Below are 115343 nucleotides of genomic sequence, written 5' to 3'. Positions count from 1 at the left end.
ATGAACCAATACCAGCAACAGGCCGCGCATCGCGTGTGGAAAAAGCAGGTATCACGTATCGAAAAGGTCATCCAGGAATGCTTGGCTAGCGGCGAGGACATCGAAGCCATTGAGGCGTTGCTGGCAAAGGTTCTGTCGCAAGAGCCACTTCCCGTCGTCAACCAGACGCTGCTGCAAGACGATGCATCCATGCAGGCGGTGCTGCGTTCCCTGGAGCATTGGTTCGTTTCAGGCTGGATCGTCGACGAGGGCGCGGTGGCGCTCAATATGCTACGAGCCAAGGACTTTCCTACCCTCGCCAATCTCTCCGGCGGCAAGGTGATCCAGCACAGCCGCGTGGGTGAGCCGCGAAAGGAAATCAAGGGTTTCCTGACAACGCTATTCATGGTCCAGCCCGGGCTCTTCAAGGCGTTTTGCAAGAAGCGCGGCGAGGAGTTGAAGGCGAGCGGCCTTGCTGCACGCTTTCTGTATCACGCCGTGCTGGATGAATGGATCGGGTCGGAAGATGCCGGCCATGCCATTATTGGCCGCGCCCACGAGCAGCATGGCGAGCGAGTGACCGTGATGCTGGACGAACTTCATGCTCGCATCCGTTCCGGCAGGAAGGACCTGTCATCCGTGGCCTTTGGCAGGGCGGCGAAGGCAATACTGCGTGAATTGCAGGAGCGGAACCTTGACCTGATGGCGCGGCCTGGCTTTGCGCATTGTCGCGACTTTCTGGCCAAGCTGGCCGGCCACATTGCCCGCATGGCCGCCAAGAACCACGTGTTCCTCGGGCGAGAAGGGGACGTCTCGGTGGATCTGGTCGAGATGGCGGAGCAGGTCTGCTGGTACCACTTCGAAGCCTACCAGTGGATGCACGACCCGCTGGAGCACGAGCCGCAACGGGTGCGTGACGCGGTAACACTGGCGCAGTGGTTGAATGACCAGGGAGTGCGTCAGTTTGCGTACCACCACGCTAACAAGGTCGCCATGGTCATCGGCATGACGACTACTCGCTTGCGTAACGCGGTTGGGGAGCTATTTAACCAGGGACGTGCACGCATCGTGACGCTGAAAGGGAAGCACTACATCGAGGTACTGCCACCAGCCGATAGGCTGGATAACGTCCTGGGCTACGGCGGCGTGTAGTGCCCTGAAGCGTTATGCCCTGGATGTGTGGACGTTTGCGCATACCGGCGCAGCGCGTCAATCCTCATCCCTTCCATTCATTCCATCGAAAACCTTCCGGTCCTTGCCGTGAGAGCGGCAGGGATGGACTTCTGGTTTTTATTAGGATTATTAACAAATATAACGTATCAACAGGAAAATTAGAAATGAAAGACTTCATTGACGCAGATGACGCTAACGAATGGAGCATGCACGATGCTCCTGACGAAGATCGGTCACTTGATGATCCAACGATGCAAAGCAGTGACGGTATCGATACCCAAGCTGACGTCATCCGTGATGGACGGTTCGACGTGCAGGGGATAATCGAGAATCTTGAACGCAACATGGGCATGGCCTATGGCCTTGACGGCAAGGCCTACCGGATAGGCATCAGCGTCAAGTTGCTCAGTCTTCAGATCGAGTTCATGCAATGCGTCATCGAGACGGATGAACTGCCTTACGAGATCAAACGAAATGCCAACGGCACTGAAGATGTCGTGGCAGGCAAGATGGCAAAGTACTGGGACTTTCTGTCGGCATTCGAGCGCTTGGTCTTCGATGGCTTGGCTTTGTCTCCTGACCTGGCCTTATTTCATCGCATCTACCCCATGCATGTCATCAGCCAGTGCCGTGCTGTGTTCGGGAAGTTGGCTGCCGGATATGTCGCAGATGTATTCAACGACTTTGTGATGGAGTTGAGAGCAGAAGGCAAGCGCATCGGCATCAAGCGTCTGATGCAGAACTGGCAGCGTAATGCCGACGAGAACGCCAAACGGCTGACGGTCTATATCAATGCCTTGCATGATCGCTATGCGCGCCTGATGGTGATCCGCCTTGACCTGATGTATCGCAAGGCTGCGTGCCACGACCTTGCACAGGCGATGCAATGGGATGAACTGCTTCAAGGTCGCAATTTCCGCGAGCGTGCAGCGATGTCCCTAGGAGAGCCCATTGATGATGACGGCGACGATCTGCCGCGTGTTGACATCTTCACCGTGACGGAGGATTGGCGGCACTTCAAGGACAACATGCGCGGCAAGCCATCACTGTTCCGGCACATGGTGGGTTATGTGTGTTCGATCGAGTTCTCCAGCACGGGCGGCCATCACCTTCACGTGGCGCTGATCTTCGACGGCTCACATGTCAAGCAGCACGAGTGGCTGGGCGACCTGATCGGGCAATATTGGGTAGAGGTGACGGGCGGGCGCGGTTACCACCACAACTGCAATCGAGGCACCTACAAGTACCCTGGCACAGGTCTGATCGACCATCACGATGCTGAGAAGCGCGAGAACCTCATGCGCACACTGATGTATTTGGCAAAAAAAGATCAGTTCGTGCGTGTGAAGGCTTCTCCGAAAAGCAAGACTTTCATGACGGGTCATTTGCCAGAACCGCCCGTGGGGCGAACAGGTCGGCCACGTACAAAGGGATTGCCCGAGCTGCCGGATGACGTTTTTCCTAGCGACGATGACGACGTTAAGGTCGAGGCTGCGTAGGGGGTGTGCCGCATCCAAAATGGTTCGCTAGCCCGGGAACCATTTTGGATATGTGTTTTTATGCAAAAAATTGGAAAAACGTTGATGGAAGCCAACGCAGAAATCAAGTGTGTCATTGATGAACTGGCGCTGTTCAACGCCCTTGATGCGTTGCAGCCCAGCCGGCAAGAGGCACGAAAGCGCGCCTTCAAGAAGGCTTATCCTCGTATCCTGAGTAAGCTGACGGAGGGCATCAAAGAAAGCGACATCATCAAGACACTGTCAGAGCAGGGCGTCCTGCGATCACGCAACACGTACGTCAAGTGGATGGCGGAAATGCAGGCAAAGGGGGCGGCAAGTGTCAAGGAGCCATCAGCCGTTCGCGATGCTATGCAACGTACAGGTGCAGGGCGTCAGTTCTAGGTCATGTCGTGCGCAGTGGCATGCAGTCGGGCGGCTACGAGGTTCGCTGGGCGACATCAGGCATCGATCCAAGCTCGTGTCTGGTCATGTCAGCCCGAGCGAGGAAACCGGCGGTTTGGGCACTTGGAGACTCTCCTGCTTTCGCGGCGGCGCATAGGCGCGGAGAGGCCGCCGTGTGCCGGTCCTAGTGGGCACGGCTGGCTAGCCGTTCGAGGCGTCGCGGCTTTCGCCCAGCGCGCCATGCCCAATCAGATAAAACTTGCGCTCTAGCCAAAGCTTCTCGAGGTGCTCCCGGTCTTCCGGGATCAACGCCCAAAGGCTGTAGTCAGAGAGCTTCGCGGCAGCGCCGGCGAGTTGGAACGGTGGCGGATACTTGCGGGCGGCAAACGACGCTTCGATACCGAGTTGCCGCGTCGTCGCGTCTTCGGCGAACGAGAACCGGTTGGCGCTCCCCATCGTCTTGATGTAGTCCGACTGCAGCGTCAAATCGACTACCCGTGAATCTTCGCCAAACCCTATAACTGCTGGAAACGATAGGTAGCGCGGCTTGCCTCGATTGCGCGGAGTGCGGAGAAACGTGAAGACGCCCAAGCCGAGCGACGAGGCGACCTCTCCGTCTTGCGTATTCAGATCGGCAGGCAGGAACAGATCAATGATCTCGCTGTCGCCGCGGCGCCTTGGTATCAGATAGAAAACGCGGTCCAAGTCGTTCATCACAGTTTGGTAATCTTCTTGTTGACATCGGACGAATTCAGAAACGCGGCCGATTTCGTGCCTTCCCATTTCAACTGGGTCGGTGTGTCCTTGAAGTTTTTGCCGACGATTGGCGCGGCTACGACGTCAACGTTGAAGACATGTGTGCGCCGCGTATCGGCCTTCGCAATCGTGATCGCATGTTCTTTCGCGCGCAGCCAGCTCAATTCGTGCTTTTTTAGGCTTGCTGCCCGGAAGTTGTTCATTTTCAATTCGACCACGGTCGGCTTCTTGCCTTCTGCGACGTGCCGCGCCCAGGCACTGGCTTCATGTCCGTAATTGCCTACGTAGAACCCTTGCCCTAATTCCCCGCCGCCGAGTTTCGTATCGATCTTGCTCGCCGCTATCTGTTCGATCGATGTCAACGCCCCGCCGTGGTACCACGTACCGTCGATTTCGTAGTTCTTGTTCAACACATCCTCTTTGAGTGTCGCCGCAGCCCCGCCTTATCCAAACACCCCAGCGGATACCCGCCCGACTAGCCGTGAGGCCAAGCGAAACGCCTTTACGTCGTCAAAAAGGTCGTCGGCGTCAGCCGCGCGTAGTCATAAAACGGTTACGACTTTGATTATCGTGACAACGCCAACACCTTCTGCAATGAAGTTGCAGCGGCTTGATAGCTGGCTGGAATCAAACCACCGAAATGCGAGCGATGACGCCGCCTGATTATCGCGGCCTATTTCAGCCGTTTGCTAGCCCAGCGAGGATACCTTCCGTACTTAACGCACGCGCAGGCCCTCGGACCGCGCGGCGCCGCTTTGTAATCACTCACGAGAGGCGAGGGCGAGCGCGATAGCGCCCAAGATGGCCGGGACCGCCACCCAGGCCGCCTTCCCGATCGCCTTTAATATTGCCTTCATCGCCCCTTCGTTTCCCTGTTGCCTGGCATTGTTCGACACGTGTGGCTTCTCGATCCCACGGACGAACCCAAACTTGGCGCGGTCCGGTAGCACCTCGACCATGTGGTCGATCAGTTCAGTGAGCTGCCAGCGGCGGGTAGCCGACACCGCGCACACCTCGGCGATAGGCATGTTGAACAGGGCGCCGACGTCCGACCGTTTCTGCTCGATATTCTCGAACTGCTCGGGTCCCGGACGATGCTCGTCGCGGATCCAGTCGTCGAGCGGTTCGATCTTGTCGCACTGGTTGACCAGCACTAGGAAGGGCGTGGCGTTGCGCCCGATCTCCGGCTCGACGATTGTCTCGTAATACGCCTTGTCGGCGGCCAGGGCGCGGTCGTCGGCCTTAACCACCCACAGCACGAGGTCCAGTTCCGGCAACACGCTCTTATAGAGCTTGCTGTACTCCTCGTCGCGCTCGGCGCTTTCACCCAAGCCGGGCAGATCGACGAGGAAGACCCCGGAGAAGTCGCCCTGCATTTCCAGCAGCACCTGTTCCGGTTTGCGGGTGCACGCCGATACGTCGCTGACCTCGGCGACGTCGTGGCCGAACAGCGCGTTAAACAGGGCGGACTTGCCCACGCCCGTCTTGCCCAGCACGCCAATCCGCGGCACGTAGCTCAAGGTTTCCTTGATCTTCTCGATGGTGTCCCTGGTGACCTCGACGCCTTGCTTGCGCAGCACGTCGCTGAATATCTTCACAACGTTGGGATCGATGCTCATGGTCTTGCGGTCTCCTGCGGGTGGTTGTTCTTATGGAGCACCAGTGGCTCGGCGGCTTCTACAGCGTCAAGCGTCGAAAGCTTCGATCATGCGGCGCTGGGCGTCGACGATCGCCAGCGTGTTGCCCGTGTGCCAGTCGGCGATCGAGTACGGCAAGTTGAACCAAGGGTAGTGGCTGAACGCGAATCGCGCACGCGCCGGCAGCGGCTGCTACGCCCACGGGTTTTCGAGCAGCACGACATCCTCGTGGAACACGAACACGAACAGGACGGCGGACAGGCGGCTCTTCTTTTTGCCGGCGAGGCGGAATCGACCGTCGTGGCCCATGCGCTTCGGGGTGACCAGCAGCTCCTCGAAGACCGGCGCACCCTTCCAACCGTAGACCCCGTACCACATCCCACCGCTGCACAGACCCTGGTGACCGCGGATGAGCGGGGACGTCTGATGGGCGCTTAGGAACTGCGCGACGGGCGGTGCGCCGAAGTGGGTGAAGTCGGCGACGAGCACGCACGGGCGCTCCGCATTCACCTGCGTCTCGTCGGACTTCACGGAGCAGACCCGGCTGATGACGTTGGCCTGCACGCTATCGCCCGGCTTGGTCGTGTCCGGGCGGCCGGCGGGTGTCAGTTCGGTCATCGCCGTGCGTACCGCCCGGTCACCCTCCGTCCTGGTTGAGCGTTCGATTCCGTGCGGGTGCTCACCATCCGGCGTGTTGGCTGCGGCCATTAAGTCGTCCTGGTCCTCGTCCTGATGCTTCGAGAACACCTCGACCGTCACAGGGCCATCGCCGGCGTCGACCGTGAAATCGGGCGTGGCCGTGTTTTTCCGCGGGACGGGTTTGACCTGAAACCCCGCTTCCAGCAATCCGCCGTACGCGCGGATTTCCGCCAGAGACGACGACGCGTTGCGGTCGTCCTCGAAGTCGTTCAGGCGCGGCGCAAGGTCACGCAGCCAGGCTTCGCCGCCGGCTTCTCGCGCGATCGTAGGGACGGCCAGATGCACGAGGGCGTCGACCGCTCGTGAGTTGCGCAGGGCGAACCAGGTTGGGTGGCGGTAGCCGTTGGCGCGCAGCTGCGCGTTACTTAGGGTGGTGATCTCTTCGGAGGTAAAGAGATCGGACAGGCGCATGACGGAAAGCGGGGTGGTGCTCATTCGACTGATCCTTCAGCGGACGGTGGATGCGCAAGTGATCGATTGTACGGGGACCGCACGACGATTGCTTGACCGTCCGGAGGCGTGAAGGTGTCACTGTTCAGCTAGGACCCAAGCGTCTCTCGAACCGCCGTGGACGATCGATCAAAATGGGCCCGGTGGACACGCTGATGTCGGAAACCCAGTCTCCACCTGCCGCCTGTTACCCTGTCACCGAGGCCGCTCTCGGGCGCAGCCACCAGCGGTTTCTCGAAAGAAAAAGCTTAGCGAACCACACCTTCGCGGTGAAGTACTTCGATAGCGGATCAGAAAATGTTGACAGTCAAGGCTGTACATATATACAGTATTGTGGATAACCGGGATGAGACTCGTGACGACGAGGGCGTGTGAAAGCAGGAATCGCTTGGTACCAGCTTCTATAATGGCCATCGTTCTTCCCTAGCAGGCAGGAGCCGCTGGACCTCCTACGCTCGGGCTTCGAATTTTGAAAAAAATTGACGACCAACTATGGACATCGCTAAAAGTTCTTCGGAACGGCCACCTGTTATGAACAATACGTCCAACGGCAGCTACGAAGGACCGCGCGGTCGCGTGGGCAGAACCAAAGTCGCAATTCTTACGATTATCGATGAGGAATTCGAGGCGGTTCAGACTCTCTTCGACTTGCAACACTACGTTTCTGGACCGGGCACAGCCTACTTCGTCGCTAACCCGTCACCGACCGACGAATTTGACGTCGTTCTCCTTCGTTCAGGCGACAGAACCAATATACCTGCGGCTAAAGCCGTGCAGGATGTGATGGAAGACTTCCGTCCACAGTTGATTGTTCTCGTAGGGGTCGCCGGTGGTCTGTGTGACGATAAAAACAAAGGTCGCGACGGGATTCACGTCGGTGATGTCCTTATTGCAGATTTCGTTAGTTACGTGGAATTCCTGAAGCTCGACGGCGGTCACTTGCGCATGCGCAATTTCGCGATTGATCATCCATCGGTTCCGATTCGAGAAAGTCTGGCGTTTCCGCTTTCAAAGACCTTCAAAATCAAAGACCATCTGGTTGTCCAACCTCCCGCGGACCCGCCGAACGCGCCACTTAAAATTCATATTGGCAACATCGTTTCCGCTGAAAAAGTATTGGGTGATGTCGATAGTCCCGTACAGAAAGACCTGCTCCAGCCATTCGACAAGGCGCTCGCTATCGACATGGAATCGATCGGCGTCGCCAAGGCAGTATGTAGCGGGCGGACATCATCTTGGTATCACCCTCGCTATGTGATCGTGCGCGGAATTTCAGATCTGGTAAGCGCGGAAGAGAACAATGCCGTGCGCACCAAATGGAAAGCCTTTGCAGCACATACGGCGGCGTTGGTTGCGAAGGGCCTCATCACCAAATTTCTGTCATTGTCGAGCTAAATATGTCCTCTCGCGAAGATCGACTTAAAGATTTTTTTGCACGCTCCTCGGAACTCGCGAGCACTTGGGTTATGCCGGAGCCAGTGTTCAAGTTGCGTACAAGGTGGTCATCAGATTACGACAGGCTGTTTGCCGAAGAGGGACATATTGTCGACGATGAACGAGCGATCGTTGACCTCACCATCGAAAAAGGCCGAGCGATTCTTTCTAGCCGTGCGGGAGAAGGGAAAACTTGCATGTTGCGCCGGGTTTTCATAAATGCCCTGCAGCGAGGTATTGCCCCTATTCTGCTCGATCTGAAGCGGTGGAGCCCGGATGACTATCGTGCTTGGGCGGACTGGACTTCGAGAAGCGTCCTGGACGGCGCTGACTTTCTGATCACAAGGTTCTCGGACACCGGCTTCGGAATTCTCGAGTTAGACCACCTGCCACCAACGGTCGAAAAGCTCATTCTCGTTGATGGTCTCAACGAGATAACGACGGCGGTTGGCTCACAGGTGCTGGAGATCGTAGATACGATGGTTCGGAATCAAATGCGCACATCCGTTCTCGTTGCAGACCGTAGCGTACGCCGCGAATTGCCATCGGCGGACCGTTGGAGTATTGGCACAATTCTGCCGATGGAAAGAGATGAATTACTAACCTATCGCGCGGACTTCGAGGAAAAAGGGGCAGCGGTGTTGAAATCACCGTTCTTCCTCAATGCATCTTTGCACGCGGATTCTGCTAGCAAATTCGATGAAACGTCTCGAAGCGCCTACCTTTCTCAAAGGTTGCCCCTTACATCAGATCAAGAGTCAGTCGCCGCTGCAGCCGCATACGCTGCTTATTTCACGAGCAAATCGCGAGTGTTCGATCTGAAGAGCTTTAGTGAAGCGGTAGGGGATGATGTGGTGCAGGCACTTCGCGACTCATCCGATCTAGTCGTATCCGACAGCGGTGAGGCTTATTTTTCACATCACATCGTTCACGACTATTTGTGCTCGCGATATTTGGCAGCACTTCAGACTCGGGAGTGGACCCCCGAGGTATTTTCCGCGATTAGCTTTGATTCGGCTTCGTTCGATGCTATCGCCATGGCCTTCGAGCAATTGAACGGCGATCGTGCCGACGCATTCTTGCGCGCGCTTTACGACTGGAATCTGTATGCCGCAGGGTACGCGTTAGGGCAAATCAGCGCCAATGAGGGATCTGCGAGTATCGAAGTGCGCGCAATGATTTACGCAATGCTGGCCGAGAAGCGGTTCGATCCAGTCGTCGCGACACGACAACGCGCTAGCGACGCATTGATGTTAATGAAATTCGACGATGCGACTCCATTTAAAAAGGCATCGTCATTTGCAGATGCTCAGGAAGCACTTTCTGCGTTTACAGGGACTCGTGGCTGGTTTGGCGATTGGAAGCAACTTTTTCTGACCCGCTCGACCGAACGCATTGCCATAGAGCAGTTGCAAATGCTTAAGGACGCGGACTCCGTGATTGGCTGGACCATGGCCAATGTTGCAAAACGCGCTTTAGTCGACCAAAAAGACGTTGACTCCCTTGGTGAATGGCTGGACACGCCCAATGCCACCGTGCGTTGGCGAGTCGTCCACGTTCTCGGAGCCTACCCGTGCGAAAGAAATATAGCGATTCTTAGGTCTGCGCTGGACGAGGACGGCGACCGAAACGTCAGGTATGGTGCGGTGAGGTCACTTGTTGAACTCGCTGCACGCGCCGATTCGGCGACCAAAACCCACGTCAGCCGCCTCCTAATAGATCGCGTGGAAAAAATTACGGAGCAGCCGCGCATCAAGAAAGAGTTGCAGAACGCGATCGTTCTGGACAGAAGCGTCGTTCCAACGGCGTGGTTGGAGTTCGCTACGGAAATAATCCGAGCCTTTTATGCCCAGACAGACGCGATCGACGAGCGAGACAGTTGGAGGGCAACTCTCGCAGCAGTGGAAACCGAGTGTCTCGCATCGAATGAACAGGTTGTTAGGTCGGGTCGCCTATGACGGATTGGGACAGCAGGTACATGCAACTTGCCAAACACGTTGGCGGGTGGAGCAAGGATAGGAGTCGCAAGGTAGGCTGCGTAATCCTCGGTCCCACGGGTGACGTCTTGGCAATGGGCTTTAACGGATTTCCGCGTGGCCTTGATGATGATAATGACGAGCGCCATGCTAGGCCTGCCAAGTATCTATGGACGGAGCACGCGGAGCGTAACGCAATCTACAATGCTGGCCGCATTGGAGTCAGCCTTGTGGGAGCACGCATGTATCTACCGTGGTTCCCGTGCGTTGACTGCGCGCGGGCTATAGTACAAAGCGGCATCGTCGAACTTGTCGCCTTCCGTCCGGACTTTGAGGACGCCCAGTGGGGTGAAGGTTTTTCCGTCTCCTTAGCACTTCTTCAGGAGGCTGGAACTCTAGTCCGATTCGTCAGCGCGAGTTGAAATTTTGCGTCTGCGGCTATCTAAATGCGAGCCCACAGCCAACAAAAAACGCTCGATTGGCGCTTGTCCTAGCTGAAGGTCTCGGGCTGACAACGTGATCGCGTCTTTCTCTGGTTACACATACTGCAGGACGTCGAAAGGCGCAGGAGGTCGGAATGATCAGCCCCTGCGCCGAAAGAAGACGCCGCCGCCCGTCTGAGTATGCGGCGTAAGCTACGAATGGTTACTGCGACAGCCCGATCGTCACGTACTTGGTATCGATGTCGGCGTAGGTCGGATCGACCATAACGATATGAGAGGACGTGAAGCAATCCGCACGATCATTCGCTATCTGGCGCAGCCGGGACAGGAAATCGATGATCTGCCTTGGCACGGACGCACGTTTGGCACGTCACGACTGGACTGAAAGCAGTCGGAAAGCAAATGCGACTTACATCGTGGCCGCCTTGTCAGATTGAATCGGAACGACGCAAGCCCGGTAATAATCTCCGCTCAGAGGACGATTAGATCGCAGTCGTTGACAACGGCTGGGGATGTCCATAGAGACACAGTTCTGTCTCATTGGATGAAGGCCGCCCCTCTGCAACATTGATTTGGATGGATTGGCGCCGATAGATACCGCTCGAAGGTTGCGCTTCCATACACCTCTGTTGATCAAAATTGAGGCCAACGCGCCAGCTTCGCTTCTCGAACGAGTGGACTAGAAAACTGTGTCTAACCGCACATGGCTGTAAATATTTCCTTGCCGTTTTAATGTCATTCGGCTATTTTTACTGACAGTTCTCTTCAAAAAGACTTATCCGAGGGGCTCTCCCGAACGGCGAGGGTTCGCACTAAGTCCGCCACATGCGCGCCGCATTCTCGATCGCATGTGCGCCTCGCAATTAAAGTATTGTCAGATACGGAAAACAAACATGAGAGCGTTCGTTATCCTTCTGTCGGCCACCGTACTGAGTGCTTGCGAAACGGTCGAGATCCAATACGCGTTACCCGCGCCAGCGGGCGATTTCGCGGCTGTCGAAGCGCAAGCCAACGAGAACTACCAGTATTTCGTGTTGCCGAGGGCTTATATACTTGTGACGCCAATCGCGAAGTCGACGTCGGGCGACGATGTTCATGCCGATAAAGGGGCGCTAAATTCGAAAGGGGCCGGCGCTGCGCAACAGGGCACCAACGCAAGGAAATCGACATCGAAAAACCCAGCCAAGGCGGGCGCAGCGGGAGCGGCGTCAGATAGTCAGGCCAAGGGCGCGGCGCAGCAGAATGCAGGTGGAAGCGGCAAGGCGCCCGGTGGCGCATCGTCCGAGACGGCGTCGAATCTTGGCGTGACTACGGCGATTATCGACGGGAGGATGTGGGAGGCGAAAGTCGTGCTGATGCCCGCCGACGATCGCGCGTTCGCGGTCAAGGGCATCTCACGCTTCTTCATGTCGACGACGTTAGGTGTCACGAAGTACGCGAATTCGGATGTCGTGTCCTCAGTGAGCAGTACAGCCGAAAATCTTGTGCCGAAGCGACTCGGCCAAGTCGCGTCGGTGCTTTCGTCGGTCGTGCAGATCGGCACAATATTCGCCGTCGATAACCAACCGGTGATCGTCACGCCGTTACAGCCCTTCGTCGTGGAAGTGCCGTCGCAACAGCAATCCTCTGGCGTGCTCAACGAGGACTGGACGTATTCGTTCAACTACGATTCACCTACGCCCCCTGAAGGCACTGTGACGTATCGCGATTTCCTGACCCGCTCCGTCGGCCACAAGGTTTCCTATTGGCCGACGCCAGCTTGCCGCTCGGCGACGTTGACAATCGGGCGCGACTCGGATCAGACAAAGTCCGCGTTTCATGTGGTGGTCGCCGATCCGGACGTCTTGCGACTGCAACCTTTGCCGGTTACGGGAAAAGTTGAACTTGGCACAGTCTGTGGCGCATCGGTCACGGGCAGTCAGGATAGCGACGCGTTGCAGTTGGCCTCCGATGATCTTGCGGCGCTCCAGGCAGCGATAAAGACGGTGAAAGATGCAAAGTCGGGCGACAAGGCTGCCCCCGCCGCGGCTGCGTCCGGAAGCGCGGCGACTAAGAAGAAATAAGCTGCAACAGCAGTGGTGCCAGCGAGGGGACCCCGCATGATCAACAAATCTCCAGGCTGGCTTAGGACGAAGGCGTCATACGCGATCGCCACTGCTATTTTCATTTCAGCACTAATACAAGTGGGATGGGCGTCGGCACAAACGCCACCAGCACAGTCGCCTTCCGACAGTATTGTTTTCCGTGCATACGCCGAGCACGGTCTCGATGCTACCGTGCAGTTAGTCAACGGCGTCAAGGCGATCAAGCAATTCTGGCCGACGATCCTCAATGCATCTTTACCGTCCAAAGTCGCTGGTGCGCGATCAACTTGCACAGCGGTACTGATTGGACCAGGCGTGTTTCTGACGGCTGCGCATTGTTTTGACCTCGGTCCCGGATATCCGCTGTTGGATTCTGCTTGGATCGCGATCGGCGACCAGGCGCCTCTCGCGAAATGCACTCTTTCTCCCGAATACGTTTATGCCGTCGAGCATGGAGTTTGGAACTTCGTCAAGCCGCGGGTCAGTGAGGACTATGCGCTATGCGCATTCGACCTGCCCGCGCACCTACCCAGCGCGATGCAGGATCCGCAGTATGACAATATCGACGTCAAGGAAGGACTCACGCAGGGTTCCCCAGTGTTGATGACAGGCTTCGGCTGCTCGGACCGAGCTATCCTGCTGACACCGCAGGCGGGCAACGTACAGCTCGATGGTCTACTGCGTTTGGGTGACGCGTCGATCACGTCGATGCCGGCACTATCGGACAGCGACGCCGAGCAGTTCGTGAAGATCGCGTCCTCACTGGAAAGCGCACCGGCGCTGTGCCGCGGCGATTCAGGCGGTCCGCTGTACACCGGCGCCACCACGACACAGCAAAACGGGACTCGCGTCGTGCGCGGCGTCAATTCCAGCGTCGACGTGCCGCGCGGTGCAACGGCCGTCTCGATCGCTGTGTCGCGAATCACACCGCTCGCGACCCAGCGCTTTCGTACTTTCGTCGCTAGCTGGCTCGCGGATCACAAAACGTCCGTAATCTGCGGTGTTAACGCCCAGTCCGGATTCTCGCCATGTCACGACTAGCTCGCTTCACTAACTTGATACTAACAGCGATCGTCACATCGCTAGCGATCCTCGGTTGCGCGAGCGCGTTCGCGGGCGATGCCACGTCGGATGGACCGAATTTGGTTGTGCGCGCGGACAAGCCGTTCTCAGATGAGGACCTGCGCGAGTTTGCGACATTCGTGGAAGCAAGGAAATTCGAGCCTGCAAATTACCCTGATCTCAAGCTGCTCACGGCGAGGCAGGTCGTGTCTGTGCTATGTGGATCGTTCCGACCTGCATACTGGAAGCAGTTCAAACTAGTCAATGCGGCAATGTCCAAGGTACCGGAACCCGATCAGCCGCTTGGCGATCGGGCATACGTGCTTCGATGGCCCGGATGTCCGTATGTGAAGGAGAATCCCAACGTCCGGTACGTGGTGAAGCCGGGAGACACCGCGTTCGACGTTTACAAGATGCTCACAGGATCGGCGGGGACGTCTTTCGATATCCGCAAATACTTCAAGACTTCCGGCATCGCGGATCTCGCGCAGCTCAAGCCGGGGCAGCAACTGAAGCCTGCGCACATTACGGCGCCGACGCCTGTGAAAGCGACGATGAATGTTGATGCGTTCCGCTCGACGTTCACGAACCTCGCCTATGTGACTGATCCCAAAGACACGTATCGAAAGGTCGTGTCGCAGAACGGAAGCAACACGCCGCTATCCAGTCCCGGTCCGTCAGTCAACGGCAGTGACGACACGGCCCCAGCATCTGATCCAGTGTGGGCCGACGCCATGAAAAGCGCATCCGACGCGGTTGCTTCGGCGCTGAACGGCCCAAAATTCGAAATTGCAGCAGGCCATATCGAATCCGCTGCGACAAACGGTTACGACGAACCCGACGAATGCAAGGGCGCCGCCTCTGCCGGACCAATCTTCGATCCCGCACGAGTGTCTGCTGCTTACCGCGACGCGATGGACGCAGTGAGCAAACTCTCGTTGGACCGTCCGACGACGCGCGTTGCAGTGGCTGACAACGGCTTTTTCGGCGCGCATATGGACGATGCGACGGACAACGTGAAATTCGGCCCGCAATTTCCCGAGCGGCTCTTCGCGGCCTCGGTGCCCGACTACGTCGGAGCGCAGCGAAGCGACGGCCGGATTGGACCCGTGACAGTAGGGGACGCGGGCAAGCGGATCTATCCGATCAACTACACAAACCACCTTACCCAAGTGGACGTCGTCAGCGGGCATGGCACGCATGTCACCGGACTCATCATCGGCGGGCCCGATTTTCAGCCGTATCTGTCAGTGTTTGATAGGGACGCACAAGGCACGTGGATGAAGCTGTGGATTATCAACGTCGGAATGGGTGGCGAAATGCTGATTCCCAATTCGGTGAGCGAACTCAGCAATCAGATGAACATGCTGAGCAACAGCATCGTGAACCTGAGCATCGAATATCCGCCTCTTGGCTCGATCGACGGGTCATACCTGCTGCGCTTCATCGACTCCCCACAGCAGCGCAATCTCTTCATCGTGTCGGCGGGCAACGATGGCAGTCCGGACGTCAGTGGCGTGCCGTTCTTTCCTGCCGTGCTAGGCGGGCGCGCGCAGGCGAACGTGATTTCAGTGGCCGCGAGCCTGCCCGACGGACGAGTCGCGCGCTTCAGTAACCGCGGGCGTGGTAACGTCGACCTCGCGGCACCCGGTTGCGAACTGCCTTCATGGCTTGATGACAGCGGGCAGGTTTCCCGCATTAGCGGCACATCGCAGGCGGCCGCAGTCGTTACCTTCGCTGCGACGCTGGTCAGATCGTTGGGCGATCTCAATCCTATCGAGATCAAGAACCGCCTGATGATCAGCGGCGATCCGCTGCGACACGCAACGGACGCATCTTCACAGTCGGCCGCGAGGGGTACGACATCTGATCCCGCCCCCGAGGAAATTCTCTCGCGCTCGACCCTGAACGTGGCCACGTCGCTCTATGTGTTCGACGACTATGTTCGCTATCGCGACGTGAATGGTCGAGTGCGCGAAGCGCTCGGCGTGATCCAGGGTTTCATTGGCGTCTCGTGCCAGGAGCAGATCCAATCGCGCAACGTCTGGTCGCTTAAGAAGTCGGACGCGGGATTGCTGGTTTTCAAAGGCAAGCTGACGCCACAGCAGATCATCGGCGAACCGTGTATTGCGACGACATCGGGCAACGCGCAACTGCGGATTAAAGTGCGTGCGGACATCGATGATCACGGTGTGCCCGTCCCAGTGAATGCGCCGCGGATGTTGATTGTGCCAATGGCGAATCTCGACGAATACGTGTCCGCATCGAAGGCTTATCGCGCACCGCTTTGAAAACGTATGCTGTTGGAATGAGGAATAGGCTGTGACCAGCGGTAAGCGGTTGGGGGATAGATTCGACGGCAGAGAGCCTTCACCGTACCTGAGCAGCAGCATCCCACCATCTACCAGAATGGCCGGCGGTGGGGGGCATGCTATTCATGCCAACTGCGCGGGCCATAACCGGGTGCCGCGACTTTGGCTCATCGAGCGTAAGAGCGCCCGTCTTGCCGCTGGCGGCGCGATCGACGCCATCACCTGTACGAGCTTATGACGTTGAAGTGGACAGAACCTCCCTGTCGCCCACCGCGCTTTTGCCGACATGCGTTTGGGCCAGGACGCCGCGGTGGTCTGGTTGGCGAAGTTTGGCGTGACATTGAGCTTGGTGCCTGAAGAGAGCCTGCCCGCATCGGGTGCATTGGCCTTTGATCGGCGATCCCGGAATTCCTCTGACGGCCGAGTGTCCGTGAAGAGCTACTACTGCAGATTGAAAGAAAGCTACGATCGGCGGTGGCGAACTGTCGTTGAGCATGGCCGCGGAGGTCGGACAGAATTTCAGATAGACTCAGTCTTTCTCCAAGTACTAACACTTCTCGTCGATCGCATTGCGTGCTATCTGCGCTAAATGCGACTCGAGCCTACGAACTTTAGAAGCATTGAAAGAATGGAAATTGATCGACCTCAGAAAGACATTTTCGACCTTGAACGAGGCAGAGCGATTGATGCTTTCGCCAAGGTGGAGGGCTCGCTATGCTGGGTCATGGTTGAAGCTGGAAAGATCGACCATGAGACTGGGTCCATCATTTTCTACGCAAATATTTCGATGCAGCCGCGAGTGGAGATCGTAACCGCCATCGTTGAAGCAGGATACGCAGATCAGTTCAAGATGTTCTGGGATTCAGTGGTGAAAATGATCGAGTCTCTTACCAAACAACGAAACAAGATCGTACATTGGCATGGCTATCCAGTATCCGAAGGGGCGGCCCCTAGGTACACAGGCGAAGTGTTGATTCATCCAGTAGTGGGACGCGGCAAAAAACTTAGTGAGGTTTCGATTGACGATCTACGTCAATTTTCTGAGAAGGCGACGTATACGGCCAAGGTTTTGAATGCATTCAGTCAGTGTTTTAACGATAGAGCGGGTGAAGCGATTGTTCAACGCGAGATTGCTAGGTTCTCCCAAGCCGAACTCAAATTTCCGCCACCCGCAAAGGATCCGTTCTTTTCCAGTTAAATGAGACAGCCGCCGCCGCGAAAAAAGTCCGGTTCGATGGTGGACGGCGGTGCGGTACTCGAGGCGATTACCGACCGAAGATGCGAGCCGTTCCGCAAAAAAAATGCCGCAGCCGTATGGCCGTGGCATTGTGCTTCGGCTTGGCCGGATTGACTAATACGGAAGGAAGGCCGGAAGGCCACACTGGCTGCGCCATTCGTTCATCTTATCGTCGCTGAGCGGGTCCCTTTCTCCTGCGTCGCTCTGAGAGCCTTTCAGCTTCGCGTCGTGGCAGGCTTGGCCTTGACTGCTGGGCGCCTTACCGGGATCCGTGGCCGGCGTCGTTAATGCTGCCGATGCCGGCTGCCCATTGCCCCTTAATTGACCGTTCGGATTTAAGGCCCATGTAAGAGGGATTGAGATATATATCCTTCCCTCCCGAAACTCTAAGATTCAAGCCGGAGGTGAGATGTCTGAAGCGATGTCGGAATGCCGTGATCTCTATTGGCTCCATGTTCCCCTGACTGCGAGCCGGGGAAACCTGCTCGGCCAGGAGCGGACCCAACTCGTCGTTCTCGGCAAGCGAGCGGAGTTGCACACGCGTGAACCGTTCCCGCAGTCGCACGGTGCGGTGAGTGCGGCAGCCGTTCATCAGTGGCTGCTATTCGAGCCGATGGAAAGGGCTGAGGCGGAAGGCCTGTTCGAAGAATTGCAGGCAAGACTACCAGCGTTGTCCCTGCGTATGCGGGCATCGTTCCGCATCGGCCCATGGACAACGCTGCAAATGTCGCACGGAGAAGTATATAACGGGCCCATGCCGACGCTGATCCCGGCGGATCGGGAACCCAACCCGGTGTGGATGGAGTCATCTATGACGAGCGAGCAGACCGGCTGGCAGGACTGGCTGGACAAGTGCCCGCCGGTCACGGATGAGCGCCTGATCGCCGCACTCAGTCTGTATGTCAGCGCAAGCGATGAATCGCTGCCGCGTTCGCAGTTCCTGACCTACCTCACGATTCTCGACTCACTTGCGGTGCAATGGCCCCGTGACGCGGCGGCAATCGCCTGGGTCGACGAAAAACTGAAGGAGCCGGTCGCTGTCAATGATCAGGCATTGACGAGCGCCCTGACCAACCTGAAGCAGGTTTCGCACGGGTCGGCAGTGCGCGCGCTGGTGAAACGCGCCGCGAATGCGGCGGGTCTTGATCCGTCGGCAGTCAAGGATTGCGTTGCGTCAGCCGGGGACCTGTACAGGGTTCGCTCTGACCTGTCGCACGCAGGCAAGTCGGTGCGACCGGACGTAAGTGCTGCGCGGGAGCTGGCCGCACTCGTTCTTGAGCAGGCGGTCCTAGACCCTTCGCTCCTCATCCTGCCCGTCGCCTGAAACGAACCCAGGCTCCGAGCGTGTCTGTGCGTTTTGCGCTGCCCGGGCGTCCGTGGCCGGCTACGGAGATCCCCCGGGCGTTCAGGTAAAGCTGTCGGGGGCTGCGCGTGTTTCCCATGCGAAAATGCACATGTCGTTTTCCATGACCTCGGTCGAGGGACGAGTTGAGCCGAAAGGATTAATGACGTGAGCACGAAAGCCAATGACTGCCTGGAGGCCAAGGCCTTTTACCTGCGCAACTATCGCGTGCCATTCACGTTCGAGCAGATTGATGCGGCGAATCAGGAGAAACGCGTTCTCACCGGGCCGGAACCGCGGCGTTGCCGGTTCTGCGACCGGGGTGCGCCTTCTATAACGTTCCGGGACGTCGCGCATGCGGTTCCCGAGTCAATCGGCAACCGTCGTCTCATCAGTGAATATGAATGTGATATTTGCAACCGGTTCTTTGGTTCGGGTATCGAGAACCACTTCGGAAACTGGTCGAAACCGTATCGGCTTATAGGTGGACGCAGGGGGAAGAAAGGCATTCCGATGTCGAAGGGCGGCGGCCCATCCGGCTGGCGAATTGAGCGAATGGGCAACCGGTTCGAGATCGTTGCGGGCGAGAACGAAGAGATCCGGCCGTTCACAACCAGTGAGGATCATCGTGTCCTTACCTTCGAACTGCCACGTGATCCGTATGTACCGATCGACGTCCTGAAGACGTTCGTGAAGATGACCCTCTCGGTGATGCCAGATGACGAGTTCGTCCATTTCGGCGAGACGCGTGACTGGTTGATGGATGAAAACTCCAATGGTGATTTCGTCCATATCCCCTCTGCCGAATGGTTGGTCGCAAGGAGCACGCCTGCCGACAGCTTTGCCATCCATCTTCTTGCTCGTAGGCCCGATGCCTCGGAGCGTGTGCCTTATGCATTTTTGCTGCTGTCGTACGGCGTCCAGCGCTTTCAGATCAATCTTCCGTGTCCAGCGCGTGACGAACAGTTCGAGATCGAAGGCACGATCGAGTTGCCTGCTTTCCCATGGCAGGACGCAGCAGAGGACTTACTCTACGCTGGAGAACTTGATCTGACCGGCACCGAGCGTGTGACCGGCGACAAGGCGCAGGTGACATACCAGTTCGAAACCGCCGAAGTCAGTCGGCCAGATCCGGGACTGGCGCCATCCGCCGGGCAGGTGATGGACAAAACAACGTGGGGCAGTGGCGATGTCAGATGCGGAGCAGGATAGGCGTGAGCGCGGCTACCCGTTCGACCTCACCAAAACGAAAAACCATGAGCAAATACGCACCGCTTGGCGACCACCTCTGCAAAGCCACCGGCAACGAACTCACGCTGACATTCGACCAGATCGAGGAGATCATCGGCGCCGACTTGCCCCCCTCTGCGTCGAAGCATGACGAGTGGTGGCAAAACTCCACTCCAGGGAGCGACACCCACGTCCAGGCGCTCGCGTGGATGACGACCGGTTGGCGCAAGTCGCGCGTCGATCGGTCCGCCCGCTACGTGGTGTTCAGCCGCGCCGGGAGCGATCCAGACGCAGAGGCTTTGGAGAACCTGGCACCGCGTCGTAAAGAGGTTATCTACGACATCTTGCAGCGGGCAAACATTTCGGTCGACGGCTGGCACCGGAGAAAAGACGGCACTGAGGTCGAGGACTTCCGTTCAAATCCCCAGTTTTGCTACAACTGGTCGTTCGGCTCACTCGCTGAAGGCTACGTCCTGTGCTTGTGGTACGGGACGCTCCAAGTGGCCGGTGGCGTCCCCTACTTCGCCGAGTCGGTGCTCGACACGGCAAACGAGTTGCGGCGCATCGCCGACGATCCGACGAACAGCACCTCAGCCCGGTCGCGAGCTGTTGATCAATCGATTCGCGCACTGAAGCTCGACGCAGCCATACGTGGGTCGTACGAACGACGAATGCCGGTGCGCATCATCGTGTGCGACGGCGACCGTCGCTCGCGCGACGAACTCGCCGAAAAGGCTTCGGCGGTCAGTCGGCGCATCCTTGACAGCGAGCCTTGGTACGTACACCGCCATGATCCTGTATCGGGCGAGTGCAAAATCGTTCGCGGTGTGAAACCGGACTTCGACACCGCGCAGGCGAGCAGCGGGCCCGAGGATGCGGATGAGACCGAGGAGGTGATCCAGCAACGGGCCATAAAGACCCGGCGCGGCCAGAAGGGCTTTCGTGACCGTTTACTTGCGGCGTACCGCCGCCGGTGCGCCGTGACAGGTTCCATGGTCGATGCGATTCTGGAGGCGGCGCACATCGTGCCTCACGCAGCAAAGACGGACTACCTGACGCGCAACGGCATCCTGCTGCGCGCCGATATTCACACGTTGTTCGACCAGAACTTGTTCGCGATCGATAGCCGCCAGCGCATCAAAGTCTCGAAATTGCTTCAGCATTCTGAGTACAAAGACTACGACGGCAAGGCTCTGAAAGTCCTACCGGATCGGTCCGAGGACCAACCGTCCGCGAACGCGCTAGAACAGCGCCTGCGGGCCTTTGAGGCCGAAGAGGCGAAGCGTTGAGGCAACAAGAGGGGGCCGTACAGAACAGTTCTCCCCCGGTCCTCATCGTGCCCGGCGACTGAATGCCCGAATTAGGAGCTGGCTGGGTTCGGATCACTCCATGACCTACGCAAAATCGCCTGAGCCCGTGACCTGTCTAATATGCAGCATGTCCAGCCGGAAGGTCGTCGGGATTTAGCTCGCGCAGGCTATTGCACTTCGAGCCGGCCGTCCGTACGTGGGAGCGGGCTTGACGCATAAAGCCCGCGGTGTGGGTCGCGTTTTACCGCCGATTTCTAGTAGCCGCGCACCGTCCACGCAAATGCTCCGAATTTGACGGACCTGTCGGCACCGGAGTTCGCGAGATCAAGAGCCGGGATTCCCGGACTGAAGGTAACCGTTGCGTCGACGAAGCCCTGTGCAGCCACTAGTGGCAGCGCAGACTTGTTTGCAGCTTCAGAGAAATATGACGCCCACGCCCCAGACCTGGTGCTGTCGTAATGTTTTCCCTTAATCGACAGGTCGGAACCTTGCTTGGTCGGGAGCTTGGGTGATCCCTGGAAAGGGGGGGCGCCGAGCAGCGCCTTCAATCGGGATTTTGAGCCGGCGACAATGAAGACGCATTCACATTCATAGCTATGCTGTGATCTGACTGTATGACTCAAAAGCGCGAGGCGGTAGATGTCGTAAGCGATATTGGCGGGTTTGCAGTGCGGCGAATCAGCCCACTTTGTCTCGACTGCAATCCGCAGCTTACCCATCCCATTGCCGTTTAGCTCTGCCAATGCAAAGTCAATCCGCGGTTTCGCCCCTGTCGCAGCAAAAGGCTCGAGCGCCGGGTGAATGACATTGCTCCATGCACGAGCAGGCCGGTCGATCACAAAAGTGCTGAGCAACTGCCCCACCGCCCCTTTCAGAGCCGCCTCATCGAATAGTCCCGCGCGCTGACAAAGATACTCGTGATGCAGCCAGCATGACGTCGCCTCAGCAAGACGGCGTGCAGTAGTAATTCCCATTAGATCCCCGCGTGAACGTATTCTCCGCTCGGCTCTGCGCCTGCTGGATACGGCGCTCGCCCATCGCACCGCTTGCCGGCAAGCCGATATGTCCGTTACCGGTCGATGGCGCATTGTCGACGATCTTGTCCGGTCAGTCGAATGTCTCTCTATGGCCCCATCGATGAACTGCGATGCAGTCCGCTTCGCAAAAAAAATGTCGCACCCGTTGGGTGCGGCATCAAGCTTCGGTCTGGCCAGCTCCACTGGCTTAGACCGAAGGCAATCCGCACTGGCTGCGCCATTCGTTCATCATGTCATTTCTTATGGGCGAGTCTTCCCCCATGCCACTGTGGAGTCCCCCAGCTTCGCGTCGTAGCAGGTTTGAGCCTGGCTCTCGGGCGCCTTACTGGTGTCTGGTCGAAGAACTAACAGCTATCTACAAATGAGCGAAGGCGCAGGGGCCGGCGTGACCGACCGCTGCACCGGGGGATGCACTGCACGTACAAGAAGCACGGCGAGGCAAAGAATCGTTACTGCGACAGCCCGATCGTCACGTACTTGGTGTCGGTATCGAACGTGAGCGGATCGTCTGTACCTGTCGTGCTGTTTACGGTGATATAGGCGTATTTCGTAATGCCATCGGCCGCGTACCTATAGACCTTGGCGTGTTCGACTGAATGGTTCGCTGTGTCCGCGAGTCCTGCGGCGGTCAGCGCCTGAGCGACGTTAGCGTTGGGCGTGTCTTGATGCCCGCTGGTGTCCGTGAACAAAGCGGTACCGTTTGCGAATGCCATCGTGCCCGATCTCGCGCAGTCCTCGTACTCGTCGAACGTCTTCCCGTTCAGCTCGGTCAGGTCGGTGACCTCGGTCAGATCCGAAGAGACATACACGTACTGGCCGGGTTGAGCGGCCATGACGCTGCCGACGCCGTTGGCGGTGCATAGCTCGCCAACACGATTGCCCAGAAGGCTGATGACCGCTTTGAACTGGCCCGCGTCCGTGAAGGATGTCACGTTGCCGCCCGCATCGATGGTTGCCTTGGCCGTGAATTTGCCGCGATTCGGATCGGCGATGGCAATCGCGAACGTACCGTCAAGATTGACGGACGAACCCATCTGGATTGCAGTGACACCAGGCGTCGTGTAGGCGATTGCCGAGTATGCCGTTTGGGTCAGCGCTGTGCCATTGGCCGTCTTCGTGGCCGCGTCCGACTGCGACAGGCCGGAAGCCGTTAGCGCCGCACCGTAAGTCTCAAGCAGCCCGTCGCCCGCATCGCCCTTTTCCGCCTTGAAGGGCGAATTGAGCGGGTTGAACCCGTCGGGCAATGCCGGCTTGCCCGGCAGGGTCGCGAGTGCTGTCGCCAGCTTTGCCCGCGAGCTGTTCAGGTTGGCGGCCGTGACGGTATCGGTTAGATCGCTGCTTTTCGCGCTGTCGAACCATGCGCCTGGGTCCTGCTTGCCGAGCACGCCGACCATGATGTCAGTTAGCGGCGTGATGTTGGTAGTGCCGGGAGCCGCTGCAACCGAATGCAACGCCAACGCCAAGGCTGTGCCGTTGGCCTGTCCGCCCGCCACACGCGCCACGCATGGGTAATCCGTGCTCTTGAGAGAGGCGCTCCAGCTACCGTCCGTGCCCGTCGTGGCCGACGTCGTCGCACCCGACGCACATTTCAGTTCGACCGTCCCGCCGATGATCGGTGAGCCAATCGCCGCCGTGCCGCCTGTAGTAGTTGTCGGAGTGTTGTCAGCCGCGGGGGCGTTGCTGCCGCCGCCTCCGCCGCAAGCGACAAGTGCCGCGCACATGGACGCAGCAAACGCGAGTCTGGCGATCTTCATATTGCTTTGTTCTTCTTTCACTGCATGGTTCCTTTTAAGTGGATGACGATTGGAGACTGCCAGAAAAGATAACGGCAATCCCCCTAATAAGTTTAGTTTCAACTTAAAAAGTCCTTACTTTACACGGGGCGTGGCTCAACCATTCAGGTTGAATGGAGGGTGCATGGCTCAAGTCGATCAGGAACAGCTCGCCGTGGTGATTGGCCGGGCGATTGCGAAACATCGCGTGGCAAGTGGCTTCACGCAGGAACAGGTGGCGGAGGCGCTGGGAATCGGCAACGAGGCGGTCTCGCGCATGGAGCGCGGGCTTGTGATGCCGACCGTGGCGAGGCTGGTGGAGTTGGCCGATCTGTTCGAGTGCAACGCGGCCGACCTGCTGACCGAAGTCAGCAGCCGCACCAGCGATCAGGCGAAGTACGTCGCACAGCTTCTGGCGAAGCTCGGCGGGAACGACCGGACGATGGTGGTTGAGATCGTTGAGCGGCTGGCTGGACGACTCGCGAAGCGTTGATGCAAGTCAGTAGTCGTCGGGCAGCAGAATCGTCGTGGCGGAGCGATCCGCTTCGGTGATGATCCAGACCTTCCCGTTGCCGGGCAGGTCATAGCTCGATAAGAGGCGTCGGCCCGTGAGCAGCGCCAGTTCGTTCGCTGTCTGATCTTCGACCGGTAGATCTCCCCAGTCGCCATGAATATGGCGGGCGAGCAGTGCGACTCCCGATATGCCGACCTTATCGAGTATTGCCTCGGCGCCCGGGGTGATGACGGGGCGTCCCATCGGAAAACGCGGGCCTTTTGCATAGTTGCTCATGCGCGGCCCTCCTCCACGTAGCTCTCGGAAGGCCACACCGGATAGCGAAGACTCGCAGGCCGTTCCTCCCGTCCGCCGCTATCGGACGCAACATCCTCAAGGCGTTCGATGGTCGTATTCGAGCGGTCCCACTCTGTGAGCACCAGAATGCGGGTCTGGTCCGGTAGGCGATAAAGTGAAATCAGCCGCAGGCCAGCCGTGATTGACAGGTCGTTCTGCTGCCGGTCTTCGTCGGACACGATCCCCCAGTCGCCCGCGATGTGCCTGAGCACTACGCTGATGACGGGAATGCCATTCGCGCGCAGTGCAGTGAATGCGACCGGCGTGATGAGCAATCGCCCCGGACGGAAAAGCGGTTTGAGCCGAGTGGCTTGGTTCATGGGTAATTCTCCAGAAAACGGGCGCGCACGGGCCTCCGGATGAACCGGATGCTGTTCGCTGGAATGAGAGGAAATGCCGGCGCAGAAGACGCCGGTCAGGCTATGCGATCGATGAGCGCGCGACGGAGGCTGACAGCCTTCGCCTGGGAGCAACCCAGATGGCGGCGGATGTCGGCAACGGTCGGACGCAGCAATCCCCCGGCGATATCGCGCGCGAGTTGCGTCAGGTTGTCGTTGATGGGATCGGATGCGAACGATGCTGATTGCCCAACGTTTCGTTCGGCGTTACTGCGTACCGTATTGCTACGACTGGCTGTGGAGGTTTCGCGACTAACGGTTTGATCTATGTAACACGCCGTGACCGGCGCGACGGCTGGAGGAATCGCATTCTTCACGTTCGCGACTGCCTTGGTCATAGGCGCGGTCGCGTCGGCAGTATCCGCGACTGTCGCGATTATGGGCGGCGTTGGCTCCCTTACGACTGGTAGCGACGGCGACTGGAGTGCGACCACCCACAGCAGGCACGCGACACCTTCGAGGACGGCGGCGAAGAGCGACCCGAACAGCAGGTCGATGCGGGCGACGGGCACGCCGACTAGCGCGGCGAGTCGCGATGTGATCGGATCGGCGCGCAACGCGTCGCGTCGGGTCTTGATCCGCTCATCCGCGATTTGCTGATGCCGGATGTCGTCCGCTTCGGCATTCAGCGCATCGACCCTGGCAGCGAGCGTCGTGCGACGGACCTCCAGCGTGGTGCAGATGCCGGTGCAGTAGCGCGCGTTGGCAGCGGCAAGTTGCGCCGTCACGGCCGCGCGCTCCGCCATGACGGTCGTAAGACTGCGGGCGGCTGTCGGGGGCGGCGCAGCAGGGAGCGCCGACACGCGCAGTTCGCCCGCATGCTGCTGGGCCGACACGAAGAACATCGCATGGCCGATACACGCAGTTACCAGGCACGTGGCCCATAGGACGCTACCCATGACACGGACGAGGGCGGGCGTACCCCGCAGCAGGCCGGGTAACAGGTGCGCGCTTGTGACGAGCACCAGCCCCGTCGCTACCCACACGCACCGTTCCGCTAACCACCCGCCGCGCTGCCAGCCGGCCAGCACCGACATGCAGGCCGCCGTGCTGGTCGCGGCGACGGCCAGGGCGAGAGCGGGGCGACGGATCATGCGGCCTTCCCGCCCAGCAGCGCGGCGCGTCGGTCGAGCCGGTTTTGCAGGCTTGGTCTGGTAGTCGGGGGAGTCTCGACATGACCAGCGTCGTGACCGTTACCATGACTGCCACCGTCACCCGATTCCGCTGGATAGAACTCTTCGGCGACGGCAGCGCTTTCCTCGATGCTTTCCTCGAACGCCCCGTTACTGAAACCGGCGTGGGCGGCAGTATCGAGCGCCTGCTGGTCAAAGCCAGCCGTCTTGCGACGGGCATCCAGTTCGCGCGCCTCGATGATTGCCGCTTCAAGCGTGCTGTTGCTCTGCACGCAGAGATCGACGTAGTAGATTGCGGAACGGTAGCTCTGCGTGGTGGACTTGCCGCGCAGTTTGAGTTCGAGCGGCAGGCAGGCGAGCAGGTTGCCCGAGACAGCAGCGAAGTAGTGAAGACGCGCGGCCAGGGTTCTGATCGAGTTAAAGCTCGTGGTCCTGAACACGAACGACCCAAGTTCGTCTTCGTCGCCAATCAGCACGTTCAAGCGACCATATGGCTTGCAGGCTCCGCGCTGACCGAATGCACAGGCGTCTGGAGACGGACACGGCAGTTCCTCGATGCCCGAATCACCGGCACGACGGCAGGTTTCGCCGTTGCCGACGCACACTGGCCGTCCCGTCTCGCGGTCGAAACACGAATACTCAGCACGCAGGTTCAGATCGGGATCGTTGAACAGGAAACGAACGGGAATTGCGCGCAACTTGCCCGATGTCGCCTTGCGCAGTTCTTCGTTGAGCGGGTGGAGCATCCACTCCCCGCGCTGCTGTACCTGTGTCGTGAGCGTGAACTGATCGTCCTTCTCCGGCAGACGCTTGCCGTTCTTTTCGACCACACGGCCGATGGAGATACGCCCGATAATGGGCGGCACTATCGCAAGGCCCTTAAGCATGTCTGGCTCCTGTAGATTAAGTAGAGGGAATGGAAAAGCGGATCAGGTCGATACGAGAAACCGGCGCGAACCGGGTTTCGTGATGGCGTACCGGAAGGCAAGCTCGGGGTGATCGGCGAGCAGGCGCTTGAGATCGACGCCTGAGCCGTCCTTGCTGCGCTTGTACGACACCGAACCCGTCTCGAACTGTGCCCGGTCGGCCTCGGCCATGGCCTGCTGGATCTGCTGCTTGAGCTGCGCTTCGATGGCCTGACGCGCTTCGATATCGGCCCGTACAGCGACCAGGTCAGCGAATGCCGACGACAGGCGACGGTCATCCGTGAAGTCGACCGTGCCACCCGCGCCCGGATACAGGCAGCGCAGCGCGCGATCCGCCGATTCCGAACCATCGGCAGGCGGTGGCGTATCGGTTTCGACGTAGCGCCAGAACGCCGCTTCGAGTTCGACCAGTCGGGCGATCAGTGCATCGTCGCGTTCGATGCGATGTACATCGAGCTTCTGGCCACAGAGCAATACGGCGACATCGGCTGCCTGCTTGCCCGTCACGGCGAGCTGGTGTTGAACCTGGCACACCACGTACTCCGGTACCCCGTCGCGCCAGAGTCGCGCACCGAACTCGCCCGCCGTCTTGCATTCGAGCAACTGAACCTCGCGGTTGCCGACGACTTCACGATCCACGTTGGCGAGCATCCACGGGATGGTGTGGTGCTGGAGAACGGCGTTGACGCGTCGAACACGGTTGCCCGTCTGCTTCGTGTAAGACGCCGCGACGATCGGTTCCAGAATCGTCCCCCAGTAGACGGGCTCTGTCGTATCGTCCGGATCGGGTTTCGGCAGTTTCGCGTCCCTGCCTGTCTTCGTCAGCCAGAGTTCGAGCTGGGACTGATACGGACTGAGCCCGACGGCTGCCGCCGCATCGGAACCTCCTATCCCGGATTTCCTGACTTCAAGCCAGTCCTCGCGCGGCATGTCCTTCGTCTCCACGAGCCGCAATGCAGCTCGCCTGCGTTGACGCTCCATTGGTCCAGGCAATGACATCGGTACCTCCACAAATGAAAATGCCTGGCGGGGAGACCCGGCCAGGCATGAGTGGGAAAGGGGGCATGGATTCAGGCCACCAATCGCATGGCCTCTTCGAAAGCTTTCTGCTTGAGGGCGGCACCGGCGCCAAACCAGGCCGAGTCGGTCCGGTTGTCGTCGGAACGGGCGCGGCGGTGGTGATCGACGAATTCCGTCACCGAATTCAGTAGGCCCCACGCCGTACCGGCAGCGGATGCCATGTCGGCGCCCTTGCCGCGACCGGCGAACAGTTCCTGCACGGCCTTGATCGCGCTGTCGTTGGTTGCTGCGACGGGCGTGCTGGCGCCAGTGGTGGGGTAGGTCAGCACGCGACGCAGGAAGGTTTCAGCAGCGGTATCGTTGACCGGACATTCACTCAGCGCCTTCATACGGGCCATGAATCCGTCCCACGAAGAGATCGCGATGCCGAGCTGACGCTTGACAGCCTGTGCGTCGAACTGCGAGCGGTGGGGCACCTTGACCGCGCCGGTACTGTCGCCGAGCGCGATGGCCAGCGTGTTGTTGCACACGACGCGTACCGACGTGAACTGCGCGGTCGTCGCCAGGCTACCATCACACGCCGTTGCAAGGAGCAGATAGCCATTCACGCGATCCCGGCCCTTAAGCGTCGCGCTCTGACCGGTTTTGGCGAGAGCCCAAAGTTTCTTGCCATCCTTGAGGACCCCGGCAGTTTCGAGTTCGAACCCGCCGACCTCCGTCAAATCGCGGTAGAACTCCAAAATGGATTCCGGTTGCACTACTTGGTAGCGTGACGAAACAACGGACAACGGCAACTTCGTGTCGCTGCGGTAGAGGACCTTCTGCTCGGGAAAGGCGTGGATCGAGCCGAGGGATGAGCCGGCCATGCCAGAGACGAAGCGCACTTCGGCTTCCTCGATGCACCAGTCCATGCCGCACTGCTTCTTCCAGACTTCGATGGGCTGCTTCGGCGCGAGCTGGTTGCCGAGGCCGTGCCACGGGGTGTCTCCGACGAACGCCATATTGCTAACGAGATGCATGGAATACTCCTGATAGGGAACAAGAACAGAAAGCAAAAATGCCTACAGCCCCGAAGGGCTGTAGGCATCGAGCGGGAAAAGGAAAAAGCGAAAGAGACGTCAGGCGTCAGGACGTGCGTTGCTGACCGAATACATGGCCACATGCCTGGCATTCGTAGTTGTTAAGCACATGGGTGTCGATCTGCTCGCCAACGGCGGAGCCTGCTGCACAACCGGCCGCGCCGCCGAACAGTGCGCCCATGAGCGCACCCGCGAGGCCGCCGAAGACCGAGCCGACAGGGCCGCCGATCATGCCGAGGACCGCGCCAGCCTCGGCGCCACCGAGCGCAGCAGCCGCACTACCGGCAGCACCAGCCGCAGCGCCTACAGCACCGCCGGTCTTGCGACCGTAATCCCGCGTGATAATGCGGGTCGAGTGGCAGTGGGGGCAGGAAAGTGAATGATTCATGTATCAGCCTCATGTAGGTTCAGGGCAAACGACGTTGCCCAGGCATTCCGGGTGGATGCCCAATGAAGTGATATATGCTTGAAATTATTTGCCATCCGATATTGCGAGTGTCTGATCGGGTCCATTGCCGTAACCGCTATCACCCGAAGTGCCAAGCGAGCGCTGCGCACCGGTGGCGAGCACCTCAGTCCGAGCTGCTACCGGTCGAGTACTGACGCACTGGCGTGCCCAGTCTGCACCGGGTGGTTGCTCACGCTTTTTTTTCGCGTAGAAGCCTATGAACCAATCTGTGGCAGTTGGCGCAGAGGCATTGGAGGTCGTCGAGGGTGGTTTTGTGGTCTTCTGCCATTTCGCTCACGTGAGTGGCGAAATGGTGAACTTCGATACATGCCTCGGCCTCTTCGGCTGCGTAATGCGCCAATGGATCGAGACCACAGCGTTCACAAGAAAGCCGGCCATGTGCTCGACGAAACTGCGCTTTCTTTGCCTTTGCGAGACCAAGGGCTCGTTCACGCGTCAGGTGGGTTTTCAACGTTGCACTGCCTTCACGCCATTCCCGATCGATGTAAGTTTCGCTATCGGGCGATTCGTATGCCTCGCCCTTGGGCACAATCTGGTAACCGGCCTCTTGCAGCAGGTCGAAACACAATCCTCCGGCAGTAAAGTGTCTGGGCCCGATCGGAGCGCCATCGAGGGCCATCGAGAGAGCAAGTCCAAAGACGGCTTTAGGCCGAAGTCGACGGCCATCATCAGCGATCAGGTCATAGTCGGTCGAGGGGCCATAGGGATCGTCCGCTATATTGCCGTCAATCAATTGCTGAACCGCTCGCCAGATATACTCGGGTGTTGCCTGACGCAGCACGTCGGCGGGTAGCCTTTCCATGCTTCGGAGGTCTCCTTCCGCGGCTACACCTCCGAGCCGGTTAGCCAGATCTTCGCTGGATCCGCCAAAACCGGTCGCGATTCGAATGCGCTTTGTTGAGTTGCCTCCCTTCGCACTTGAATTTGGATCACTGCGAATATCTTTCATGCGACTACTCAACAGGCTGCAAATTTGCTCCGGTGAAAGGTTTCCTTCTAATTCGCTCAGAATGGATCGCGCGCTGAGAGGTAATGACTGGACCGTTGTGCTATCGACCCAAGCGCCAAGTATGGGTATAGCGGCCTGAGAAAGCCTGCTTGTTAACAAAAGCAAAGCTTGTGCATAGTCTGCATTTACCGCCCCGCGCCGGCCCTTCGCTCCGCCGCGGCTGTGCACGATAATGTCGGCTTGATCGACGGAAAAGCGAGCATCCAGTCGGGAGCCTTCTTCGTTAACCGCTTGGAATATTCTTGGCAATTTAGCTTTCCCAGTACAAACGTTTTCAGGTTTCGAAAAATCTCAGGAGCTTCGCGCGTTCGAGGTCGTCGTTCGCGAAGGTTGTGAGAAGCGGCCGAGTCGAGCCGCCGATATAGCGAACGTCCTCGATCGCTCGGCGCGGTTGCTCAATCGCTCCATTGTCGTTTCGCGGCCGGAGTACCTTTCGCCCGCTGGGATTGACCACAAAGAGGCCGAAAGCGTTGTCGGCTTCCGCAGCCGCGACGATTTCCTGATTGATGTGCTCGTCGCCGAAGCCGTAGCCGATGGTCATGAGCCGTGTGCCCCGTTCACGCAAACGCGCACGGAACTCGTCAGCGTATCGAGTCAGGAGCGCCGATCCTGCAATCGCATTCACCTTGCGAGCGCCCATCACGAGCAGATCGTTACCGTCCTCGCTGCGCCAGTTGACTGATCCGTGTAGTTTGAAAATCGGCTGGCAGTTGTCTTCGATGTGGTAGTCGGCGTTCGGTGTGGGTCGCAATTCGGTCGCCAGTATCTCTTCCGGTCGAAGCTGCCAATAATTCGGAGGGAGCTGCATCCCGGGATATTGCGGACGATCAGCCATCTGCTCTCGACCGCGCTGCCGGAGAGGTAAATGACTGTAGTGCAATTCAAGCTGTAGATCCTGGTTGAGCGTAAAGATTGCGTCGAAACGCGCGAGAAAGGGCACAAGACCTCTATCGGCGAAGTTTGCGCCGTTCCGCTGACCATCGAGTCCGCCACTATCAACGAGCATCCGATTCATGTCATTAAATGATGCTCTGATGGCGTTCTCCATTGCGTCGAGCCGCTCGCGGTGCGCGGGTTGCTGATGCTGACGCCACTCACGTTGCAGGTCTCCGAGAACTTCCTCAAAATTCGGATTGTCGATGAGCCGCTTGCAGAGATCCCGGTTATCGGCGAAACGGCTGATCAGGTCGTCGGCGAGTTCGCCGGCGAGCCAGCCGCCCCAGTTGCGGGTGAAGCCTGCGCCGAGCAAAAGGAGGTGGGCCATTCGGTTTTCCTCGACGATTCGGTCTGCTCATTCTACCCGCCAAGGCGGACAGGATTTCCGGCGAGCGTAATGATCGCCGCACCGGTTTTCGCACCGAAGAGTGGAACGGCGATGGGGCTGCCGATGCAGACGGCCGCGCCTTTTGCACACCAAGTCTTGCGGGCGCGATGGCGCGCGTCGACGCGCAGAGAGTGGCACTTCGCGAACGCTGGGACGGAGCCCGGCTGCGTGCTGACGCCGTCGTCCGGTCGTGCGGATGAACGGGCGGCGCCTTGGCCAAAGTGTTCGTCACTGCGGTGTTCGTGCAGATACATGTTATCCGGGGCGTGCGCCACGGAAGGATGGAAACAGCGAGGGTCATGCGTGGGGAGTCGCCTCCCGCCGGGGCTAGGCGGCGGATGGGCGCGGGGCGATTGACGTCAGCGCGCCGGCCGGGAAGACAAAGCTGAATGAGAGCGGAGATTCAAAAGGAGAAGGCTAGATAGGCGCCCTCGCCGGAAGAACTCCAAATGGCGAGAAAAGGGGGCGAACGCCGCGTTTCCGTGCGTTCACCGCTCCTGCGACTGACTCGTTTCGCCATGTGACGTCGCGAAAAGGTGTTATCGCCGGTCTCTCTGCAAATCGCGACCGTCTACAATGCTGCCCAAGCACGAAGGCTGTCTTCGGGGGACCGAGAAATCTTGCCGGCGAACCATGGTAAGGAAACGTCTCGCTGGCTGAAATGTATGTTGTAACTTACACAAACAACGCCCCAAAAAAGTTGTATGCATGTACAGTATCAAGTGGAAAAGTCCCGCTCCGTATGGAGTTCGCTGGCCTCGATATCGACCGCGGCCGAGCGGGAAAAATAAAACACACGGCGACCAACAATGAACAGTTTCCGGTTTATCGACCTGTTTGCAGGGCTAGGTGGGTTTCACGTTGCACTGGAGCGTCTTGGCGGCACATGCGTTTTCGCCGCCGAGTGGAAAGAGCATCTCCGCGACCTTTATGAAGTCAACTTTGGGTTAAGGCCCGCAGGTGACATCGAGGATGTCATCCCGGAAGCCATCCCCGATCACGACGTTCTGACTGCCGGATTTCCCTGCCAACCTTTCTCCAAGGCGGGTGAGCAGAAGGGCTTCGAATGCACTGAACAAGGCAACCTCTTCTTCAACGTCGAAGCGATCATCCGCGCGAAGCAGCCAAAGTATTTCATCCTCGAGAATGTCCCAAATCTCTTGAATCACGACCAAGGTCGGACCTGGCAGCACATCCAGGATCTACTTGGTCCCCGAGGGCTCGGGTACGACATTAGGGCCACACGATACTCGCCTCATGAATTCGGTATCCCGCAAATCCGAGAGCGGGTGTATATCGTGGGCTCGAAAAAGAAGCTCAATGGTTTCCAATGGCCAGCGCCGCTGAACGTTGAAACGACTATCGAGTCAGTGCTCGATCGAAGCCCTGCAGACGCTAAGCAGCTTTCCTCACAAGTGCAAGATTGCCTTGCTCAGTGGAATAAGTTCGTCAAGCAGAGCCCAAAATCTCTTCAACTTCCGTCGTTTCCGCTTTGGTCCATGGAGTGGGGCGCCGATTATCCATTCGAAGAGACAACCCCGTTTGCGGTCAAGGCGACAAAGGGAATGCGAGGACTGTGCAAATTTCGCGGATCGCATGGTCAACCGCTGCGCGACTTCTCGAGCGAGGAGCGCTGGATGGCTCTTCCGAGTCACGCTCGTACGGAACAGTTTGAATTCCCCAAGTGGAAGAAAGATTTCATCCGTCAGAACAGGTTGTTCTATGCAGAGAACCAGGCATGGATTGATGCCTGGCTTCCCAACATTCTCCGGTTCCCTTCAAGCCTTCAAAAATTCGAGTGGAACGTGCATGGTGAGAAGAAGGACCTCTGGAACTACGTCTTGCAGTTTCGCGCTTCGGGAGTTCGGGTCAAGCGACGTAACACGGCGCCGAGCCTGATAGCGATGACCGACACCCAGGTGCCAATCATTGGTTGGGAGCGGCGCTATATGACTCCAAGAGAATGCGCCCGCCTTCAGAGTCTTCATGAACTGAAGGCCTTGCCGACAACTAGTACACGTGCGTTTCAGGCATTGGGCAACGCGGTGAATGCAGACGTTGTAGAAACGGTCGCACGAGCACTTCTCAAGAAGCCAGATGGGGTGTCAAGAGCTCAGAGGGAGAAGTCTGAGTCCATTCGCACGCGGAAGGCGATCGAAATGACTAACGCGGATCTCGATATGTTCGCCTGACGTTGAAGGCAGACAACGAAATCAACTAATTAATAATAGAAGATCCACACTGAGGGCCGTACGTATGGCAGACCATGAACAAATCGATGAACTTGAACTTGGAGGTATTGCGCAGTACCTGGCGGATCTGTCCCAGGACGGCCCTTTGCCTTTGGACGTCGATCAGCAACGCGCAAATCCGTTTCACGCGGAATCAGTATCATTTGTCGACAATGATTGGTTAACCCGCGTCCTGGCAGTCCAATTGTGGTTATGTCTCGACCGCCCAATCGGACTGGACGTGCCGGCGCCGCAGGCTGCGGGTGACCTCATGGATCAGATTTCACAGAGCTCAGTCGAGTCGTGTCTAAGCATCGAGGGCGACATCGTGATGCTTACCGAACTGGGAGCGCAGCACCTTGACAAGAGGCTCTCCAGAGCTGCGGCTCATCGTGAGGCTTTTCTTGAACTGATAGACGATGGACAAAGCCTGCGCGCAGCTACTGACGAGTGGCGACAACTCTGGGAAGACTCAAGCGCATTGTTTCGACAGCCCGCCGCGATCAAAGCGGAGGTCAAGACCATGACGATCCGCAACTTCTCCGATTTTGCTAAGGATAACGACTTAGAGTTGAATCCGTCTTATCAGCGAGACAGTGTATGGTCCATCAGTGATTCGCAACTGCTTATTGATTCCATCCTTCGGGGCATTCCGATCCCCTCGATTATTTTGAATCAGTTGGAGGAGGATCGTAAGCTGCAGATTGTGGACGGGAAGCAGCGTTTAACCGCGATACTGCGGTTCATCGGCCAACATCCCGTCGCGCGCGAGTACGTTCGCAACCTCGACGACGAAGCGGATTTCGATAAGGATACGAAGAAATTTCTGCGTAAACGTCATCTCAAGAGCCGAGAGATAGCTGAGCATTATCTACCGTTCCGGGTGATGCGATACGAGCCTACCGATCCGCTCTATAAGCTATCGGGAAAGTACTATTCGGAAATAAGGGACCTAGAAATTCCCGTCGGCCAAAATAAGGTCAAAGTTCGGGAAATATTTGATAAGGCACACTCAAAGTACTCCATTCCGGTCATCCTGTACGAGAACACGAGGCTGCAAGACATCCATCACGTGTTCTCTATTTATAACAAGCAGGGTAAAAAATTGAATGCGGAGGAGTTACGCAACGCTACGTTTCATCACGTGGGGTTGACGAAGCTACTCCTCGTGCTAAGCGGCGATAGGCCGTTCTCCGAAGACCTTGCTCCCTACCTCCCCGAGGATCTTAGAGCCAAGGTCGGTGAGGTCGGTGAGGCCCTCAGGGATTGCAATTTCGGAACGATGCGCTTCAAACGTACCAAGGTACTGTCCTGGATCTGTGCATTGATGCTCCAATCACCTAACGGGCAGGGTGGAAGCTACGCTGCGCCTTCAACAGCCAGCCACATCGATGCACTATTGGAAGCGATCAGCGGCAAGCCCCAACAGCCCCCACACCTGCTTTCTCAGAAAAATGCGTTGATTACGCTCGCGCGCGACATTGAAACTGCGGTTGTGACCCATGCGGAAGCGGAAAACGCTTGGTCTCCGCGCTTCCGCAGTAAGAAGGGAGTCGCATCCGGGTGGGAAGAGCTACCGCTGGTCGCAAGCCTTCTTGCCACGCTGATTCTCGCCGCAATCGGCGAAAGCCAGCGTGTTTCAGAGTCGATTCAAGCGATCCGCGCATTCACCGAGGTAAACCGCGGCCCCTCGAAAACGCAAAACAAGACTCAATGGTCCTGGATCGGCCACATTACAACGGGCATCCTCAAGACGCTCGATATTGACCAAGACGCAGCAACAGCTATTTTGACAAAGCGTTATGGATACAGTTGTCTTCCCGTCCTCAACGCGATGGCGGAACCGGCAGAGGCATAGGTCGTATGCGTGAGACAGTGAATACAGTACGTCCGGTCACTGGTGCGATCGAGGCGAATAAGATTGAACAGTTAGTGCCGGCTCAGGGCTCATGGTGGGGCCGGTACAGCGACGCTATTCGTTCACTCCCTGACGATACCCGAGCAATCATCGAAGATGACGCTCGGTACATCGTCGATCATGCTCTACGCACGGTCGCACAGCCCACTGTCGATGGTACCGCGGGTCGAAAGGGGCAAACTGTAGTGACCGGGATGGTGGTGGGCTCTGTCCAGTCGGGCAAGACAGCCAGCATGCTTGCCGTTGCGGCTCTGTTGCTTGATCGGAGCATCGACATTCTGATTGTGCTTGCGGGCACCCGCATTGCGCTTTGGTTGCAGACGTATGAGCGCCTTCTTCGCCAACTTGACGGAAGCGACCTGTTCAACGCATGGAGCAAGAATTCTGAGCGCGTACTTGTTCCGCAACCTGAAGACATTCTCTCCGGCGGAGCAAGAGTTGATCCCTATCGGTACCTACGTGGGGTTCGACGCCGCGTTGTCGAAGCCGTGGAGACACGGAAGCCGATTATTTTCGTGATCCCGAAAGAAGATGATCACCTTTTGGCGGTCGCAAAGTTTCTGACGGAGCATGCGAATCAGGGCGCGCTAGAGCGTCGCGGACACCCACTTCGAATGGTCGTTCTCGACGACGAGGCGGACGACGCGAGCATCCTGGATGCACAGGACGGCTCTCGCATTACGCCGCAGTTCATCCAGTATCTGTGGTCTTCGGATGAGTGCGCGCCAGCCACACGGAATGAACTGCTTCAGGCGACATACATCGCCTACACAGCGACGCCGCAAGCGAACTACTTGCAGCGCTCACATAACCCCTTGGCGCCCAGACATTTTCACGCTGCGTTGCGCGTGCCATCGGACAGGGGCGAGAGAACGCCGAGGCTGGACACTTATTTTGAACACAAGGGGCTGAGCGCCTTCTATTGCGGGGGGGAGCACTATTACGAGCGTTTGCGCGAGATGCCGGGGGACCCATGCGTCGCGTACCCCTTTACGGCTGCTAACGCCAATGCTTCTGCAACTGAGTTGGCCCAGCACGCTCAAGTGCGATGGGAGATGATCGGAAGTGCAATGCGATCGTTCCTTGTAGCTGGCGCTGTACGCCTGCTCCTCGATCGGCGACGTTTTTCAACAGTTCCGCTTGTGCCGACAGAATTGGCTTTGCTCAAGGCGGCTTTGCCGCGCACTCATTCAATGCTCTATCACCCGTCCGCTTTGAAGGAGGCGCATTTCCAGGGGGCGGAGGATCTCGCTCGTTGGTGTAAGGCATCACCCGGCGGAGAAAAGGACGTCGTGCTGGCCGTCGACGAATTCGGCAACCCGCGCCTGGAAATCGATGCCGATGGCCTTGCTATTCGCCTGCGCCGCGAGGAAGCGGAGTGGCGCCGGTGGTTGCCGGAATTTGCAGCTACAGCTGCAGGCCTCTCGGCACTTCCCGGCTATACGGAACTCGGTATTGGCTCTATCGATTGGGACAGTATCCGCGACTTGCTTGTCGACGAAGTATTTCCTAACGTCAAACTGCGGGTACTCAATAGTGACCCACGCGCAGACGATCGACCGGTTTTCGAGGCGACTCCCATTGATGGGACTTCTCAGCTTTGGCAAGCTCCTCGGGATATCTACACCATCTTCGTCGCGGGCAACGTGTTGTCACGAGGGTTGACTGTTGAGGGATTAACCACGAGCCTGTTCGCGCGTGGCGCCCGTGAGCCGGCAGCCGACACGCAAATGCAGATGCAACGATGGTTCGGCTACCGGGGGGCACATCTCCCGTTTTGTCGCGTGTTCCTTTACGCGGATCAACTGACGCTTTTCCGCAAGTACCACTACAACGACGTGGCGTTGAAGCGGGAGATTCTTAGCCGCATGGATGGACACCCGGCAGCGACAGATGGTGTTCTTGTGCTTCAGGGTGACTCCTTTTGGGCGACGACAAAAGTCGACAGTCGCCGAATCCCTCTTCATCCGGGCCCAACGCCTGCCATTCGCTTGCTTGAACCTCCAAATGGCGCACGGTATGGTCACAACATCGCGCTCGTTCAAAGTTTTATTGACGACGGCTCTTGGGAACACCTTTGTTTCCCCGATAACGTCGAGCGGGGCTTGATTCGATCGAAGCCCATCTCCATGCTTGAATTGGCAGATTTTCTGGAGAAGCTTCGATACTCAGCACACGATCCGGATCCGCAATTACCGATTTCACAGCGATGGGCGAGTCTTCAGGCCGCATTGAACTTACAGCAACCCTTGTTCAGACCTCCCGGTGAGCACCCTGGCCAAATGGCTGTCGAGCCAAGCGGTTGCCCGTACTCTATCGCCGCCTATTTGCGGTTGTGGCATGAGGCGCTTCAGCGACACGATCTGCCTGGCATGCAACCTACGGACAATCCTACAAGACCGTGGAACTCACTGGACCTTGCAGCGTACAGGGCGACTGCCCCGCACTTCTATGTGGGTCTTCGTTTTGGCTCGGAGAGCACTACGGCGAACCTAACGTTCGACGGACAAGCATTCCCGATGATGCGCCGAGGGCTTGCCTCAGAGACGCCACGCATTCTTGAAACTCTCTGGGGCTCTCGAAATCCGACTGAGCGCTGGAAGGGCGACCAGGTTTTCGACTATCACTTTCACAATCCTGCCGGTTCCCCGCGCCTTCTTACCGAAGGAGCATGGCGCCAACGAGGCGAGCCGGGATTACTTTTGATACATCCAATCATGGACCCTGGCACGAAGGAAGAGATGATCGCGTTTGGCCTTGCACTTCCGAAGGGAGGCCCCGACCATGTAGCGGCGCTTCGAGTTGCAGGTGATCTCCATGTCTGAAAGCATCTCGTTCGAGGAACTTTGCTCCCGCCTCGAAGATCTGGGCACCCCTGCGAAGACCGAAGACCGATCGGTCTATTGGATTCTGCCGATGACGTTGGGCCTTGCAAAGACAGCTTCAGCTCGCGTGGAAGTATTCATGTGCGGGCAAAAGCTGTTTCCCCGCACGGCGATCGTGCGCAGGCACCTTGAGCATGGCCGATGGAAAATCGCGGAGAGCGCCGACGAGTTTGACGCCAGCAGAGTTGTGCTGCCTTCTGCCCCGCACTTTGTTCCGTTGGCAGCGTTTCTTGCTGTCGAACTGATCAAGGCCGGTATCGGCACTAGACGTCCTTTGCAGGAGGTCCTGAACGATGTGGAGCCGCTCCTTGAACTTGCACTTTTACGAAGTGCACTAGGTGAGGAGCACATTCTTGGCCTGGTGGGTGAACTCATTTGCCTCGAAACGCTACTTGATGCGGTTGCAAACCGGCCTGAAGCATGGTCGGCCGTGCTCGATATGTGGCGTGGGTATGAAGCTGGTCAGAGAGACTTTGTGATAGGTTCGACGTCGCTAGAGATCAAATCTACCCAACTAGAATCGTCAACACACGCTATCAGCGGCATGCACCAGGTCGAAGTAGATGAACGATATCCCTCGGAGGAGCGCCTGATGCTTCTGAGTGTTGGATTGGCGCCGGTGATTCAGGAGGGCCAAACATTACCGGACGTCGTGCAACGGATCTTGAACAGGTTAAGCGCCGGAGTGACAAAGGCTAACGACGAGTTCACGCCTCTACAGCAGCGCTTTCTTGACGACGTATATCGATATGGCGGTACCGGCTCTCGTGGGTATGATCACCGAACGGAATCAACATCGAAAGCATATAGCACGAGATACAGGTCGACATTTACGCCTCGGCTTTACGAGATGGAGGACGAGCAAATGCTCATCCTGCGTCATCAAGACGTAGACGGTCTGTTCGTGCGGCCGAGCAGTGTTCAATATACGCTTGAGTTGCCGAACCTGATCAACGGGATGAATCCGGCCGCAAACTGGAAGCATTCTGTGACCGCAATGATTCGAAAGTATCTAAACATTCTTTAATGCATCCCCCGGGGCGGCAGCTTTCCGCCCGCCGTCAAAGTTGATTGAATTTTCGCCCGGTTGCCTTGGCAACCGCCGGCGTAGTTTGCGCAGCACTACGGGCGGCGCTCGCAGTTCGTGTTCCCACAAATGCAAAACGCGCCAGCCCGCCGACTTAAGGGCTGCGTCCACGCGACGGTCGCGCGCCACGTTGGCATTGATTTTTTCCCTCCAATACCGTTCATTGCTCGTTGGCGCCTTATAGTGCATCGGACATCTGTGCCAGAAACAGCCGTCAAGAAAGACGGCGAGCTTTGCTGCACGAAACACGAAATCGGGTCGAATGGTTGTTGGACGTCGTCTGCCTTGGCGGATACCCTGCGCCTGCCGCACAGGCTGGCCGTGGACGGCCTTCAGTGAAATCTCAAGGTGGCGGCGCCAGCCCGTGAGGGCCGCGGCGCGCAGGATGGCAACGAACGTTGCCTCGGTCGATTTGTTCCCACGCCCGCGAATCAAAGCCATTATTCGCGACCGCTGCTGGGCGTTGTATATATCGACCATGGTCCCTTTTCGCTCCATCAGCGGCGTTACCGCCTTTGGAATGGCGCTATGTGAGGCAGCCCAGCGACCTCGACTGTGTGATTGTGCGCGTATCCGCCAACCGCTGCAAACTGTCGCTTGGAACGCCGGTTTCCTCTGTCGGACAAGCGCCGACTGCCGTAAGTCGGGCAGCGAAGCAAGTGTGGGGGCACTTATGGGGGCATCTCTGCCTTCTCGTTTCGGTGGATGGTTAATCGTACTGCGGTCGTGAGTTCGATCCTCCGCTTCGGTGCGCGCGGGCGGCGCCGAACAACCCACGGGAGCACCTTTTGGTGAGCGCGAGTGCCGGTAGTCCCCCCGTTTTTAACGGCGGTCAGAAGTAGAGGTTAAGCCGCGACGGGCAACTTCTGTTCGGCGGGACGCCGCCGATGGGCGACGACGATTGCAGACAGACCGCAATCCCATCCGTTGTCGCGTCAGCTTTCCTGCCACGGCCGGCCGCGGGTGACAGGCGAACGGTCCGCGTGGCGTCACCTCCGCGGCTCAAACTTGATCTGCGCTTGCTCGAGCACCCACGCCTCGATCTTGTCGTGCCACATCCGCAGCAGATCGAGGGGGCGTCGTCGATAATGCTTCTCAGCAATTGCGGACGGCTTATGGCCTTGGATTTGGGCGACAACGCCGACGGGAACCTCGACCCATTCCGACAGCGTTCCGAATGATCGGCGCAGGCCATGCAGAGAAATGTGCGGCAAACCCGTCGGCGCCAACGCGCGATTATGTGCATGACGGGGCTCAGCAATCTTCCCATCCGATGCTGTTTTACTGGCGAACACCCACTCCGATGGTTCCCACTGCTCGCCTCGTTCAACTAGGCGAGCGGCTTGACGTTTATTCGGCGGAATCTCATTTAGGCGCTGAAGGTTCCGCAATAGGCTGGCTAGATAAGGAGTGAGCGGAATAGTCCGGCCGCCAGTACCTTCAACTTTGTCGTTCATGGTCAAGCTGCGCCAGCGGAAGTCCACGTCTTCCCATCGCAGCGCGGCCAGCTCTTCTCGCCGAGCGCCTGTAATCAGGAGCCCTTGGAGGTACGCGCTGATTATGGGGTTGGCGATGCCACGTACAGCACTGAACCAAACAGACAGTTGCTCGCGCTGAAGGCAGTCATCCTTTGCGGCGCTACGAGGGAGAATGCCCTTGACCTTTGGTGAAGCGTAGGCCTCGTGGGGGATGATGCCTGCATACGTCTCGTGAGTGTCGCACCACCTAATGAATGCCTTGAAAAGGCCGAATGCATGACCGGCGTTCGTTGGCCCCCGAGGTATTTCGGCCTCGAGCCATTGAGACATGGAGGTTGCTGTTATCTCTGTCAACCGTTGCGGCATGAGCGGAGCCAATGGCCCGCGTACCTTTTCTTTACCGCCGCGTTTTGCAATACCTCCGCCGGGCGACGAGAGGTTGATATGGTCGAGGATGTAGCGCTCCGACCGCGGCTTTTTGGTTTTGGGCGAAATCTTTGTCCGCAGGTGTTCTAGATAGTGTTCCCACGCTTCTCCGACAGTCACGTCCTGACGGCGCTTTGCTGCCTGCCGGGCTTCGTGCGCGGCCTTCTGCTCTGCCTCTCGTTCGCGCGGATCAACCCCACCGTCAATAAGCGTCTGGAGACTTCGTGCTCGCTCCTGAGCCCGGTCAATCGTCCAGCTCCTTGGGTCGCCGATCGTAATCCGCACGGTCGAGCCATGGATTTTCCCTTGAAAAATGTAAGCCTTGGCTCCGGTTGGTGTGGCGCGCAAGCCGAGTCCGGGAGTCTTGCTGTCCCAGAGAAATGACTGCGACTTACCCTGTTCGCAGCGATGCGCCTCTACGCGAGCCGCAGTGAAGTTTACCTTCGCCACCTAGCCTCCTTACTCGTAAGTCGGCGATCTCATGTAACCGCCATGTAACCGAATTATGCGGTAACAAAGGTATGTGGATCAACATCAATGCGAAGATGTTTGAAGGAAAACGTTTAAAATACAGTGAGTTATGAATTTTTATCAGCATGAATCCATCTCGGGAAATGTTGGCTTGTTCGTATTCGCAATGCGAAGGTCGGGAGTTCGATCCTCCTCCTCCCACCAATAAGATTTGTCGTCACGCGAAAACCGGCTGCACGCCGGTTTTCGCGTTTCTGTCCCAAGCTTTTCGCACTAAACCGCTCTGCTCCCCAAAACCCACATCCCGCATGAGCGCCCCCAAAGCACGGCGCTCGCGCAGAACAACACGTTCAAAACTTATCCCACCCCTCATCCGCACCGACCGCGCCCGCAGCCGTCGCCAACGCGGAATCCAACGCCGCGCCCGGCGCGACACCCAACGCGCCGCCCGGCACATCCGTCGCCCGCGCAACCCGCCGCCCAGGCGTAACACCCCGCTCCTGCCGCGCCATCTCCTTCCGCAAAGACGCCGCCGAAACAAACGCCCCCGCATCACCACCATTCAACACCTGAAAGAACGCCACAGCCTCATTCAACTGCTGCCCCTGATTTTCCATCGACCGTGAAGCCGCCGCCGCTTCTTCCACCAAAGCGGCATTCTGTTGCGTGACATTGTCCATCTGCGTGATCGCGACATTGACCTGCTCGATTCCGCGGCTTTGTTCGCTCGATGCCGCCGCGATCTCCGACATGATGTCCGTCACCCGCGCCACCGCCTGGGTGACTTCGGCCATCGTCTTGCCCGCTTCGCCGGCGAGCGCCGAACCGTCGCGGATCTTCTCCACCGAGGTGGCAATCAGATCCTTGATCTCCTTGGCCGCGCTCGATGAGCGCTGCGCCAGACTTCTGACTTCGCTCGCCACTACCGCGAAACCGCGGCCTTGCTCACCGGCGCGCGCAGCCTCGACGGCCGCGTTGAGGGCCAGAATGTTCGTCTAAAATGCAATACCTTCGATGATGCCCGTGATGTCCGCGATCTTGGTCGAGCTATCGCTGATGTCGTGCATCGTGTTCACCACCTGGCCGACCACCTCGCTGCCTTTCTGCGCGACCGACGACGCGTTCGTGGCCAGCATGCTGCCTTGCTGCGCGTTGTCGGCGTTCTGCTTCACGGTCGAGGTGAGTTCCTCCATGCTCGACGCCGTTTCCTGCAGCGAGGCCGCTTGCTGCTCGGTGCGCTGGCTCAGATCCATGTTGCCCGCGGCGATCTCGCGCGCCGCGCCGGCGATGCTCGTGCTGCTGTCGCGCACGCGTCCGACGATCGCCGTCAGCCGTTCGTTCATCTCGCGCAGGGCGCCGAGCAGCTTGCTGGTTTCGTCGTTGCCGTCGACCACGATGCGCGTGCGCAGATCGCCTTTCAACACGGTGCGCGCGACGTCGATCGCCTGGCGCAGCGGTCCGGTCACCGCGCGCGTGATCAGCACGCATGCGCCGATCGCGAGCGCCACCGCGATCAGGCTGATCGCAATCAGCAGATTGCGCTGGTTCTCGTAGTGCGCCGCGTAGTCGTTGATCATCTGTTCCTGACGCGTATGCGTGTAGTCGGCATACGCGTTGGTCGCGCGAATCAGCGCGGCGAGCAACGGCCGGCATTGATCGTCCATCTTGACGATCGCTTCGTCGCGCTTGTTGGTCAGCGCGAGATTGACGATGTCGGTGGCGACCGGTCCATACAAAGCCTCCACCCGATTGATCTCGGCCACGAGACTGCGCGCTTTTTCCGATGTGTCGGTAGCGGTCGCGATCATATCGTTGAGTTTCTTCAAATCGGATTGCACGTCTTCGTGCGCGCGCAGCACATCGGCTTTCTCTATTTCGAAGTCCTGCGGCTTGGTCACGAGCACGAGATTACGCGCGGCGATCGCCCGGCGGTCGACCGCGGTTCGCACCTGCACCGCCATGTCCGCGCGTGCAGTAATGCCGTGCACGAAGCTGGAAAAACCATCGGTTGAGTCGCTGAGCGCTTTCAGGGAAAGCCCGGAAACCGCGACGACGATAAGAGACAGCATGCCGAAACCGGCAATGAGTTTTGCTTTGATGGTGAGGTGCTTCAGTGTCACGATTTTTTTCTCCAATAACGAAACGTAGATGCGTTCGCAATGGACTCTCAGGTCCGGGCATGGGAGCGTCTGTGTGACCGCCGTACATCGTGGCGGCCTCGCGCGGTCTATCCCTTCGATGTCTTTCGTCGATGCGGGAGCGAAGCGCATCGGCGTAAGACCCAAAATAGGTATCCCATTTATCGGATATCGGTTCGCACACTCGAGTACTGAAGGCAAAATCGGGTATATCTCTACAAGGCTTGCACGCAATGACCGAGGAAAGTGGAATTTCTGGGCAAATGAATATTTTTGAGCGCGTGATGAAACATTGCATCGAGCGAGAGGGTGGAACAACCGCTTGAAACAGGTCGCCGTTCCCCATCGTTCTCCATGCCGGCGGACGCCCGCCACGGCGCTGAGAAAGCGGTGCTCGAGACAGCCGACATCCGCGTTTCGACCCGGTCAGCATCCCGGTCCGCGCTCGATGCACACCGGCTGAGCACGGGCGAGCGGTGCCGCGCTCGCCCGGCCCGGCAAAAACCCGTCTGTTCGATGGTTCGGCGCGGCGCATCGTCTGGTACGCTACCGCTTCACGGTACGCGCCGCTCCGGACGCGGCCCTCTTCTTCACGCGCGTAGGCCAGCGCATGCTCGAACGAAAAGCCCATGGTGACGCGCCGACCGAACATCGTGATTGCAATCAGTATCGTGCTGGCCAGTGCGATTCTTGCGATCGCCGTGTGGGTGCTGGCACAGATGCGCGACGACGCATTGCGGCGCGCCCAGGATTCGGTCTTCAACGTGTCGCTGCTGGTCGAGCGCGACGTGTCGCGCAATCTGGAGATTTACGATCTCTCGCTGCGCGCGGTGATCGACGGTCTGAAACAGCCCGGCGTACTGGAGCTGGATCCGGCCATCCGCCAGATGGTGTTGTTCGACGGCTCGGCGAGCGCCAAAGACATGGGCTCGATCCTCGTGACCGACGAAGCCGGCAACATCAGGTTCGACTCACAAGCCACGCCGCCACGCCGCGTCAATCTCGCCGACCGCGATTACTTCAAGGTGCAGCGGGACTCGCCCAACGTCGGTCTGTACATCAGCCACCCGTTCATGCCCAAGGTCAGCGGCAAGGACATCAGCATCGCGATGAGCCGGCGCATCACGCGGCCGGACGGCGGTTTCGGCGGCGTGGTGGTCGGCACCATGCGCCTCACTTATTTCCGCAGGCTGTTCGACGGCATGCATCTCGGCGCCGGTGGTTCGATGGCACTGATGCTGAGCGACGGCACGATGCTGATGCGGCGTCCGTTCGATCCGAAAATCATCGGGATCAATCTGACCGGCACCGCCAACTACTCGCGCTTCACCCAGCAGCCGAGCGGGGACTTCTTCGGCACGGCGGCGATCGACGGCGTCGAGCGCTGGTACGCGTTCCGGCATATCGACATGTATCCGCTGATCCTCGACGTTGCGCTGTCCACGCACGATATCTACGTGGAATGGCGGCACCGCGCGTGGATCATCGGCTCGCTGATCGCCGCGCTCGACCTCACGATCATCGCGCTGGCGATTCAGTTCTCGCACCAGTTGCGGCATCGCCGCGCAGCCGAAGAAGAGTTGCGCGTGCTGGCGCGCACCGACGGGCTGACCGGCCTGAACAATCGCCGCACTTTCGAGGAACACGCGGAAGATGAGTGGCGTCGTGCGCAGCGCAACGCGTGGCCACTGTCGATGCTGCTGATCGATGTCGACAGTTTCAAAGGCTTTAACGACCTATACGGTCATTCCGCGGGCGACGATGCGCTCACGGCCGTGGCCCGCTGCATCGCGCAGAGCGTGCGGCGTCCGGGCGATACGGCGGCGCGCTATGGCGGCGAAGAGTTCGCCGTGCTGCTGCCGGACACCGACGAAACCGGCGCAGCTTTCATCGCCGAGAAGATTCGCGCGGCGGTCCAGGCGCTTCAGCTTCGCCACGTGGCGAGCTCGCACCATGTGCTGACCGTGAGCATCGGTATCGCCACCACGCGAGGCCAGGCATTCGCAACGAGCCGCGCCCTCCTGAACGCCGCCGACGACGCGCTATACGAAGCCAAAGATGCGGGCCGCAATCGCGTGCTGTGCTATCGCACCGTGACGCACAGTTCGCCCTTGGGCGGCGCCGCGGTGACACCCCGCACCGAAACGCGCAACTCCGTCTGAGAGACGTGACATAAATTTACCCGGGTAATATCTTGTATTTGAATTTAACCCGGATATAATTCGACAAATTCTTCATTTGGAGTTTGTCATGACCGTTCATCTGCACACCTGCACCGCGTTCGAAGGCCATCGCCGCATCGCCTCCGGCGCTTTGCCCGACGTGGCGCTAGCGGTGAGAGAAGTGCTGGCGCGCGGCGAACAGGCGCCGGTTCTGGTCTTCGACGACGTCACCAGCCGGCCCATCGAATTCGATCTGCGCGGCACGCCCGACGAGGTCGTCGCGCGGTTAGCGAGCCAAGATGACGGCGCCCAAACCGCTCACGCCGCCGACGACGCCACAGCGGACACGCCACGCGGCCGTGGCCGGCCCAAGCTCGGTGTGGTGGCGAGAGAAATCACGCTGTTGCCGCGTCATTGGGATTGGCTTAATGGACAGTCGGGCGGCGCGTCGGTCGCTCTGCGCAAACTGGTCGACGCGGCGCGCGTGGCCGGCGAGAACAAGGACCGTCAGCGCGCGGCGCAGGAAGCCGTGTATCGCTTCATGACCGCGCTGGCCGGCAATCTGCCGCGCTATGAAGATGCGACCCGCGCGCTTTACGCCGACGACCGTCCGCGTTTCGACGAGATCGTCGCGGCATGGCCGCAGGAGGTGCGCGATTACACCTTGCGACTCGCGAACACCGCTTTCGCGACGCACGCGTAAAAACAAGCAACTCGCAGCGCCGTTGCAAGCGGCGCGAGCACCGAATCGCACAGACAAAAAAAACCGCTCGCGCCGGGGAAGCGCGAGCGGAAAGTCGGAGAGTTACAACAACATCGCATGCGCCCACTCATGGGGGTCGACGCAGCAGAGCGAGTCTAAGAGCTTGCACTCACTCCTATACATCAGACGAATCCCAAACTTGTCTCCGATAGTCATGCCCGCATGGCGTCCCGCGCGCAGGTCCGGTGCGCTAAGCATTGCTTACAACATCCTCTCCCGGTTATTCCTGATATTTCCCTCATCAAGTCCCTGTGATGGCCGCCGTAAATGAGGTGGGAGCTTCGCCACGTATCCGACAGATCGCGAAATGTTCGCGACGGCGTGGCGGCGCGAGCGTCCCGTCGTGACTCATGAAGGATGGTGAAATGAAGTGGTTCGACCGCATGCCCGTGTTCAGGAAACTGCTGCTGGCGTTTGCCGTGGTGATTGGTTTTTGCGTGGTGATCGGCGCGACGTCGCTGAGTACGCTGTCGTCCATGCACGGCATTACCGACGCCATCTGCGATAAACACATGGACGGCCTGTACTGGATGGAAGAGGCGAACCGTCACAAGATCGATTCCGATCTGGCCGCCGCGAATCTCGGCTACGCCGCCGACGACGCCGGCCGTCAAAAGTTGAAGGACAGCATTGTCGGCTCGCTCAAGGAGATGCACGCGGCCTACGACCAGTATCGCGCGACGATCGAAACGGGCAAGGGTCAGGAGATGTTCGACAACGTGCTGCGCAAGTCGGCGGTGTGGGAAAGCATCGTGCATCAGCAGATCGGCCTCGAGCCGATTCCGGCGGGCGTCGACAACAACGAACTCGTGCGTCGCGCGATTGCGTCGAGCGAGGCGCTGCGCGATCGCATCACCGCGCTGATCGACTATCGCCGTCAGCAAGCCAACGACGCGCAAGCGGAAGCGTCCACCGACTATCAGCACATGCGCATCGTCATGAGCGCGCTGGTGCTGGGCGCGATCGTCGCGGGCATGTTGCTCGCCATGGTGATCGCACGTCGTCTGGCCGGGCAGCTCGGCGGCGAACCGGATTACGCGATGCAGATCGCCAACCGCATCGCGGACGGCGACTTGAGCGTGCGCGTCGAAACCCGCGCCGGCGACTCACACAGCTTGTTGTTCGCGTTGCGCAACATGCGCGAACGGCTGGCCGGCATCGTGTCGGGCATCAGCGAGTCGAGCGAATCGATTTTGATGGCGTCGGGCGAAATCGCGCAGGGCAATACCGATCTGTCGCAGCGCACCGAAGAGCAGGCCGCGGCGCTGCAGGAAACCGCGTCGAGCATGCAGGAGCTGACGTCGACGGTGAAGATGAACGCCGAGAACGCACAGCGGGCGGGTGGCGTGGCGCACGGCGCGTCGGAAGTCGCGGCGCGCGGCAGCCACCTCGTCGGCGACGTGGTCGAAACGATGCGCGAATTGGCGGCCGGCTCGAAGCGCATGACGGACATCATCGCGGTGATCGAAGGGATCGCGTTCCAGACCAACATCCTCGCGCTGAACGCGGCGGTGGAAGCAGCGCGTGCCGGCGAACAAGGACGCGGCTTCGCGGTCGTGGCCGGCGAAGTGCGCTCGCTCGCGCAGCGCAGCGCGGTGTCGGCGAAGGAGATCAAGGAGTTGATCGAAAGCTCGACCGCACGCGTAGGCAGCGGTGCTGAACTCGCCGAGCGGGCCGGGCAGACCATGGCCGAAGTCACGCATGCGGTGAAACGGGTGACCGACATCATGGGCGAGATTTCGTCGGCGTCGCAGGAGCAAAGTACCGGCATCGAAGAGGTCAATCGCGCTGTCGCGCAGATGGACGATGTGACCCAGCAGAACGCGGCGTTGGTCGAGCAGGCGGCGGCCGCGGCGGCGTCGATGGCGGATCAGGCGAGGCAGCTGCAGGCGGCCGTGACGGTGTTTTCGCTGAAAGCGCGGCACGGCTGAGGGCGCCGATGACGGTAACATCGCGCTGGATCGCGCGCGCCGCTGCATGCAACATGGCTGCCCAGCGTCGTTAGAGAGCCTCGACTCCGGTGTTGCGAGCAATGCGGCTACGCGGCCCGGCGGCACCGACAACAAACCACGGTCCTCACCGCCGCAAGCAACGCGGACAGCGCCACGCCATACCGCGGCATTCATCCATGCCTCGCCGCGCATTTCCCCGAGCTTGCCAGGCCCAAGGGCACTCCGTACACTCGCGCCTAATTCCTGGGCGGCGCTTTGTTCCGGCGCCGCGCCACCATACATAGCGCCGAACAGAGGAGAACCCCCGCCATGGCCGATTCCTACTTCCCCCGCTGGCGCGCGCAGTCCGCGGCCGCCGAGGGCCGCATCGTCGGTACCGACGAGCGGCTCGCGTGGCCGCAGATGTTTGCGATGGGCGTGCAACACGTCGTCGCGATGTTCGGCTCGACGGTGCTCGCGCCGTTGCTGATGGGCTTCGATCCGAACCTGTGCATCTTCATGTCGGGCATCGGCACGCTGTTGTTCTTCGTGCTGGTGGGCGGCCGCGTGCCAAGCTATCTCGGTTCGAGCTTCGCGTTCATCGGTCTCGTGATCGCCGTCACGGGTTATGGTGGGCACGGCCCGAACCTGAACATTCCGGTCGCGCTGGGCGGGATCATCGCGTGCGGCGTGGTGTACGCGATTATTGGCCTGATCGTGTCAGCGGTCGGCACCAAATGGATCGAGACGCTGATGCCGCCGGTGGTGACGGGCGCGATCGTCTGCGTGATCGGTTTGAATCTGGCGCCGATCGCGGTGCATGGTGTGAGCGGCAGCAACTTCGATTCGTGGATGGCGCTCGTCACCGTGCTGTGCGTGGGCGCGGTCGCGGTGTTCGCGCGCGGCATGCTGCAGCGTCTGCTGATTCTGGTCGGCCTGCTGATGGCGTATGTGATCTACGCGATCGTCACGAACGGTCTCGGCATGGGTAAGCCGATCGATTTCGCCATTGTCGCGAACGCCGCGTGGTTCGGCATGCCGCACTTCACGGCGCCGGTGTTCAACATGCAGGCAATGACCCTGCTCGCGCCGATCGCGGTAATTCTGGTGGCGGAGAACCTCGGGCATATCAAGGCAGTGAGCGCGATGACGGGCCAGAATCTGGACCGCTACGTCGGCCGTGCATTTCTCGGCGACGGACTCGCGACGATCGTTTCCGGCTTTGCCGGCGGCACGGGTGTCACAACGTATGCCGAAAATATCGGCGTGATGGCCGTCACCAAGATCTATTCGACGCTGGTCTTCGTGATCGCTGCGTTGATCGCACCGGTGCTCGGTTTTTCGCCGAAGTTCGGCGCGGTGATCCAGACCATTCCGGGGCCGGTGCTGGGCGGCGTGTCGATCGTCGTGTTCGGGCTGATCGCCGTGACCGGTGCGCGCATCTGGGTCGTGAACAAGGTGGACTTCTCCGACAACCGCAATCTGATCGTGGCCGCGGTCACGCTCGTGCTCGGCGCTGGCGATTTCTCGTTGAAGCTCGGCGGTTTCGGTCTCGGTGGTATCGGCACCGCGACGTTCGGCGCGATCATTCTCTATGCGCTCCTGAGAAGGAAGCCGGCGCAAGGTCCAGTGGCGTGATTTTTCTCGCGCGCTGAACCCACTTGTCTTTGTGAGTTCGTCGGCGGCGCAGGCTTCTTCTTTCGCATGTTGTCTTGATCGAAGAAAAGGCCGTTGCCGCCGCCGGCATCGCAACTACACGGCGCGAGCGCATGTTACTTTCTCCGCGCCGTTAGCGCAGTCTCCGACAAATCCACTTCCCGCATCAGCTTGTTCAACGTCTCGTCGTTGATCTCCTGACTGCTGCGCAGTTCCAGCAGCGTCTTGCGCTCGGCTCTCATGGCGGCAAGCTTCATCCTGAACTCCAGCGCGTCGGCACGGCGCGCCAGCTCGCGCGGTTCGCGTTCTTCATTGAGCGTGGCGAGGCGGCGCCGATAGAGGTCCATCACCCGCGCGGTGACGTCCGCCGCATACGCCGAAGCTGACTCGTCGAGATTCGAGCACTCCCTGTCGTGCACCTCGTCGACGGCGCGAATCGCGGCTTGCGCGGCCATGGTCCGGGCGAGCGCTTCTTCGGCGGCATGCGGATCCTTGCCGCGGCGCCAGCCGCTCAGCAACAGTGGTAACCCAACCACCGCCACGATCAGCGAGACCAGAATCACGCCGCATGCGATGAAGATCGCGAGATCGCGGCCCGGCAACGCGGCGCCACCCGGCAACACCTCCGGCAACGACAACACGCCCGCGAGCGTCACGGCCCCGCGCACGCCGGCCACCGTCGTCACCGCAGCAGTGCGCAAACCCGGAACGGCGTTCGCCACGCCTTGTTTCGCGGCGCTGCGGCTTGCGAAATAGCGCAGCAGCCACACCCACACGAAGCGCATCGCGTACAGGGCGCCCGCCACTGCGGCGATGTAGCCGATCAGCCGCCAGACCTGCGCGTTACTGGTCTCGTGCGCGTCGAGCAGGGCCCGGCCGAGAATGTGCGGAAACTGCAGCCCCAGCAGAATGAACACCATGCCGTTGAAGACGAACTCGATCATGGTCCACGTGCTGCTGGCGCGCACTCGCGATGACGCCGGCCCGGCGGTCACAATGGTCGTGTAGTTCATCATCATGCCGGCGGCGACCGCGGCGAGAATGCCCGACAACTCGAAACGCTCGGCGACCAGATAGGCGGCGAACGGAATTAGCAGAGTCATCACGACGCCGGGCGCCGGATCGCCTTCTTCGGTGAGATTCAGAAAGTGGGCGGACACGTAGCCGAACAGCCAGCTCACCGCCGCACCCGTCGCGAGGCCGCCAACGGCGATGATCACGAAACTGATCGACGCGTCGCGCAACGAAAACACGCCGGTCAGCGCCGCGGCAATCGCGAACTTCAACGCGACCAGTCCCGAAGCGTCGTTCATCAACGCCTCGCCTTCGAGGATGTGCATCAGCCGCCCCGGAATCTTGCCTTTGCCGGCGATGCCGGACAGCGCCACCGCATCGGTCGGCGACAACACCGCGGCCAGCGCGAACGCGACCGGCAGCGAGATCGACGGCACCAACGCGTGCACGAAGTAACCGACCACCAGCACTGTCATGAAGACGAGGCCGAGCGCGAGCATCAGGATCGAGCGGCGCGCCATGAAGAACTCGCGCTTCGGAATGCGCCAACCGTCCGCGAACAGCAGCGGCGGAATGAACAGCATCATGAAAATGTCCGGATCGAAGGTGACGTGCAAGCCGAGCCTCGGCCACGCGAGGATTGCGCCGATCGCGATCTGCACGAGCGGCAGCGGCAACGTGATCGGCAGGATGCGGGTGAGGACGCCCGACGCGGCGACGGCGAGCAAAAGAATCAATACGGTAAAGACAATGTCCATCGGTCTATTTCTGCGGATATAACGGTATGACTTCGGTGATCTTCGGCGAACGGCCACGCGATGCTGACGAAGCGTAAGGCCGCAGTTTAGCCCGATGAAGCGTGACGTATCGCTCCGGGCGACATGCGGCCCTGTCAGCGAGATGAACCCGTGGTCGCTACGGCGCGGCGCACCTTAACGGTGCGCGCCGCGCCCACGCGCGGCGCATGCTCCCTTACACGGGTCAATCTTTCGGACAAATTTCATCGGAATGTGCGTCAGCGTGCGCATGGAGCTTGCTTAAGGTATATCGATGACGCACATTTGAGAAACGGCGCCGAGGTTGTTCGCTTCCGCGTTCGGACCGGCCCGGCTCTCGCGTGAGAGGACTTGCATGACGATTGCGCAACAGGAAAGGACGGCCAGCGCGCCACATGGCTTCGGTGTCGAGATGACGTCGGGGCTCGAACGTTTTACGGTGCAGCACGGCGAACTCACGCTGAGCAGCGTGTTTCAACCGATCTTCAGCCTGTCGCATATGCGGGCGGTCGGTTACGAAGGGCTGCTGCGTGCGCACGACGCGCTCGACCGGCCCGTGTCGCCGCTCGACGTATTCGGAGAGGCCGCGCGCCTCGGCGATGTGCTGCAGGTCGACAGGCTGGCCCAGACACTGCACCTGGAGAATTTCAAGGTACTCGGCGCGGAGCGCGAGTGGTTGTTCCTGAACGTGCATCCGGGCGCGCTCACCGATCCGTATCTCGCCGCCGCGTTGCTGGCCACACTCAAGCGGCTCGATCTGCCGCCGCGGCGCATCGTGCTCGAAGTGCTGGAGCATCGTGCTGAAGACCTGGAGCGTCTCGCCGACGCCGTGCGCCAGTTCCGCGAGCGCGGCTTCCTGATCGCACTCGACGATTTCGGCGCGGGCCACTCGAACGTCGAACGGATCTGGCAATTGAATCCCGACATCGTCAAGCTCGACCGCATCATGCTCTCGCACGCCGCGCATCGCGCCGACATGGCGACGATCCTGCCGGGCCTCGTGGCGCTGCTGCACGAAGCGGGCAAGCTGGTGCTGGTCGAAGGCGTGGAAACGGAGCATGAAGCGCAGATGGCGCTCTCCTGCAACGCGGACTTCGTGCAGGGCTTTTTCTTCGGCCGTCCCAACCCGGGCGCGGCCGATGCGTTGCACGCGACCACATGCATCAGCGAACTCACCGAGCGTTATCGCGATCAGGCCGACGCGCGTGAGCGCCGCAACGCCAGCCGGCTCGCGCCGTACTTGCGTGCTTTCGAGCGGGCGGCCGAGCGGCTCGGTGCCGGCGAACCGCTCGAAGAAGTGTGCTGGAATTTTCTCGCGCTCGATCATGCCGCGCGCTGTTTCCTGCTCGACGCGAAGGGCAAGCAGGCGGGCCGCAACGTCGTGCTGCGCGCCGATCGGGCGGCGCATGAAACGCGCTTTCTGCCGCTTGCCGACGCGCAAGGCGCGAACTGGCTGCGTCGTCCGTATTTCCGCGATGCGATCAATGCGCCGGAGCGCGTGCATGTGACGCGGCCGTATCTGTCGATCAACGAGGCGTTGCCGTGCGTGACGCTTTCGGTGGCGACGCGCGTCGGCGAGCAGACCTGCGTGTTGTGCGGCGATATCGACTGGATGGATGAGTAGCGGTTCTGACATCATGTCGTTTTTAACGACACTCAGCCGCGCTTATGTCCGTCCTCCTTGAAGTCATTGCAACGACCGTTGCGGACGCGCGCCTGGCCGCGCAAGCCGGCGCCGACCGTCTCGAACTTGTCACCGCGATGGGCGAGGGCGGCCTGACGCCGAGCCTCGGACTGATCGAAGCGGTGGTGGCGGCGGTCGAGATTCCGGTGAACGTGATCGTACGGCCGCATAGCCGCTCGTTCGCGTACGACGCCGACGACTACGCAGTGATGCTGCGCGACGTGCGCGCGGTGAAAGCTGCGGGCGCGAATGGCATTGTGATCGGCATGCTGGACGCAGCGGGAGAGATCGACCGCGAAGGCCTCGCACGTGCGATCGATGCAGCGGATGGACTGGCTGTCACCTTCCATCGCGCGTTCGACGAAGCGCGGGATTTGCACCGCTCATTGGATGTGCTGCTTGGTTTTGACGCGGTGACGAATGTGTTGACCTCGGGTGGACAACCTTCCGTGCTGCACGCGGAAGACATGATTCGCGAGCTGGTCCAGCAGGCGGCCGGTTCGCATTGCACCGTGTTGGCTGGAGCCGGTTTGACGGTCGATGCAATTGCCGGCTTCGTGAGCAGAACACAAGTTGAAGCTGTGCATTTTGGCTCGGGCGTGCGCGTGAACAGCAACGGTCTCGCGCCGGTCGATTCAGACAAAGTTGCAGCGGTCCGCGCACTGTTGACGAGCGCATGACTCAATAGCTAAAACAACGAAGCAAAGAAAAATGCCGCTTCGAGATCGCTCTCGAAGCGGCATTTTATTTGCCTGCATCTACGTGACCCTAACCTACTTCGCCACGACCACCGGAATCCCGCGCAACTGCCCCGCGCCCTTTATCTCTTCCAGCGATTTCCGCACCGACTCACCCGTCGCCGCTTCGATCTGCAAACGTGCGGCGAGATCGCGCTCACCCCGCTTCACACCCGCCAGATTCGCAAGTTTCACGTGACCATAACCGCGCACGCGAGCATGCAGGTCAGCCAGTTTCGCCACGTCTTCCAGATTGCCGGCATCGAGCCTGACAAGCGCACGCTGCAACGTGGTTTCATAATCGCCCGCGAGTTCGCGTTCCATCTTGCGTTCCAGCGTGCGGCCGAACGGATCGAGCATCGTGCCGCGCAGGCTTCTGAATTTGGCCAGCGTGCCGAGCACCGGCCACATCCATTGTCCGAAGGTTTTCTTCACCGGATTCTTGCCGGGCTCAGGACGCGTGAGCGTCGGCGGCGCGAGATTGAACTTGATGCCGAAGTCCTTGCCGGCCACGCCTTCAAATTGCGCTTCCAGTGCTTCGCGGAATGCGGCATCCGTATGCAGGCGCGCCACTTCGTATTCGTCCTTCACCGCGAGCAAGCGGTAAAACGTGGTCGCAACCGCGCGCGTCACGCGCTCGCTCTTCGCATCCACCGCGGTTTCCGCACGACGTGCCGCATCGACTAGCGCGCGATAGCGCTTCACATAGCTCGCGCCGCCGTATGTCTGCAGACGTCCTTCGCGATGCGCGATCAGTTCGTCGAGCGTATCGACGCGCGCGCTCTGCTTCGCGAGATGCCGCGCTTGCCACAGTGCTTCGAGCGCGGCCGGATCTTCGGCAGCGAGGCGGCCGATCGAAAACGCCAACTGATTCATCTGCACCGCGACGTTGTTCAATTCGATCGCGCGCATCATCGCGCCGAACGACACGGGCACCAGACCGAGTTGCCAGGCATAACCGAGCATCAGAATGTTCGCGCCGATGGTGTCGCCGAGGAATCGCGTGGCGAGCGCTTGCGCGTCGCACGTCGACATGCGCTCCGGGCCGGCAGCATGACGCATTTTGTCGAGCAGCGCGTCGGCGTGCAGCGTCGCGTCCGGATTCGTCACGAACGTGGCGTTCGGAATTGCGTGCGTGTTCACGACGATGCGCGTGCGGCCATGACGCACCGTTTGCAGCGCATCGGCGCTTGCACCGACTACCATATCGCACGCGAGCAGCACGTCGGCCTGTTGCGTGTCGATGCGCACCTGGTTGAGCCACTCGTCGCGCGCGGCGAAGCGCACGAACGACAGCACCGAGCCGCCCTTTTGCGCGAAGCCCATGAAGTCGAGCACCGACGCGCTCTTGCCTTCCAGATGCGCCGCCATGCTGATCAATGCGCCCACCGTCACGACGCCCGTGCCACCGACGCCCGTCACCAGAATGTCGTACGGCGCGGCGTCGAGATGCGTCGCTGGAATCGGCAGTGCTTCGACGCGTGCGGCCAGCGCTTGCGGATCGAACGCGGCGCCCGCGGCCTTCTTCAGCTTGCCGCCTTCCACCGTGACGAAGCTCGGGCAGAAGCCGTTCACGCACGAATAGTCTTTGTTGCACGACGATTGATCGATGCGGCGCTTGCGGCCCAATGCCGTTTCAACCGGTTCCACCGACAGGCAATTCGATTGCACGCCGCAATCGCCGCAGCCTTCGCAGACTTCCTCATTGATGAAGAGCCGCTTGTCCGGATCGGGGAATTCGCCTTTCTTCCGGCGCCGGCGTTTTTCTGCCGCACAGGTCTGGTCGTAGATCAGCACGGTCACGCCGTCGGTGTCGCGCAATTGGCGTTGCACGGTGTCCATCTCGCCGCGATGGTGAAACGTGGTGCCCTTCGGGAACTGGTCGTGATGGCCGTCGTATTTCTCCGGCTCGTCGCTGACCACGACGAAGCGCGACACGCCTTCGGCTTCTACCTGACGCGCGATCTGCGGCACCGAAATGCTGCCGTCCACCGGCTGTCCGCCCGTCATCGCGACGGCGTCGTTATAGAGAATCTTGTACGTGATGGTGGCTTTCGCGGCCACGGCCTGGCGGATCGCCAGAATCCCCGAATGGAAGTAGGTGCCGTCGCCGAGATTCTGGAACACGTGACGCGTTTTCGTGAACATCGAATGCGATGCCCAGTCCACGCCTTCACCGCCCATCTGGATGAGACCGGTCGTGTCGCGCTCCATCCACGACGCCATGAAGTGACAGCCGATGCCCGCATGCGCGATCGATCCTTCCGGCACTTTGGTCGAGGTGTTGTGCGGGCAACCCGAGCAGAAGTACGGCGTGCGCTTTACGCTGTCTGCGGCGTTAGAGAGAATTTGCGGCGCGACCAGATCGACCACGCGTTCGCGACGATCGAGCGCGGGCTTGTGCTTCGCGAGCCAGTTCGCGAACACCGGCAGAATGCGCGACGGCCGCAATTCGCCGAGCGACGACAGCAGCAGCGTGCCGTCTTCAGCGTTCTTGCCGATGACGATAGGCCGCGTGCCCTGCGTGCGGTTGTACAGATAGTCCTTGATCTGCTGTTCGATGACCGGGCCTTTCTCCTCGATCACCAGCACTTCGGACAGGCCGGAAACGAACGCGTCGATCCGCGTCATCTCCAGCGGAAACGACAGGCCGACCTTGTAGATCCGCACGCCGGCCGCTTCCAGGTCGGCGACCGTCAGATCGAGGCGGCGCAGCGTTTCCATCAGGTCCAGATGCGCCTTGCCGCAGGTCACGATCCCGACGTTCGCATGCGGACTCGGCGCAATCCATTTGTCGATGCTGTTCACGCGCGCGAAGTGGCGCACCGCGTCGAGCTTCGCGTGCATCCGCGATTCGATCGTCAGGCTCGGCAGATCGGGCCAGCGATTGTGCAGCCCGCCGGCGGGCGCTTCGAAATCCTGCGGCGCGGCCCAGTCGGTGCGCAGCGCGTCGAGATCGACCGTCGAGCCGGATTCGACCGTCTCGGAGATCGCCTTGTAACCGACCCACGCGCCCGAAAAGCGCGACAACTCCCAGCCGTACAAGCCGAACTCGAGCATGTCGGCGATGTTCGACGGATTCACCACCGGCATATGCCAGGCCATCATTGCGAAGTCGCTCTGATGCGGCATCGATGACGACACGCAGCCGTGGTCGTCACCCGCCACCACCAGCACACCGCCGTGCGGCGACGAGCCGTAGGCGTTGCCGTGCTTGAGCGCATCGCCGGCGCGATCCACGCCCGGGCCCTTGCCGTACCACATCGCGAACACGCCTTCGACGGTGCGCTCCGGGTCCGATTCCACGCGCTGAGTGCCAAGCACGGCAGTGCCGCCGAGCTCTTCGTTGATGGCGGGCAAAAAGCGGATATCACTCGCCGTGAGCAGTTTTTTCGCTTTCCACAACTGCTGGTCGACCATGCCGAGCGGCGAGCCGCGATAGCCGCTGATGAAGCCGGCGGTATTCATGCAGCGCGCCTTATCGGCGGCGCGCTGCATGAGCACGAGACGCACCAGCGCCTGCGTGCCGGTCAGGAAAATCCGGCCGCGCGTCGCGGTGAGATTGTCGGAAAGCTTGTAATCGGCCAGTGCGGGCGTGCCGTCGATGGGCAGGCGAGCGGTCATGGGTGAGTCTCCGTTTTATTGCATCCGCGCGCGGTGGTGGGGACACGAAGGTGGCGCAGCGAAAGAGACTCTATTTTTTAGCGCCAATGAGAGAGAATTTTTTCTACTTTGGCCGGGCGGTCGCAAATAGGCGCGAAGACCCGCGCGTTTTAATGAAGTTTTGAGATGGATCTGCTGCGCGGTGTCTGCATTCGGGTAAGCCCTGGTGCGTTTCGAGGGCCAATCGGGAAGAGCGCCGCGCGCGCGAGAGAAGTGCAGTACGCCACGATTCGGCTTACGGCGCCGGCGCTGCCGACCTGACGGCGGAAATGGGCGCCTCGTTGAGCGGCTCGATTTCGTCGAAGCGCGCGTAATCGATATGGCTCACGCCGTCCTGCTCGGTCATGATGTCCGCGAAACGGTGGTGCCAGTAGATCTGTTCGCACGGCCACGTGTGACGCGCCTGCATGGTTTGCGATGTCGATTCGTCGACGCCTTCCAGCGTCAGAATCAGCATCGTGTCGCGGCGCTTGAGCGTTTCAGCGGTTTCGCCGAACAGCGGACTGTTTTCATCGACAATGTGCATCAGCGTCCAGCCCAGTTTGAACACCGGGTGTTGATCCCGCACGAGAGTCAGGTCGTAAAGTTTACGCAGCGTATAGCCTTCGGCCGTGGTCTCCTGGCGCATGATGCGCAGGTTGGCGCGCGCCTCGGCGATCACGTTTTGACGGGCATTGGCCGCGCGCACCATTAGCGTCATGCGACCGTCGAGCGGCCGGATCACCGCGTAGCGTGTGAACATGATCTTGGCGTGCGGCCGCGAGAAACGTGCAAAGATCAGCCCTGTCGCCAACGCGATGCCGGACATGCCGACGAAAATTTCCAGCGTGGCGACCCAGTGCGCGTAGACGGTTTGCGGATGCATGTCGCCGTATCCGACCGTCGCGAGCGTTTCGACGCTGAAGAAAAACGCGCCGCCGAAACCTGCGGGAAACTGATTGGCGATCGGCGCGTTGCCGAGCATATAGAGCGTGGCGAATGTCGTGTTGAGCAGCACGAACAGGACGGCGAGCGAAGCGAAGAACGTCGGCCAGCGCACCACCAGAGCGCGGTGGTAGAGATCCTGCCAGAGCGGCGTCGGCATGCCATGCGCGATGATCACGCGATCGTCCAGACGCAACTCCCGGCTGCCGCGTGGGCGGCGCGCCGACGCGCGCGCTTCGGCGTCGCCGAAGCCGGAAGGACGGTCTGACGGTTCAGTCGCCATCGCAGGCTCGAGGAAATGAAAACGGCCAAAGCGTAGCACGACGCTTTGGTCACGGACGGTGATTTTCGGCGTGGCGCACGGGCGCGTAAAAGTGCGGCAAAGCGGGCGCGGTGGGGTGCGCGGCTTGCTCGCTAGAACGCTACATGCGCCGGCGGCCGAAGCGCGGAGGGCTCGCCGCGGACTGTGCTTCATACAAGCCACGTTTAACCGCGCCATCGTGCCAACAGCGCGCACTGAAAACACTTACCCAATCACACACACGCGGCACTGCGTTCGCGCGCTTCAAACTTACGGAAACGCTCGCGGCTTGGGAATGCCCGCGCCGTGTTCGATATCGTCGACGGCTTGCTGATGAGCCGCCGCGACTGCTTCCGTTTCGTCGCCGTAGCCGTTGTCGCCGCCTACCGTCGTCCAGGATTTGACGGCTTTCTCGCGATGGCGGATCTCATATTCAGCGTCCCAGCGGGCACCGTTGAGTTCGAGCGGGCGGACGTGAATCGAATACACGCCGTAGAGAAAGAGCTGTTCAGCCATGACCGCCTCCGGCCGGTTGGTTCAGGATGGCGCAGCGCGAATACAAACGAAAACGCGAAAGACGCGGCGCCGGTTGCTGCCTAAAGTTCGATTTCTCCCAGGATGCGATGAGCAAGCGCCTTGGCTTCCTCGAGCGCTTCTTCCGGCGTCGACGAAGTGGCTTCGACTTCGTAGAGCGTGGTTTCCTGATCGGCGGTGGCGTCGCCTTCGTCGCGCGAGAGGGTGACCACGCCCTGCCAGGTGTCTTTTTCTACTTCTCTTGTCGAGGCAGTGGCCGTGTAGATGCCTTTGGTGTAGGTGATGTCGTCCATGGCGTCTCTCCGTCTTCCGAAGGTTTCGGTTTTTTCATCCTAGCACGATGATGGAGCTTCCGTTCTCCGTCCGACGGCGCTCCATCCAGCGACAATGCGCGCCGCACAAGGCAACAGAATTACAGCAGCGCGACCACCTCATCGAGCGACGGCGCGTGCGCGCCGGCATGCCGGCAAGCGGCCGCGCCAGCGGCCAGCGCGAACGCAAGGTGCTCCGGCCAAGCCCGCTGCGGCGCGGTCATCAGGCTGAACAGCAAGCCGCCGATCGATGCATCGCCCGCGCCGACCGTATCGACCACCTCGACACGCGGCGGCCGCGCCTGCGTCACCATGGCGCCGTCGATCAGCACGGCGGTCTCCGGTCCGCGCGTCACCAGCACGGTGGCGGCCGGATTCATGGCTCGCAACTGTGCGAGCGCGCCGGCTTCGTCGTCGGTCTTGAAGATCAGGCGCAAGTCTTCGTCCGACACCTTGATCAGATCGGCGAGCGCGGCCATTTTTCGCAACGTGGGTTCGTAGCCGTGCTCCATCAGATTCCGGTAGTTCGGATCGAAGCTGATCTTCACGCCTTGCGAACGCAGCTCGGCCGCGAGCGTGGCGAGCGTGTTGCCGATTGGCTGCCGCACGAGGCTGATGCAACCGAAATGCGCCCATTTCACCTGACCCATCCAGCCCGCCGGCAGTTGTGCCGGATCGAAGGCCAGATCGGCACTGTTCTCGCCCATGAAGAAGTACGCGGGCGGATGCGTCTGATGGACGATCGCCAGCAAGGGCGGCCGCTCCACGCGCTGCATGAAGCGCATGTCGAGCCCGGCCGCGACGCTTGCGTTCCACAACTCATCGGAGAAGTTATCGACGCCTAACGACCCTGCGCACGCGGTCGGCAGACCGAGCCGCGCGACGCAGCGCGCCACGTTCCAGCCGGCGCCGCCAGGACGCGAGAGCCATTGTGACGCGCCTGTGCGGACGAGATCGGTGAGGATGTCGCCGGCCGAGACGAAGAAGGGAAATTCGTGGTTCGCGTTCTGATTGCTCATTTTGTTTGCTCCGCGGATTCGGGCGCAGCGGCCGCCCCGTCGGGCAGCGCGTGGGCCAGTACTTCGTAGCACGCGCCCATGGTGTGATAGTCGGTCTTGCCGGCCGGACTTTTTTCGTCGCTGTATTTGCGGTTGTCGCAGGTGAGGATGCGATACCACGCGCCATACTTGTGATCGACGAAATGCGCCCAGCTATAGCGCCAGATCTCGTCGTACCAGTCCCAGAAGCGTTCGTTGCCGGTGCGCTTGCCGAGCAGCGCGGCGGTCGCGAAGGTTTCCGCCTGGACCCAGAAATACTTGTCGTGGTCGCACACGGTGCCGTCGGGGCCGAAACCGTAGTAAAGGCCGCCGTGGTCTTCGTCCCACGCGTGCGTCATGGCGGCGTCGAACAGTTCAATGGCGCGCGGCAGCAGCCACGGCAATGGACGGAAGCGCTCGAGAATCAGCAGCAGTTTCGCCCATTCGGTTTGATGCCCAGGCTGGAAGCCCCACGGGCGGAAGATGTTCGAGCTGTCTTCCTCGTTGTAGTGCCAGTCGACCGACCAGTCCGCGTGAAAGTGCTCCCACACGAGACCCTGCGACAGCTTCGCCTGGCGCAGCGTGATATTCGACGCCACCCGCTCCGCGCGATCCAGATAGACGAGATGGTGGGTCGCTTCGTGCGCGGCGAGCAGCGCCTCGGTGGTGTGCATGTTCGCGTTCTGGCCACGGTACGAACTGACCCGCCAGTCGGGCGACGCTTCGTCGGCGTAGAGGCCCGCGGCGGCGTCCCAAAAGCGGTGTTCCATCAGCTCGAAGGTCGCTCCGATCATCGGCTTGGCTTCTTCGATGCCGGCCATCGCCGCATGCGAATAGGCGAGCAGGACGAAGGCGAGGCCGTAGCAATGGCGCGTCGCGTCGAGCGTGCGCTTCTTGCCGTCCTGCCACTCGATCTCCCAGTCGTAGCCTTCGTGCTGGGCGTCCCAATGCGCTTCGCGCAGGAATCGCAAGCCGTGGCGCGCGTATTCCAGATGCTGAGGGTCGCCGAACTGGCGAAACGCCATCGCGTAGTTGAAGACGTAGCGGCAGCTGCTCACCAGGTGCCGCGTGGTTTTGTCGTAGACCGAACCGTCGTCGCGGAAGAAATGGAAAAAGCCGCCGCTCGGGTCGAACACGTTCGGCGCGTAGAAACGCAGCGTGTCCTGCACATGCGAGAGCAGAAAGTCGCGCGAGCGGAAGCTCTCGACGGGCGGCGCCGCAACGGCGCCGTTAGCGGGGTGAAGCGGATCGGATTGCGTCATGGCATTTTCACCAAAGTACTGGCACGGGCAATGAGATGGACGGGCAAACGGACTTCCAGTTCGGCAGGTGCGTCTTCAAGCAGCAGCTCGACGCCGCGCCGGCCGAGCGCTTCCTTGTCGACCGAGATGGTCGACAGCGGCGGCGTGGCATGGGCGGCGGCCGGAATGTCGTCGAAACCGATGATGGCAATGTCCTCGGGCACGCGTAGTCCGCGTGCGAGGCACGCGCGCAGCGCGGCGAGCGCGGCGGCGTCGTTGTAGGCGAACACGGCGTCCGGGCGCGGACCCGGCGCGTCGAGCAATTGATGCATGGCGCGCGCTGCGCCGCTGTCGGGGTCGAGGCCGGCGTCGATCGTCACTTCGAGCGACGGGTCGAACAGCAAGCCCGCTTCGAAGAACGCGCGCCGGTAGCCGAGCGCGCGCTGCGCGATGCTGAAGTGCGCGAGCGAGCCGCCGATGAACGCCACGCGCTTGCGCTGCTGCTCGAACAGATGCCGCATGGCGAGCGTGGCGCCCGCGGCGTTGTCGAGATTCACCGAGCGCATGCCGGGCGCCCACAGGTCGATCAGCACGAGCGGGCGCTGCATGGCCACCAGCGTGGTCAGCGTTTCCGGCTCGACGAAACCGGCGATTGCCACCGCGTCCGGCGCATGCAGGCGCATCTGCTGGATCACGTCTTCGGTGGGACCGGCAGTCAGCACGGACGGCACGATACCGCGCTCGCGGCAGGCGTCTTCCACGCCGTGCAGCACGTGCGAGAAGAACGGACTGACGGCGAAATTATTGTGCTGACGGTGCAGCAGAAACGTGAGCCGGCGGATGCGCGGGCGCAACTGGGCAGCGTCATAGCCAAGCTTGCGCGCGGCTTCGACGACGCGCTCGCGGGTGGCCTCGGAAAGGCCGGGCTGGTTTTTCAGTGCGCGTGAGACGGTGCCGATCGACACGCTGGCCGCGCGGGCGACGTCGCGGATGGTTGTGGCCATCGAATCAGGGCCGCGCAAGGGCGGCCGCACGGTGTTTGGGTTCGGGCGATTGTATAGTAAAACCGCGCTAAAACTGCCCGAAAAACACTCGCTCGACACCCGGAAATACCCGTAGGTGTTGGAGTTGGCCCGGAATATGCTGTTTAGTAAAAATAGCTAAACAATGTCCGATGCGTGATCTGGATGCCGCTCTCACTCAAGCGAAACGTGAACGGCTTCGGCCTGTCCACGCAACAAGGCGACGCTTTCGTCGGCGTCGATCAGCACGAAACCGCTCGTTTCGTGCTTCGCACGGCGCTTGGCCAGCGCCGCTACGGAGGCAATCTCCTCGCTGCTATAGAGCGACGGGCCGTCGGCGGGTTCGACTCGCACGCAGCCGATCGCCATCGTCACGAAACCAAAGAAGGTCGGATTGCCGCGCCGGTCCTCACCGTGAATGCCGCCGGCGAGGCGATCGGCCGGCGCGTAGAAGCGTTGCGCGCCTTCGTTGAACACGTGGATCGCGCGCAGCACGCGCTCGCGCCAGTCGTCGCTCTGGAACAGGATCAGGAAGTCGTCGCCGCCTACGTGGCCGAGAAAGTCGCGGGTGGGGTCGCATACGTCGGCGAGGACGACGGCGGCGAATTTCAGGACTTCGTCGCCTTGCCAGTAGCCGTACTGGTCGTTGAACGGCTTGAAGTGGTTCAGGTCGACGTAGCACGCGTAGAAGCCGGCGTCGTTGCCGAGCAGGCGGGCAATGTGCGAACTGATCGGGATGTTGCCCGGCAGGAAGGTCAGCGGATTTGCGTAGCGCGCGGCTTCGATGCGCACCTCGGTCACCGCGCGCACGAGCTTCTCGCCTGTGCCGAGGCCGACGTACTTGCCGTTGTCGGTGATGACGAAGCCATCGGCGAGATAGCGCTGATCGTCGCTTCCGAGGAGCTTGGCCATCTGCTCCACGGTCATCGATTTCTCGATCACCACCGGCGATGCATTGGCGAAAAGCAGGCAAGGGCGCTTGCCGAATAGCTCACGGTGATACGGCAGCGCGTAGCGGTCCATGAAGCTGCGCCGGTTGATCAGCGCGACCGGCTCGTCGTGTTCGGCGACCGCGACCGCATGCAGGTCGGGCAGGCGGTTGAACAGTTCGAGCACGTCGTTGTTGGTCGCCTGGCGCGGCAGCGCGGGCGCATGCACCAGCATTTTTTCCGATGCCATGCCGCCCGAAGGCGATGCGCTGCTCACCGTGCGCGTGGTCTCGGGGAACACGGCGATGTGGCCGGCGCGCAGCGCGTCGCGGGCGTCGTCGGTCACCTGGCGGGCCGGTTGCGCGTGCGGACGGCCGAAGAAAAATCCCTGCCCGCAGCCGATCCCCATGTCGCGCACCACGATCAGATCCGCTTCGTTTTCGATGCCCTCGGCGACGAGCCGCGCGCCGCTCGCGCTGGCGAAGTGCTGCATCGCGCGCACGGCCTCGAACTTCAGCGGGTCGCTGGCGATGTCGTGAATGAAGAAGCGGTCGATCTTCACGACGTCCGGTTGCAGCCGCACCCACAAGCTCATGCTGGCGTTCGCGGTGCCGTAGTCGTCGAGCGCGAATTGCGCGCCGGTTGTGCGCAGTGTCGTGATGACCGGCAGGAAACTGCCCACATCCAGAATCGTGCTTTGCTCGGTCAGCTCGACCACGATCCGTTGCGGATCGACGCCGCGATGACGCAGCAGCGCGAGCGTGTCGTCGCGCGCCTCGGCCAGCTGGCGCATCGCACCCGCGCTGAAATTCAGAAACAGCTTGCCGTCGAAATCGAGCCGCGCGAACGCTTCGATGCAGGTGCGCGCGGCGGCGCGTTCGAGCTCGATCGTGCAGCCCTCGGCGAGCGCTTGCGCAAACAAGGCGAACGGCGCTTCGAGCGGCGTGCCGGCCGGGCCGCGGATCAGACCTTCGTAGCCGAGGATCGCGCCGTCTTCGAAATCGATGATCGGCTGGAACACGGCTGACAGCTCACGCCGGGCGATCAACTCCTCGATGCGCGGCGCGGCGGATCGGGAGGGCGAGCGAGGTTGCATGGCGGGTAGGCGTAGCGTTCGACCTTCGGCTTATCGGCCGGGCTTGCCTGGAATTAAATGAAGTTTCAATGAACCGTTGCACCGGGTTGGTGCGGTGGTTGATCCGGTCGAGTCGTTCTGAGGTTGGCTCCGTCCGGCTTCGCGTTACCAGGAATCGGCCTATGCCATCCGGCTGAGGCGACAGCAGCGCCGTTTGCGCGTGAAATAACAAAAAAGCCGCGCGAGGCGGCTTCCTTAAATGACGCTCAGGGAGGGCGCTTATGAATGTCCTGTTTGCATTGCGCGCATATTCACCGGCGGGCGACGGCGGCGGTCCGCTCGCGCGAAGCGGCGTGGGTCTCGCCGCTCGTGTCGCGGGCGCCCCAGCGCTGCGCGAGCGCGGCGCACACCATCAACTGGATCTGGTGGAACAGCATCAGCGGCAAGACGACGGCGCCCACCGCATGCGAGGCGAAGATCACCTTAGCCATCGGCACGCCGGCGGCGAGACTCTTCTTCGACCCGCAGAAGATGATGGTGATCTGGTCCGCACGGCTGAAGCCGAGCCGCTTGCTGACGAATATCGTCACGGCGAGAGCCAGCGCGAGCAGCACGACGCACAACAGCAGCAGACCGCCGAGCGCGGAGAGCGGAATCTGATGCCACAGGCCTTCGTTGACCGCCTCGCTGAACGCGCCGTACACCACCAGCAGGATCGACCCCTGGTCGACGAACTTCAGCACGCCGCGATTGCGCTCGATCCACTTGCCGATCAGCGGGCGCAGCAACTGCCCGGCCACAAACGGCACCAGCAGTTGCAGGACGATGTTGCCTACCGTATGCCACGGCGAAGCGCCGCCGCCGGCCGCCTGATTGGTGACGACGAGGCTGACGAGCGCGGGGGTGATGAAGATGCCGAGCAGGCTCGAGGCCGACGCGCTGCATACGGCAGCCGGCACGTTGCCTTTGGCAATGGACGTGAACGCGATCGACGACTGAACCGTAGACGGCAGCGTGCAGAGGAAGAGGATCCCCGCATAGAGCGCCGGCGTGACAAGTGGCGAAAGGAGCGGTTTAAGCGCGAGGCCGAGCAGCGGAAAGAGCGCGAACGTGCTGAGCAGCACTACAAGATGCAGGCGCCAATGCGTGGCGCCCGCGATAATCGCTTCGCGTGAGAGCTTGGCGCCGTGCAGGAAAAACAGCAGGCCGACTGCAACGTTCGTCACCCAGTTGAACCCGACGGCGGCCTGCCCATGAACCGGCAGCAGGCTGGCAAGAATCACGGTGCCGACGAGGCACAGGGTGAAGTTGTCGGGAAGCAGTTTCGGGCGAGCCATGTCGGAATCTCGATTCGGTAACGCGGAAGAGCGGGCGGGACGTGCGCGTGAAACCGCCGTCCCAGCCTTATGGGAAACGCTATTGTTGTTGATTTTCGATTAAATATGCAAATTCATTTGCCGAATCGATTAATGAGGGTTGTGCATCAACCAGCGTGCTTACATAAACTCAGACAGCGCCATGATTCACGCTTCAGTATTGGCGACGTGATCTGTTTGGTCCATGCCGTTTTGACCATCAAGGCGAAAATCCACTCACGATTCGTCATACACAAGAGCGCGTAAGCGGTCTCTCCAAGTCATTGAAAGCCAGCGATTTCAGGGTTTTCACGCAAGGGCTCTGTCGCAGAAAAACGTCGCAGTAACAAGGTGTTACATCCGCGTCCGGGGCCTAACACTTTTTGGCTCGACACCCTTTGCCCGCACCCATAAATTACGGTTCAAAGGCCGTCGGGATACCCGGTGCCGCGATGTCGTCGCAGCGCTCGTGCCAGTCCCAAAACAAGTCCGTCGCAACTCGAACGGTGGGCTTCAGGCAAGTCTTCGGGTGTGAGAGTCACTGGGTGGACGGGTTGTCGAGAACGAGGCACTGGGCGTTGGGCGCGGTCATCGCTGCGCTGTGCTCGTTCGCCTATGCAAAAGCGCCAGGTGTGCCACACGGCGGCGGTGGCGGCTATTCGCATGCCGAGCCGAATCACGCCGTGCGCGGCGAAATGCGAAACGGTGGCCGCTACTACGGTGGGGCCGCGGCAGCATCCGCGCGCAATGCGGTGGCCGATCGTAACGCGCGTCTGCCGCATGGCGGAGCGAACTTCGCGGGCGGAACTTACGCCGACGGTTTCGACATCTACAAGCCTGGCGTGCGCCGCGTCGCCGGCCCGGCAGGATACGCAGGCGACGGTCGCGGCAACATGCAGTACGCCGGCGCCATCACCCCAGTCAGTGCCGAATCGCGCACGGTGCCGCGCCCGCCGCCCAATGCGCCGGTTCGCGCCGGCTCGATTCGCGCCGACATCGCCCGTTACAACGAAGAACGCGGTTCGCAGCGCGCCATGCAGCGCCAGTCCGACGACCCGCGCCAATCGGAAGGCTCGCCTTACCGGAACTAGCCGATGGCGCTGCGTGCGCTGTACGTTGCATTTGTTGCGTGAGCAACCAGTGTTTGCCGTTCAGGCTGTGCACGCACACATTCTGTTTCTATCTCCCTGCCGCTTCCACATTGTTCGAGTGCCCCGTTTGGGTATCTGACCGCTCCCTCACGCTTGCGTCATGGCAAAACGGACGCGGGGCGTCTCTGTCCATTTCGTCCTCCCAAATTCTCACCGCTTCGTCCCGCCGCACCACTTCGCCTGCCTTTCAAACCGCTTCATAGCGGCCTTCCGCCTCGCCCTCATCCCTAACGCCCACGATCAATGTGACGTTTCGACGCCACACTTTTTTGAAAACACTCGGCAGCACACCCTCTCCCATCGTCAAATTTGGTCGTTTCTGCGGCGGTGCGTCATCAGCATGTCACGTGAGGCGTTATCAACCCGTCCGCTGCAAGGTGAGCAACGCTTTGCGCGCTGCGGCAAAACTTGCGGCGGCACGGCGAGCGCGCTATCGGGCAAGGCTTTATCAGGCCGATAAGCGACAAAACTAATCAGACCGATATACCGGCAATAACCAACGATATTTTTGTTCATAAAAATGGTCCGCAAAGATGGTCCCGCCCAGATTGGCTCGACGATCGAACGGACAACAACAATGATTCGCGCGAGCTCCCCCTTTCGCACAGCCACACCCCTTTTGACAAAGACAGGAGAACCCATGAAAACAAGCATCAGCAGTGCGCTGAAGACCACCCTCAAGGCAACCGCGTGTGCCGCTCTGCTGGCCAGTGCATCGTCTGCTTTTGCGCAATCGAGCGTGCAACTCTACGGTCAGGTCGACGAATGGGTCGGCGCGCAGAAATTCCCGGGCGGCAAGACCGCGGTGCAGGTCGCGGGCGGCGGCATGTCGACTTCGTACTGGGGCTTGAAAGGGGCGGAGGATCTGGGCAACGGCTACAAGGCGATCTTCGCGTTGGAAGGGTTCTTCCTGGCGCAAAACGGCCAGTACGGCCGCTTCACGGGCGACACGATGTTCTCGCGTAACGCGTACGTCGGTATCGAGTCGCCCTACGGCACGGTCACGGCCGGCCGTCTGACGACGCCGCTGTTCGTGTCGACGATTCTGTTCAACCCGTTCATCGATTCGTACCAGTTCTCGCCGATGGTCTGGCACACGTACCTGGGTCTCGGCACGTTCCCGACCTACTCGACGGATCAGGGCGTGACGGGCGATTCGGGCTGGAGCAACGCGGTGTCATACTCGTCGCCGAACTTCAACGGTTTTAGCGCGACGGCCATGTACGCGCTCGGCAACACGACCGAGAACGGCGCGAAGAAGTGGAGCGGCCAGGTACTGTACTTCCACGGCCCGTTCGCGGCCACGGCGGTGTATCAGTACGTGAACTTCAACAACGTGCCGAGCGACCTCGGCAGCTTCGGCACGTCTGGCGTGCCCGGCCTGAAGAGCCAGAGCGTCGCGCAAGTCGGCGTGTCGTACGACCTGAAGTTCGTGAAGTTCTTCGGCCAGTACATGTACACGTACAACGACCAGCAGGTCACGAGCTGGCACGTGAACACGGCGCAAGGCGGCGCGACGGTGCCATTCGGCCCGGGCTCGGTGATGGCGTCGTACGCCTACTCGCGCGACGGCGGCGGCTTCGACCAGACCCGTCAGACGGCAGCGCTCGGCTACGACTATCCGCTGTCCAAGCGCACGGACATCTACGCCGCCTACATGTACGACCACATCTCCAACCTGTCGAGCGGCAACACCTACGGCGTTGGCCTGCGCGCAAAGTTCTAAGCTTCACGGCCGCGCCGCGCGACACCTGCTTGCAGGGTTCGTGTGGCGGCCGCATCAGTTTGATCTCCAAGCCCGTCTTCTTCGGAAGGCGGGTTTTTTTGCTTCTGCGCCTCGGTCTTCGTGCGTTGGGAAGCCGTTTTACCGACCAGGCTTTGATAAACCCGGCAAAATGGCGTCGATTGATTCCCAAAGCGAGCGATTGAGATGGATACCCTCGTCAGCATGAAAGTGTTCCGCCACGTGGTCGAAGTCGGCAGCTTTGTCGGCGCGGCTGAACGGATGGAGATGTCGGCGGCCATGGCGAGCAAGCATGTGATGCACCTCGAACAGCAACTCGGCGCGCGTCTGCTGAACCGCACCACGCGGCGGGTCGCGCCGACCGAGGCGGGCCGCGAGTACTACGAGCGTCTGAGCCAGGTGCTCACCGAACTCGAGGAGGCCGAGCAGGTGGTCGGCGCGGCGAGCGTCGTGCCGCAGGGGCGTTTGCGGGTGTCGTCGCTGTCGGCGTTCGGCTTGAGCCACGTGATGGCCGCGGTGGCCGACTACGCCGCGCAGTATCCACAGGTCACTGTCGACATAACCTTGTCGGACCGCGTGGTCGAATTGATCGACGAGGGTTTCGATGTCGCGATCCGCGCGTCGCCGAGCGGGCTGAAGTCTTCTTCATTGATCGCGCGGCAGATCGCGACCGCGCACCTCGTGCTATGCGCGTCGCCCGCGTATCTGAAGCGGCACGGCACGCCGAAGACCGTCGCCGATCTGGCCCGCCACAACTATCTGCAGTACGCCGGTGTGTCCGCGCTCGAAATCGCGCCCGCCACCGGCGACGCCGCGCCGCGCGTGCGTCTGACGGGCAATCTGATCGTCAATCATCTGGAAGCGCAGCGCGTGATCGTGCTGCAAGGCGCGGGCATCGCGATGCTCGGCACCGAAGTGATCGGCGACGATCTGGCCGCTGGGCGTCTCGTGCCGCTGCTGGTGGACGAGGTGCCGCCGCGCGAGCTGCCCATTCACGTGGTCTACGCGAGCCGCCGGCATCTGTCGGCCAAGGTGCGCTCGTTTGTCGACTTTCTCGCCGAGCGGTTCGCGAACGAATCGCTGTGGCCGTCGCTCGAACAGATCAAGGCGTTGGCGGTGCGCTAGGCCGCCCAGGCCACCGCGGCACCCTGACCCGTTTCGCTATACTGGTTCCCAGCACCCATACGCGTAACGATCTGGGGGAGACATGACCGATCTGTCCACGCCGCAGCGCGCCGGCAGCCACAAGTTGCCCGTGGGCCGGCGCCTGCGCTTTGTCACGGCGGCTGCGTTGTTCGATGGCCACGATGCGTCGATCAACATCATGCGGCGCATTCTGCAGGCGAGCGGCGTCGAGGTGATTCACCTCGGCCACAACCGCTCTGTCGATGAAGTCGCCACCGCCGCGTTGCAAGAGGACGCCGATGGCGTCGCCGTGTCCAGCTACCAGGGCGGGCACAACGAATACTTCCGCTATCTGGTCGATCTGCTGCGGGCGCGCGGCGGCGAGCGCATCAAGGTGTTCGGCGGCGGGGGTGGGGTCATTGTCCCTGAGGAAATTTCGGAGCTCGAGCGTTACGGCGTCGAGAAGATCTATTCGCCGCAGGACGGGCAGCGGCTCGGGCTGCAAGGCATGATCGACGATATGATCGCGCGCTGCGCCGAAAGCGCGCGTGCGGCTGAGGCGGTCGGGCAGAGTCGGGTTGGCGAGTGGGTGGACGAGTTTTCGAAGCGTGGCTTGCCACGGTTTGGTTCGCGCGGCGATGCTGGCGGAGGCGGAGGCGGAGGCGGAGGCGGAGGCGGGGGCGAGGATGCGGATGCCGTGCGAAATCCGTTTAGTCGGGCGAGTCACGTGGGCAGCGCAACGAGCGTGGATCATGTGGCTAACGCGGCTAACGCGGCTAACGCGGCTAACGCGGCTAACGCGGCTGACACAGCCAACACAGCCAACACAGCCAACACAGCCAACACAGCCAACACAGCCAACACAGCCAACACAGCCAACACAGCCAACACAGCCAACACAGCCAACACCTCCGACCCTGCATCCTCCACCTTCCGTCGCCTCGCGCAACTCATCAGCGCGTTCGAAGCGGGCACCATCGACGTATCCGCGCGGGACAAACTGTGTGCCCAGGCAAAAGCAACCGCAACCCCCGTCCTCGGCATCACCGGAACCGGCGGTGCCGGTAAATCCTCGCTCACCGACGAGCTGATCCGCCGCTTTCGCCTCGACTACGGCGACGCCCTCACCATCGCCGTCCTCGCCATCGATCCGTCGCGCCGCAAGTCCGGCGGCGCGTTGCTGGGCGACCGCATCCGCATGAACGCGATCGGCGACTGGGGCGGCGGCGCGCGCGTCTACATGCGTTCGATGGCGACGCGCGAAGCATCGAGCGAAATCTCCGACTCGCTGCCCGATGCGCTGATGCTGTGCAAAGCGGCGGGCTTCGATCTAATCGTCGTCGAAACATCCGGCATCGGCCAAGGCAACGCGGCGATCGTGCCGTTCGTCGACGAATCGCTGTATGTCATGACGCCGGAGTTCGGCGCGGCCAGCCAGTTGGAGAAGATCGACATGCTCGACTTCGCCGGCTTCGTCGCGATCAACAAGTTCGATCGGAAGGGCGCGCCGGACGCATTGCGCGACGTCGCCAAACAGGTGCAGCGCAATCGCGTCGACTTCGCGAAGCCGCCGGAAGCGATGCCGGTGTTCGGCACGATCGCCTCGCGCTTTAACGACGACGGCGTGACCGCGCTCTACCGGCACGTCGCCGAAGCGCTTCGCAAGCACGGCTTGCGTTCAGGCCGCGGCCGTCTGGCCGCGCCCGAAGGTCTGCGCTTTTCGAGCGGCCGCAACGCCATCGTGCCGCCGGCGCGGGTTCGCTATCTGGCGGATATCGCGCAGACGGTCCACGCTTATCGCGAGCGAGCCGACGCGCAAGCGCGCGTGGCGCGTGAGCGCTGGCAGCTTGTCGAGGCACGCCGGATGCTCGGGGAGGCCGGTACACACGCCGGGGCTGTTGCGCAATCGCGGGCAAGCGCGAGTGGGAACCCGAGCCGATATTCGAGCGGCAATTTGAGCGCTAATCCGAGCGGCAACCCGAGTGGCAATTCGAACGGCAACCCGAACGGCAACCCGAGTGGCAACCCGAGTGGCAATTCGAGCGCCAACTCAAATGCCAACGCCAACGCCAACGCGAACAGCAACCCAGGCTCAGACTCAAACAAAGACTCAGCAACGAACGTCACGTCCGCCGACGCGCCTCCGCCGCTCGAGCAACTCGACACCTTGATCGCCCAACGCACCGCCTCCCTCGGCGAACGCGAACGCACGCTCCTCGACACCTGGCCGCAAACCGTCGCCGCCTATTCAGGCGCCGAACACATCGTCCGCATCCGCAACCGCGAGATCCGCACGGCACTCACCGTCACGACGCTTTCCGGCTCAGAAGTCCGCAAAGTTTCCCTGCCGAAATTCGTCGACCACGGCGAGATTCTCCGCTGGCTGATGCTCGACAATCTGCCCGGCTACTTTCCGTTCACCGCGGGCGTGTTTCCATTCCGCCGCGAAAACGAAGACCCGACGCGGATGTTCGCCGGCGAAGGCGATCCGCAACGCACCAATCGCCGCTTCAAGCTGCTCTCGGAAGGTATGCCGGCCAAGCGCCTGTCGACCGCCTTCGATTCGGTCACGCTCTACGGCGAAGAACCCGACGAGCGCCCCGACATCTACGGCAAGGTGGGCAATTCGGGCGTTTCGGTGGCGACGCTCGACGACATGAAGACGCTCTACGACGGCTTCGATCTCTGCGCGCCGGAAACCTCGGTCTCGATGACGATCAACGGCCCCGCGCCGACCATTCTCGCGATGTTCTTCAACGTCGCGATCGACCAGCAGATCGCGCGCATGACGCGGCAGCAAGGCCGACCGCTCACGGATGACGAACTCGCCGCCACGCGCCGCGCAGCGCTGGAAAACGTGCGCGGCACCGTGCAAGCCGACATCCTGAAGGAAGACCAAGGCCAGAACACCTGCATCTTCTCGACCGAATTCAGCCTGAAGGTGATGGGCGATATTCAGGCGTACTTCGTCGAGCATGGCGTGCGCAATTTCTATTCGGTGTCGATCTCCGGCTATCACATCGCCGAAGCCGGCGCGAACCCGATCTCGCAACTGGCCTACACGCTCGCGAACGGCTTCACCTATGTCGAGGCCTACCTCGCCCGCGGCATGTCGATCGACGACTTCGCGCCAAATCTGTCGTTCTTCTTTTCGAACGGCATGGACCCGGAGTACACGGTGCTGGGCCGCGTCGCGCGGCGCATCTGGGCCGTCGCCATGCGCGAACGCTACGGCGCGAACGAACGCAGCCAGAAGCTCAAGTATCACGTGCAGACGTCGGGCCGCAGCCTGCACGCGCAGGAGATCGACTTCAACGATATCCGCACCACGCTTCAAGCGCTGATCGCGATCTACGACAACTGCAATTCCCTTCACACGAATGCCTTCGACGAAGCGATCACCACGCCCACCGAAGATTCGGTGCGCCGCGCGGTGGCGATCCAGTTGATCATCAATCGTGAATGGGGGCTCGCGAAGAATCAGAATCCGAATCAGGGCAGCTTCGTAATCGAAGAACTGACCGACCTGGTGGAAGAGGCGGTGCTCGCCGAATTCGACCGGCTGACCGAGCGCGGCGGCGTGCTCGGCGCGATGGAAACCGGCTATCAGCGCGGACGCATTCAGGACGAGTCGATGTTGTACGAGCATCGCAAGCATGACGGCTCGTATCCGATCGTCGGCGTTAATACGTTTTTGAGCGTGCATCCGCATGAGGCGCCGCAGCCGATTGCACTAGCCCGTTCCACCGACGATGAAAAGCAGAGCCAGTTGCAACGTCTGCGCGCTTTCCAGGCGCAGCATCGCGACGCGGCACCCGCTGCGCTCGAACGCCTGAAGCGCGCGGTGATCGACGATGAAAACGTGTTTGCGGTGTTGATGGACGTCGTGCGTGTCTGCTCGCTCGGGCAGATCACGCACGCGTTGTTTGAAGTGGGCGGGCAGTACCGCCGCAATATGTAAGTCAGGCTGTGCGGTGATGCTACGGCTTGGCCTGAAGTTGGGCCACAGGGCAAAACCGTTCCAGCTCTGGCGCACCGGATTAGGCGCGCGGGATCAAAGGCGCCCGGGATCAAAGGCGCCCGGGATCAAAGGCGCCCGATCGAAGTGTCCTATCAAGCTCCCTGAATCGGCCACTGCGGATCAAGTGCCTCCGCCGAGGCGCTCCAAGCAAAGGCGCAACCCCGGCCGCGTCACACCGAGGCGCACCCCCTCAGCGCTTAATCCCCAGCCGCGCCTTCGCATCGTCATATTCCTTCGTCAAACGCTGCACCAACTCGCCAACGCTCGGCACGTCGTCCATCAGACCGACGCCTTGACCCGCGCCCCAGATGTCTTTCCACGCCTTCGCCTTGTCGCTGCCGAAGTTCATCGCGCTCTTGTCCGATTCTGGCAGCGCGTCCGGGTCCAGCCCGGCGTTCAGGATACTTTCGCGGATGTAGTTGCCGTGCACGCCGGTGAACAGGTTCGTGTAGATGATGTCCGACGCCGTGGAATTGACGATCGCCTGTTTGTAGCTGTCGACCGCGTGCGCTTCCTTAGTCGCGATGAAGCGCGTGCCCATGTAGGCGAGGTCCGCGCCCATGGCCTGTGCGGCGAGAATCGAGCCGCCGTTGGCGATCGAGCCCGACAGCACGATCGGGCCGTCGAATATGCGCCGCACTTCGCCGACCAGCGCGAACGGCGAGGTCGTGCCCGCATGGCCGCCCGCGCCGGACGCGACCAGGATCAGACCGTCGACGCCCGCTTCCAGCGCCTTCTGCGCATGGCGCAGATTGATCACGTCGTGCAGCACGATGCCGCCGTAGCTATGCACGGCATCGACAATTTCGCGCGCCGGCGCCCGCAGGCTCGTGATGAAAATCGGCACCTTGTGTTCGACGCATACGCGCACGTCGTGCTCGAGCCGCGTATTCGATTGATGGACGATCTGATTGACGGCGATCGGCCCGATGACCACATCGGGATTGGCTGCTTTGTGCTCGGCGAGTTGCGCCTGAATCTGCGTGAGCCATTCGTCGAGCAGTTCAGCCGGGCGGGCATTCAGCGCGGGAAACGAGCCGACGATCCCGGCCTTGCATTGAGCCAGCACGAGTTCGGGATAGCTCACGATGAACATCGGCGAAGCGACGACGGGCAGCGCAAGTTTTTGCAGGACGGCGGGCAATGCCATAGTGCGTGTCTCCTGATTTGACGGGCCGGTGCGTCGTTGCGCGCCCGGCGATGACTGAGTTTAGCGGCACATGGCTTGCGGCGCTTCATTCGCCACAGCCATCCGAAAATTTAAGAACGGTCGTTCGATTATAGGCGAAGCGCGGCGAGCGCGTTCGATTGGGTCGTTTAGAACAGTTGGAAGGAGTGTTCAGGTTCTATGCTTGCGTGGGCTATCCCACCTCGCGCGGACGCATCGGGCTTTTACAATGCAGGCACTCCAAAATCACGAGAGAGACGCCATGGCCTTCGAGAATTTCACGCCCTTTCGCGTCGCCGTGGGCGATGTCGATATTTTTGGAGTGAAGGGCGGGGCAGGGCCGCCTCTTCTGCTGCTGCACGGTCATCCGCAGTCGCATCTCATCTGGCAGAAGTGCGCCGCGCAACTGGCCGAGCATTTCACGGTGATCGCCACGGACCTGCGCGGTTACGGCGCGTCGGGCAAGCCGCCGAGCGACGCCGCGCACACGCCGTACTCCAAGCGCGTGATGGCGGCCGATCAGGTCGCCGTAATGCGTCATTTCGGCTTCGAACGTTTTCTCGTGTGCGCGCACGATCGTGGCGCGCGCGTCGCGCATCGCATGGCGCTCGATCATGCGGACGCCGTCGAGCGCCTGATGCTGCTCGACATTGCGCCGACGCTCGCGATGTATGAAGCCACCGACCGCACCTTTGCGACGCACTACTTCCACTGGTTCTTCCTGATCCAGCCGGAGCCGCTGCCTGAAACGCTGATCGGCGCGAATCCGGCGGCGTATGTCGACGCGGTAATGGGCAGCCGTCACGCGGGTCTCGCGCCGTTCGAGCCCGCCGTGCTCGACGCCTATCGCGCGGCCCTCGCGCAACCGGACGCGATTCACGCGATGTGCGAGGACTACCGCGCGTCGGCGAGCATCGACCTTGAGCTTGATCGCGCCGACATCGAACGCGGTCACAAGATTGGCTGCCCGTTGCGCGTGCTGTGGGGCGACAAGGGCGTGATCGAGAAGTGCTTCGACGCGCTGGCGGAATGGCGTCACGTGGCGCGCGACGTGAGCGGCCGCGCGCTGTCTTGCGGGCACTACATTCCTGAAGAAGCGCCGGACGAACTGGTCGCCGAAATGCTGTCCTTCTTCGAAGCGGTCGAACAATAAGCCTTTCCGTTCGTTCCGTTCCGCTCATGCGCGACGCCGCGCCGCGCCTCGCTCAACCGAGTGGCGGCAGACGGCGCGCGACCGGCGTCGACTTGACTATCGCGGTGCTGGTCTCCGCGCGCTCGGTGACCTTCGACAAAATCTCGTCGAGTTGCTCGATCGAATGGAGATACAGGCGGCAGATGAAGCAATCGTCGCCCGTCACCTTGTCGCATTCGACGAACTCCGGAATCCGCCGGATCACCTCTTCCACGAGATGCAACTGACCGGGCAGCGGCTTCACGCGCACGATGGCCTGCAGCGTGTAGCCGAGCGCGCGCGGATCGATCTGCACCGTGAAGCGCTCGATCACGCCTTGCGCTTCGAGCCTGCGCACTCGCTCCGCCGTGCTCGGCGCCGATAGGCCGACCTGACGCGCCAGTTCGCTGACCGGCTGACGGGCGTCTTCCGCGAGCGCGGCGAGAAGCGCCCGGTCGGTGTCGTCGAGCGGCGCGGGCGTAGGAACAACAAGGCGTTTGGTCATGACGGCCTTCGATTATTAGGTTGCGTCGCGAGAATGCTTAAGTTTAGCCATGTATTCGGCCGATCGGATTAATTACACTGCTCGTCATGCAGGAATCAATTCGAGGATCGAATCATGGCGTCAAATGAAATCCGCCGCGGAGCCGCGGAAATGACCATGGCCATGCTGATGTCCGGCACCATCGGCTGGCTGGTGGTGTCGTCGCAGCAAAGCCCGTTCAATGTCGTGTTCTTCCGCTGCATTTTCGGCGGCGCGACGCTCGCGCTCGTGTGCGCCTTACTCGGGCTGTTTCAGCGCAGGCTCTTCTCGTGGAAGATGCTCGGCCTCGCCTTGCTCGGCGGCGCGGCAATCGTCATCAACTGGGTGTTGCTGTTCGCCGCGTATTCGCGCGCGTCGATCTCGATGGCGACGGCGGTCTACAACACACAGCCGTTCATGCTGGTGGCGCTAGGCGCGCTAGTGTTCCGCGAGCGCATTAGCGCGTCGACGCTCGCGTGGCTGGTGCTCGCCTTCATCGGCCTCGTGTTCGTCGTTAAGGTCGAACCGGCGGTGCTGGCGGTGCCGGGGCAATATCTGGTCGGCGTCGCGTACGCGGTGGGGGCGGCGGCAATGTACGCGGTGTCGTCGATCATTACGAAGCGGCTCAAGGGCACGCCGCCGCATCTGATCGCGCTGATCCAGGTATCGCTCGGCGTGCTGATGCTCGCGCCGTTCGTGCGGTTCGATGCGTTGCCCGCCACCGGCGTGCAGTGGCTCGAACTGGTCGTGCTCGGCATCGTCAATACCGGCCTCATGTACGTGCTCCTGTACGGTGCGATCCAGAAGCTGCCGACTTCGATGACGGGCGCGCTCTCGTTCATCTATCCGGTGGTGGCGATCATCGTCGACCGGGTTGCGTTCGGGCAAACGCTTGCGTGGATTCAGGTGCTGGGGGCGGTGCTGATTCTGGTGGCGGCTGCCGGCGTCAATCTCGGCTGGCGGATCGTGCCGCAAAAGCGTCTGTCGTCGACCTGACGGGCGTTGCGCCCTTGCGGTGAGTCACAATGCTACGGATTCCCGAGTAACCGGATGCGCAAATTATTCATATCAGTAATGAATCGTAAGACGCGCGACTGCGGGGCCTCGTAACGCGACGTGTTGTAGACGGCTTTGAAAGCGGGCGTCAAACTTCTGTAGGGAAATCACCGATGCGGTCAAAAAACCAGCGCGCGTATCATCCGTCTTGACGCTGATCACGTCCGACAGAATTTCCGCCGCTCGCCTGCAAGGGTCGAGCGGCTTTCTTTTTGTAGCGACGATGTCCCGCTTTGCCGCTGTCAGCGGCGGCGCGTCAGGCCGCGCGCGCAACGATGCGCTCGCCATCCACTTCCAGCGGCCCATTCCTGGCCGCCAGTTCCTCGACGATCTCCTTCAACAACGCGGGCCATTCGCCACGCGTCTTGAGCATCGACGCGGCCGCGCGCATCACGCTGGCGTCGTCGAGCATCTGCAACAAGGTGTCGAACTGCATCGCGCGGACTTCGAGCAGTTTGAACACGATCAGCACCTTCAGCGCGTTCTTTGCATTGCGCGCGGGATCGGCGCGCAGCCACGCAACACGCGAAAACGCGCGTTCAAGCGCCTGTTCGACATTGGTGAAGGGTGCGCCATGGCCGGGGATCACGAGACGCACGTCGAGCTCCGCAATGCCTTCCAGCACGGCTTGCTCTTCGGCGAAACCGCTTTCGCCTTCCAGTTCGGGAAAGATCACGCCGAAGCCGTTTTCCCACAGCGCGTCCGCGCTGATCAGAATGCGTTCGTCCGCGCAGTAGAGCATCAGCGAATGCGGATCGTGGCCGGGCGCGCCGAGCACCTCCCAGTCGAGCGCGCCGAGCCGCAAGCGCGCGCCGGGCGCGATCGTTCCGGTGAAGCCGAAGCGTTCGCAGGTCTGGCCGGTGGCGCGAAACGTCAGGCGCGTTTCGTCCCAGTCGCGCACGGCGCCGGCTTCCGAGGCCGGAATGACGGTGCGGCATGGCCACGTCGCCTGCAAGAGCGCATTGCCGCCGCAATGGTCCGAATGCAGATGCGTGTTGACGATCAGATCGAGCGGCCGCGAGCCGAGCGCTTGCCGCACGAGGGCGAGCGTTTGCGGCGCGTGCGTGGCGTAGCCGGTATCGACCAGCGCGGCGCAGGCGTCGTCCACCAGCAGCACGTTGTTCGACGAGAGCCAGCCGCGTTCGAAAACCCGAATCGATTCCGGCAGCGCGATCATGGCGAATTGGGCGCTACGTTTGCGTCTGCGTCTGCGTTTGCGTCTGCATTCGCGGACGCCTCGGGTTTCGGCATCACGAGAATTGTCGACGAACCGATCAACATGGTCTCGCCGTGCTGATTCACGACCGAGCCTTCGAGTTGCGTCAGATCGCCGTTCAGACTCGGCTTCCAGTAAGCATGCTTCACGCGCCAGGTGATCGTGAGCGTGTCGTTCGCGTGGACGGCTTTCTTCAGCTTGATATCGAAATCGAGACCGAGCGGTTGTGCGTAGGTCGAATAGTGCGTTGCCAGGAGCGCCATGAAATGCGCGGTCGGTTGCGTGCCGGACGCGATCAGGCCGCCAAAGCGGCTTTGCGCGGCATACGCTTCGTCGTGATGCAGCGGGTTGTGATCATTGACGAGCGCGGCGAACGACTTGACCGACTCCGCCGACAACTCCAGCGTCGAACTGAACGTCTCGCCAACCGTGACGATGCGCGGCGCGGCGTTCATCGCGGCACCTTCGGCTGCTTGGCGACGAACTCCGCGTGGCGAAGCTCGATCGCGTCCCACACCGCGCGCTTCGCGTCGTCGTCGAATAACGACCAGCCGGCGATTTCGTCGATGGTGCGCAGGCATCCTTCGCACCAGCCCGTCGACGCGTCCATCCTGCACACGTTGATGCAAGGCGACGGCACGGCGTGGTGGTCTTCGTTATCGAGGCCCGCTGTCATTGTCGTCATCGTGTCACGCCGTCTCGCGCAGCGCCACGTCGATCACCGGCGCGTTCGTGAGCGCAATCAGCTCTTGCGCGGTCAGATTGAACACCGCATGCGGGTGACCCGCGGCGGCCCACAGACTGTCGAGTTCGAGCAGATCGGCGTCGATCAGCGTGACCGGCTCGGTCGCGTGACCGATCGGGCAGACGCCGCCGATCGCATAGCCGGTTTTTTCGCGGACGAATTTCGCGTCCGCACGGCCGATGTCGCCGACCTGCGCGGCGACTTTCTTTTCATCCACACGATTCGCGCCGCTCGCGATCACCAGGACCGGCGCGTCGTCTTCACGGCGGCGAAACAGGATCGACTTGGCGATCTGCGCGACCGAGCAGCGTAGTCCCGCGGCCGCTTCGGCGGAGGTCTTACCGGTTTCCGGCAGCATCACGATCCGGCCGGCGTGACCGCGTTCGCGCAACAGCAGCGCGACGCGGCGCGCCGAGTCGGGCAGCGCGGTGAGATCGTCGGATTCGAGAGAAGCGTGGTCCGTCATCGTTTCAGGTCCTGATTGATTGCATGAGTGTTGGGCGGTCCCATTGCGCCAGCGTCAAACGCAGTTGGCCGCTTCGCTGCGCGCTTTGGCGAGCAGCGCTTTGCCGGCGCGCGAAACATTGGGCCGGCCGATCGACGTCGAGATGAAATCGCCGATCGCCACGACTTGCGCGAGGTCGATGCCGGTCTCGATGCCGAGGCCGTTCATCAGATACAACACGTCTTCGGTCGCGACGTTGCCCGTCGCGCCCTTCGCATACGGACAGCCGCCGAGGCCTGCCACCGAAGCGTGATAAATCTCGATGCCTTCCTGCAGCGCCGCGTAGATGTTGGCGAGCGCCTGGCCATAGGTGTCGTGGAAGTGGCCGGATAGACGCTCGCGCGGAAACACCTGCGTGACCGCCTCGAACACTTCACGCGTGCGCTTCGGTGTGCCGACGCCGATCGTGTCGGCGATATCGATCTCGTCGCAGCCGAGCGCCGCGAAACGCTGCACCACATCCACGACCGACGCCACCGGCACTTCGCCCTGATACGGACAGCCCAGCGCGCACGAGACGCTGCCGCGAATCCGCAAGCCACGCTCCTTCGCCGCTTGCGCGACCGGCACGAATCGATCGATGCTTTCCGCGATGCTGCAATTGATGTTCTTCTGCGAGAACGCTTCGCTCGCGGCGCCGAAGATCACGATCTCGTCGGCACGCGCGGCGAGCGCGCCCTCGAAGCCGCGCAGATTCGGCGTCAGCACCGAGTAGATCGTGCCGGCGCGGCGTTCGATGCCGGCCATCACGTCGGCGCCATCGGCCATCTGCGGCACCCATTTCGGCGACACGAACGAAGCGGCCTCGACGTTACGAAAGCCCGCCGCCGACAAACGGTTGATCAACTCGATCTTGGTCGCGGTGGGCACGAAGTCTTTTTCGTTCTGAAGTCCGTCACGCGGACCGACTTCGACGATTTTCACTTGCTGGGGTAGGGCCATGATGTGTCTCCTATGTCGACGCCGCGTGTGGCGGCACCTCTTCAACTGGATTCGATGGGTTCAGTATCCGCGTTCGATATTCACCACGCCGCTGATCGCGTCGCCGCGCACGAGCGCGGCGATCTTCTGCGCGATCTGGGCGACGCTTTCTTCGCGCAACGTCAGCGCGGACACGTGCGGCGTGATCGTGATGCGCGGCTCCCGCCAGAACGGATGATCCGGCGGCAACGGTTCTTCGCGGAACACGTCGAGCGTGGCGGCGGTGATCTGCCCGCTCGCCATGGCGTCGAGCAAATCCTGTTCGACCAGATGCCCGCCGCGCGCCAGGTTGATCAGATATGCGCCGTGCGCGAGCTTCGCGAAGGTGCGCGCGTTCAACACATCTGCCGTATCCGGAGTATGCGGCAGCAGGTTGACCAGCACTTTCGCGCCGTCGAGAAACGCATCGAACTGCGCTTCGCCGGCGAATGTCGTGATGCCGTCGATCTGCCTCGGGCTGCGGCTGTAGCCGCGCACCGGCAGGCCGAACGCCGCGAGCGTTTGCGCGACATGCGCGCCGAGCACGCCGAGTCCCAGCACGCCGACCGTGAAGGTGTCACGCGGATGCGGCTCGAGCACTTCCCAGCGGCGCTCGTTTTGCAGCGTCTGATATTCGTCAAAACGGCGCAGGTAGCGCAGCACCGCGTGCGTCGCGCACTCGGCCATTTGCGGCGCCATGCCGGTGTCTTCCAGCCGGATCAACTGCGCATTACGCGGCAACGTGCCGGGCTGGTCGTGTTCGAGCGCGAGGATCGCGTCGACACCCGCGCCGAGATTGAAGATCGCGCGCAGATCGTCTCGGCCGGCCAGCATCTCGCGCGGCGGACGCCACACGACCGCGAAATCGGCCGGCGCGGTGTCGCCCGGTTGCCATTCACGCAGATCGGCTTGCGGCAGTGCGCGGGCAAGATCGTGTAGCCACGCGGCAGCATCGGATTGCGGCGTGTAGAAGAGGATTTTCATACGGTCCGGAAGGCGCCTGCGAGAACGGGTCTGTAGACGAAGAAGCCACGGCATGACCGGCGCGACGGCTGCGGCGTTGCGGACGACGCTTGCGGCATGAGGCCTCCTCCTTTTATGGATAGGCTTCATTCTACTTTTTCGACGCGATTCGCGCGCGTTTGCGTACGGGCGTGCGGTTTGGTGGGGAGCTTTCCGCCGCGTGACACGTATCTGGCGGCGCATTTATCCGCGTATTTGCCCGATAAACAAAGCACAAAAACTTGGTTCGCCCGCGCGGCGCCGGGCGGGACAATCACTATCCGGATTCCCGCAGCGAGGCACACACATGCTTTCATGCACCAAATCGACATGGCCGCCGCGGCTCGTCACCGTTCCCGGTTTGCACGGCAGCGAGGGCGCACATTGGCAAACCTGGCTGGAGCGTCAGTTCGCGCGCTCGCTGCGCGTCGAGCAAGCCGACTGGGACGCGCCGGACCTCGCGGTGTGGTCGAAATCGCTGCGCGATCTGCTGGCACGCGAGCGCGGGCCGTTCGTGCTGGCAGCGCACAGCTTCGGTTGCCTCGCGACCGCGTATGCATTGCAGCAGGCCTCGTATGCGAACGAGGTGGTCGGCGTGCTGTTCGTGGCGCCCGCGAGTCCGCAGAAATTCGCCTTCGCGGGACCGTTCGAAGCGCGGCGTCTCGGCGTGCCGTCGATCCTGATCGGCAGCGAAACCGATCCGTGGATGTCGCTCGCCGGGTCGCGCGATCTCGCGCGGCGTTTCGGCAGCGCATTCGTCAATCTCGGCGACGCGGGGCATATCAACACCGCGGCCGGTTTCGGTCCGTGGCCGCGCGCGAAATATTTCGTCGATACGCTGGTGCATTGCGCGGCGCCGCTGCGCTTTCGCGAGGAGTCGTTCGAGGCTGTACAGCATGCGTTCGTGTAAGTGAGCGGGCCGCGGCGTACGCGCTTCGAGTGACGCGCGTACGGGCCGCTGGCCAAGTAAGCGATCCGTTAGAATCCCGCTTCACGCTGCACGTTCGTGCGGCCACTGGTTTTCATCATCGATAGGCGGGGACAAGATGGCAGGCAAGACGGGGACATCGCGCTGGCTGGCAGCCGGCATGACGGCAATCACGCTCGCGCTGGCGGGCATGTCGACGGCGCAAGCGGATACATCGCTGCTCAACGTCTCGTACGACGTGACGCGCGAGTTGTACAAGGACATCAACGCCGGCTTCATCGCGGCGTACAAGCAGAAGAGTGGCGAGAACGTATCGATCCGCCAGTCGCATGGCGCGTCGAGCGCGCAGGCGCTGTCGGTGCTGCAAGGCCTGCAGGCCGACGTGGTGACGATGAACCAGCCGAACGACATCGACCTGCTCGCCGAGAAAGGTCAACTGGTGCCGGCTAACTGGCGCGCGCGTCTGCCGAACGACAGCGCGCCGTACACCACGACCATGGTGTTCCTGGTACGTAAGGGCAATCCGAAGCACATCAAGGACTGGGACGATCTCGCCAAGCCCGGCGTGCAGGTGATCATTGCGAATCCGAAGACTTCGGGTAACGGACGCTACACATATCTGGCCGCGTGGGGTTATCGCAAGCAGCACGGCGGCACCGACGCGCAGGCGCTCGACTTCGAAAAAGAGATCTTCAAGAACGTGCCGGTGCTCGACACGGGCGGCCGCGGCGCGACGACCACCTTTACGCAACGCGGCATCGGCGACGTGCTGGTGACGTTTGAAAACGAAGTCGCACTGATGGACACGGGCGTGGGCGGGGGCAATTTCGAGGCCGTGTATCCGTCCGTGAGTTTGCTGGCGGCGCCGCCGGTGTCGATCGTCGACAAGGTGGTCGACAAGCGCGGCACGCGCAAGGAAGCGCAGGCGTATCTCGACTATCTGTGGTCGCCGGCCGCGCAGGAGATCATCGCGCAGCATCATCTGCGTCCGCGCGACAAGACCGTGCTCGCGAAGCACGCGGCGGAGTTCAAGCCGATCAAGACCTTCACCGTCGAAGAGATGTTTGGTAGCTGGCAGAAAGCGCAGCAAACGCATTTCTCCGATGGCGGGACGTTCGATCAGATCATCGTGGATAAGAAGTAGGCTTTTAGCGGCGTCAGTCAGCAAAAAGGCTGCCTCGAAAAACGAGGCAGCCTTTTTTATTGCGCGTGCTCTATCACGCGCGATGCATACGCTCAGTTCGGCGCAGCGTGCTTATCGCAGCCATGTTCGCAGCCGCTTTGATCGAGCGGCATCTGTTGCGCGGCTTCGGCGCGAATGCCGAGACGTTCGAGCAGCTTGCGGTCCGCTTCTGCTTGCGGGTTGCTGGTGGTCAGCAATTGATCGCCGTAGAAAATCGAATTCGCCCCGGCGAGGAAGCAAAATGCCTGCAACGCTTCGTCCATCTGCTCGCGGCCGGCCGACAGACGCACCATCGCGCGCGGCATGGTGATGCGCGCGATCGCGATCGTACGCACGAATTCGAACGGGTCGATCGCCTCAGTGCCGGTCAGCGGCGTGCCTTCCACCTGCACCAGATTGTTGATAGGCACCGATTCCGGATACGGCTCCATGTTCGCCAGTTGCGCAATCAGACCGGCCCGCTCACGGCGCGATTCGCCCAGGCCGACAATCCCGCCGCAGCACACGTTGATACCCGCATCGCGCACGCGTTCCAGCGTGTCGAGGCGGTCCTGATACGTGCGCGTCGAAATGATCTGCCCGTAGAACTCTGGCGACGTGTCGAGGTTGTGGTTGTAATAGTCGAGGCCCGCTTCGCGCAGCCCTTGCGCCTGATGCGTTTCGAGCATGCCGAGCGTCACGCAGGTTTCCAGACCCATGGCCTTCACGCCGCGAATCATGTCCTTGATCGGTTCGAGGTGGCGGTCTTTCGGATTGCGCCATGCCGCGCCCATGCAGAAGCGCGTCGCGCCATTTTCTTTGGCGACCTTGGCGGCGGCGAGCACTTCGTCGACGGGCATCAGCTTGTCGGCTTGCAGGCCCGTGTCGTGATGCACCGACTGCGGACAGTACGCGCAATCCTCCTCGCAGCCGCCGGTCTTGATAGACAGCAGCGTGGACAGTTGCACGGTGTTCGCATCGAAATGCTCGCGATGCGTTTGCTGTGCCTTGAACATCAGGTCGTTGAACGGCAATTCGTACAACGCGACGATGTCGGCGACGCGCCAGCGCGCGACCTGCTTCGCGCCGGCTGCGGCGTTGGCATTGTTGTTTGCCGCCGTTGTGTCGGCGGGCGTGGGAGCGATGTTCAGTTGCGTCATGTCGTCAATCCTCATGGATGGATATGTGAGTTTTTAGCGCTGCGAATGCGTTTGCATGTGCCGCAGCGTCTGCAAAAGCCGGTTGATGTCGAGTTGGTCTGCCGCAAGTTCGGGCGACGCTGGGTTCAGATTCGGTACGATGCCGAGCAACGGCGTGTCGTATTCACGTGCCAGATGCTCGCGGATCGATGCGATGTTTTCGTCGGGGAACGTCATGTCCGGATCGATGCGGTTCGCGACCCAGCCGGCGAGCGTGAGCCCGCGCGCGGCGATCGCTTCGGCGGTCAGCAGCGCATGGCTGATGCAGCCGAGCCGCATGCCGACCACCAGCACGACTGGCAGCTTCAATGCGACGGCGAGATCGGCGGTGTCCTGAGTGGCCGTCAACGGCACGCGAAAGCCGCCGACGCCTTCCACGACGACAATCTCCGCGCGCTTCAAAGCCTGCGCGTGACAATCGACGATATGGTCGAGATCGAACGTAACGTTTTCCAGCGCGGCCGCGATATGCGGCGCGGCCGGTTCCTTCAGCAGATACGGCGTGCGCATCGCGGGCGGCAGCAACACGTTCGAGGCGGCGTCGAGTTGATCCGCGTCTTCGTTATGCAGTACGCCGTTCAGTTCGAATGCGCCGGCGGCGATCGGCTTCATCGCGGCGGCTTGCAGGCCTTCGCGGACAAAGCCGCGCAACAGTGCCGACGAGACGAACGTCTTGCCGATTTCCGTATCGGTGCCGGTGACGAATAAGGACAGTGCGGGTTGAACTGTGCTACTCATGCCGCCTTCGCTCCGAGTTGCTGCAAGCCGGCTTCGAGCCGGTCGAGGTCCGCCTGCGAGTGCGCGGCCGACAGCGAAATACGCAAACGCGACGTGCCGGTGGGTACGGTCGGCGGCCGTATCGCCGGCACCCACAGACCAGCGCGATCGAGCGTGGCCGCGATGTCGAGCGTGGCATCGTTCGCGCCGATGATGAGCGGCTGCACGGCCGTGTGCGAGTCGACCGGCAACCACGGCGTCGCCTTCAGCATGGCGCGCGTGCGTTCGATCAGTTGCAGAAGATGCGCGCGCCGCGCGTCGCCTTCTTCGCCACCGATGATGCGCAAGCTCGCCGACACCGCGTGCGCTGCGGCCGGCACCGACGCCGTGGTGAATATGTACGGACGCGCGCGCTGCACGAGCCACTCGATCACCGTCTCGTGCGCCGTGACGAACGCGCCGGAGACGCCGGCTGCTTTGCCGAGCGTACCGATCGAAATGAGATTCGGCGAATGCAGCGCGGCTTGCGCGATCGCGCCGCGGCCTTGCGGACCGAGGACGCCGAAGCCGTGCGCGTCGTCGACGATCAGCCATGCGCCGTGTTGCTCGGCGAGTTCGAGCATGCGCGGCAACGGCGCGATATCGCCGTCCATGCTGAACACGGTATCGGAGACGATCACTTTGACGTCGGCGTCCGAGGCTTCGAGCATCGCGCTCAGCGCTTCCGTATCGCAGTGCGGATAGATCTGCACGTCGGCGCGGGACAGGCGCGCGCCGTCGATCAGCGACGCGTGATTCAGCGCATCGGAGAAGAGTGTGGTGCCGCGGCCAGCGAGGGCGGTGAGCGTGGCGAGATTCGCCATGTAGCCGGTGCTGAAGTAGAGCGCGCGCGCGTTATCGACGAAGCCGCCCGCGAATTCCGCGAGATCGTCTTCGAGTTGCGCATGCGCGCGCGAGTGGCCGCCGAGCAGATGCGAGCCGCCGCTGCCTGCGCCAAAACGCTGCGCGCCTTCCGCGATCGCCGCGATGAGTTGCGGATGCGCGGCGAGACCGAGATAGTCGTTACTGGCGAAGCCAATGATTGCGCGGCCATCGACGGTCATGTGCGCGGCGCACGGCGTGTCGGCGGTGCGGCGGCGACGGCGCAGGCCGCGCGCGTCGATGTCCTTCAGGCCTTCGGCGAGTGTGTCGAGCAGGTGCATTAGCGGATCTCCGCGAGCGTGGCTTCGAAGGTTTCTCGCGTGCGCGAGGCGAGCAGCGCGAGTTCTTCGTCGTCGAGGATATAAGGAGGCATCAGATACACCGTGGTCGAAATCGGGCGCAGCAGCAGTTCGCGCTGCAACGCGTTTTCGAAGAAGCGGCGCGAGAATGTTTTGGCTTGCTGGGCGTCGTCGATCACGGCGTCGAATGCGAAGAGCGTGCCGCACTGACGCAGATTGCGGACTTGCTTGTGCTCGGCTAGCGGCGCGAGCGCGACTTTCAGCTTCGCGGATTTTTGCGCGTTGACGGCGAGCACGTTGTCGCTCGCGAACATATCGAGCGTGGCCAGCGCCGCGCGGCAGGCAAGCGGATTGCCCGTGTACGAATGCGAATGCAGGAAGCCGCGCGCGGTGTCGTCGTGGTAGAAGGCTTCGAAAATTTCGTCGCGGGACAGCACGATCGAGAGCGGCAGATAGCCGCCGCTGATGCCTTTCGACAGACAGATGAAGTCTGGCCAGATGCCGGCCTGTTCGCAGGCGAAGAAGGTGCCGGTGCGTCCGCAGCCGACGGCGATTTCATCGGCGATGAGATGCACGCCGTATTGGTCGCACAAGGCGCGCAATCCCGCGATATACGACGCGTCGTGCATGGCCATGCCGGCCGCGCACTGCACCAGCGGCTCGACGATCAGCGCGGCGATTTTCGCGGCGCGCGCTTCGAAGAGCGAGCGAACGTTATCGAGCGCGCGGCGCGCGACGTCGGCGGCGGTTTCGCCTGGTTGCGCGAAGCGCGCGTCGGGCGATGCCACGACGTGCGCGTGGCGGATCAGCGGATCGTAGGCGTCCTTGAAGAGTGCGACGTCAGTGACGCCGAGCGCGCCGATGGTTTCGCCGTGATAGCTGTTGGCGACGCAGACGAATTCCTGCTTGTCGGCGAAACCGCGATTGCGCCACGAGTGGAAGCTCATCTTCAGGGCGATTTCGACGGCGGACGCGCCGTCTGACGCGAAGAACGCGTGGCCCAGCGTGTTGTTCGTAAGCGCGCTGAGCCGTTCGGCGAGTTCGATGGCCGGTTCGTGCGTGCAGCCGGCGAGCATGGCGTGTTCGAGCGTGTCCAACTGGTCTTTCAGCGCCGCGTTGATGCGCGGGTTGGCGTGGCCGAACAGGTTGACCCACCAGGAGCTGATGGCATCCAGATAACGATGGCCGGCGCGGTCGTAGAGCCACGCTCCCTGGCCGCGCGCGACGGGCACGAGCGGCAGGCGTTCGTGGTGCTTCATCTGCGTGCAGGGGTGCCAGACGGCGCGGAGGCTGCGGGCGATCCAGTCTTCGGGGGATGCTGGTGGCGTTGCTGACTTTTCCAAAGGGTGCTCCAGGGATGCTTTTTGCCGCTGCGCGGCGTGGCTTTTTTAAGGCCATTTTCAGTCACGTGGCGCGGATTTTTTTGCGCTGCGCGCAGCCCTTGACGGGCTTGCGGGGTCGAGATTAGCCGTTTATTTCGTGCTGTGCACTAGGGGTTCGGTTGGCGGTTTTGCCTGCGGCGCTGAGGTTTGGCGATGTTCGGTGCAGGTGGTTTGTGTTTCTGGATGAAGGTCGCTGATCGGCGGAGTTGACGACGGCAAAGTAGTTGCAACTTACTGGCGGGGATTTGGGGTTTTGGGGCTGCGCCGGCTCGGATTTTTCTGTCTGTGTGCTCTGCGGTGTTGGCCTTTCCTTGCATTCACGGTGGTCTATTGGCGTTGCCCCTGTGCGGGGCGGCACCTACTTTCTTTGCCGCGGCAAAGAAAGTAGGCAAAGAAAGCCGCTTCACACCGCCAGCCCATAAGCGGGCGCCTCGCGCAGTCACGGCAGTGGCGCATCTGGAATCGGTGCTCTCGCACATTCGGCGCGTGTGACACAGCAGTCATACCTCCCGCCTCGCGCCGCGCGCTCGCCAGAAGGGTGCTCAAACCATTGGGTTTTTTGTGCGTGATGGGGCCGTCGGCGTCAGTAGGGCGTGACGCGGAAACGATGGGCGATTGGAGAGGGGGACAGAAATCTGCGGCAGCCCAGTAAGTACTGAGCCAGGAGAGAGAACCGATGGTTTGATGAGTGACCGCGAAGGCGCGCGCAGCGCCGCCGGAAGAATGAGCGCCTTGTCACTGACGCGGAATGTGCGAGAACACGGATTCCAGATGCGCCACTGTGCCCTCCAAGCCGAGGGGCCCGCTTATGGGCTTGCGGTGTGAAGCGGCTTTCTTTGCCTACTTTCTTTGCCGCGGCAAAGAAAGTAGGTGCCGCCCCGCACAGGGGCAACGCTAATAGACCACTAACAATTCAAGGAAAGGCCAACGCCTCAAAGAACACCGCGAATTCAAGGAAAGGCCAACGCCCCAAAGAACACAGAGAGAACCAACCCCCGCCGAGCAGGCAAAAACAAACCTAACTCTCATTCACGGCTAGCAATAGCCCGCCGAGCATCGGCGCCGCCGGCCTGAGCCCCACCATCAGCCGTCTGCGAAGACTGATCCCCCCAAACAACCGCATTATTCACCGCATACAACCGGCAAGGCGCGGAAGACTGCTTCTGACAATTCGCGACCGCGACCGACATCGGATCATCGCCACCTTCAGCCCAGGACCAAGCCCCTGAGTCAGAAACAGCAAACGCCCGGCTAGGAAACTGATGCAAGAAATTCCGATAACCATTCCGCCCGGCTTCATCGACAAACGGCACGGCGTCCACAGCATCGACAGCAGCAAACCCACTAGCTTTAGGCATGGACGGATCCGATACGCGATACTGCACACCAGTCGGCATACCCACCTGCGCAAGGAAAGCCTCGACAGTCGGCCACCACACACGCACGCCATCACGATCGCCGACCAGACGATGCGCGTCATTCTTGTAATTGCCGAAATCCACCATCTTCGCGCTCGCGCCATGCGCGCCATAAGCGGCGTACATGCCTGCCACCAACGGTGCGTTCCACACCGAATCGTTATCGCCGTACATCCACAGCGACGGCACCTTGGTCTTCTCGCCGTAAGCACCGAATGCACGCGTCAGATTGCCTTGCCAGTCGCTGCACGCATCCTGCCGCAAGCCACCCGAGAAGTTGATCAATGCCCGCACGCCCGGCGCGGCTTCGGTGCCGTACGCCATCGTTGCAAGCCCGCCGTGCGACGTGCCGGCTACCACAATGTGCCTGGCATCGACGTAAGGCTGCTTCGACATGAAATCAACCGTCGCGGCGACATCGCCGGCCTGGCCGATGCCGTTCTTCTCGACATCGCAGCCATCCTGTTGATACACACCATCCGAATGGCCGAAACCCTGGCGGTTCGGCGCCACCACCACGTAGCCGCGCCGCACGAATTCGCGCGCGAACGGCAGCGGGTCGCTGCGTTCCTGCGTGTGCGGATCGCCGGGGATCTTGCCGTGGTTGAAAACGATCATCGGAAACGGGCCAGCGCCGTCCGGTTTGTAGATCGTCGTTTCGAGAGTGACCGTGCCGGCCGCATCGACCGGTACGCGGATGATCTGTTCGTTAAGGCCTGCGGTGGGCAGATAGACGTCGTCGTCGAGCGCGATGCGCGGCACGTGTGCGCGGGTCAACGGTCCCGGCTGGGTGTCCGCGAGCGGGTCGGCGTGCGCGAGTGCGACAGCGCACGTAGCCGCTGCACAGATCACCGCACACTTCGTCAGAACCTTGCTGAACACCATTCACGCACCTGCCTCAAAAACCTGCCCTGAACACCGTGGTGTCTGTCTGTCGAAAGTCATTGCTGACATTTGCCTTTCGGGCAGGTTTTCGACAAACAAAAACACACTCGCGTACGGAGTGCGCCAGAGGCGCACGCACGCTAATCGAGATCGCACGGGATGAACCCAAACGGCCGACGCGACCCCACGCGCCGATGATGAGCGTCACGCCTGCTGCCGAAACCGCCGCCGGAACCACACTGTCTGGTGCCCGGCAGGGCTTCCTGCGCGTTTTGCGGAGCTGGTATGGACCGGCTCTCGCAACGTGACGTCATGAAGCTACGGCCTCATCCTGGCACGACAATTTTGTTTTGTGCAATCAAGGAGAACCCGCGCCGCAAAAAATGCCGCGTGCTGTTTGGTCGCCTGAGGCCGGTCAATGCAGGCTCGGCGAGTATTGCCGCACTGAAGCAATCCGCCGTGGCGCGGCTCGTGTGGCATCGCACCAACAAAAAGAAAGGCCCTGCTATCAGGGCCATATGTGAGCGCGACGTAAGGACGCTGCGGCGGTTTGTAAGGGGCAGAAAGGGCCTTTATTCGCTGACGTCGCCGTCGACGTAGCGCCAGCGGCCGTCATCGCCGCGAGCGAAGCGGCTCAGCTCGTGCAACCGATGCGCGCGGCCACCCACCTTGTAACGCGCGACGAATTCGACTGTCGCGTGATCGGCATCGGTTTCAGCGAACGCCTTGATTTGCAGTCCGAGCCAACGCGGCGCGTCGGGTGCGGCCGGATCCGCGTCGAGATCAGCGGGGCAGGTGTGCGGCGCCCACGTGGCGCGCAGATAGTCCGTCGCACCCAGAACATACGCGCTATAGCGCGAACGCATCAGTTCAAGCGCCCGTGGCGCCGCTTCGCCGCCGTCGATATAGCGGCCGCAGCACTGCGCGAAGCGCGGCGCCTTGGCACCGCTGCGCTGGTCTGGCGCGGCGCCGCCGCACGGACAGTCGAATGGTCGTTGCATCGACAACAGTTGCTTATTCATCAGACTTTCAGCCAAGGCCGCGCGCGATCAAAATTTTCTGGATGTCGCTGGTGCCTTCGTAGATCTGGCAGACACGCACGTCCCGATAAATCCGCTCGACGGGGAAGTCGCTCAGGTAGCCGTAGCCGCCATGAATCTGTAAGGCGGCCGAACAGATGCGCTCGGCGGCTTCGGACGCGAACAGCTTGGCCATCGCGGCTTCGGTCAGGCACGGTTGGCCGGCGTCTTTCAACGACGCGGCGTGCCAGATCAATTGGCGCGCGGCTTCGAGTTGCGTCGCCATATCGGCGAGGCGGAATTGTACGGCCTGGTGCGAAAAGAGCGGCGTGCCGAAACTCTCGCGCTCCTTCGCATAACTCAACGCCGCTTCGAACGCGGCGCGCGCCATGCCGACGCTTTGCGCCGCGATGCCGATACGGCCGCCTTCCAGCCCCGACAACGCAATCCGATAGCCTTCGCCTTCCGCGCCGATCAGATTCGCGGCCGACACCCGGCAGTCCTCGAAAATGATCTGCGCGGTATCCGACGAATGCTGGCCGAGCTTGTCCTCGACTCGCGCGACGACGTAGCCCTTCGTGTCGGTGGGCACGATGAACGCGCTGATGCCGCGCTTGCCCGCCGCTTTGTCGGTCACGGCCATCACGATCGCGACGTTGCCGTTCTTGCCGCTCGTGATGAACTGTTTGACGCCGTTCAGCACGTACGCATCGCCATCGCGTGTGGCGGTGGTGCGCAACGCGGACGCGTCGGAACCGGCTTGCGGTTCGGTCAGGCAAAACGCGCCGAGCATCTCGCCCCGCGCGAGCGGCGTCAGCCACTCGCGTTTCTGGGCGTCGTTGCCATAGGTCAGCAGAATGCTGCACACCGGGCAGTTGTTGACGGAGATGGCCGTCGAGGTGCCGCCGTCGCCGGCAGCGATTTCTTCGAGAATCAGCGCGAGCGCCAGCGCATCCATGCCGGCACCGCCATATGCTTCGGGTACCAGCACGCCGTACGCGCCGAGTTCGGCGAGTTGCCGATGCACATCCTTCGGAAAAGTGCGCTCGCGGTCCCACACTGCCGCGTGCGGCGTGATCGCTTCGCGCACGAAGGTGCGCAGCGCATCGCGGACCATCAAGTGATCCTGATCAAGCACCATGTGTGTGTCTCCTTGCCGGCTCGTTGCTCACCAGTCGAGCAGCGTGCCGTCGTATTGATAGAAGCGGCCATTGAACTCGTCGTGCGCCGCGGCGGCCTGCGCCAGCACTTCACGCATGCCGGTGACGCTGCGCGCCGGATCGATCGCCGCCTGCGCACCGCCCATGTCGGTGCGCACCCAGCCCGGATGCAACGAAACGCACGCGGCGCGCTTCGCTTCCAACGACGCGAGTTTAAGCGCGTCGTTCAACGCCGCCTTGCTCGCGCGATACAGCCACCCGGTCGTGCCGCTCGCGTCGCCGATGCTGCCCATCTTGCTCGAGATCACCGCGAACACGCCACCGGCCTCTTCGACGAGCGGCAGCAGGATCGGCATCAGTTGCATCGGGCCGCGCACGTTGGTGTGCATGACGTGGTCGAAGTCTTCAGCGGTGATCGTCTCGATGCCTTCCGTGCGCGGGCCATAAACGCCCGACACCACGATCGCCGCATCGAGCCGTTCTCCGTCGAGCTTCCAGCCGAGCGCGGCGATTTCTTCCGGCGCGCTCACATCGAGTGAAAAAGTTTCGGCGCCGAGTGCCTTCAATGCATCGAGCGCGGCGCCGTCGCGCGCTGTGGCGAGCACGCGCCAGCCGCTCTTCCTGTACTGCCGTGCAAACTCATGGCCGATGCCACGCGACGCACCGACGATCAACACTGTTTTCATCGAATACCTCAGCAAGCCGTCAAAACAGCGCGCTTTGAAAACGCGCGTTACACCAGTTCGATACCCATCGCCGTCGCTTCGCCGCCGCCGATGCACAGCGTCGCGACGCCGCGCTTCAGTCCACGTTTCTTCAGCGCGCCGATCAGCGTGACCAGAATCCGCGCGCCCGACGCGCCGATCGGATGGCCGAGCGCACAGGCGCCGCCATTCACATTGACCTTCTCGTGCGGCAGATGGTGTTCCTTCATGGCCGCCATCGTCACGACGGCGAATGCTTCGTTGACCTCATACAGATCGACTTCATCCGCGCGCCAGCCGTTCTTCTCGAACAGCTTGCGAATCGCGCCAACCGGCGCGGTGGTGAACTTCGCCGGTTCCTGTGCGAAGGTCGAGTGACCCACTACGCGCGCGATCGGCTCGACGCCGAGACGCCTGGCCGTCGACTCGCGCATCATGACGAGCGCGGCCGCGCCGTCGGAAATCGACGACGAGTTCGCCGCCGTCACCGTGCCGGTTTTGCTGAACGCGGGTTTGAGCGTCGGAATTTTTTCGAGGTTCGCTTTGAACGGCTGCTCGTCGCGATCGATGGTGACATCGCCCTTGCGGCTCTCCACCTTCACCGGCGCGATTTCCCAGGCGAACGAACCATCTTCGTTCGCGCGTTTCGCACGATTTAGCGACTCGACGGCGAACGCGTCCTGCGCCTCGCGCGTGAAGTCGAACGACGCCGCGCATTCCTCGGCGAAGGTGCCCATCAGACGGCCTTTTTCGTAGGCGTCTTCGAGGCCGTCGTAGAACATGTGGTCGATCACCTGACCGTGGCCCATGCGCATGCCGCTCCGTGCTTTGGGCAGCAGATAGGGCGCGTTCGTCATGCTTTCCATGCCGCCCGCGACGATCACATCGACGGAGCCTGCTGCCAGCATGTCGTGCGCGAACATCGCCGCGCGCATGCCGGAGCCGCACATCTTGTTCACCGTGGTGCTGCCGGTGGCGAGCGGCAAGCCCGCGCCGAGCGCGGCCTGACGCGCGGGCGCCTGACCGAGGCCGGCTGGCAGCACGCAGCCCATTACCACTTCGTCGACCTGTTCGGGCTTCAGGCCCGCGCGCTTCACGGCCGCTTCGATTGCCACCGAGCCCAACTGCGGCGCTGTCAGCGCGGCGAAGTCGCCTTGAAATGCCGCCATCGGCGTGCGGGCCACGCCCACGATGACGATCGGATCAGCTTTTGTCTCACTCATGTTTAAGCTCCTTGATTACGCCTTCGACGATAGCCGGCACGTCGCCGAGCTGAGCCGCATCGGCGGCCACCACGTCGTTCTCTGCCTTGTGCGGGCCACTAGCTGACACCGCCGCGACGCACTTCTGATAGGTAGCATCGAGCGCACCCGGCTCGCTGACCGTCATGCCGAGATTGCGCACCTTGCCGTCATGCACGCCATACGCCCAGCCGTGCACTGTCAATTCCTGGCCGCGCGCCCATGCATCGTTGACGATGGTGGTGCGGCATACGTTCATCACCTGTTCGATCGCGTTCAGTTCGACCAGCCGCCGGTGACGCGCCTCGCCGATCGGCCATTCCTCGATCAGCGCCGCATGTTTGGTGCGCACGTCCTGCACGTGATGCAGCCAGTTGTCCGCGAGACCCACGCGCCGGCCGTGCAGCGCCGCGCCGACACCCGAGCAGCCGTAGTGGCCGACCACCATGATGTGCTTGACCTTCAGCAGATCGACGGCGAACTGGATCACCGAGAGACAGTTCAGATCGGTATGCACGACCACATTCGCGATGTTTCTGTGCACGAACACTTCGCCCGGCGGCAAGCCGATGATCTGGTTGGCCGGCACGCGCGAATCCGAGCAGCCGATCCACAGATACTCCGGCGTCTGTTGGTGTGCGAGGCGCGAGAAATACTCAGGGTCTTCGGACAGCTTGCGGGCGACCCACGCTTCGTTGTTGTCGAACAGATGCGAGAGCGGATTATCAGGAGTTGATGCGTTCGTGTTCATGGTGCGTCTGGGCGGTTGCTCGACCGATTGACCGGTCGATGTCGTTGCATAAGGTTCGGACGAGGCATCTGAAGATGCGAGCGGCGCGTGAGCTTCACGCCACCCGCACGCTGCGCGCGTCGGCTGGCGCATCCGGCTCGGGGGATGCACGGCCGGCGGCATCGGCAAAGCGTTCCGGATAGCAGTTGCAGAAGCGCGCGCTGTCGTCGTACGGGAAAAAGTCGGGCAGTTCGCCTTTCAATAGATGATCCTTGTGCCGTTGCCATAGCGCAGGATCGAAGAAGTCCGCGTGATGCTGCATGAAGGAACGGCGCACGCGTGGGTCGCCGAGCAGAAATGTGCCGTACGTTTCCGGGAAGATGTCGTGCGGGCCGACCGAGTACCACGGCTCGCCCGACATTTCGTCCTCCTCGTTACGCGGCGCCGGCACTGCGCGCACGTTGCAGTCGGTCAGATATTCGATTTCGTCGTAGTCGTAGAACACGACGCGGCCGTGACGCGTCACGCCGAAGTTCTTGTAAAGCATGTCGCCTGGAAAGATGTTCGCCTGCATCAATTCCTTCACCGCGTTGCCGTATTCCTTGATGCCGTGCTCGACGTCCTCGTCGTTGCCGTTCTGCAGGAACAGATTGAGCGGCACCATGCGGCGCTCGATATACATGTGACGAATCACGAGGTTGTCGCCGTCGTATTCGAGCAGCGACGGCACTTCCTTTTCGAGCTCACGCACCAGCGCGTCGTCGAGGCGTGAGCGGGGCAACGCCACGCTCGAATATTCGAGCGTGTCGGCCATGCGGCCCAGCCGGTCGTGTCGTTTGACGAGCTGATACTTGCTCTGGATCTGCGCGCGCGTGGTTTCCTTCGGCGGCGGGAAGTTGTCCTTGATCAGCTTGAACACGTACGGAAACGACGGCAGCGTGAACACCAGCATCACGAGCCCCTTGATGCCGGGCGCGATGATGAACTGATCGCTCGAATGCGAGAGGTGATGCAGCAGGTCGCGATAGAACAGATTCTTGCCCTGCTTCTGCAAACCCACCGACGTATAGATTTCCGCCTTCGGCTTGCCCGGCATGATGGTGCCGAGAAATTCGACGTAAGCGGACGGCACTTCCATATCCACCAGGAAGTACGAATGCGAAAAGCTGAAAATGATCAGCAGCTGTTCGCGCTTGAGCAGCACGGTGTCGAGCGCGAGCATGCCCGGCTTGACATGCCGCAAGGGCACGGCGAACGGCAGCAGCAGGTCACCGTTGATGATGCGTCCGACGATATACGCCGACTTGTTCCGGTAGAACAGCGAGGAGAGCACGTGAATCTGGAAATTGGGCGCTTCGTCGAACGCACCGAACGCGTCGTGGATTGCTTGCATCACGCAGCCGACGTCGCGCGTCAGGTCTTCGAACTGCGGCTCCAACTGGAAGTTCGTGACGATGCGTTCGAGCGTGGCCGCGAGTCCGTCTTTGCCGGGATAGTACGCACGGTAAGTCGGTTTCGCGGCCGGTTCATCGTTCTCGATGTATTCGGTCGAGATGGCCGGTCGCACGAAAATGAAGTCGTTGTTGAAGTACGAGCGGTGCAGGATCTTGCAGCACACTGAATTGAAAAACGTTTCCGCGCACTCCGGCTGACGGTGCGTGGTCAACAGGCCGATGTAATGCAGCTTGATCTGCTGCCACACTTCGCTGTCGATTTTTTCCGCGTCGTATTCGTCTTCGAGCAGTTCGACGCATTCATCGACGCGCTCGTCGTATGAAGTAATGCGATCGCGTGCGAGCTTCTGCAGACCGTGCCAGTCGGCTTTCTCGAAGAGCGTTTTGGCGTGGATGGCGGCGTCGCGAAAGATCCGGTAATGCCGGTCGAATCCTTCGAGCATGGTCTGCGCGAGGTCAAAGCCGATCTGCGACGACAGCAGTTTGGGGAAGTGATTCATGTCGACCGCGCATTCGCCTCATGTCGTGAAGACACCCGTGATTGTATCGTTCGGGTGCACCTGCGACGCATCGCGCCGCGCTTGTTCAAGCCGGCTTGGCTTCACGCGTGCCGCCTTCCAGCAGCGCGCGCGCCTGGGTTTCGTATTGCGCGAGGTCTTCGAGCGTCGCGTTCAGGTCTTCCAGCTGACGCTCGAGCACTTCGCGATGACGCGCCACCGTGGCGAGGAACGCGTGCAACTGCGGCACCGTGTCGGTCGGCGACTCGTACACGTCCAGCAGATCGCGAATCTCCGATAGCGTGAAGCCGAGCCGTTTGCCGCGCAACGTGAGCTTAAGACGCGTTCGGTCGCGGCCTGAATAGACGCGCCGCAAGCCACTCGACCCTTCGCGGCTCGGTGAGAGTAAACCCTGGTCTTCGTAGAAGCGGATGGCGCGCGGCGTGACGTCGAATTCCCGCGCGAGCTCGGTGATCGTGTATTGCGTGTTCATCGGGGCATTCCGTGGCCGGGCAGAAAATCGGATTGAACGATAGAATCGACGTTTACGTTATCGTCAACTTGAGTTGAACGCAACCAGGCGCAGTACGGCAGCGGTACCTCACTCGCGCGCCGCAACCACGCCGACCGGCAGCGCACACCTCGCCATGCCGGACGGCCGACGGAGGAAGACACTCACAATGAATGCACTCGAACATCAACTCGACTATCCGTTCGGCGACACCTTGCCGGACGCGGGCCGTGCGATGGAAGTCGCGCCAGGCGTGTTCTGGCTGCGCATGCCGCTGCCTTTCGCGCTGGATCACATCAACCTCTGGCTGCTACGCGATGAAATCGACGGGCAGCAGGGTTGGACGGTGGTCGACTGCGGCATTACCTCGGACACGATCAAGGAGAATTGGGAGAAAGTGTTCGACTCGGTGCTCGACGGTCTGCCGGTGCTGCGCGTGATCGTCACGCATTGCCATCCCGATCACATCGGCCTCGCGCACTGGATTTGCGCGGGCGGCGACAAAAAGCGCTGGGACGTGCGGCTATGGATGACGCTCGGCGAATACATGCAGGCCCGCGTCATGGCTGCCGGCGACGGTTCGAATGCGGGCGGCGAGGGCGCGGCGCGGCACTTCGCGCGGCACGGCGTGACCGACGAAGAGTCGCTCGAGAAACTGCGCAATCGCAAGAGCTATTACGCGAGCCTCGTGCCGGCGATTCCGGGGCAGTATCGCCGTCTGCGGGAAGCCGACGGCGTAACGATCGGCGGCAAGACTTGGCGCGTGGTGACCGGCTTCGGCCATTCGCCGGAACACTGCGCGTTGTTCTGCGAAGAGACCGGCGTGCTGATTTCCGGCGACATGGTGCTGCCGCGTATCTCGACCAACGTGTCGGTGTTCGATATGGAGCCGGAAGGCACACCGCTCGCGTTATATCTGGAGTCGCTCGGCCGTTACGAGACGATGCCGGAAGACACGCTCGTGCTGCCTTCGCATGGCAAGCCGTTTCGCGGCGTGCGTACGCGGATCCGGCAGTTGCGCGAGCATCACGACGCGCGTCTAGCCGAAGTGCGCGAGGCGTGCGCGGAGAAACCGCAGAGCGCCGCGGATATCGTGCCGCTCATGTTCAAGCGACAACTCGATATCCATCAGATGACGTTTGCGATGGGTGAAGCGCTGGCGCACTTGCATCTCCTGTGGCTTGCGGGTGAGTTGAAACGTAAGCAGGATGCGGATGGAGTGATTCGGTTTTGCCGGCGTGATTGAGGTAGCGCGGCGTTAAAAAAGCCCGGCGCTTTCGCAACCGGGCTTTCTTCCGCATACTGCACGTTCAAAGCAACGCTATTACTGCACCGACACCGCCCCGAAGTTCTGCCGCCCAAACGGACTCACGTGATAACCGCTCACGTTCGTGCGAGTGATCGCCGCCGCGGTCGGATACCCGAGCGGAATCCACAGCGCCTGATCGTGAATAATCTGCTGGGCCTGCTCATACGCCTTCGCGCGCTTGGCCTGATCCGGCGTTGCCTTGCCGTCGGCGATCAGCTTGTCCAGATCCTGATCGCAGAACCGCGCGAAGTTGATCCCCGACTTCACCGCATTGCAGCTGAATAGCGGCGACAGGTAGTTGTCCGGATCGCCGTTGTCGCCGGCCCAGCCCATGAAGAGCGAATCATGCTGGCCCTGCTTGGCCTGCTTGATCAACTCGCCCCATTCGATCACCTTCACGTCGGCTTTCACGCCGATCTTCGCGAAGTCGGCCTGCAGCAATTCGGCGCCGGCCTTCGGATTCGGATTCAGCACACTGCCGTTCGGTCGCACCCAGATCGTCGTTTCGAAACCGTTCGGATAGCCCGCGTCGGCGAGCAGTTTCTTCGCCTTCGCCGGGTCGTACGGCCATGCCTTCACGGCTTTGTCGTAGCTCCACGTGTTCGGCGGATACGGATTCACGGCCGGCGTCGCCGTGTTGTCGAACACGGTCTTCAGATATGTGGTGCGGTCGAACGCCATGTTCAGCGCGGCGCGCACCTTCTGGTTGTCGAGCGGTTTCTTCTGCGTGTTCAACGCGACAAACGCCGTCATGAACGCGGGCGTCTGCACGATGGCGAGTGATTTGTCGCCCTTCGCTTCAGCGAGATCCTGCGGCTTCGGCGACAAGGCGATCTGGCATTCGCCGGCCTTCACTTTCTGCGCCCGCACCGTGGCATCCGGCGTGATCGCGTAGATCAGGCGGTCGATCTTCGGCTTCGCGCCCCAGTAGGTCGGATTCACGTCGTACCGAATCACTGCGTCTTTCGTATAGCTCTTCAGCTCGAACGGACCGGTGCCGATCGGCTTCGAGTTCAGATCGAGCTGTTTGCCGGCCTTGAGCAACTGGTCGGCGTATTCGGCCGAATAGATCGAGGCGAAACCCATGGTCAGGATCGACACGAAGGTCGCGTCGGGCGCGTTCAGTTCGAACTTGACGGTGTTGTCGTCGACCTTGCTGATCGACTTGATGAGCTTCGGCAGACCCATCGACTGCGCATGCGGGAAGCCGCTCGCGCCCGCCACCTTGTGCCACGGGTTGCTGTCGTTGAGCATGCGGTCGAACGTGAAGACGACGTCGTCGGCATTCAGCGCGCGAGTGGGCTTGAAGTAGTCGGTGGTCTGGAACTGCACGTTCGGGCGCAGATGGAACGTGTAGGTGAGGCCGTCGGCGCTCACGTCCCACTTGTCGGCCAGCGCGGGCACCACTTTCTTCGCGGCCTCGTCGTACGAGACCAGCGAGTTGAAGATCACGTCGGCCGACGCGTTGGTCGTGACGAGCGAATTGAACTGCACGACATCGAAGCCGTCGGGGCTCGACTCGGTACAGACGGTCAGCGGTTTGGCGAGCACGAGCGCGGGCGCCGTGAACAGTACGGCGGCTGCGAGCAGTTTGAAGCGCATAGGATCTCCCATAACAAGCGCAGTCAGGCAGTGCGTCTGGTTGTGTGGTTATGTTCCGTTGACGAAGGACGGGCGGCCTTGCGGCGTAGCCGTCGTCTTTATTGTGATACGTTTCCGGCGCTGGCGCATGGGTCGACTAATAACGCCGACGCGGGCGCGGGCCTTCGCGAAAGCTTATCGAAGGGTGGTTGCGGCGACAACAACATAATCCGCATATTCATATGGCAGGGGCGGGCCAGGTTTAAGGTGCGCTCTCCCCGCACACGCTCAGGCCGCCGCAGCGCGCTGCAGCAGGTAAGCGATGCCTTCGATCGCGCGCACGCCGTACCACGACACCATTTCCCCATCGATCAACTCGATGCGCTTGCCGGCCAGGCGCGGGTCGCGTTTCAGTGCGTCGCAATGGACCTGCGTGAACCGATACGGCTCGCTGGAGAGCAAGATGCGGTCAACGTGGGCAAGCCACGGCGCGGTGCCGAAGTCGAGCGTCGGGTAACGCGCGGCACCTGCCGCGCCGCCTCGCACGTCCGGCAGTGTGTGCCAGTTCACTAGCCGCAGCATGGTCGAGATATAGGTGTCGCGCGCTACGGTCATCCACGGCTCGCGCCAGATCAGATACAGCACGCTCTGCGGAGCGAAGGCGTGCGCCGCCGCTTGGTGCAGGCGGGCTTCGAGCGCTTCGCTGAGGCGCTGCGCTTCCTGCGCACGATCGAAGATCGCGCCCAGCAGCGTATAGAGCGCCAGATTATCCCGCGGCATTTGAGGATGCGTCACGACGATATGCGGCACGAACGCGCGCAATTGCTCGACGGTATTGCGCTCGTTTTCGTCGATATTGACAATCAGATGAGTGGGGCGCAATGCACGAATGGCGTCGAGATTCACGGCCTTGGTGCCGCCGACCTTGCGGACCTGCTGCACCTTGTCGTGGGGATGCACGCAAAAACCGGTGCGGCCGACGATCTGCCTGTCGAGTCCGAGCGCGAACAGCAGTTCAGTGATGCTCGGCACCAGCGAAACGATACGCGCTGCGGCGCCTGCTGGTTCGTGCGCGACGCCGGCTGCATCGACCGCACGGGGTTGCATGGCTTACTCGGCTTCGGCGGCGGCGCGCGGCTTGCGCGGCGCGCGCTCGAAAGCGCGGTCGTACAGCCAGCGCGGCAGCACATGCAGCAGCATGGCCACCACGCGCATCTGCCAGGGAAACACCGCGAACGCCGTTTGACGCTCGATCGCCTGCGCCACCTTGACGGCGAAACGGTCGGCGTCCATCAGGAACGGCATGGTGTACGGGTTGTGCTCGGTCATCGGCGTGCGGATATAGCCGGGCGCAATCGTGACCACGCCGACATCATGCGGCCGCATTTCGACGCGCAACGCTTCCAGATATTTGAGCGCCGCCGATTTCGACGCGCTGTACGCGCCGGAGCCCGGCAAGCCGCGCACACTGGCGACGCTGGCGATACCCACCAGCGTGCCGCGTTTCGCGGCGACCATCGCGGCGGCGAACGGCTCGAAAGTCGCGACCATGCCGAAGTAGTTGATGTCCATCACTTCGCGGAAGGTGCGCAGATCGCCGTGACCGGTGACCGCGCCGCGGCTGATGCCTGCGTTGGCGATCACGACATCCGGCAAACCGTGCCGCGCGATGAACTGTGCGGCCGCTTCGGAGAGCGCTTCGGCGTCGCGCACGTCGACGGAAAAGATGGAGACGGTGTTTTGCGGATGGGACTGCTGGAAGGCGGCGAGGGCGTTGCCGCGGCGGGCAACCAGGCCGAGAATCGCGCCGCGCCGCGCATATTCGGCGGCGAGCGCGAGGCCTATGCCACTCGAGGCGCCGGTAATGAAAACCTTCAGGGGTGAACTCATTCCGGCGCCTCGGCTTTACATCTTCTTGGCGCGGACCTGGGCGACCAGGTAGTCCAGCACCTGGATCGTGCCTGGCAGGCTGTTGGTCGCAGCCGGGCCGGTTTCATACTTGCCCTGCACGGCCAGCGTCGGCACGCCGTCGATCTTGTAGTCGTCCAGCAGCTTCTTGTCCTTCTGCAGCGCGCTTTGCGTCGAGAACGAGTTGTACGCGTCCATGTACTTCTTCGGATCGACGCCGTTCTTCGCGAGGAATTTGGCCTGATCTTGCGGCGTCAGCAGGTAGTCCTTGTTGACGTGGATTTCGTTGAAGACCTTCGGCGTGAGTTGCGTGGCGAGGCCGAGCGCGTCGAGCGCGTGATACATCTTGGAATGCGGAATGAAGTCGTCGCGGAAGGCGACCGGCACGCGCTTGAACACCACGTCCGGACCTTGCTTCTTCACCCACGCTTCGAGGTACGGGTTGAATTCATTGCAGTGCGGGCAGCCGTACCAGAAGAATTCGGTGACTTCGATCTTGCCGGCGGGCACGTCGGTGGGCTGCGCGGTGGACAGCACGGTGAAATCCTTGCCCGACACCGGTGCGGTGGGCGATGCCTGTGCCGAGGCGGCAACGAGGCCCAGCGAGAGGAACAGAATGCTCAGCAGTTTCTTCATGTTGTGTGACCCAAGTAGGCGTAAAGCGGTGGCGCCACGCAAATGCCCGTCACCGTCTTCAAGATTCGGCGTTGAACGGTTTCAACCGTCCGTCGTGCTTGTGACACGCGCCGCACGCCGATAGTTCGGCGGCGGCGCGTTTCGGCAAATCACCGTGTATTTATTGTTGGCTTATTGCTTCGTGAAGCGGATCACTGCGGTATCCACGCCCGCGTCCGACAAACGCTGACGGCTCGAATTCATGTCTTCGAACTTCGAGAACGGCCCGATACGCACGCGATAATACGTGACGCCGCCGGCGTCGCGCTGGGTGACTTTCGATTCGAAGCCCTGGAACGCGAGACGCGCGCGCTGCTGTTCGGCATCTGCCGAGGTCTTGTAGGCGCCCACTTGCAGGAAGTAGCCGGTGTTCGCATCGCCCGGCGCGGGCGCCGCGCCGGAACCCGGCTTGCCATTGGCGGCCGTGGTGGACGAGCTGCTCTTCGGCGCCGAGCCTGCCGCGGTGGCGGCCGGTGCGCTGGAGGCCTGCGGCTTCTTCGCCGGCGTGGTGGCCGTGCCGTTGCCGTTATCCTGCGCGGGCTTCGGCGCGACCGCCGTGCCGTTCGCACTGCCGTTGTTGCCGCTGTTTCCGTTAGCCGGCGGCACTTCGACGATCTGCGGTTCTTCCAGCATGCCCGACTGCGTCTGCGAGTTGGTCTGGCCCGGCGCGGTGTTCGGCGGCGCGGGTTGCGCGGCTTGCGGCACAGGCTGACCCGGCGTCTTGCCTTGCAGCGGACGGTTCGGATCGTATTGCGGCTGACTCGCGCCGGAATCCGACGCCGCGGGCGGCGCCACTTTCGAGACGAAGGGCGTAGGCGCACGGGTGATGTACAGCGCAACCACTACCGCGATCGCAAGGCCAACGATCAGGCCCAGCACGATGCCGAGAAAAGTTCCCCCGGTTTGTTTCGATTGCTTTGTTGTGCGGCGTGGTTTTGCCATCGTATGAATCACCTGCAAAAAGAATCCTGGAACGGCCGTCGATTATAACGACGGCCGCATGCATGTTGCGCCGGAGGACTTACATCTTGACGGGAGCGGAGACGCCAATCGTCGCGAGACCATTGGCCAGCACCTGACGCGTGGCCGCGAGCAGTGCGACGCGTGCATTGCGCTCGGCCGCATCGTCGACCAGCACGCGCTCGGCACGGTCATTGTAGAACGAGTGGAATTCCCCGGCGAGGTCGCGCAGATAGAACGCGACCGCGTGGGGCGCAAGTTCGTCGGCGGCGTGCTCCAGCATGTCCGGGAATTCGGCGAGCTTGTTCAGCAGGGCCATGGCGCGTTCGCTGGTGAGCGGGGAGACGTCCACGTCCGCCAGCGTGCTTTCGTCCGTGTTGTAGCGCGCCTTGCATTCGGCGATGACCGAGCAGATCCGCGCGTGTGCGTACTGCACGTAATGCACCGGATTCTCGTCGTTCTGCTTCAGCGCGAGGTCGATGTCGAACACGAATTCCGTATCCGCCTTGCGCGAAATCAGGAAAAAGCGCACGGCGTCGCGGCCACGGCGGATCGTTTCCTCGTCGATCAGATCGACGGCGGCTTCCGAGCCCGGCGTCGCGCCGCCCGACCATTCGATCAGGTCGCGCACTGTCACATAGCTGCCGGCGCGCTTGGAGATTTTCACCTCTTCGCCGTTGCGCATGACCGTGACCATCTTGTGCAGGATGTAGTCGGGATAGCCCTTCGGAATGCCGACGCCGAGACCTTGCAGGCCGGCGCGCACCCGCGCGATCGTGCCGTGGTGGTCCGAACCCTGAATGTTGATGACCTTGGTGAAGCCGCGTTCCCACTTGGCGACGTGATAGGCGACGTCCGGCACGAAGTACGTGTAGGTGCCGTCGGTCTTGCGCATCACGCGGTCTTTGTCGTCGCCGTCGTCGGTCGTGCGCAGCCACAGCGCGCCTTCCTGCTCGTAGGTTTTGCCGGCGGCGATCAACGCCTCGACGGTCTTTTCGACCCGGCCTTCCTTGTACAGCGACGATTCCAGATAGTACTGGTCGAACTTCACGCCGAACGCCTGCAAGTCCATGTCCTGCTCGCGGCGCAGATACGCCACGGCGAAGCGGCGGATCGCTTCGAGGTCTTCGACGTCGCGCGCGCCGGTGACCGGCTCGCCGTCGCTCGCGGCCACGGTCACGCCGTTCAGATAGTCTCGCGCGATCTCGGCGATGTACTCGCCGTTGTACGCCGAAGCCGGCCAGCCTGCGTCGCCGGGAGCCAGGCCGCGGGCGCGCGCCTGAGTCGACAGCGCCAGCGTCTGGATCTGCACGCCGGCGTCGTTGTAGTAGAACTCGCGATGCACGTCATAGCCTTGGCTAGCCAGCACGTTCGAGAGCGCATCGCCGAGCGCGGCCTGACGGCCGTGGCCGACGTGCAGCGGGCCGGTCGGGTTGGCCGAGACGAATTCGATCAGCACATGCTTGCCGGCGTCGCGCTGCGAGCGGCCGAAAGCCTCTTTCTCGGCGAACACGGCCGCGATCACCGCCTGCTTGGCAGCGGCCGCGAGGCGCAGGTTGATGAAGCCGGGGCCGGCCACTTCAGCGGCTTCGACGAGGCCTTTGGCCTGCGGTTGCGCGAGCAGCGCGTCGACAATCTGTTGCGCCAGCTGGCGCGGATTGGCGCGCAGCGGCTTGGCGAGTTGCATCGCCACGTTGCACGCAACGTCGCCGTGCGCGGCGACCTTGGGACGCTCCAGCGTGATGGTGGGCGACACGAACGCGGCTTCGCTCGCGCCTTGCGAGGCGGTCGCGACCTGCTTCACTGTTTCGGCGAGCAGGGTTTCGAGAGTATGTTTATGTGCAGGCAGCATGCTTGTTGCGAGTCCAGTGAGGCAATCCGGTGATGCGGGAGAGGCGCCGGCCGCGCGCGAGTCGCAACCGGTTCGTCAGAAGCGTGGAAAGCGGCATGCAGTTGCCGAGGCGTGGCGAGCAATGCGCGCGGTATCAGGCACGTTGCCTGCAACACATCGAATGCGGTGCAGGCGGCCTGCCGCGGCGTCGACTGCTTGCGGCAGACCGCGGCGGTACGCGGGTTGTGCGCAACCGGCCAGCCAAGTTATTCGCCCCTCGCCGCGCGGTGCATTGCGGCACGCTTTTCCGTCCAGACGGATTTTAGCAGGTGCTAATATGTTCAATGAGATGCCCAACAAGGGCCGTGGCCGCCGCGCCTGATCGGCGAGCCAACGTAACGCGCGCTGGCAGCCGCCGTTCAGCCGCTCGCGCGCCAATCCAACATAACGAAAAAGGGAACAGTCATGTTGATTACTTTCAAATGCCACGCCAGCCCGGACGTAATGATGCTGGAAAATCTCGCCCAGTATCTCGTCGGCATCGTCGGCAAGCGGCTGGGTGAACGCGGCGTCATCACTCACGACGAACTGGGCCCGGCCATCGAGAAACTCGAAGCAGCGATTTCCGTCGACAAGCAGGAGCGTGCCGAGCACGACGGCCATTTCCACGAAGGCGAAGAGGGCCACGAGCATCACGAAATTCCGCCGGGACTCGCGCAGCGCGCGTATCCGTTCCTCGACATGCTGCGCGCGGCGCAGAAGGAAAACGCGGATATCGTCTGGGGTCTCTGATCCCGCGTTGAACCGCTGTGCGCGGCGTTTGAAAGAGCCGCGGCACCCGGCGGGGCGAGACCTTGCGCACCAATGAAAAGAGCCCGCTTGTGCGGGCTCTTTGTCGTTCAGAGATCCAGACTAACCGGTGCTGCCGTGCTGCTTACTGGCTCGCGGCGTCCGCCGGCGCGGCTGCGGGAGCCGACGCACCCTTCTTCGCTTTCTTCGGTTTCTTGACGTGTTTCACCGTGGGCGGCGAATACGAACTCACCGAGCTGGAACCGCCGGGCGCGGCGGGCTGGGCCAGCGCCGCGGTGGCGCCGAGGGCAAGCGAAACAGCGGTCAACAACAGCGTCAGCTTCTTCATACGATTTTCTCCGTTGACGATTGCAATTAGTAAGCCGACGCGTTTTGGCCGCGTCTGGCGGGGTCAAGCCGCCTCAGTCTACAAAGCCGAAAATTACGTTGCCGCAAATATTCAGTCTTTCGAGCCCGATATAGTGGGGTTCCCGCCACGCCCGACGGCTTACAGCAAAGGCGCCAAGGCCCGCTCCGCATCGGTTTTCGACAGTGACATGCGCTTTGCGTAGTCTTCCAGCTGGTCCTGGCCGATCTTGCCGACCGAGAAGTAAGTGCTGTCCGGATGCGCCAGATAGAAACCGGAGACGCTCGCCGCCGGCAACATGGCCAGCGATTCGGTCACGCTCATGCCGATTTCGGTGGCGTGCAGCACGTCGAACATATCGCGCTTGACGAGGTGATCCGGGCAGGCCGGATAGCCGGGCGCCGGTCGGATGCCGTGATACTTTTCCGCGATCAGGTCGTCGTTGGAGAGCGTTTCGGCGTTCGCGTAACCCCACAGGTCGCGCCGTACGCGCGCATGCAGCGCTTCGGCGAAGGCTTCGGCGAAACGGTCGGCGAGTGCCTTGAGCATGATCGCGCTGTAGTCGTCGTGGTCCTTCTCGAACTGCTTTTCCTTCACGTCGACACCCAGACCCGCCGTCACCGCGAACATGCCGATGTAGTCGGCCACGCCCGAGTCCTTCGGCGCGATGAAGTCGGCGAGCGACCGGTTCGGCCGCATCACGCCGTCCACCACCGGACGCACGCTCTGCTGGCGCAGATTGCGCCATGTGAGCGCGACTTCCGAGCGCGATTCGTCCGTGTAGATTTCGATGTCGTCGTCGTTCACGGTGTTGGCGGGCAGCAGCGCGATCACGCCGTTCGCTTGCAGCCAGCGGCCCTGGATCAGGCGCGCGAGCATCGACTTGCCGTCCGAGAACACGCGCCGCGCCGATTCGCCGACGATCTCGTCGTTCAGAATGGCCGGATACGGGCCGGCCAGATCCCACGTCTGAAAGAACGGACCCCAGTCGATATAGTTCGCCAGTTCGCTCAGATCGAAATTCTTGAACACGCGGCGGCCGATGAACTTCGGCTTGACCGGCTGATAACTCGCCCAGTCGACCTTGGTCTTGTTGGCGCGAGCTTCGGCCAACGTGACCATGGGCTGCGCCTTCTTGTTGGCGTGCTGAACGCGGATCCGCTCGTAATCGGACTTGAGTTCGTCGAGATACTTCGACGCGCCTTCGTCGGACAGCAGGCTCGACGCCACGGAGACCGAGCGCGACGCGTCCGGCACATAGACCACCGGCCCTTCGTAATGCGGCGCGATCTTCACGGCGGTATGCACGCGTGAAGTGGTCGCGCCGCCGATCAAGAGCGGAATCTTCTTCACGCGGAAGTAGTCGTCGCGCTGCATTTCCGAGGCGACATACGCCATTTCTTCAAGGCTCGGCGTGATCAGCCCGGACAGCCCGATGATGTCCGCTCCTTCGACCTTCGCCTTCGCGAGAATGTCGTTGCAGGAGACCATCACGCCCATGTTGACCACTTCGAAGTTATTGCACTGAAGCACCACCGAAACGATGTTCTTGCCGATATCGTGCACGTCGCCCTTCACCGTGGCGATAACGATCTTGCCCTTCGCGCGCACGTCGGCGCCGGCCTCGGCGAGCAGCTTCTTTTCTTCTTCGATGTACGGAATCAGATGCGCGACGGCCTGCTTCATCACGCGCGCCGACTTCACCACTTGCGGCAGGAACATCTTGCCCTGGCCGAACAGGTCGCCGACGATGTTCATGCCGTCCATCAGCGGACCTTCGATCACGTTGATCGGGCGGCCGCCATCAGCGGCGATCTTGGCGCGCACTTCTTCGGTGTCTTCGACAATGAAGTTGATGATGCCGTGCACGAGCGCATGCGACAGACGCTTCTCGACCGGCTGGTTGCGCCACTCGAGGTTCTCTTCCTTCTTTGCGGCGCCGGTCTTGAACTTGTCGGCGATTTCGAGCAGCCGGTCGGTGCCGTCTTCACGACGATTCAGCACGACGTCTTCCACGCGTTCGCGCAACTCCGGATCGAGGTCGGCGTACACGCCGAGCTGGCCCGCGTTGACGATGCCCATGTCCATCCCCGCCTGGATCGCGTGATAGAGGAACACGGTGTGAATCGCCTCGCGCACCGGGTCGTTGCCGCGGAACGAGAACGACACGTTCGACACGCCGCCGCTCACTTTCGCGTACGGCAGGTTCTCTTTGATCCAGCGCGTCGCGTTGATGAAGTCGACCGCGTAGTTGTTGTGCTCTTCAATACCGGTTGCGATCGCGAAGATGTTCGGATCGAAGATGATGTCTTCCGGCGGGAAGCCGACTTCGTTCACGAGGAAATCATACGAGCGCTTGCAGATCTGCGTCTTGCGCTCGAACGTATCCGCCTGGCCCTGTTCGTCGAAGGCCATCACCACCGCGGCCGCGCCGTAGCGGCGAATCAGGTTCGCGTGGTGACGGAACGCTTCTTCGCCTTCCTTCAGCGAGATCGAGTTGACGATCGCCTTGCCCTGCACGCACTTCAGGCCGGCTTCGATCACTTCCCACTTCGACGAGTCGATCATGATCGGCACGCGCGCGATATCCGGTTCCGACGCGATCAGATTCATGAAGCGCACCATCGCCGCTTTTGAATCGAGCATGGCTTCGTCCATGTTCACGTCGATGACCTGTGCGCCGTTTTCGACCTGCTGGCGCGCGACCGCGACTGCGTCGTCGAACTGGTCGTTCAGGATCATTCGCGCGAACGCCTTCGAGCCGGTCACGTTGGTGCGTTCGCCGACGTTGATGAAAAGCGTCCCGGACGTGACGTTGAACGGCTCGAGGCCGGAGAGGCGCATGGTGTGATCGGTCATGGCGTATGTGCTCGATTGCTGCGATTAAGTGCGTCGTGTTCGATAGCGCAGGTGCGGCGGCGCCTGCTCAGCGAGGCGCCGCTCGACTCAGGCGGCGTCGCGGTATTGCGTCGGCCATTGGCGCGGCTTCACTTCGGCCAGCGCCTGGGCGATCGCCGCAATATGCTCCGGCGTCGTGCCGCAGCAGCCGCCGGCAATATTCACCAGCCCAGCCTGCGCGAACTCCTTCAACAAGCCCGAAGTATCCGCAGGCAGTTCATCAAAGCCCGTATCGCTCATCGGATTCGGCAAGCCCGCGTTCGGATAGCACGACACGTACGTGTCGCACAGCTTGGCTAGTTCGGCGATATACGGCCGCATCAACGCCGCGCCCAACGCGCAGTTCAACCCGAACGTGAGCGGCTTTGCATGACGCAGCGAGTTCCAGAATGCTTCAACCGTCTGCCCCGACAGAATGCGGCCCGACGCATCAGTGACCGTGCCCGAGATCATGATCGGCAAACGCTCGCCGGTGTCTTCGAACAGTTCGTCCAGCGCGAACAACGCGGCCTTCGCGTTGAGCGTGTCGAAAATGGTCTCGACGAGGAACAGATCGGCGCCGCCGTCGAGCAAAGCCTTGGCTTGCTCGTAGTAGGCGGCGCGCAGTTCGTCGAACGTCACGTTGCGCGCGCCCGGATCGTTCACGTCAGGGGAAATGCTCGCGGTCTTCGGCGTCGGTCCGATCGCGCCGGCGACGAAGCGCGGCTTGTCGGGCGTCGAATACTTGTCGCAGGCGGCGCGCGCCAGTTTCGCCGACTCGAGATTCATCTCGACGGCGAGGTCTTCCATGCCGTAGTCCGCCTGAGCGACGGTGGTTGCACCGAACGTGTTGGTTTCGATGATGTCCGCGCCCGCCGCCAGATACTGCTCGTGAATCTCGCGGATGATCTGCGGCTGCGTAATCGACAGCAACTCGTTGTTGCCCTTGATGTCGCGCCCGTAGTCCTCGAAGCGTTCGCCGCGATAGCGGGCTTCGTCGAGCTTGTAGCGCTGGATCATCGTGCCCATTGCACCGTCCAGGATCAGGATGCGCGACTTGAGCAGCGCGGGCAGCGCCGTGCCGCGCGTGTAGGCGGCGTCGGGGCGGACTGGCGTGGCGGTTTGAGCGGGCTGGTTCATGGCGGACGAGGGCTTGCGCCGGCTTTTTCGGGAAACCTGTCATTGTAGCCGCTGCCAGACGGATCCGCCCGGCGCGGGGTGAGCGGCCGCCTCTGGCTGGCGAGGAACACCGCATGTTCAGGAGCGGCAAAGCGGCGTGACAAAGAAAACGGCCCAGCGAGGCAAAAGCCTGCTGGGCCACTTCATATTGCCGACCGACTTGTAAAAGCCGCCTGTTTGCCCAGTTACGGGGCGGGCGGCGCGGCCGATGTCTGTCGCCAAAAACGCTAAGCCGAACCTCGCGGTTAGTGAAGAATCACCGGTTGATGCATCAGGCTGTCGAACTGGCCGAGGAATTCGTCTACTTCATCCAGCGACGGTTCCTCTTCGATCAGCTTCTGCACGTGCTCGCGAAAACGCGCCGCCATTGCTCCGTCGATATAGATCTCACGCTGCATGTTTTTGTCGACGATCTCGTAGCCGCCTGACTTCATAGCCAGCGGGCCTTCCTGCGGCGGAAACTCGACGACACAATAGTTGGGGCTGTTGTAGATCATTTGCATGGCGACACTCCTTATTTCCGTTGGCTCCTGGCCATTCCTGCGCCATAGGTGGAGCGTATGGTTTGGAATTCAAGGGGTGGGTCCGGATTGACGCACGTCAAAGTTCCGAACCTACCGGTTAGACCGGCCTTTCAAGAAACGTTTCAAGCAGGGCAGCAAAACGGTGAGATTGCTCGATGGGCGCGAGATGAGCGGCATCCAGCAGTTCGAAACGTGCGCCTTCGATGGCGTCTGCTATTGCCTGTGTAGAAGCAGGCGGCGTGCCCGTGTCGTGGCGGCCCGCCACGGTCAATGTTGGGCATCGGATTGCTCCCAGCTTACTGCGTACGTCGAAATCGCGCAGGGCTTCGCATGCCATGGCGTAGCCTTCTGACAACGTGTTGGTCAACACGTCGCGGATCTGCTCGACTGCTTCGGGGTGCGCGGCCTGGAAATCGGGGGTTAGCCAGCGGCTCAACGTCGCGGGTACGAGCGACGCCATCCCGTCGCGGCGGGCCGCCGCCGCACGTTGATCCCACGTGGCGCGGGCTTCCGGCGGCGTGCCGCCGCTGCTGTCGGCGATCGTCAAACTATCGACGCGCCCGGGATGATCGAGTGTGAATTGCTGCGCGATCATGCCGCCCATCGACATGCCGACCAGATGCGTAGTGGGTGCGCCAAGAGCATCGAGCAGCGTGGCGAGATCGTGTGACAGATCGGCGATGCTAAACGGCGCGCCGGACGCGGCAGTCTTGCCGTGACCACGCACGTCGTAGCGCAGCACGGTGTAGTCGTCGCGGAAATAGCCGGCGAGCTGGTCCCACACGGACAAATCGCCGCCGAGTTGATGGATGAACGTCAGCCAGGGGCCGCCGCCTTCGTTGCTCAGCACATAGCGCGTCTCGATACCGTTGATGTTCACTTGCATGCGGGCTCCTTGGAAGGGGAACGCAGTGGAAGGTCCATTCGCGCGCTGGGGG

General features: G+C 61.4%; 96 protein-coding genes and 1 pseudogene (1 of these 97 running past the window's edge). 34 read left to right on the top strand and 63 right to left on the bottom strand.

Annotated elements, in window-relative coordinates; all coding sequences use genetic code 11:
* From B0G75_RS07210 to B0G75_RS07200, 3 genes are all read left to right on the top strand, one after another.
* On the top strand, positions 1-1131 hold the 3' portion of the coding sequence (locus B0G75_RS07210) for a DUF3987 domain-containing protein (protein WP_106302570.1). The gene continues 291 nt to the left of window position 1, outside the view; the window shows 1131 of its 1422 coding nt (coding positions 292-1422); its start codon lies beyond the left edge, outside the window; its stop codon occupies positions 1129-1131.
* Positions 1132-1316: 185 nt separating this feature from the next.
* Positions 1317-2651: an inovirus-type Gp2 protein gene (locus B0G75_RS07205; RefSeq protein WP_181309195.1), complete on the top strand. Its 1335-nt coding sequence runs from the start codon at positions 1317-1319 to the stop codon at positions 2649-2651.
* A gap of 60 nt (positions 2652-2711) precedes the next feature.
* A complete protein-coding gene (locus B0G75_RS07200) occupies positions 2712-3053 on the top strand; it encodes a hypothetical protein (RefSeq protein WP_146142483.1) in 342 nt (113 codons plus the stop codon).
* A 201-nt stretch (positions 3054-3254) separates the two neighbouring features.
* Here the strand turns inward: B0G75_RS07200 and B0G75_RS07195 are convergent, their stop codons facing one another.
* From B0G75_RS07195 to B0G75_RS07180, 4 genes are all read right to left on the bottom strand, one after another.
* Positions 3255-3836 carry a hypothetical protein gene (locus B0G75_RS07195; protein ID WP_146142482.1) on the bottom strand — a complete coding sequence of 194 codons (582 nt, stop codon included), beginning with the start codon at positions 3834-3836 and terminating at the stop codon, positions 3255-3257.
* Positions 3767-4219, bottom strand: coding sequence for a hypothetical protein (locus B0G75_RS07190; RefSeq protein ID WP_146142481.1), 453 nt, complete (start codon positions 4217-4219; stop codon positions 3767-3769). Before B0G75_RS07190 ends, B0G75_RS07195 begins: the two co-directional genes overlap by 70 nt.
* A gap of 351 nt (positions 4220-4570) precedes the next feature.
* Positions 4571-5428 carry a GTPase family protein gene (locus tag B0G75_RS07185; protein WP_106302554.1) on the bottom strand — a complete coding sequence of 286 codons (858 nt, stop codon included), beginning with the start codon at positions 5426-5428 and terminating at the stop codon, positions 4571-4573.
* A 210-nt stretch (positions 5429-5638) separates the two neighbouring features.
* On the bottom strand, positions 5639-6580 hold the full coding sequence (locus B0G75_RS07180) for a hypothetical protein (protein ID WP_258194242.1): 942 nt from the start codon (positions 6578-6580) through the stop codon (positions 5639-5641).
* A gap of 546 nt (positions 6581-7126) precedes the next feature.
* Here B0G75_RS07180 and B0G75_RS07175 point away from each other — a divergent pair.
* The 3 genes from B0G75_RS07175 to B0G75_RS41975 are packed head-to-tail and all read left to right on the top strand — an operon-like array spanning position 7127 to position 10427.
* Positions 7127-7990 (top strand): hypothetical protein, encoded by an 864-nt coding sequence (locus B0G75_RS07175; protein WP_181309194.1) that lies wholly within the window; start codon positions 7127-7129, stop codon positions 7988-7990.
* Between the two features lie 2 nt (positions 7991-7992).
* A complete protein-coding gene (locus tag B0G75_RS07170; RefSeq protein WP_181309193.1) occupies positions 7993-9987 on the top strand; it encodes a HEAT repeat domain-containing protein in 1995 nt (664 codons plus the stop codon).
* Positions 9984-10427 (top strand): dCMP deaminase family protein, encoded by a 444-nt coding sequence (locus B0G75_RS41975; protein WP_106302545.1) that lies wholly within the window; start codon positions 9984-9986, stop codon positions 10425-10427. The genes B0G75_RS07170 and B0G75_RS41975 overlap by 4 nt, the downstream gene beginning before the upstream one ends.
* Positions 10428-10650: 223 nt before the next feature.
* Here the strand turns inward: B0G75_RS41975 and B0G75_RS40545 are convergent, their stop codons facing one another.
* Positions 10651-10800 carry a hypothetical protein gene (locus tag B0G75_RS40545; protein WP_181309192.1) on the bottom strand — a complete coding sequence of 50 codons (150 nt, stop codon included), beginning with the start codon at positions 10798-10800 and terminating at the stop codon, positions 10651-10653.
* A gap of 541 nt (positions 10801-11341) precedes the next feature.
* Here B0G75_RS40545 and B0G75_RS07160 point away from each other — a divergent pair.
* The 7 genes from B0G75_RS07160 (at position 11342) to B0G75_RS07130 (ending at position 21004) form a co-directional block, all read left to right on the top strand.
* The gene (locus B0G75_RS07160; protein WP_106302542.1) at positions 11342-12511 is read left to right on the top strand and encodes a hypothetical protein; all 1170 of its coding nucleotides are present in this window, start codon (positions 11342-11344) and stop codon (positions 12509-12511) included.
* Between the two features lie 36 nt (positions 12512-12547).
* Entirely contained in the window at positions 12548-13573 is a 1026-nt protein-coding gene (locus B0G75_RS07155) for a serine protease (protein WP_106302539.1), read from the top strand.
* Positions 13574-13866: 293 nt separating this feature from the next.
* Positions 13867-15885 carry a S8 family serine peptidase gene (locus B0G75_RS07150; RefSeq protein WP_181309191.1) on the top strand — a complete coding sequence of 673 codons (2019 nt, stop codon included), beginning with the start codon at positions 13867-13869 and terminating at the stop codon, positions 15883-15885.
* A gap of 649 nt (positions 15886-16534) precedes the next feature.
* Positions 16535-17104 (top strand): hypothetical protein, encoded by a 570-nt coding sequence (locus B0G75_RS07145; protein WP_106302533.1) that lies wholly within the window; start codon positions 16535-16537, stop codon positions 17102-17104.
* Between the two features lie 448 nt (positions 17105-17552).
* Positions 17553-18467, top strand: a complete 915-nt coding sequence (locus B0G75_RS07140; protein WP_106302530.1) for a hypothetical protein — start codon at positions 17553-17555, stop codon at positions 18465-18467.
* Positions 18468-18653: 186 nt separating this feature from the next.
* The gene (locus tag B0G75_RS07135; RefSeq protein ID WP_181309190.1) at positions 18654-19697 is read left to right on the top strand and encodes an HNH endonuclease; all 1044 of its coding nucleotides are present in this window, start codon (positions 18654-18656) and stop codon (positions 19695-19697) included.
* Between the two features lie 44 nt (positions 19698-19741).
* Entirely contained in the window at positions 19742-21004 is a 1263-nt protein-coding gene (locus B0G75_RS07130) for an HNH endonuclease (protein ID WP_181309189.1), read from the top strand.
* Positions 21005-21279: 275 nt separating this feature from the next.
* On the opposite strand, the gene B0G75_RS07125 is transcribed toward B0G75_RS07130, so the two are convergent.
* Together B0G75_RS07125 and B0G75_RS07120 are read right to left on the bottom strand one after the other, a co-directional pair.
* On the bottom strand, positions 21280-21999 hold the full coding sequence (locus B0G75_RS07125; RefSeq protein ID WP_106302520.1) for a hypothetical protein: 720 nt from the start codon (positions 21997-21999) through the stop codon (positions 21280-21282).
* Between the two features lie 512 nt (positions 22000-22511).
* Positions 22512-23837: a hypothetical protein gene (locus tag B0G75_RS07120; RefSeq protein ID WP_106302517.1), complete on the bottom strand. Its 1326-nt coding sequence runs from the start codon at positions 23835-23837 to the stop codon at positions 22512-22514.
* Between the two features lie 142 nt (positions 23838-23979).
* Between B0G75_RS07120 and B0G75_RS07115 the strand changes: the two genes are divergently transcribed.
* The gene (locus tag B0G75_RS07115) at positions 23980-24327 is read left to right on the top strand and encodes a helix-turn-helix domain-containing protein (RefSeq protein ID WP_106302515.1); all 348 of its coding nucleotides are present in this window, start codon (positions 23980-23982) and stop codon (positions 24325-24327) included.
* Positions 24328-24333: 6 nt separating this feature from the next.
* On the opposite strand, the gene B0G75_RS07110 is transcribed toward B0G75_RS07115, so the two are convergent.
* The 10 genes from B0G75_RS07110 to B0G75_RS07065 all read right to left on the bottom strand — a co-directional run bounded on the left by B0G75_RS07110 (position 24334) and on the right by B0G75_RS07065 (position 32296).
* Positions 24334-24624, bottom strand: a complete 291-nt coding sequence (locus B0G75_RS07110) for a hypothetical protein (RefSeq protein ID WP_106302512.1) — start codon at positions 24622-24624, stop codon at positions 24334-24336.
* Positions 24621-25004: a hypothetical protein gene (locus B0G75_RS07105; RefSeq protein ID WP_106302509.1), complete on the bottom strand. Its 384-nt coding sequence runs from the start codon at positions 25002-25004 to the stop codon at positions 24621-24623. Before B0G75_RS07105 ends, B0G75_RS07110 begins: the two co-directional genes overlap by 4 nt.
* 95 nt (positions 25005-25099) lie before the next feature.
* A complete protein-coding gene (locus B0G75_RS07100) occupies positions 25100-26176 on the bottom strand; it encodes a hypothetical protein (RefSeq protein WP_106302506.1) in 1077 nt (358 codons plus the stop codon).
* On the bottom strand, positions 26173-27102 hold the full coding sequence (locus B0G75_RS07095; protein WP_106302503.1) for a phage capsid protein: 930 nt from the start codon (positions 27100-27102) through the stop codon (positions 26173-26175). The genes B0G75_RS07100 and B0G75_RS07095 overlap by 4 nt, the downstream gene beginning before the upstream one ends.
* 42 nt (positions 27103-27144) lie before the next feature.
* Entirely contained in the window at positions 27145-28140 is a 996-nt protein-coding gene (locus B0G75_RS07090) for a YqaJ viral recombinase family protein (protein WP_106302500.1), read from the bottom strand.
* Between the two features lie 71 nt (positions 28141-28211).
* Complete coding sequence (locus B0G75_RS07085; protein ID WP_106302496.1) at positions 28212-29180, bottom strand: DUF932 domain-containing protein; 969 nt, start codon at positions 29178-29180, stop codon at positions 28212-28214.
* Between the two features lie 106 nt (positions 29181-29286).
* Positions 29287-29628, bottom strand: a complete 342-nt coding sequence (locus tag B0G75_RS07080; RefSeq protein ID WP_106302493.1) for a hypothetical protein — start codon at positions 29626-29628, stop codon at positions 29287-29289.
* A gap of 250 nt (positions 29629-29878) precedes the next feature.
* On the bottom strand, positions 29879-30967 hold the full coding sequence (locus B0G75_RS40100) for a hypothetical protein (protein WP_146142480.1): 1089 nt from the start codon (positions 30965-30967) through the stop codon (positions 29879-29881).
* 25 nt (positions 30968-30992) lie between these two features.
* The gene (locus B0G75_RS07070) at positions 30993-31982 is read right to left on the bottom strand and encodes an SIR2 family protein (RefSeq protein ID WP_106302487.1); all 990 of its coding nucleotides are present in this window, start codon (positions 31980-31982) and stop codon (positions 30993-30995) included.
* A 32-nt stretch (positions 31983-32014) separates the two neighbouring features.
* On the bottom strand, positions 32015-32296 hold the full coding sequence (locus B0G75_RS07065) for a hypothetical protein (protein ID WP_106302484.1): 282 nt from the start codon (positions 32294-32296) through the stop codon (positions 32015-32017).
* A gap of 555 nt (positions 32297-32851) precedes the next feature.
* On the opposite strand from B0G75_RS07065, the gene dcm reads away from it, so the two are divergent.
* The 4 genes from dcm to B0G75_RS07045 all read left to right on the top strand — a co-directional run bounded on the left by dcm (position 32852) and on the right by B0G75_RS07045 (position 40103).
* Positions 32852-34234, top strand: coding sequence for a DNA (cytosine-5-)-methyltransferase (gene dcm, locus B0G75_RS07060; protein WP_106302481.1), 1383 nt, complete (start codon positions 32852-32854; stop codon positions 34232-34234).
* Positions 34235-34298: 64 nt separating this feature from the next.
* Positions 34299-36131: a DUF262 domain-containing protein gene (locus B0G75_RS07055; RefSeq protein WP_106302478.1), complete on the top strand. Its 1833-nt coding sequence runs from the start codon at positions 34299-34301 to the stop codon at positions 36129-36131.
* Positions 36132-36136: 5 nt separating this feature from the next.
* The gene (locus B0G75_RS07050; RefSeq protein WP_106302475.1) at positions 36137-39016 is read left to right on the top strand and encodes a Z1 domain-containing protein; all 2880 of its coding nucleotides are present in this window, start codon (positions 36137-36139) and stop codon (positions 39014-39016) included.
* Positions 39009-40103, top strand: coding sequence for a PD-(D/E)XK motif protein (locus tag B0G75_RS07045; protein ID WP_106302472.1), 1095 nt, complete (start codon positions 39009-39011; stop codon positions 40101-40103). The genes B0G75_RS07050 and B0G75_RS07045 overlap by 8 nt, the downstream gene beginning before the upstream one ends.
* On the opposite strand, the gene B0G75_RS07040 is transcribed toward B0G75_RS07045, so the two are convergent.
* The 3 genes and pseudogenes from B0G75_RS07040 to B0G75_RS07030 form a co-directional block, all read right to left on the bottom strand.
* Positions 40089-40643, bottom strand: coding sequence for a very short patch repair endonuclease (locus B0G75_RS07040; protein WP_106303641.1), 555 nt, complete (start codon positions 40641-40643; stop codon positions 40089-40091). The two genes, B0G75_RS07045 and B0G75_RS07040, sit on opposite strands and share 15 nt — an antisense overlap.
* 509 nt (positions 40644-41152) lie before the next feature.
* Positions 41153-42517, bottom strand: coding sequence for an integrase family protein (locus B0G75_RS07035; RefSeq protein WP_106302469.1), 1365 nt, complete (start codon positions 42515-42517; stop codon positions 41153-41155).
* A gap of 371 nt (positions 42518-42888) precedes the next feature.
* Positions 42889-44658 (bottom strand): annotated as a pseudogene (locus B0G75_RS07030) (methyl-accepting chemotaxis protein).
* 647 nt (positions 44659-45305) lie between these two features.
* Between B0G75_RS07030 and B0G75_RS07020 the strand changes: the two are divergent.
* The 4 genes from B0G75_RS07020 (at position 45306) to B0G75_RS07005 (ending at position 51170) form a co-directional block, all read left to right on the top strand.
* Positions 45306-46838 (top strand): sensor domain-containing diguanylate cyclase, encoded by a 1533-nt coding sequence (locus tag B0G75_RS07020; protein WP_106302466.1) that lies wholly within the window; start codon positions 45306-45308, stop codon positions 46836-46838.
* Between the two features lie 88 nt (positions 46839-46926).
* Positions 46927-47541 carry a DUF2239 family protein gene (locus B0G75_RS07015; RefSeq protein WP_106302463.1) on the top strand — a complete coding sequence of 205 codons (615 nt, stop codon included), beginning with the start codon at positions 46927-46929 and terminating at the stop codon, positions 47539-47541.
* Between the two features lie 425 nt (positions 47542-47966).
* Complete coding sequence (locus B0G75_RS07010) at positions 47967-49532, top strand: methyl-accepting chemotaxis protein (RefSeq protein WP_106302460.1); 1566 nt, start codon at positions 47967-47969, stop codon at positions 49530-49532.
* Between the two features lie 330 nt (positions 49533-49862).
* Complete coding sequence (locus tag B0G75_RS07005; protein ID WP_106302457.1) at positions 49863-51170, top strand: solute carrier family 23 protein; 1308 nt, start codon at positions 49863-49865, stop codon at positions 51168-51170.
* Between the two features lie 134 nt (positions 51171-51304).
* Here the strand turns inward: B0G75_RS07005 and B0G75_RS07000 are convergent, their stop codons facing one another.
* On the bottom strand, positions 51305-52960 hold the full coding sequence (locus B0G75_RS07000) for a Na+/H+ antiporter (RefSeq protein WP_106302454.1): 1656 nt from the start codon (positions 52958-52960) through the stop codon (positions 51305-51307).
* A 373-nt stretch (positions 52961-53333) separates the two neighbouring features.
* Here B0G75_RS07000 and B0G75_RS06995 point away from each other — a divergent pair, with 373 nt between their 5' ends.
* A complete protein-coding gene (locus B0G75_RS06995; RefSeq protein ID WP_106302451.1) occupies positions 53334-54602 on the top strand; it encodes an EAL domain-containing protein in 1269 nt (422 codons plus the stop codon).
* 44 nt (positions 54603-54646) lie between these two features.
* Complete coding sequence (locus tag B0G75_RS06990) at positions 54647-55342, top strand: copper homeostasis protein CutC (RefSeq protein ID WP_106302448.1); 696 nt, start codon at positions 54647-54649, stop codon at positions 55340-55342.
* Between the two features lie 93 nt (positions 55343-55435).
* Here the strand turns inward: B0G75_RS06990 and B0G75_RS06985 are convergent, their stop codons facing one another.
* The 9 genes from B0G75_RS06985 to B0G75_RS06945 all read right to left on the bottom strand — a co-directional run bounded on the left by B0G75_RS06985 (position 55436) and on the right by B0G75_RS06945 (position 67773).
* The gene (locus tag B0G75_RS06985) at positions 55436-59023 is read right to left on the bottom strand and encodes an indolepyruvate ferredoxin oxidoreductase family protein (RefSeq protein ID WP_106302445.1); all 3588 of its coding nucleotides are present in this window, start codon (positions 59021-59023) and stop codon (positions 55436-55438) included.
* Between the two features lie 274 nt (positions 59024-59297).
* The gene (locus B0G75_RS06980; RefSeq protein ID WP_106302442.1) at positions 59298-60269 is read right to left on the bottom strand and encodes an ion channel; all 972 of its coding nucleotides are present in this window, start codon (positions 60267-60269) and stop codon (positions 59298-59300) included.
* A gap of 288 nt (positions 60270-60557) precedes the next feature.
* On the bottom strand, positions 60558-60803 hold the full coding sequence (locus B0G75_RS06975; protein WP_012431489.1) for a hypothetical protein: 246 nt from the start codon (positions 60801-60803) through the stop codon (positions 60558-60560).
* Between the two features lie 80 nt (positions 60804-60883).
* On the bottom strand, positions 60884-61114 hold the full coding sequence (locus B0G75_RS06970; RefSeq protein ID WP_012431490.1) for a hypothetical protein: 231 nt from the start codon (positions 61112-61114) through the stop codon (positions 60884-60886).
* A 119-nt stretch (positions 61115-61233) separates the two neighbouring features.
* Positions 61234-62151, bottom strand: a complete 918-nt coding sequence (locus B0G75_RS06965) for a carbohydrate kinase (RefSeq protein WP_106302439.1) — start codon at positions 62149-62151, stop codon at positions 61234-61236.
* Complete coding sequence (locus B0G75_RS06960) at positions 62148-63431, bottom strand: AGE family epimerase/isomerase (RefSeq protein WP_106302436.1); 1284 nt, start codon at positions 63429-63431, stop codon at positions 62148-62150. Before B0G75_RS06960 ends, B0G75_RS06965 begins: the two co-directional genes overlap by 4 nt.
* Positions 63428-64414 (bottom strand): LacI family DNA-binding transcriptional regulator, encoded by a 987-nt coding sequence (locus B0G75_RS06955; RefSeq protein WP_012431493.1) that lies wholly within the window; start codon positions 64412-64414, stop codon positions 63428-63430. Before B0G75_RS06955 ends, B0G75_RS06960 begins: the two co-directional genes overlap by 4 nt.
* Before the next feature lie 192 nt (positions 64415-64606).
* Positions 64607-66457 carry a phosphodiesterase gene (locus B0G75_RS06950; RefSeq protein WP_106302432.1) on the bottom strand — a complete coding sequence of 617 codons (1851 nt, stop codon included), beginning with the start codon at positions 66455-66457 and terminating at the stop codon, positions 64607-64609.
* 290 nt (positions 66458-66747) lie between these two features.
* Complete coding sequence (locus B0G75_RS06945) at positions 66748-67773, bottom strand: bile acid:sodium symporter family protein (RefSeq protein WP_106302429.1); 1026 nt, start codon at positions 67771-67773, stop codon at positions 66748-66750.
* 563 nt (positions 67774-68336) lie between these two features.
* Here B0G75_RS06945 and B0G75_RS06940 point away from each other — a divergent pair.
* The gene (locus B0G75_RS06940; RefSeq protein WP_106302426.1) at positions 68337-68882 is read left to right on the top strand and encodes a hypothetical protein; all 546 of its coding nucleotides are present in this window, start codon (positions 68337-68339) and stop codon (positions 68880-68882) included.
* A gap of 363 nt (positions 68883-69245) precedes the next feature.
* On the opposite strand, the gene B0G75_RS40095 is transcribed toward B0G75_RS06940, so the two are convergent.
* Positions 69246-69458: a hypothetical protein gene (locus B0G75_RS40095; RefSeq protein ID WP_146142479.1), complete on the bottom strand. Its 213-nt coding sequence runs from the start codon at positions 69456-69458 to the stop codon at positions 69246-69248.
* 124 nt (positions 69459-69582) lie between these two features.
* Between B0G75_RS40095 and B0G75_RS06935 the strand changes: the two genes are divergently transcribed.
* The gene (locus B0G75_RS06935) at positions 69583-70668 is read left to right on the top strand and encodes a porin (RefSeq protein WP_106302423.1); all 1086 of its coding nucleotides are present in this window, start codon (positions 69583-69585) and stop codon (positions 70666-70668) included.
* On the opposite strand, the gene B0G75_RS40090 is transcribed toward B0G75_RS06935, so the two are convergent.
* Positions 70665-70892, bottom strand: coding sequence for a hypothetical protein (locus B0G75_RS40090; protein ID WP_146142478.1), 228 nt, complete (start codon positions 70890-70892; stop codon positions 70665-70667). The genes B0G75_RS06935 and B0G75_RS40090 overlap by 4 nt on opposite strands.
* Between B0G75_RS40090 and B0G75_RS06930 the strand changes: the two genes are divergently transcribed.
* Entirely contained in the window at positions 70873-71811 is a 939-nt protein-coding gene (locus B0G75_RS06930) for a LysR family transcriptional regulator (RefSeq protein ID WP_106302420.1), read from the top strand. The two genes, B0G75_RS40090 and B0G75_RS06930, sit on opposite strands and share 20 nt — an antisense overlap.
* Before the next feature lie 82 nt (positions 71812-71893).
* The gene (locus B0G75_RS06925) at positions 71894-75772 is read left to right on the top strand and encodes a methylmalonyl-CoA mutase family protein (protein WP_106302417.1); all 3879 of its coding nucleotides are present in this window, start codon (positions 71894-71896) and stop codon (positions 75770-75772) included.
* A gap of 250 nt (positions 75773-76022) precedes the next feature.
* Here the strand turns inward: B0G75_RS06925 and B0G75_RS06920 are convergent, their stop codons facing one another.
* The gene (locus tag B0G75_RS06920) at positions 76023-76982 is read right to left on the bottom strand and encodes a nitronate monooxygenase family protein (protein ID WP_106302414.1); all 960 of its coding nucleotides are present in this window, start codon (positions 76980-76982) and stop codon (positions 76023-76025) included.
* A 280-nt stretch (positions 76983-77262) separates the two neighbouring features.
* On the opposite strand from B0G75_RS06920, the gene B0G75_RS06915 reads away from it, so the two are divergent.
* Positions 77263-78153, top strand: coding sequence for an alpha/beta fold hydrolase (locus tag B0G75_RS06915; protein ID WP_106302411.1), 891 nt, complete (start codon positions 77263-77265; stop codon positions 78151-78153).
* A 52-nt stretch (positions 78154-78205) separates the two neighbouring features.
* On the opposite strand, the gene B0G75_RS06910 is transcribed toward B0G75_RS06915, so the two are convergent.
* Entirely contained in the window at positions 78206-78676 is a 471-nt protein-coding gene (locus B0G75_RS06910) for an Lrp/AsnC family transcriptional regulator (protein ID WP_106302408.1), read from the bottom strand.
* Between the two features lie 114 nt (positions 78677-78790).
* Between B0G75_RS06910 and B0G75_RS06905 the strand changes: the two genes are divergently transcribed.
* Positions 78791-79690: a DMT family transporter gene (locus tag B0G75_RS06905; RefSeq protein WP_106302405.1), complete on the top strand. Its 900-nt coding sequence runs from the start codon at positions 78791-78793 to the stop codon at positions 79688-79690.
* Between the two features lie 316 nt (positions 79691-80006).
* Here the strand turns inward: B0G75_RS06905 and B0G75_RS06895 are convergent, their stop codons facing one another.
* The 6 genes from B0G75_RS06895 to B0G75_RS06870 are packed head-to-tail and all read right to left on the bottom strand — an operon-like array spanning position 80007 to position 84160.
* Positions 80007-80927, bottom strand: a complete 921-nt coding sequence (locus tag B0G75_RS06895; RefSeq protein WP_106302399.1) for an MBL fold metallo-hydrolase — start codon at positions 80925-80927, stop codon at positions 80007-80009.
* Complete coding sequence (locus B0G75_RS06890) at positions 80924-81421, bottom strand: MaoC family dehydratase (protein ID WP_106302396.1); 498 nt, start codon at positions 81419-81421, stop codon at positions 80924-80926. Before B0G75_RS06890 ends, B0G75_RS06895 begins: the two co-directional genes overlap by 4 nt.
* Positions 81418-81642, bottom strand: coding sequence for a DUF1289 domain-containing protein (locus tag B0G75_RS06885; protein WP_106302393.1), 225 nt, complete (start codon positions 81640-81642; stop codon positions 81418-81420). The genes B0G75_RS06890 and B0G75_RS06885 overlap by 4 nt, the downstream gene beginning before the upstream one ends.
* 13 nt (positions 81643-81655) lie before the next feature.
* Positions 81656-82177, bottom strand: a complete 522-nt coding sequence (locus tag B0G75_RS06880; protein WP_106302390.1) for a YbaK/EbsC family protein — start codon at positions 82175-82177, stop codon at positions 81656-81658.
* A gap of 54 nt (positions 82178-82231) precedes the next feature.
* Positions 82232-83158 carry a hydroxymethylglutaryl-CoA lyase gene (locus B0G75_RS06875; RefSeq protein ID WP_106302387.1) on the bottom strand — a complete coding sequence of 309 codons (927 nt, stop codon included), beginning with the start codon at positions 83156-83158 and terminating at the stop codon, positions 82232-82234.
* 60 nt (positions 83159-83218) lie between these two features.
* Positions 83219-84160, bottom strand: a complete 942-nt coding sequence (locus B0G75_RS06870) for a glyoxylate/hydroxypyruvate reductase A (protein WP_106302384.1) — start codon at positions 84158-84160, stop codon at positions 83219-83221.
* 325 nt (positions 84161-84485) lie between these two features.
* Here B0G75_RS06870 and B0G75_RS06865 point away from each other — a divergent pair, with 325 nt between their 5' ends.
* Together B0G75_RS06865 and B0G75_RS06860 are read left to right on the top strand one after the other, a co-directional pair.
* Positions 84486-85088, top strand: a complete 603-nt coding sequence (locus B0G75_RS06865) for an alpha/beta hydrolase (protein WP_106302381.1) — start codon at positions 84486-84488, stop codon at positions 85086-85088.
* Positions 85089-85224: 136 nt separating this feature from the next.
* Positions 85225-86250, top strand: coding sequence for a sulfate ABC transporter substrate-binding protein (locus tag B0G75_RS06860; protein WP_106302378.1), 1026 nt, complete (start codon positions 85225-85227; stop codon positions 86248-86250).
* 92 nt (positions 86251-86342) lie between these two features.
* Here the strand turns inward: B0G75_RS06860 and bioB are convergent, their stop codons facing one another.
* The 12 genes from bioB to B0G75_RS06785 form a co-directional block, all read right to left on the bottom strand.
* A complete protein-coding gene (bioB, locus tag B0G75_RS06855) occupies positions 86343-87428 on the bottom strand; it encodes a biotin synthase BioB (protein ID WP_106302375.1) in 1086 nt (361 codons plus the stop codon).
* A 33-nt stretch (positions 87429-87461) separates the two neighbouring features.
* Positions 87462-88205: a dethiobiotin synthase gene (gene bioD / locus B0G75_RS06850; protein WP_106302372.1), complete on the bottom strand. Its 744-nt coding sequence runs from the start codon at positions 88203-88205 to the stop codon at positions 87462-87464.
* Entirely contained in the window at positions 88202-89386 is a 1185-nt protein-coding gene (gene bioF, locus B0G75_RS06845) for an 8-amino-7-oxononanoate synthase (RefSeq protein WP_106302369.1), read from the bottom strand. The genes bioD and bioF overlap by 4 nt, the downstream gene beginning before the upstream one ends.
* Positions 89386-90747 (bottom strand): adenosylmethionine--8-amino-7-oxononanoate transaminase, encoded by a 1362-nt coding sequence (gene bioA / locus B0G75_RS06840; RefSeq protein ID WP_106302366.1) that lies wholly within the window; start codon positions 90745-90747, stop codon positions 89386-89388. The genes bioF and bioA overlap by 1 nt, the downstream gene beginning before the upstream one ends.
* Before the next feature lie 1064 nt (positions 90748-91811).
* Entirely contained in the window at positions 91812-93089 is a 1278-nt protein-coding gene (locus B0G75_RS06825; protein WP_106302363.1) for a dienelactone hydrolase family protein, read from the bottom strand.
* Positions 93090-93661: 572 nt separating this feature from the next.
* Positions 93662-94111 (bottom strand): YchJ family protein, encoded by a 450-nt coding sequence (locus B0G75_RS06815; RefSeq protein ID WP_106303638.1) that lies wholly within the window; start codon positions 94109-94111, stop codon positions 93662-93664.
* 7 nt (positions 94112-94118) lie between these two features.
* Positions 94119-95249 carry an acyl-CoA dehydrogenase family protein gene (locus B0G75_RS06810; RefSeq protein ID WP_106302360.1) on the bottom strand — a complete coding sequence of 377 codons (1131 nt, stop codon included), beginning with the start codon at positions 95247-95249 and terminating at the stop codon, positions 94119-94121.
* Positions 95250-95276: 27 nt separating this feature from the next.
* The gene (locus tag B0G75_RS06805; RefSeq protein WP_106302357.1) at positions 95277-95954 is read right to left on the bottom strand and encodes an SDR family oxidoreductase; all 678 of its coding nucleotides are present in this window, start codon (positions 95952-95954) and stop codon (positions 95277-95279) included.
* Positions 95955-96001: 47 nt separating this feature from the next.
* Positions 96002-97195, bottom strand: a complete 1194-nt coding sequence (locus B0G75_RS06800) for an acetyl-CoA C-acetyltransferase (protein ID WP_106302354.1) — start codon at positions 97193-97195, stop codon at positions 96002-96004.
* A complete protein-coding gene (can, locus tag B0G75_RS06795) occupies positions 97188-97964 on the bottom strand; it encodes a carbonate dehydratase (protein WP_106303635.1) in 777 nt (258 codons plus the stop codon). Before can ends, B0G75_RS06800 begins: the two co-directional genes overlap by 8 nt.
* A gap of 94 nt (positions 97965-98058) precedes the next feature.
* Positions 98059-99897, bottom strand: a complete 1839-nt coding sequence (gene aceK, locus B0G75_RS06790; protein WP_106302351.1) for a bifunctional isocitrate dehydrogenase kinase/phosphatase — start codon at positions 99895-99897, stop codon at positions 98059-98061.
* 85 nt (positions 99898-99982) lie between these two features.
* A complete protein-coding gene (locus B0G75_RS06785; protein ID WP_012431532.1) occupies positions 99983-100387 on the bottom strand; it encodes a MerR family DNA-binding transcriptional regulator in 405 nt (134 codons plus the stop codon).
* A 187-nt stretch (positions 100388-100574) separates the two neighbouring features.
* Here B0G75_RS06785 and B0G75_RS06780 point away from each other — a divergent pair, with 187 nt between their 5' ends.
* Positions 100575-101651 (top strand): MBL fold metallo-hydrolase, encoded by a 1077-nt coding sequence (locus B0G75_RS06780; protein WP_106302348.1) that lies wholly within the window; start codon positions 100575-100577, stop codon positions 101649-101651.
* A gap of 78 nt (positions 101652-101729) precedes the next feature.
* Here the strand turns inward: B0G75_RS06780 and B0G75_RS06775 are convergent, their stop codons facing one another.
* The 6 genes from B0G75_RS06775 to argS form a co-directional block, all read right to left on the bottom strand.
* Positions 101730-103316, bottom strand: coding sequence for an ABC transporter substrate-binding protein (locus B0G75_RS06775; protein WP_106302345.1), 1587 nt, complete (start codon positions 103314-103316; stop codon positions 101730-101732).
* Between the two features lie 267 nt (positions 103317-103583).
* On the bottom strand, positions 103584-104402 hold the full coding sequence (locus B0G75_RS06770; RefSeq protein WP_106302342.1) for a cobalamin-binding protein: 819 nt from the start codon (positions 104400-104402) through the stop codon (positions 103584-103586).
* A gap of 3 nt (positions 104403-104405) precedes the next feature.
* Positions 104406-105185, bottom strand: coding sequence for an SDR family oxidoreductase (locus tag B0G75_RS06765; RefSeq protein ID WP_106302339.1), 780 nt, complete (start codon positions 105183-105185; stop codon positions 104406-104408).
* A 15-nt stretch (positions 105186-105200) separates the two neighbouring features.
* A complete protein-coding gene (locus tag B0G75_RS06760; RefSeq protein ID WP_106302336.1) occupies positions 105201-105839 on the bottom strand; it encodes a thiol:disulfide interchange protein DsbA/DsbL in 639 nt (212 codons plus the stop codon).
* Positions 105840-106010: 171 nt separating this feature from the next.
* Positions 106011-106838 carry an SPOR domain-containing protein gene (locus B0G75_RS06755; RefSeq protein WP_106302333.1) on the bottom strand — a complete coding sequence of 276 codons (828 nt, stop codon included), beginning with the start codon at positions 106836-106838 and terminating at the stop codon, positions 106011-106013.
* Between the two features lie 61 nt (positions 106839-106899).
* Positions 106900-108690, bottom strand: coding sequence for an arginine--tRNA ligase (gene argS / locus B0G75_RS06750; protein WP_106302330.1), 1791 nt, complete (start codon positions 108688-108690; stop codon positions 106900-106902).
* Between the two features lie 444 nt (positions 108691-109134).
* Between argS and B0G75_RS06745 the strand changes: the two genes are divergently transcribed.
* Positions 109135-109461: a DUF1840 domain-containing protein gene (locus B0G75_RS06745; protein WP_106302328.1), complete on the top strand. Its 327-nt coding sequence runs from the start codon at positions 109135-109137 to the stop codon at positions 109459-109461.
* 142 nt (positions 109462-109603) lie between these two features.
* Here B0G75_RS06745 and B0G75_RS06740 read toward each other — a convergent pair whose 3' ends face one another.
* From B0G75_RS06740 to B0G75_RS06720, 5 genes are all read right to left on the bottom strand, one after another.
* Entirely contained in the window at positions 109604-109807 is a 204-nt protein-coding gene (locus B0G75_RS06740; RefSeq protein WP_106302325.1) for an acid-shock protein, read from the bottom strand.
* A gap of 159 nt (positions 109808-109966) precedes the next feature.
* Positions 109967-112684 (bottom strand): methionine synthase, encoded by a 2718-nt coding sequence (metH, locus tag B0G75_RS06735; protein ID WP_181309188.1) that lies wholly within the window; start codon positions 112682-112684, stop codon positions 109967-109969.
* 87 nt (positions 112685-112771) lie between these two features.
* Positions 112772-113842, bottom strand: coding sequence for a homocysteine S-methyltransferase family protein (locus tag B0G75_RS06730; RefSeq protein WP_106302322.1), 1071 nt, complete (start codon positions 113840-113842; stop codon positions 112772-112774).
* 284 nt (positions 113843-114126) lie between these two features.
* Positions 114127-114384, bottom strand: coding sequence for a DUF3567 domain-containing protein (locus B0G75_RS06725; protein WP_007179533.1), 258 nt, complete (start codon positions 114382-114384; stop codon positions 114127-114129).
* Between the two features lie 118 nt (positions 114385-114502).
* On the bottom strand, positions 114503-115291 hold the full coding sequence (locus B0G75_RS06720) for an alpha/beta fold hydrolase (protein WP_106302319.1): 789 nt from the start codon (positions 115289-115291) through the stop codon (positions 114503-114505).
* Positions 115292-115343 lie beyond the last annotated feature (52 nt).

The organism is Paraburkholderia sp. BL18I3N2, from assembly GCF_003001875.1.
GTDB classification, from domain to species: domain Bacteria; phylum Pseudomonadota; class Gammaproteobacteria; order Burkholderiales; family Burkholderiaceae; genus Paraburkholderia; species Paraburkholderia phytofirmans.
The sequence above is the reverse complement of the archived record's forward strand: the minus strand, read 5'-3'. Positions and strand labels throughout refer to the sequence as shown.

Excerpts from the sequence above, each read along its gene's own strand:
- B0G75_RS07205 (WP_181309195.1), top strand. The coding sequence starts at position 1,317 with ATGAAAGACTTCATTGACGCAGATGACGCTAACGAATGGAGCATGCAC.
- B0G75_RS07200 (WP_146142483.1), top strand. The coding sequence starts at position 2,712 with ATGCAAAAAATTGGAAAAACGTTGATGGAAGCCAACGCAGAAATCAAG.
- B0G75_RS07195 (WP_146142482.1), bottom strand. The coding sequence starts at position 3,836 with ATGGGAAGGCACGAAATCGGCCGCGTTTCTGAATTCGTCCGATGTCAA.
- B0G75_RS07185 (WP_106302554.1), bottom strand. The coding sequence starts at position 5,428 with ATGAGCATCGATCCCAACGTTGTGAAGATATTCAGCGACGTGCTGCGC.
- B0G75_RS07180 (WP_258194242.1), bottom strand. The coding sequence starts at position 6,580 with ATGAGCACCACCCCGCTTTCCGTCATGCGCCTGTCCGATCTCTTTACC.
- B0G75_RS07175 (WP_181309194.1), top strand. The coding sequence starts at position 7,127 with ATGAACAATACGTCCAACGGCAGCTACGAAGGACCGCGCGGTCGCGTG.
- B0G75_RS07170 (WP_181309193.1), top strand. The coding sequence starts at position 7,993 with ATGTCCTCTCGCGAAGATCGACTTAAAGATTTTTTTGCACGCTCCTCG.
- B0G75_RS41975 (WP_106302545.1), top strand. The coding sequence starts at position 9,984 with ATGACGGATTGGGACAGCAGGTACATGCAACTTGCCAAACACGTTGGC.
- B0G75_RS07160 (WP_106302542.1), top strand. The coding sequence starts at position 11,342 with ATGAGAGCGTTCGTTATCCTTCTGTCGGCCACCGTACTGAGTGCTTGC.
- B0G75_RS07155 (WP_106302539.1), top strand. The coding sequence starts at position 12,548 with ATGATCAACAAATCTCCAGGCTGGCTTAGGACGAAGGCGTCATACGCG.
- B0G75_RS07150 (WP_181309191.1), top strand. The coding sequence starts at position 13,867 with ATGTCCAAGGTACCGGAACCCGATCAGCCGCTTGGCGATCGGGCATAC.
- B0G75_RS07145 (WP_106302533.1), top strand. The coding sequence starts at position 16,535 with ATGGAAATTGATCGACCTCAGAAAGACATTTTCGACCTTGAACGAGGC.
- B0G75_RS07140 (WP_106302530.1), top strand. The coding sequence starts at position 17,553 with ATGTCTGAAGCGATGTCGGAATGCCGTGATCTCTATTGGCTCCATGTT.
- B0G75_RS07130 (WP_181309189.1), top strand. The coding sequence starts at position 19,742 with ATGAGCAAATACGCACCGCTTGGCGACCACCTCTGCAAAGCCACCGGC.
- B0G75_RS07125 (WP_106302520.1), bottom strand. The coding sequence starts at position 21,999 with ATGGGAATTACTACTGCACGCCGTCTTGCTGAGGCGACGTCATGCTGG.
- B0G75_RS07115 (WP_106302515.1), top strand. The coding sequence starts at position 23,980 with ATGGCTCAAGTCGATCAGGAACAGCTCGCCGTGGTGATTGGCCGGGCG.
- B0G75_RS07110 (WP_106302512.1), bottom strand. The coding sequence starts at position 24,624 with ATGAGCAACTATGCAAAAGGCCCGCGTTTTCCGATGGGACGCCCCGTC.
- B0G75_RS07105 (WP_106302509.1), bottom strand. The coding sequence starts at position 25,004 with ATGAACCAAGCCACTCGGCTCAAACCGCTTTTCCGTCCGGGGCGATTG.
- B0G75_RS07100 (WP_106302506.1), bottom strand. The coding sequence starts at position 26,176 with ATGATCCGTCGCCCCGCTCTCGCCCTGGCCGTCGCCGCGACCAGCACG.
- B0G75_RS07095 (WP_106302503.1), bottom strand. The coding sequence starts at position 27,102 with ATGCTTAAGGGCCTTGCGATAGTGCCGCCCATTATCGGGCGTATCTCC.
- B0G75_RS07090 (WP_106302500.1), bottom strand. The coding sequence starts at position 28,140 with ATGTCATTGCCTGGACCAATGGAGCGTCAACGCAGGCGAGCTGCATTG.
- B0G75_RS07085 (WP_106302496.1), bottom strand. The coding sequence starts at position 29,180 with ATGCATCTCGTTAGCAATATGGCGTTCGTCGGAGACACCCCGTGGCAC.
- B0G75_RS07080 (WP_106302493.1), bottom strand. The coding sequence starts at position 29,628 with ATGAATCATTCACTTTCCTGCCCCCACTGCCACTCGACCCGCATTATC.
- B0G75_RS07070 (WP_106302487.1), bottom strand. The coding sequence starts at position 31,982 with ATGGCCCACCTCCTTTTGCTCGGCGCAGGCTTCACCCGCAACTGGGGC.
- B0G75_RS07065 (WP_106302484.1), bottom strand. The coding sequence starts at position 32,296 with ATGTATCTGCACGAACACCGCAGTGACGAACACTTTGGCCAAGGCGCC.
- dcm (WP_106302481.1), top strand. The coding sequence starts at position 32,852 with ATGAACAGTTTCCGGTTTATCGACCTGTTTGCAGGGCTAGGTGGGTTT.
- B0G75_RS07055 (WP_106302478.1), top strand. The coding sequence starts at position 34,299 with ATGGCAGACCATGAACAAATCGATGAACTTGAACTTGGAGGTATTGCG.
- B0G75_RS07050 (WP_106302475.1), top strand. The coding sequence starts at position 36,137 with ATGCGTGAGACAGTGAATACAGTACGTCCGGTCACTGGTGCGATCGAG.
- B0G75_RS07045 (WP_106302472.1), top strand. The coding sequence starts at position 39,009 with ATGTCTGAAAGCATCTCGTTCGAGGAACTTTGCTCCCGCCTCGAAGAT.
- B0G75_RS07040 (WP_106303641.1), bottom strand. The coding sequence starts at position 40,643 with ATGGTCGATATATACAACGCCCAGCAGCGGTCGCGAATAATGGCTTTG.
- B0G75_RS07020 (WP_106302466.1), top strand. The coding sequence starts at position 45,306 with ATGGTGACGCGCCGACCGAACATCGTGATTGCAATCAGTATCGTGCTG.
- B0G75_RS07015 (WP_106302463.1), top strand. The coding sequence starts at position 46,927 with ATGACCGTTCATCTGCACACCTGCACCGCGTTCGAAGGCCATCGCCGC.
- B0G75_RS07010 (WP_106302460.1), top strand. The coding sequence starts at position 47,967 with ATGAAGTGGTTCGACCGCATGCCCGTGTTCAGGAAACTGCTGCTGGCG.
- B0G75_RS07005 (WP_106302457.1), top strand. The coding sequence starts at position 49,863 with ATGGCCGATTCCTACTTCCCCCGCTGGCGCGCGCAGTCCGCGGCCGCC.
- B0G75_RS07000 (WP_106302454.1), bottom strand. The coding sequence starts at position 52,960 with ATGGACATTGTCTTTACCGTATTGATTCTTTTGCTCGCCGTCGCCGCG.
- B0G75_RS06995 (WP_106302451.1), top strand. The coding sequence starts at position 53,334 with ATGACGATTGCGCAACAGGAAAGGACGGCCAGCGCGCCACATGGCTTC.
- B0G75_RS06990 (WP_106302448.1), top strand. The coding sequence starts at position 54,647 with ATGTCCGTCCTCCTTGAAGTCATTGCAACGACCGTTGCGGACGCGCGC.
- B0G75_RS06985 (WP_106302445.1), bottom strand. The coding sequence starts at position 59,023 with ATGACCGCTCGCCTGCCCATCGACGGCACGCCCGCACTGGCCGATTAC.
- B0G75_RS06980 (WP_106302442.1), bottom strand. The coding sequence starts at position 60,269 with ATGGCGACTGAACCGTCAGACCGTCCTTCCGGCTTCGGCGACGCCGAA.
- B0G75_RS06975 (WP_012431489.1), bottom strand. The coding sequence starts at position 60,803 with ATGGCTGAACAGCTCTTTCTCTACGGCGTGTATTCGATTCACGTCCGC.
- B0G75_RS06970 (WP_012431490.1), bottom strand. The coding sequence starts at position 61,114 with ATGGACGACATCACCTACACCAAAGGCATCTACACGGCCACTGCCTCG.
- B0G75_RS06965 (WP_106302439.1), bottom strand. The coding sequence starts at position 62,151 with ATGAGCAATCAGAACGCGAACCACGAATTTCCCTTCTTCGTCTCGGCC.
- B0G75_RS06960 (WP_106302436.1), bottom strand. The coding sequence starts at position 63,431 with ATGACGCAATCCGATCCGCTTCACCCCGCTAACGGCGCCGTTGCGGCG.
- B0G75_RS06955 (WP_012431493.1), bottom strand. The coding sequence starts at position 64,414 with ATGGCCACAACCATCCGCGACGTCGCCCGCGCGGCCAGCGTGTCGATC.
- B0G75_RS06950 (WP_106302432.1), bottom strand. The coding sequence starts at position 66,457 with ATGCAACCTCGCTCGCCCTCCCGATCCGCCGCGCCGCGCATCGAGGAG.
- B0G75_RS06945 (WP_106302429.1), bottom strand. The coding sequence starts at position 67,773 with ATGGCTCGCCCGAAACTGCTTCCCGACAACTTCACCCTGTGCCTCGTC.
- B0G75_RS40095 (WP_146142479.1), bottom strand. The coding sequence starts at position 69,458 with ATGAACAAAAATATCGTTGGTTATTGCCGGTATATCGGTCTGATTAGT.
- B0G75_RS06935 (WP_106302423.1), top strand. The coding sequence starts at position 69,583 with ATGAAAACAAGCATCAGCAGTGCGCTGAAGACCACCCTCAAGGCAACC.
- B0G75_RS06930 (WP_106302420.1), top strand. The coding sequence starts at position 70,873 with ATGGATACCCTCGTCAGCATGAAAGTGTTCCGCCACGTGGTCGAAGTC.
- B0G75_RS40090 (WP_146142478.1), bottom strand. The coding sequence starts at position 70,892 with ATGCTGACGAGGGTATCCATCTCAATCGCTCGCTTTGGGAATCAATCG.
- B0G75_RS06925 (WP_106302417.1), top strand. The coding sequence starts at position 71,894 with ATGACCGATCTGTCCACGCCGCAGCGCGCCGGCAGCCACAAGTTGCCC.
- B0G75_RS06920 (WP_106302414.1), bottom strand. The coding sequence starts at position 76,982 with ATGGCATTGCCCGCCGTCCTGCAAAAACTTGCGCTGCCCGTCGTCGCT.
- B0G75_RS06915 (WP_106302411.1), top strand. The coding sequence starts at position 77,263 with ATGGCCTTCGAGAATTTCACGCCCTTTCGCGTCGCCGTGGGCGATGTC.
- B0G75_RS06910 (WP_106302408.1), bottom strand. The coding sequence starts at position 78,676 with ATGACCAAACGCCTTGTTGTTCCTACGCCCGCGCCGCTCGACGACACC.
- B0G75_RS06905 (WP_106302405.1), top strand. The coding sequence starts at position 78,791 with ATGGCGTCAAATGAAATCCGCCGCGGAGCCGCGGAAATGACCATGGCC.
- B0G75_RS06895 (WP_106302399.1), bottom strand. The coding sequence starts at position 80,927 with ATGATCGCGCTGCCGGAATCGATTCGGGTTTTCGAACGCGGCTGGCTC.
- B0G75_RS06890 (WP_106302396.1), bottom strand. The coding sequence starts at position 81,421 with ATGAACGCCGCGCCGCGCATCGTCACGGTTGGCGAGACGTTCAGTTCG.
- B0G75_RS06885 (WP_106302393.1), bottom strand. The coding sequence starts at position 81,642 with ATGACAGCGGGCCTCGATAACGAAGACCACCACGCCGTGCCGTCGCCT.
- B0G75_RS06880 (WP_106302390.1), bottom strand. The coding sequence starts at position 82,177 with ATGACGGACCACGCTTCTCTCGAATCCGACGATCTCACCGCGCTGCCC.
- B0G75_RS06875 (WP_106302387.1), bottom strand. The coding sequence starts at position 83,158 with ATGGCCCTACCCCAGCAAGTGAAAATCGTCGAAGTCGGTCCGCGTGAC.
- B0G75_RS06870 (WP_106302384.1), bottom strand. The coding sequence starts at position 84,160 with ATGAAAATCCTCTTCTACACGCCGCAATCCGATGCTGCCGCGTGGCTA.
- B0G75_RS06865 (WP_106302381.1), top strand. The coding sequence starts at position 84,486 with ATGCTTTCATGCACCAAATCGACATGGCCGCCGCGGCTCGTCACCGTT.
- B0G75_RS06860 (WP_106302378.1), top strand. The coding sequence starts at position 85,225 with ATGGCAGGCAAGACGGGGACATCGCGCTGGCTGGCAGCCGGCATGACG.
- bioB (WP_106302375.1), bottom strand. The coding sequence starts at position 87,428 with ATGACGCAACTGAACATCGCTCCCACGCCCGCCGACACAACGGCGGCA.
- bioD (WP_106302372.1), bottom strand. The coding sequence starts at position 88,205 with ATGAGTAGCACAGTTCAACCCGCACTGTCCTTATTCGTCACCGGCACC.
- bioF (WP_106302369.1), bottom strand. The coding sequence starts at position 89,386 with ATGCACCTGCTCGACACACTCGCCGAAGGCCTGAAGGACATCGACGCG.
- B0G75_RS06825 (WP_106302363.1), bottom strand. The coding sequence starts at position 93,089 with ATGGTGTTCAGCAAGGTTCTGACGAAGTGTGCGGTGATCTGTGCAGCG.
- B0G75_RS06815 (WP_106303638.1), bottom strand. The coding sequence starts at position 94,111 with ATGAATAAGCAACTGTTGTCGATGCAACGACCATTCGACTGTCCGTGC.
- B0G75_RS06810 (WP_106302360.1), bottom strand. The coding sequence starts at position 95,249 with ATGGTGCTTGATCAGGATCACTTGATGGTCCGCGATGCGCTGCGCACC.
- B0G75_RS06805 (WP_106302357.1), bottom strand. The coding sequence starts at position 95,954 with ATGAAAACAGTGTTGATCGTCGGTGCGTCGCGTGGCATCGGCCATGAG.
- B0G75_RS06800 (WP_106302354.1), bottom strand. The coding sequence starts at position 97,195 with ATGAGTGAGACAAAAGCTGATCCGATCGTCATCGTGGGCGTGGCCCGC.
- can (WP_106303635.1), bottom strand. The coding sequence starts at position 97,964 with ATGAACACGAACGCATCAACTCCTGATAATCCGCTCTCGCATCTGTTC.
- aceK (WP_106302351.1), bottom strand. The coding sequence starts at position 99,897 with ATGAATCACTTCCCCAAACTGCTGTCGTCGCAGATCGGCTTTGACCTC.
- B0G75_RS06785 (WP_012431532.1), bottom strand. The coding sequence starts at position 100,387 with ATGAACACGCAATACACGATCACCGAGCTCGCGCGGGAATTCGACGTC.
- B0G75_RS06780 (WP_106302348.1), top strand. The coding sequence starts at position 100,575 with ATGAATGCACTCGAACATCAACTCGACTATCCGTTCGGCGACACCTTG.
- B0G75_RS06775 (WP_106302345.1), bottom strand. The coding sequence starts at position 103,316 with ATGCGCTTCAAACTGCTCGCAGCCGCCGTACTGTTCACGGCGCCCGCG.
- B0G75_RS06770 (WP_106302342.1), bottom strand. The coding sequence starts at position 104,402 with ATGCAACCCCGTGCGGTCGATGCAGCCGGCGTCGCGCACGAACCAGCA.
- B0G75_RS06765 (WP_106302339.1), bottom strand. The coding sequence starts at position 105,185 with ATGAGTTCACCCCTGAAGGTTTTCATTACCGGCGCCTCGAGTGGCATA.
- B0G75_RS06760 (WP_106302336.1), bottom strand. The coding sequence starts at position 105,839 with ATGAAGAAACTGCTGAGCATTCTGTTCCTCTCGCTGGGCCTCGTTGCC.
- argS (WP_106302330.1), bottom strand. The coding sequence starts at position 108,690 with ATGCTGCCTGCACATAAACATACTCTCGAAACCCTGCTCGCCGAAACA.
- B0G75_RS06745 (WP_106302328.1), top strand. The coding sequence starts at position 109,135 with ATGTTGATTACTTTCAAATGCCACGCCAGCCCGGACGTAATGATGCTG.
- B0G75_RS06740 (WP_106302325.1), bottom strand. The coding sequence starts at position 109,807 with ATGAAGAAGCTGACGCTGTTGTTGACCGCTGTTTCGCTTGCCCTCGGC.
- metH (WP_181309188.1), bottom strand. The coding sequence starts at position 112,684 with ATGACCGATCACACCATGCGCCTCTCCGGCCTCGAGCCGTTCAACGTC.
- B0G75_RS06730 (WP_106302322.1), bottom strand. The coding sequence starts at position 113,842 with ATGAACCAGCCCGCTCAAACCGCCACGCCAGTCCGCCCCGACGCCGCC.
- B0G75_RS06725 (WP_007179533.1), bottom strand. The coding sequence starts at position 114,384 with ATGCAAATGATCTACAACAGCCCCAACTATTGTGTCGTCGAGTTTCCG.
- B0G75_RS06720 (WP_106302319.1), bottom strand. The coding sequence starts at position 115,291 with ATGCAAGTGAACATCAACGGTATCGAGACGCGCTATGTGCTGAGCAAC.